Origin of the sequence: Burkholderia sp. 28_3 (assembly GCF_003253915.1) — a bacterium.
In the GTDB taxonomy this organism is placed as follows: domain Bacteria; phylum Pseudomonadota; class Gammaproteobacteria; order Burkholderiales; family Burkholderiaceae; genus Burkholderia; species Burkholderia cenocepacia.
The window spans coordinates 57326-171966 of record NZ_QKZF01000012.1 but is presented as its reverse complement, the minus strand read 5'-3'; the positions used below and the strand labels follow the sequence as shown (position 1 = coordinate 171966).

At 67.8% G+C, this 114641-nt stretch carries 99 protein-coding genes, 2 tRNA genes and 1 pseudogene (2 of these 102 running past the window's edge); 33 read left to right on the top strand and 69 right to left on the bottom strand.

Going from position 1 to position 114641, the window contains the following annotated elements; translation table 11 throughout:
• Positions 1 to 308: the end of an NAD(P)/FAD-dependent oxidoreductase gene (locus tag DFS13_RS24040; RefSeq protein ID WP_034201564.1), read on the top strand. Its footprint begins 1315 nt before the window's first position; only the last 308 of its 1623 coding nucleotides appear in the window; its start codon lies off the left edge, out of view; the stop codon is at positions 306 to 308.
• Between the two features lie 122 nt (positions 309 to 430).
• Here the strand turns inward: DFS13_RS24040 and DFS13_RS24035 are convergent, their stop codons facing one another.
• A complete protein-coding gene (locus DFS13_RS24035) occupies positions 431 to 757 on the bottom strand; it encodes an EthD family reductase (protein ID WP_034201563.1) in 327 nt (108 codons plus the stop codon).
• Positions 758 to 1109: 352 nt separating this feature from the next.
• Between DFS13_RS24035 and mutS the strand changes: the two genes are divergently transcribed.
• Positions 1110 to 3767 (top strand): DNA mismatch repair protein MutS, encoded by a 2658-nt coding sequence (mutS, locus tag DFS13_RS24025; RefSeq protein ID WP_006498640.1) that lies wholly within the window; start codon positions 1110 to 1112, stop codon positions 3765 to 3767.
• 4 nt (positions 3768 to 3771) lie between these two features.
• Entirely contained in the window at positions 3772 to 5019 is a 1248-nt protein-coding gene (locus tag DFS13_RS24020) for a hypothetical protein (RefSeq protein ID WP_111442219.1), read from the top strand.
• Here DFS13_RS24020 and DFS13_RS24015 read toward each other — a convergent pair.
• On the bottom strand, positions 4999 to 5541 hold the full coding sequence (locus tag DFS13_RS24015; protein ID WP_006498638.1) for a peptidylprolyl isomerase: 543 nt from the start codon (positions 5539 to 5541) through the stop codon (positions 4999 to 5001). The genes DFS13_RS24020 and DFS13_RS24015 overlap by 21 nt on opposite strands.
• Positions 5542 to 5573: 32 nt before the next feature.
• Here DFS13_RS24015 and DFS13_RS24010 point away from each other — a divergent pair, with 32 nt between their 5' ends.
• Together DFS13_RS24010 and DFS13_RS41170 are read left to right on the top strand one after the other, a co-directional pair.
• Entirely contained in the window at positions 5574 to 6794 is a 1221-nt protein-coding gene (locus tag DFS13_RS24010; protein ID WP_058901596.1) for a cupin domain-containing protein, read from the top strand.
• A gap of 56 nt (positions 6795 to 6850) precedes the next feature.
• Positions 6851 to 7097: pseudogene (locus DFS13_RS41170) on the top strand (hypothetical protein).
• Here the strand turns inward: DFS13_RS41170 and DFS13_RS40375 are convergent.
• From DFS13_RS40375 to DFS13_RS23950, 11 genes are all read right to left on the bottom strand, one after another.
• Positions 7098 to 7364 (bottom strand): hypothetical protein, encoded by a 267-nt coding sequence (locus tag DFS13_RS40375; protein ID WP_162482215.1) that lies wholly within the window; start codon positions 7362 to 7364, stop codon positions 7098 to 7100. It abuts the pseudogene before it with no gap.
• A 40-nt stretch (positions 7365 to 7404) separates the two neighbouring features.
• Positions 7405 to 8181 (bottom strand): MBL fold metallo-hydrolase, encoded by a 777-nt coding sequence (locus DFS13_RS23995; RefSeq protein WP_006498636.1) that lies wholly within the window; start codon positions 8179 to 8181, stop codon positions 7405 to 7407.
• A 4-nt stretch (positions 8182 to 8185) separates the two neighbouring features.
• Positions 8186 to 9331, bottom strand: coding sequence for an outer membrane protein assembly factor BamC (bamC, locus tag DFS13_RS23990; RefSeq protein ID WP_006487057.1), 1146 nt, complete (start codon positions 9329 to 9331; stop codon positions 8186 to 8188).
• A gap of 111 nt (positions 9332 to 9442) precedes the next feature.
• Complete coding sequence (dapA, locus tag DFS13_RS23985; protein ID WP_006487058.1) at positions 9443 to 10345, bottom strand: 4-hydroxy-tetrahydrodipicolinate synthase; 903 nt, start codon at positions 10343 to 10345, stop codon at positions 9443 to 9445.
• 46 nt (positions 10346 to 10391) lie between these two features.
• Positions 10392 to 10994: a bifunctional 2-polyprenyl-6-hydroxyphenol methylase/3-demethylubiquinol 3-O-methyltransferase UbiG gene (locus tag DFS13_RS23980; protein WP_080324342.1), complete on the bottom strand. Its 603-nt coding sequence runs from the start codon at positions 10992 to 10994 to the stop codon at positions 10392 to 10394.
• A gap of 8 nt (positions 10995 to 11002) precedes the next feature.
• Positions 11003 to 12205, bottom strand: a complete 1203-nt coding sequence (locus DFS13_RS23975; RefSeq protein WP_006487046.1) for a tryptophan--tRNA ligase — start codon at positions 12203 to 12205, stop codon at positions 11003 to 11005.
• An 8-nt stretch (positions 12206 to 12213) separates the two neighbouring features.
• Positions 12214 to 12876 carry a site-2 protease family protein gene (locus DFS13_RS23970; protein WP_060213510.1) on the bottom strand — a complete coding sequence of 221 codons (663 nt, stop codon included), beginning with the start codon at positions 12874 to 12876 and terminating at the stop codon, positions 12214 to 12216.
• A gap of 47 nt (positions 12877 to 12923) precedes the next feature.
• Positions 12924 to 13556 carry an L-threonylcarbamoyladenylate synthase gene (locus tag DFS13_RS23965; RefSeq protein WP_006487045.1) on the bottom strand — a complete coding sequence of 211 codons (633 nt, stop codon included), beginning with the start codon at positions 13554 to 13556 and terminating at the stop codon, positions 12924 to 12926.
• A 69-nt stretch (positions 13557 to 13625) separates the two neighbouring features.
• Positions 13626 to 14456: a 3',5'-nucleoside bisphosphate phosphatase gene (locus tag DFS13_RS23960; protein ID WP_034178618.1), complete on the bottom strand. Its 831-nt coding sequence runs from the start codon at positions 14454 to 14456 to the stop codon at positions 13626 to 13628.
• A gap of 81 nt (positions 14457 to 14537) precedes the next feature.
• Entirely contained in the window at positions 14538 to 15428 is an 891-nt protein-coding gene (locus tag DFS13_RS23955) for an alpha/beta fold hydrolase (RefSeq protein WP_034201557.1), read from the bottom strand.
• 177 nt (positions 15429 to 15605) lie between these two features.
• Positions 15606 to 16463 (bottom strand): ferritin-like domain-containing protein, encoded by an 858-nt coding sequence (locus tag DFS13_RS23950; protein ID WP_012492704.1) that lies wholly within the window; start codon positions 16461 to 16463, stop codon positions 15606 to 15608.
• Between the two features lie 143 nt (positions 16464 to 16606).
• On the opposite strand from DFS13_RS23950, the gene DFS13_RS23945 reads away from it, so the two are divergent.
• The 3 genes from DFS13_RS23945 to DFS13_RS23935 all read left to right on the top strand — a co-directional run bounded on the left by DFS13_RS23945 (position 16607) and on the right by DFS13_RS23935 (position 18610).
• Positions 16607 to 17131 carry a gamma carbonic anhydrase family protein gene (locus DFS13_RS23945; RefSeq protein ID WP_006478410.1) on the top strand — a complete coding sequence of 175 codons (525 nt, stop codon included), beginning with the start codon at positions 16607 to 16609 and terminating at the stop codon, positions 17129 to 17131.
• 25 nt (positions 17132 to 17156) lie between these two features.
• The gene (gene hslO, locus DFS13_RS23940; RefSeq protein ID WP_006485303.1) at positions 17157 to 18107 is read left to right on the top strand and encodes an Hsp33 family molecular chaperone HslO; all 951 of its coding nucleotides are present in this window, start codon (positions 17157 to 17159) and stop codon (positions 18105 to 18107) included.
• A gap of 137 nt (positions 18108 to 18244) precedes the next feature.
• Entirely contained in the window at positions 18245 to 18610 is a 366-nt protein-coding gene (locus DFS13_RS23935; RefSeq protein ID WP_034201555.1) for a hypothetical protein, read from the top strand.
• A gap of 92 nt (positions 18611 to 18702) precedes the next feature.
• On the opposite strand, the gene ftsB is transcribed toward DFS13_RS23935, so the two are convergent.
• The 9 genes from ftsB to DFS13_RS23885 form a co-directional block, all read right to left on the bottom strand.
• Positions 18703 to 19128, bottom strand: a complete 426-nt coding sequence (gene ftsB, locus DFS13_RS23930) for a cell division protein FtsB (protein WP_006485304.1) — start codon at positions 19126 to 19128, stop codon at positions 18703 to 18705.
• Between the two features lie 81 nt (positions 19129 to 19209).
• Positions 19210 to 20493 carry a phosphopyruvate hydratase gene (eno, locus tag DFS13_RS23925; protein WP_006478406.1) on the bottom strand — a complete coding sequence of 428 codons (1284 nt, stop codon included), beginning with the start codon at positions 20491 to 20493 and terminating at the stop codon, positions 19210 to 19212.
• 106 nt (positions 20494 to 20599) lie between these two features.
• On the bottom strand, positions 20600 to 21454 hold the full coding sequence (gene kdsA, locus DFS13_RS23920) for a 3-deoxy-8-phosphooctulonate synthase (RefSeq protein WP_006485302.1): 855 nt from the start codon (positions 21452 to 21454) through the stop codon (positions 20600 to 20602).
• Positions 21451 to 23109: a CTP synthase gene (locus tag DFS13_RS23915; protein ID WP_006478404.1), complete on the bottom strand. Its 1659-nt coding sequence runs from the start codon at positions 23107 to 23109 to the stop codon at positions 21451 to 21453. The genes kdsA and DFS13_RS23915 overlap by 4 nt, the downstream gene beginning before the upstream one ends.
• A gap of 180 nt (positions 23110 to 23289) precedes the next feature.
• On the bottom strand, positions 23290 to 24135 hold the full coding sequence (locus tag DFS13_RS23905; protein ID WP_034201554.1) for an alpha/beta fold hydrolase: 846 nt from the start codon (positions 24133 to 24135) through the stop codon (positions 23290 to 23292).
• Between the two features lie 281 nt (positions 24136 to 24416).
• A complete protein-coding gene (locus tag DFS13_RS23900) occupies positions 24417 to 26897 on the bottom strand; it encodes a DNA internalization-related competence protein ComEC/Rec2 (protein WP_111442207.1) in 2481 nt (826 codons plus the stop codon).
• Between the two features lie 56 nt (positions 26898 to 26953).
• On the bottom strand, positions 26954 to 27742 hold the full coding sequence (locus tag DFS13_RS23895; RefSeq protein WP_034201552.1) for a TatD family hydrolase: 789 nt from the start codon (positions 27740 to 27742) through the stop codon (positions 26954 to 26956).
• A 67-nt stretch (positions 27743 to 27809) separates the two neighbouring features.
• On the bottom strand, positions 27810 to 28568 hold the full coding sequence (gene lolD / locus DFS13_RS23890) for a lipoprotein-releasing ABC transporter ATP-binding protein LolD (protein ID WP_077175848.1): 759 nt from the start codon (positions 28566 to 28568) through the stop codon (positions 27810 to 27812).
• Complete coding sequence (locus DFS13_RS23885) at positions 28561 to 29814, bottom strand: lipoprotein-releasing ABC transporter permease subunit (protein WP_006483000.1); 1254 nt, start codon at positions 29812 to 29814, stop codon at positions 28561 to 28563. Before DFS13_RS23885 ends, lolD begins: the two co-directional genes overlap by 8 nt.
• Before the next feature lie 149 nt (positions 29815 to 29963).
• Between DFS13_RS23885 and DFS13_RS23880 the strand changes: the two genes are divergently transcribed.
• From DFS13_RS23880 to DFS13_RS23860, 5 genes are all read left to right on the top strand, one after another.
• A complete protein-coding gene (locus DFS13_RS23880; RefSeq protein WP_043206045.1) occupies positions 29964 to 31040 on the top strand; it encodes a hypothetical protein in 1077 nt (358 codons plus the stop codon).
• A 14-nt stretch (positions 31041 to 31054) separates the two neighbouring features.
• Positions 31055 to 32752 (top strand): single-stranded-DNA-specific exonuclease RecJ, encoded by a 1698-nt coding sequence (gene recJ, locus DFS13_RS23875; protein WP_006485976.1) that lies wholly within the window; start codon positions 31055 to 31057, stop codon positions 32750 to 32752.
• Positions 32753 to 32905: 153 nt separating this feature from the next.
• Positions 32906 to 34010, top strand: a protein-coding gene (gene prfB / locus DFS13_RS23870) for a peptide chain release factor 2 (RefSeq protein ID WP_012492708.1) whose coding sequence is annotated in 2 segments (ribosomal slippage) — positions 32906 to 32986 and positions 32988 to 34010 — 1104 coding nt in all. Because the reading frame shifts where the segments join, the coding sequence is not laid out codon by codon here.
• Between the two features lie 73 nt (positions 34011 to 34083).
• Positions 34084 to 35610, top strand: a complete 1527-nt coding sequence (lysS, locus tag DFS13_RS23865; RefSeq protein ID WP_006485977.1) for a lysine--tRNA ligase — start codon at positions 34084 to 34086, stop codon at positions 35608 to 35610.
• 347 nt (positions 35611 to 35957) lie between these two features.
• A complete protein-coding gene (locus DFS13_RS23860; protein ID WP_006498621.1) occupies positions 35958 to 36686 on the top strand; it encodes a glycine zipper 2TM domain-containing protein in 729 nt (242 codons plus the stop codon).
• A 142-nt stretch (positions 36687 to 36828) separates the two neighbouring features.
• Here DFS13_RS23860 and iscX read toward each other — a convergent pair whose 3' ends face one another.
• The 12 genes from iscX to DFS13_RS23800 form a co-directional block, all read right to left on the bottom strand.
• Entirely contained in the window at positions 36829 to 37038 is a 210-nt protein-coding gene (gene iscX / locus DFS13_RS23855; RefSeq protein ID WP_006478393.1) for a Fe-S cluster assembly protein IscX, read from the bottom strand.
• Between the two features lie 19 nt (positions 37039 to 37057).
• Positions 37058 to 37399, bottom strand: a complete 342-nt coding sequence (gene fdx, locus DFS13_RS23850) for an ISC system 2Fe-2S type ferredoxin (protein ID WP_006478392.1) — start codon at positions 37397 to 37399, stop codon at positions 37058 to 37060.
• An 88-nt stretch (positions 37400 to 37487) separates the two neighbouring features.
• Positions 37488 to 39356: a Fe-S protein assembly chaperone HscA gene (gene hscA / locus DFS13_RS23845; protein WP_058901608.1), complete on the bottom strand. Its 1869-nt coding sequence runs from the start codon at positions 39354 to 39356 to the stop codon at positions 37488 to 37490.
• 54 nt (positions 39357 to 39410) lie between these two features.
• Positions 39411 to 39938, bottom strand: a complete 528-nt coding sequence (hscB, locus tag DFS13_RS23840; RefSeq protein WP_034201918.1) for a Fe-S protein assembly co-chaperone HscB — start codon at positions 39936 to 39938, stop codon at positions 39411 to 39413.
• Between the two features lie 96 nt (positions 39939 to 40034).
• The gene (iscA, locus tag DFS13_RS23835; protein ID WP_012492710.1) at positions 40035 to 40358 is read right to left on the bottom strand and encodes an iron-sulfur cluster assembly protein IscA; all 324 of its coding nucleotides are present in this window, start codon (positions 40356 to 40358) and stop codon (positions 40035 to 40037) included.
• 65 nt (positions 40359 to 40423) lie between these two features.
• Entirely contained in the window at positions 40424 to 40831 is a 408-nt protein-coding gene (gene iscU / locus DFS13_RS23830; protein ID WP_006481982.1) for a Fe-S cluster assembly scaffold IscU, read from the bottom strand.
• Positions 40832 to 40898: 67 nt separating this feature from the next.
• A complete protein-coding gene (locus DFS13_RS23825; protein ID WP_006481979.1) occupies positions 40899 to 42122 on the bottom strand; it encodes an IscS subfamily cysteine desulfurase in 1224 nt (407 codons plus the stop codon).
• 65 nt (positions 42123 to 42187) lie between these two features.
• Entirely contained in the window at positions 42188 to 42727 is a 540-nt protein-coding gene (gene iscR / locus DFS13_RS23820) for a Fe-S cluster assembly transcriptional regulator IscR (protein WP_006481969.1), read from the bottom strand.
• A gap of 114 nt (positions 42728 to 42841) precedes the next feature.
• Positions 42842 to 43324, bottom strand: coding sequence for a low molecular weight protein-tyrosine-phosphatase (locus tag DFS13_RS23815; protein WP_006481978.1), 483 nt, complete (start codon positions 43322 to 43324; stop codon positions 42842 to 42844).
• Positions 43325 to 43425: 101 nt separating this feature from the next.
• Complete coding sequence (locus DFS13_RS23810) at positions 43426 to 43653, bottom strand: hypothetical protein (RefSeq protein WP_006481968.1); 228 nt, start codon at positions 43651 to 43653, stop codon at positions 43426 to 43428.
• A 128-nt stretch (positions 43654 to 43781) separates the two neighbouring features.
• Positions 43782 to 45194 carry a lactate utilization protein B gene (locus DFS13_RS23805; protein ID WP_111442206.1) on the bottom strand — a complete coding sequence of 471 codons (1413 nt, stop codon included), beginning with the start codon at positions 45192 to 45194 and terminating at the stop codon, positions 43782 to 43784.
• Positions 45195 to 45228: 34 nt separating this feature from the next.
• A complete protein-coding gene (locus DFS13_RS23800) occupies positions 45229 to 45951 on the bottom strand; it encodes a (Fe-S)-binding protein (protein ID WP_069353447.1) in 723 nt (240 codons plus the stop codon).
• A gap of 183 nt (positions 45952 to 46134) precedes the next feature.
• On the opposite strand from DFS13_RS23800, the gene DFS13_RS23790 reads away from it, so the two are divergent.
• Positions 46135 to 46944 (top strand): IclR family transcriptional regulator, encoded by an 810-nt coding sequence (locus tag DFS13_RS23790; protein WP_006478384.1) that lies wholly within the window; start codon positions 46135 to 46137, stop codon positions 46942 to 46944.
• 113 nt (positions 46945 to 47057) lie between these two features.
• On the opposite strand, the gene pbpG is transcribed toward DFS13_RS23790, so the two are convergent.
• Together pbpG and DFS13_RS40890 are read right to left on the bottom strand one after the other, a co-directional pair.
• Complete coding sequence (gene pbpG / locus DFS13_RS23785) at positions 47058 to 48224, bottom strand: D-alanyl-D-alanine endopeptidase (RefSeq protein WP_006481981.1); 1167 nt, start codon at positions 48222 to 48224, stop codon at positions 47058 to 47060.
• A gap of 232 nt (positions 48225 to 48456) precedes the next feature.
• Positions 48457 to 48591 (bottom strand): hypothetical protein, encoded by a 135-nt coding sequence (locus DFS13_RS40890; protein WP_006481977.1) that lies wholly within the window; start codon positions 48589 to 48591, stop codon positions 48457 to 48459.
• A 287-nt stretch (positions 48592 to 48878) separates the two neighbouring features.
• Here DFS13_RS40890 and DFS13_RS23780 point away from each other — a divergent pair, with 287 nt between their 5' ends.
• Positions 48879 to 49445, top strand: coding sequence for a phasin family protein (locus tag DFS13_RS23780; RefSeq protein WP_006481973.1), 567 nt, complete (start codon positions 48879 to 48881; stop codon positions 49443 to 49445).
• Positions 49446 to 49643: 198 nt separating this feature from the next.
• Here the strand turns inward: DFS13_RS23780 and lpdA are convergent, their stop codons facing one another.
• From lpdA to aceE, 3 genes are all read right to left on the bottom strand, one after another.
• On the bottom strand, positions 49644 to 51413 hold the full coding sequence (gene lpdA / locus DFS13_RS23775; protein WP_006481971.1) for a dihydrolipoyl dehydrogenase: 1770 nt from the start codon (positions 51411 to 51413) through the stop codon (positions 49644 to 49646).
• Between the two features lie 277 nt (positions 51414 to 51690).
• Entirely contained in the window at positions 51691 to 53334 is a 1644-nt protein-coding gene (gene aceF, locus DFS13_RS23765; protein WP_012492711.1) for a dihydrolipoyllysine-residue acetyltransferase, read from the bottom strand.
• Between the two features lie 66 nt (positions 53335 to 53400).
• Entirely contained in the window at positions 53401 to 56097 is a 2697-nt protein-coding gene (gene aceE, locus DFS13_RS23760; RefSeq protein ID WP_006482558.1) for a pyruvate dehydrogenase (acetyl-transferring), homodimeric type, read from the bottom strand.
• Between the two features lie 273 nt (positions 56098 to 56370).
• On the opposite strand from aceE, the gene fixL reads away from it, so the two are divergent.
• The 4 genes from fixL to DFS13_RS23740 all read left to right on the top strand — a co-directional run bounded on the left by fixL (position 56371) and on the right by DFS13_RS23740 (position 62957).
• A complete protein-coding gene (fixL, locus tag DFS13_RS23755) occupies positions 56371 to 58887 on the top strand; it encodes an oxygen sensor histidine kinase FixL (RefSeq protein ID WP_012492712.1) in 2517 nt (838 codons plus the stop codon).
• Positions 58884 to 59522, top strand: a complete 639-nt coding sequence (gene fixJ / locus DFS13_RS23750) for an oxygen response regulator transcription factor FixJ (RefSeq protein WP_006493245.1) — start codon at positions 58884 to 58886, stop codon at positions 59520 to 59522. Before fixL ends, fixJ begins: the two co-directional genes overlap by 4 nt.
• A gap of 242 nt (positions 59523 to 59764) precedes the next feature.
• Positions 59765 to 60625 carry a bifunctional methylenetetrahydrofolate dehydrogenase/methenyltetrahydrofolate cyclohydrolase FolD gene (gene folD, locus DFS13_RS23745; RefSeq protein WP_006482550.1) on the top strand — a complete coding sequence of 287 codons (861 nt, stop codon included), beginning with the start codon at positions 59765 to 59767 and terminating at the stop codon, positions 60623 to 60625.
• 244 nt (positions 60626 to 60869) lie between these two features.
• The gene (locus DFS13_RS23740; protein ID WP_006482545.1) at positions 60870 to 62957 is read left to right on the top strand and encodes a M3 family metallopeptidase; all 2088 of its coding nucleotides are present in this window, start codon (positions 60870 to 60872) and stop codon (positions 62955 to 62957) included.
• Positions 62958 to 63016: 59 nt separating this feature from the next.
• On the opposite strand, the gene dinB is transcribed toward DFS13_RS23740, so the two are convergent.
• Complete coding sequence (gene dinB / locus DFS13_RS23735; protein WP_006496799.1) at positions 63017 to 64192, bottom strand: DNA polymerase IV; 1176 nt, start codon at positions 64190 to 64192, stop codon at positions 63017 to 63019.
• A 165-nt stretch (positions 64193 to 64357) separates the two neighbouring features.
• Here dinB and DFS13_RS23730 point away from each other — a divergent pair, with 165 nt between their 5' ends.
• Both DFS13_RS23730 and DFS13_RS23720 read left to right on the top strand, forming a co-directional pair.
• On the top strand, positions 64358 to 65050 hold the full coding sequence (locus DFS13_RS23730; RefSeq protein ID WP_060265366.1) for an aspartate/glutamate racemase family protein: 693 nt from the start codon (positions 64358 to 64360) through the stop codon (positions 65048 to 65050).
• Between the two features lie 295 nt (positions 65051 to 65345).
• Positions 65346 to 66149 (top strand): DUF3472 domain-containing protein, encoded by an 804-nt coding sequence (locus DFS13_RS23720; protein ID WP_034201545.1) that lies wholly within the window; start codon positions 65346 to 65348, stop codon positions 66147 to 66149.
• Between the two features lie 97 nt (positions 66150 to 66246).
• Here DFS13_RS23720 and DFS13_RS23715 read toward each other — a convergent pair.
• Positions 66247 to 66323, bottom strand: a tRNA-Met gene (locus tag DFS13_RS23715).
• A 184-nt stretch (positions 66324 to 66507) separates the two neighbouring features.
• Between DFS13_RS23715 and xth the strand changes: the two genes are divergently transcribed.
• Complete coding sequence (xth, locus tag DFS13_RS23710; protein WP_034201544.1) at positions 66508 to 67284, top strand: exodeoxyribonuclease III; 777 nt, start codon at positions 66508 to 66510, stop codon at positions 67282 to 67284.
• 19 nt (positions 67285 to 67303) lie between these two features.
• Here xth and DFS13_RS23705 read toward each other — a convergent pair whose 3' ends face one another.
• From DFS13_RS23705 to glnA, 4 genes are all read right to left on the bottom strand, one after another.
• Complete coding sequence (locus tag DFS13_RS23705) at positions 67304 to 69412, bottom strand: prolyl oligopeptidase family protein (protein WP_111442205.1); 2109 nt, start codon at positions 69410 to 69412, stop codon at positions 67304 to 67306.
• Between the two features lie 88 nt (positions 69413 to 69500).
• Positions 69501 to 71027, bottom strand: a complete 1527-nt coding sequence (ntrC, locus tag DFS13_RS23700) for a nitrogen regulation protein NR(I) (protein ID WP_012492714.1) — start codon at positions 71025 to 71027, stop codon at positions 69501 to 69503.
• A gap of 37 nt (positions 71028 to 71064) precedes the next feature.
• Positions 71065 to 72207: a nitrogen regulation protein NR(II) gene (gene glnL / locus DFS13_RS23695; protein WP_006482511.1), complete on the bottom strand. Its 1143-nt coding sequence runs from the start codon at positions 72205 to 72207 to the stop codon at positions 71065 to 71067.
• A 161-nt stretch (positions 72208 to 72368) separates the two neighbouring features.
• Positions 72369 to 73784: a type I glutamate--ammonia ligase gene (gene glnA, locus DFS13_RS23690; protein WP_006496793.1), complete on the bottom strand. Its 1416-nt coding sequence runs from the start codon at positions 73782 to 73784 to the stop codon at positions 72369 to 72371.
• A 406-nt stretch (positions 73785 to 74190) separates the two neighbouring features.
• Here glnA and DFS13_RS23685 point away from each other — a divergent pair, with 406 nt between their 5' ends.
• Complete coding sequence (locus tag DFS13_RS23685; protein WP_062911315.1) at positions 74191 to 74658, top strand: rhodanese-like domain-containing protein; 468 nt, start codon at positions 74191 to 74193, stop codon at positions 74656 to 74658.
• A gap of 116 nt (positions 74659 to 74774) precedes the next feature.
• Here DFS13_RS23685 and DFS13_RS23680 read toward each other — a convergent pair whose 3' ends face one another.
• The 5 genes from DFS13_RS23680 to hrpA all read right to left on the bottom strand — a co-directional run bounded on the left by DFS13_RS23680 (position 74775) and on the right by hrpA (position 82919).
• Positions 74775 to 75590 carry a molybdopterin-binding protein gene (locus DFS13_RS23680; protein WP_006482515.1) on the bottom strand — a complete coding sequence of 272 codons (816 nt, stop codon included), beginning with the start codon at positions 75588 to 75590 and terminating at the stop codon, positions 74775 to 74777.
• Positions 75587 to 76414 carry an EI24 domain-containing protein gene (locus tag DFS13_RS23675; protein ID WP_006478362.1) on the bottom strand — a complete coding sequence of 276 codons (828 nt, stop codon included), beginning with the start codon at positions 76412 to 76414 and terminating at the stop codon, positions 75587 to 75589. Before DFS13_RS23675 ends, DFS13_RS23680 begins: the two co-directional genes overlap by 4 nt.
• A 116-nt stretch (positions 76415 to 76530) precedes the next feature.
• The gene (locus tag DFS13_RS23670) at positions 76531 to 77505 is read right to left on the bottom strand and encodes a sterol desaturase family protein (protein WP_006482516.1); all 975 of its coding nucleotides are present in this window, start codon (positions 77503 to 77505) and stop codon (positions 76531 to 76533) included.
• A 16-nt stretch (positions 77506 to 77521) separates the two neighbouring features.
• The gene (locus DFS13_RS23665; RefSeq protein WP_006482513.1) at positions 77522 to 78511 is read right to left on the bottom strand and encodes a beta-propeller fold lactonase family protein; all 990 of its coding nucleotides are present in this window, start codon (positions 78509 to 78511) and stop codon (positions 77522 to 77524) included.
• A 187-nt stretch (positions 78512 to 78698) separates the two neighbouring features.
• Positions 78699 to 82919 carry an ATP-dependent RNA helicase HrpA gene (hrpA, locus tag DFS13_RS23660; protein ID WP_111442204.1) on the bottom strand — a complete coding sequence of 1407 codons (4221 nt, stop codon included), beginning with the start codon at positions 82917 to 82919 and terminating at the stop codon, positions 78699 to 78701.
• 23 nt (positions 82920 to 82942) lie between these two features.
• Between hrpA and argA the strand changes: the two genes are divergently transcribed.
• Both argA and DFS13_RS23650 read left to right on the top strand, forming a co-directional pair.
• Complete coding sequence (gene argA / locus DFS13_RS23655; RefSeq protein WP_006485509.1) at positions 82943 to 84322, top strand: amino-acid N-acetyltransferase; 1380 nt, start codon at positions 82943 to 82945, stop codon at positions 84320 to 84322.
• A 53-nt stretch (positions 84323 to 84375) separates the two neighbouring features.
• Positions 84376 to 84651, top strand: coding sequence for an oxidative damage protection protein (locus tag DFS13_RS23650; protein ID WP_006478357.1), 276 nt, complete (start codon positions 84376 to 84378; stop codon positions 84649 to 84651).
• Between the two features lie 261 nt (positions 84652 to 84912).
• On the opposite strand, the gene DFS13_RS23645 is transcribed toward DFS13_RS23650, so the two are convergent.
• The 3 genes from DFS13_RS23645 to DFS13_RS23635 form a co-directional block, all read right to left on the bottom strand.
• Positions 84913 to 86325 carry an MFS transporter gene (locus DFS13_RS23645; RefSeq protein WP_077020334.1) on the bottom strand — a complete coding sequence of 471 codons (1413 nt, stop codon included), beginning with the start codon at positions 86323 to 86325 and terminating at the stop codon, positions 84913 to 84915.
• Between the two features lie 89 nt (positions 86326 to 86414).
• Positions 86415 to 87626 (bottom strand): CaiB/BaiF CoA-transferase family protein, encoded by a 1212-nt coding sequence (locus tag DFS13_RS23640; RefSeq protein ID WP_006497805.1) that lies wholly within the window; start codon positions 87624 to 87626, stop codon positions 86415 to 86417.
• Positions 87623 to 89374, bottom strand: coding sequence for an acyl-CoA dehydrogenase family protein (locus DFS13_RS23635; protein ID WP_111442203.1), 1752 nt, complete (start codon positions 89372 to 89374; stop codon positions 87623 to 87625). The genes DFS13_RS23640 and DFS13_RS23635 overlap by 4 nt, the downstream gene beginning before the upstream one ends.
• A gap of 173 nt (positions 89375 to 89547) precedes the next feature.
• Here DFS13_RS23635 and DFS13_RS23630 point away from each other — a divergent pair, with 173 nt between their 5' ends.
• Both DFS13_RS23630 and DFS13_RS23625 read left to right on the top strand, forming a co-directional pair.
• Positions 89548 to 90450: a LysR family transcriptional regulator gene (locus DFS13_RS23630; protein WP_006488085.1), complete on the top strand. Its 903-nt coding sequence runs from the start codon at positions 89548 to 89550 to the stop codon at positions 90448 to 90450.
• Positions 90451 to 90548: 98 nt separating this feature from the next.
• Positions 90549 to 90623, top strand: a tRNA-Val gene (locus DFS13_RS23625).
• 118 nt (positions 90624 to 90741) lie between these two features.
• Here the strand turns inward: DFS13_RS23625 and DFS13_RS23620 are convergent.
• The 10 genes from DFS13_RS23620 to hutH form a co-directional block, all read right to left on the bottom strand.
• Positions 90742 to 92136, bottom strand: a complete 1395-nt coding sequence (locus DFS13_RS23620; RefSeq protein ID WP_111442202.1) for an aspartate aminotransferase family protein — start codon at positions 92134 to 92136, stop codon at positions 90742 to 90744.
• A gap of 28 nt (positions 92137 to 92164) precedes the next feature.
• Complete coding sequence (locus DFS13_RS23615; RefSeq protein WP_006497799.1) at positions 92165 to 93502, bottom strand: glutamine synthetase family protein; 1338 nt, start codon at positions 93500 to 93502, stop codon at positions 92165 to 92167.
• 12 nt (positions 93503 to 93514) lie between these two features.
• Entirely contained in the window at positions 93515 to 94321 is an 807-nt protein-coding gene (locus DFS13_RS23610; protein WP_006488099.1) for a gamma-glutamyl-gamma-aminobutyrate hydrolase family protein, read from the bottom strand.
• Positions 94322 to 95042: 721 nt separating this feature from the next.
• On the bottom strand, positions 95043 to 95840 hold the full coding sequence (hutG, locus tag DFS13_RS23600) for an N-formylglutamate deformylase (RefSeq protein ID WP_006488072.1): 798 nt from the start codon (positions 95838 to 95840) through the stop codon (positions 95043 to 95045).
• 59 nt (positions 95841 to 95899) lie between these two features.
• Complete coding sequence (locus DFS13_RS23595) at positions 95900 to 97276, bottom strand: formimidoylglutamate deiminase (protein WP_006488097.1); 1377 nt, start codon at positions 97274 to 97276, stop codon at positions 95900 to 95902.
• A 196-nt stretch (positions 97277 to 97472) separates the two neighbouring features.
• Positions 97473 to 98696: an imidazolonepropionase gene (gene hutI / locus DFS13_RS23590; RefSeq protein ID WP_111442201.1), complete on the bottom strand. Its 1224-nt coding sequence runs from the start codon at positions 98694 to 98696 to the stop codon at positions 97473 to 97475.
• Between the two features lie 4 nt (positions 98697 to 98700).
• A complete protein-coding gene (locus DFS13_RS23585) occupies positions 98701 to 99312 on the bottom strand; it encodes a HutD family protein (RefSeq protein ID WP_059721197.1) in 612 nt (203 codons plus the stop codon).
• 2 nt (positions 99313 to 99314) lie between these two features.
• The gene (hutU, locus tag DFS13_RS23580; protein WP_006488101.1) at positions 99315 to 101003 is read right to left on the bottom strand and encodes a urocanate hydratase; all 1689 of its coding nucleotides are present in this window, start codon (positions 101001 to 101003) and stop codon (positions 99315 to 99317) included.
• Between the two features lie 39 nt (positions 101004 to 101042).
• Positions 101043 to 101738 carry a histidine utilization repressor gene (hutC, locus tag DFS13_RS23575; RefSeq protein ID WP_006488107.1) on the bottom strand — a complete coding sequence of 232 codons (696 nt, stop codon included), beginning with the start codon at positions 101736 to 101738 and terminating at the stop codon, positions 101043 to 101045.
• Between the two features lie 4 nt (positions 101739 to 101742).
• Positions 101743 to 103266 carry a histidine ammonia-lyase gene (gene hutH / locus DFS13_RS23570; RefSeq protein ID WP_006488089.1) on the bottom strand — a complete coding sequence of 508 codons (1524 nt, stop codon included), beginning with the start codon at positions 103264 to 103266 and terminating at the stop codon, positions 101743 to 101745.
• A 213-nt stretch (positions 103267 to 103479) separates the two neighbouring features.
• Here hutH and DFS13_RS23565 point away from each other — a divergent pair, with 213 nt between their 5' ends.
• Positions 103480 to 104400, top strand: coding sequence for a glutamate/aspartate ABC transporter substrate-binding protein (locus tag DFS13_RS23565; protein WP_006497794.1), 921 nt, complete (start codon positions 103480 to 103482; stop codon positions 104398 to 104400).
• 21 nt (positions 104401 to 104421) lie between these two features.
• On the opposite strand, the gene DFS13_RS23560 is transcribed toward DFS13_RS23565, so the two are convergent.
• Positions 104422 to 105177: a 4'-phosphopantetheinyl transferase superfamily protein gene (locus DFS13_RS23560; RefSeq protein WP_034201536.1), complete on the bottom strand. Its 756-nt coding sequence runs from the start codon at positions 105175 to 105177 to the stop codon at positions 104422 to 104424.
• A 126-nt stretch (positions 105178 to 105303) separates the two neighbouring features.
• Positions 105304 to 106347, bottom strand: coding sequence for an alpha/beta fold hydrolase (locus tag DFS13_RS23555; protein WP_034201535.1), 1044 nt, complete (start codon positions 106345 to 106347; stop codon positions 105304 to 105306).
• Between the two features lie 233 nt (positions 106348 to 106580).
• On the opposite strand from DFS13_RS23555, the gene DFS13_RS23550 reads away from it, so the two are divergent.
• The 3 genes from DFS13_RS23550 (at position 106581) to DFS13_RS40885 (ending at position 109027) form a co-directional block, all read left to right on the top strand.
• Complete coding sequence (locus DFS13_RS23550; protein ID WP_006497790.1) at positions 106581 to 107522, top strand: LysR substrate-binding domain-containing protein; 942 nt, start codon at positions 106581 to 106583, stop codon at positions 107520 to 107522.
• 159 nt (positions 107523 to 107681) lie between these two features.
• The gene (locus DFS13_RS23545; protein ID WP_241308679.1) at positions 107682 to 108914 is read left to right on the top strand and encodes an MFS transporter; all 1233 of its coding nucleotides are present in this window, start codon (positions 107682 to 107684) and stop codon (positions 108912 to 108914) included.
• Positions 108905 to 109027: a hypothetical protein gene (locus tag DFS13_RS40885; RefSeq protein WP_006488066.1), complete on the top strand. Its 123-nt coding sequence runs from the start codon at positions 108905 to 108907 to the stop codon at positions 109025 to 109027. The genes DFS13_RS23545 and DFS13_RS40885 overlap by 10 nt, the downstream gene beginning before the upstream one ends.
• A gap of 22 nt (positions 109028 to 109049) precedes the next feature.
• Here the strand turns inward: DFS13_RS40885 and DFS13_RS23540 are convergent, their stop codons facing one another.
• Complete coding sequence (locus tag DFS13_RS23540; protein ID WP_058901627.1) at positions 109050 to 110528, bottom strand: deoxyribodipyrimidine photo-lyase; 1479 nt, start codon at positions 110526 to 110528, stop codon at positions 109050 to 109052.
• Positions 110529 to 110854: 326 nt separating this feature from the next.
• On the opposite strand from DFS13_RS23540, the gene DFS13_RS23535 reads away from it, so the two are divergent.
• Both DFS13_RS23535 and DFS13_RS23530 read left to right on the top strand, forming a co-directional pair.
• Entirely contained in the window at positions 110855 to 111334 is a 480-nt protein-coding gene (locus DFS13_RS23535; protein WP_006486060.1) for an SRPBCC domain-containing protein, read from the top strand.
• Between the two features lie 13 nt (positions 111335 to 111347).
• On the top strand, positions 111348 to 111800 hold the full coding sequence (locus DFS13_RS23530; protein WP_111442200.1) for a nuclear transport factor 2 family protein: 453 nt from the start codon (positions 111348 to 111350) through the stop codon (positions 111798 to 111800).
• Between the two features lie 74 nt (positions 111801 to 111874).
• Here the strand turns inward: DFS13_RS23530 and DFS13_RS23525 are convergent, their stop codons facing one another.
• The 3 genes in view from DFS13_RS23525 to DFS13_RS23515 are tightly spaced (at most 41 nt apart) and all read right to left on the bottom strand, a layout consistent with a single transcriptional unit that may run on beyond the window.
• Positions 111875 to 112855 carry a hypothetical protein gene (locus DFS13_RS23525; protein WP_034201530.1) on the bottom strand — a complete coding sequence of 327 codons (981 nt, stop codon included), beginning with the start codon at positions 112853 to 112855 and terminating at the stop codon, positions 111875 to 111877.
• Between the two features lie 17 nt (positions 112856 to 112872).
• On the bottom strand, positions 112873 to 113664 hold the full coding sequence (locus DFS13_RS23520) for an SDR family oxidoreductase (RefSeq protein WP_006486063.1): 792 nt from the start codon (positions 113662 to 113664) through the stop codon (positions 112873 to 112875).
• Between the two features lie 41 nt (positions 113665 to 113705).
• On the bottom strand, positions 113706 to 114641 hold the 3' portion of the coding sequence (locus DFS13_RS23515; protein ID WP_006486067.1) for a sulfotransferase. Its footprint extends 258 nt past the window's final position; the window shows 936 of its 1194 coding nt (coding positions 259-1194); its start codon lies beyond the right edge, outside the window; the stop codon is at positions 113706 to 113708.

Here is a 114641-nt window from a genome sequence, read left to right as displayed (position 1 = left end):
ATCCGACCGACCTCAGCACCGCGCTGCCGGACTACGTGATCGAAGCGATCCGCGAGGCGCTGCCCGAGATCGACAAGAAGATCGCCGGCTTCGCGATGCACGACGCCGTGCTCACCGGCGTGGAGACACGCACGTCGTCGCCGATCCGGATTCGCCGGAAGGACGACTACCAGAGCATGAATGTCGAAGGCCTGTATCCGGCCGGCGAAGGCGCCGGCTATGCGGGCGGCATCTATTCGGCCGCGATCGACGGTATCGAAGTCGCGCAAGCGGTGGCGCTCAGCCTGATGTCGGGACACGCGTCCTGAACTGCGGGACAGGGCCGGCGCACGCAGGTTCGTGACCTGGGCGCGGCCGGCCTGCCTGCGCCGCGACAGCGCGGGCGCCACACCATACGCGGATGCGGTGCCGGGCGATAGCCGAACCTCGGTCAGTCTTCCGAACGCTCCACGACCACCTCGCTGATTTGCAGCACCGGTTGTATATCCGTGTAATTGGCGATGTCGGCCATGATCTCCTGCGCGTGCGGGTCGCGGGCTGCCTGGAAAGCTTCGACGGACGTACAGACGAAGTCACACTTGGCCACGTAAACCGGGTCGGTGCCAGGCGCACCGCCTGCGATGCCCTTGTCCACCGTGTAGTACAGACATGCCGCGCCGAGTCGCTGTTTCACCATCGGCATATGCGTCTCGCGGTAGTACGCATGGTCGAATCGCGCGCCTGCGGTGTACGGATACATGACACTGACTTTGATCATCGGATTGGTTCTCCTGTTGCGGCACGGTAATCGAGGCGCCGCCGCCCGCGAGACGAGGCCGAGGTCGCCGATACAGGCATGGCCGACCTTTGTTCCGGAATCGGTGTACTCGTTCTTGCGATTGTAAGCACCGGTGAACCCGTCTTGCCAGTTCGGTGGCAACGGGTGCCCCATGATGCCGCAGCGGCTCGGTGCTGTCAGATGCTTTGCAGGTCGGCAGCCGGGAGAAGCCGTCTTTCAAATCGCGACTGCCCGGCACCACCGGCAATCGACCGAATGGCCAACTTCGCACGTTCACGTCGACGCCACTGGTAAACTCGGGCAACCCAAGCAACAACTTCATGCCTGACCTATGACCACGCTGTCGCCCGAGGCCTTTGCCGGCCACACCCCGATGATGCAGCAGTACCTGCGCATCAAGGCCGATCATCCGGACACGCTCGTCTTCTACCGGATGGGCGACTTCTACGAGTTGTTCTTCGAGGATGCGGAAAAAGCGGCGCGCCTGCTCGACCTGACCCTCACGCAGCGCGGCGCGTCGGCCGGCACACCGATCAAGATGGCCGGCGTCCCGCATCACGCGGTCGAGCAATACCTGGCGAAGCTCGTGAAGATGGGCGAATCGGTCGCGATCTGCGAGCAGATCGGCGATCCGGCCACGTCGAAGGGCCCGGTCGAACGCAAGGTCGTGCGCGTCGTCACGCCCGGCACGCTGACCGATGCCGCGCTGCTGTCCGACAAGAACGACGTCTACCTGCTCGCGATGTGCACCGGCCACAACAAGCGTGGCGTCGCGGTCAATATCGGCCTCGCGTGGCTGAACCTCGCGAGCGGCGCATTGCGGCTCGCCGAAATCGAGCCCGAGCAGCTTGCCGCCGCGCTCGAACGCATCCGGCCGGCCGAAATCCTGACGCCGGACGGTGCAACCGACGCCATTCCGGCCGGCGCGGGCGCCAGCAAGCGCGTGCCGGCCTGGCACTTCGACATCGCGTCGGGCACGCAGCGCCTGTGCGACCAGCTCGATGTCGCGAGCCTCGACGGATTCGGTGCGCATTCGCTGACGAGCGCGTGCGGCGCGGCCGGCGCGCTGCTGCTCTATGCCGCGGCCACGCAAGGCCAGCAACTGCGGCACGTGCGCAGCCTGAAGGTCGAGAACGAAACCGAATACATCGGGCTCGACCCGGCCACGCGCCGCAACCTCGAACTGACCGAGACGCTGCGCGGCACCGAGTCGCCCACGCTGTATTCGCTGCTCGACACCTGCTGCACGACGATGGGCAGCCGTCTGCTGCGTCACTGGCTGCATCACCCGCCGCGTGCGTCGGTCGCCGCGCAGTCGCGCCAGCAGGCGATCGGCGCGCTGCTCGACGCGCCGGCCAACGCGAGCCTCGATGCGCTGCGCAGCGCGCTGCGCCAGATCGCCGACGTCGAACGGATCACCGGGCGGCTCGCGCTGCTGTCCGCGCGCCCGCGCGACCTGTCGAGCCTGCGCGACACGTTCGCCGCGCTGCCGGCGCTGCGCGAGCGCATCGGCGCGATCGTCGCGAACGCAGATGCGCTCGCGCGCGTCGACGCGGCGCTCGCGCCGCCCGCCGAATGCCTCGACCTGCTGACGAGCGCGATCGCCACCGAGCCGGCCGCGATGGTGCGCGACGGCGGCGTGATTGCGCGCGGCTACGATGCCGAGCTCGACGAGCTGCGCGACATTTCGGAGAACTGCGGTCAGTTCCTGATCGATCTCGAAGCGCGCGAGCGCGCGCGCACCGGCATCGCGAACCTGCGTGTCGAATACAACAAGGTGCACGGCTTCTACATCGAGGTCACGCGCGGCCAGACCGACAAGGTGCCCGACGATTACCGCCGCCGCCAGACGCTGAAGAACGCCGAGCGCTACATCACGCCGGAACTGAAGACCTTCGAGGACAAGGCGCTGTCCGCGCAGGAACGCGCGTTGGCGCGCGAGCGCGCGCTGTACGACTCGGTGCTGCAGGCGCTGCTGCCGTTCATCCCCGAATGCCAGCGCGTCGCCTCGGCCCTCGCCGAGCTCGACCTGCTCGCCGCCTTCGCCGAACGCGCACGCGCGCTCGACTGGGTCGCGCCGACCTTCACCGACGAGATCGGCATCGAAATCGAACAGGGTCGCCATCCGGTCGTCGAAGCGCAGGTCGAGCAGTTCATCGCGAACGACTGCCGGTTCGGTCCCGAACGCAAGCTGCTGTTGATCACCGGCCCGAACATGGGTGGTAAGTCGACGTTCATGCGGCAGACCGCGCTGATCGCGCTGATGGCGTACGTCGGCAGCTACGTGCCGGCGAAGTCGGCCTGCTTCGGCCCGATCGACCGGATCTTCACGCGCATCGGCGCGGCTGACGATCTCGCGGGCGGCCGCTCGACCTTCATGGTCGAGATGACCGAAGCCGCGGCGATCCTCAACGACGCGACGCCGCAAAGCCTCGTGCTGATGGACGAGATCGGCCGCGGCACGTCGACCTTCGACGGCCTCGCGCTCGCCTGGGCCATCGCGCGCCACCTGCTGGCGCACAACGCGTGCTACACGCTGTTCGCGACGCACTACTTCGAGCTGACGCAACTGCCGGCCGAGTTCCCGCAAGCGGCGAATGTCCATCTGTCGGCCGTCGAGCACGGCCACGGCATCGTGTTCCTGCACGCGGTGAACGAGGGCCCGGCGAACCAGAGCTACGGCCTTCAGGTCGCGCAGCTCGCGGGCGTCCCGGCACCGGTGATCCGCGCCGCGCGCAAGCACCTCGCGTATCTCGAACAGCAGTCGGCGTCGCAGCACACGCCGCAACTCGACCTGTTCAGCGCGCCGCCGGCGGCAATCGACGACCTCGAATGCGCGGACGCGCCGGCGCTGCCTGACACGCCACATCCGGCGCTCGAAAAGCTGCGCGACATCGATCCCGACGATCTCAAGCCGCGCGAGGCGCTCGACCTGCTGTACGAGCTGCGCACGCTGGTCCGGTCGCACGATGCCGACGGGCACGCGTAAGCGCATGCCGCGGGGCCTGCCAGCCCGCGCCGCCGCCGCGCTCGTCACGGCGGCGCTTGCCTACGCGCAGGCGGATGCGCTGGCCGCGCCACCCAAGCGCAGCGCGGCGCCCTACTCGTTCGCCGTCGTGTCGGGCGTCATCAACGTCCCGGCGGACGAGCCGGCCGCGCAGCGGCTGCTCGATGCGATCGCACGCGAACGCAACCTCGCGTTCGTCGTCTACGCGGGCGATCTCAAAGGCTCGAAGGAAGCATGCCGCGACGCGCTGTATTCGCAGCGCGGCGCGATCCTGGATTCAGCACGCGTGCCGCTCGTGTTCATTCCCGGCCACGACGACTGGATCGCCTGCAACACGGCGGCCGGCGGCGGCTACGACCCGGTCGAGCGGCTCGATTTCCTGCGGCAGACGCTGCTCGCCGATTCGGTGCTGCCCGACCCCGGTGCGCTGCAGATCACGCGCGAGAGCGAAGTCGCGCGGTTCCGGCCGTATCGCGAGAACGCACGCTGGATGCGCGACGACATCGTCTACGTCGCCCTCAATGCACCGGCGCCGAACAATCATTATTTGACGGCGGGCGGCCGCAACGGCGAATTCGAGGATCGCATCATCGCGAACGGCTTCTGGATCGACCACGCAGCCGAATATGCGAAGCGGCGCGAGGCGCGCGCGATGGTGGTGATTTTCGAAGGCGATCCACAGTTCGAACGCTATGAACGCGCGGAGCGCTTCGCGTGGCTGCGTTTCAACCGGCCGCGCGTGCGCGACGGCTTCCGTGAGCTGAAACGAACGCTGGTGAAGGCGGCGGCGACATTCCGCGGCCCGATCCTGGTGATGCATGCGAGCGGCGAACCGCTGGCGAACGGCTTTCTGATCGATCGTCCGCTGCATGCCGACGACGGTGAACTGGTAGGAAACGTGACGCGCGTCGCGATCGGACCGCGCCATCCGGCGAATCAGTGGGTGAAGGTGAGCGTCTCGCCGGCGCGGCAGACGATCTTCAACGTGAGCCTCCAGGAGGTGCCGAAGAACCTGCCGTTGCCGCCCACGCTGCCGCTCGTGCCGCGCGACGACGTGCCGCTGCCGCAGATGCCGGAAATTCCTGCGCTGCCGGCGCTGCCCGACGCGTCGTCGGTCGCGCCGCCGCTGCAGGGCGACGGCGCCGCACCGGGCGGCGCGTCGTGGCCGGCACCGCCTCCCGCATCGGGGCCGGCGCCGGGCCTGCCGGCAAGCTCAGTGCAGGGTACGCCCTGACGGCGCTTCGCCGTCTTCGTCGTCGTCCTCGTCGATGATCTCGAGCCCTTCCGCGCCATGCGCGTGCTCGTGCTCGATTTCGTCTTCGGTGGCTTCGCGGACGTCCTTCACGGTCAGCGCGAAACGCAGCGCCATGCCGGCCAGCGGGTGATTGCCGTCGAGCACGACCTTGTCTTCGGCGATATCGGTGACCGTGTAGATCAGCGAGTCGACTTCCTCGTCACCGTCTTCCGGCGTGCCTTCGAACTGCATGCCGACCTCGAGGGGCTCGGGAAAACGGTCGCGCGGCTCGATCTTCACGAGTTCGGGATCGTAGTCGCCGAACGCGTCCTGCGGCTCGAGCTGAACCTGTGCCTGGTAGCCCGCCTCGTGGCCGTCGAGCTGTTCCTCGATCTTGGGGAACGTGCCATCATAGCCGCCGTGCAGATAGACCATCGGCTCGTCGCTTTCCTCGATCAGATTGCCCTGTGCGTCCGACAGCTTGTAAGTGACCGACACGACGGTGTTTTTTGCGATTTTCATCCAATTCTCCCAAATACAAGTCTCATTATACGATGCGCAACCGGTCTCAAGCCGAACCGCGGGATGCCGCTGCCGCCCCGCTCGGCGCGCCGCCTTCCGATCTTCCCACGCCGCTGCTCGGCGGCCTCACGCCGGCGCAATTCATGCGCGGCTACTGGCAAAAGAAGCCGCTGCTGATCCGCCAGGCGATCCCCGGCGTCACGTCGCCGGTCACGCGCGATGCATTGTTCGAGCTCGCCGCCGACTATGACGCGGAATCGCGATTGATCACCCATTTTCGTAACAAGTGGCAACTGGCGCACGGTCCGTTTGAGCCCGATTCGCTGCCTTCGGTCACGCGCAAATCCTGGACCCTGCTCGTGCAGGGGCTCGACCTGCACGTCGACGCCGCGCGCGCGTTGCTCGACCGCTTCCGTTTCATCCCCGACGCGCGGCTGGACGACCTGATGATCTCGTATGCGACCGACGGCGGCGGCGTCGGCCCGCACTTCGATTCGTATGACGTATTCCTGCTGCAGGTCGAAGGCCGGCGCCGCTGGCGGGTCGGCGCGCAGAAGGATCTGTCGCTGCAGCCGGACGTGCCGCTGAAGATCCTCGAAAACTTCGAGCCGAGCGACGAATGGGTGCTGGAACCCGGCGACATGCTGTACCTGCCGCCGCACATCGCGCACGATGGCGTCGCCGAAGGCGAATGCATGACCTGCTCGATCGGCTTCCGGGCCCCGTCCGCCGGCGAGCTGGGCGCCCAGTTCCTGTACTACCTCGCGGAGCGCGGCGGCCTGCGCGACGCGAACGGGGACGACCTCTACCGCGATCCGAAGCAGCCGGCCGTCGACGCGCCCGCGCAACTGCCGCCGGCCATGGTCGAACGTGTCGCCGAGATCGTCGATGCGATCCGCTGGCGCAAGCGCGACGTCGCCGAATTCCTCGGCTGCTACCTGAGCGAGCCCAAATCCAACGTCGTTTTCGACCCGCCCGAGCGTCCGCTGTCCGAAGCCGCGTTCGTCACGCAAGCGTCACGCCGTGGCGTGTGTCTCGACAGAAGGGCCGCATTGATGTATAACGCGCGCTCGTACTTCATTAATGGCGAGGAAGGACCGCTCGAGCAAGCCGGTGAATGGCTGCCCGAACTGGCCAATCAACGCCAGATGGAGGCGAAACGGTTTGTAACACTATCCCGGGTTCCTTCAATGACAGCCTTGTTGCACGAGTGGTATCGTGCGGGCTGGATACGGGTCGGAAACCGGAATTAGTGTGAGTCGCCCCGTATGCCCGTACAGATCAAATTCTGTATGGGAAAGACAACGTATTGACCCCGCATTTGTCGACGGTCGATAGGAAAGTGCATATAATTTCCGCCCAAGCCGTAGGGAAGATTCACGCTCTAAGAAGTGCATCTCCACCAGCGGCCCAGGTCGGTGTTGGAGCACATTACCGGTATTGTTTCGCGCTGTTGCTTACCTTTAACCATAAAAGGACGTGATCATGAAGAAATCCCTCCTCGTAGCTTCCCTGTTGGCTGCTGTTGCACTGGCTGCTTGCAACAAGAGCGCTGATCAAGCTGCTTCGTCGGCTGCAAGCGACGCGGCTGCTGCTGCTTCGTCGGCTGCTTCGGCAGTTGCTGGTGCTGCGAGCGACGCTTCGGCTGCTGCTTCGTCGGCAACGGCTGCTGCGAGCGACGCTGCTGCTGCAGTGGCGTCGGCTGCTTCGGCAGCGACGGCTGCTCCGGCTTCGGGCGCAAGCCAGTAAGCCTTCAGCATCAGCTGAAAAAAAACCGGCCCGAGGGCCGGTTTTTTTACGTCTGCCGCTTTCGAATCGAGCACCCGGCAGCCGTGTCGAGCCGCCGCGGCGGCCCTCCCCCGCTCATCCGAGCATCAGCCAGTCGAAGCCCGCGTCCTGCGAGGCCACGATCACGTCTTCCCCGTCCGTCCCAAGCACACCGCCAAACGCCTGGCGGGCCAGTTCCGGCAGGTTGTTCTGCTGGCTCAGATGGGCCGCCACCAGGTGCTGGAGACGGCTGCGTTCGAGCGACGCGAGAATCTCGGCCGCCGCGTCGTTGCTCAGGTGGCCGTGGTTGCCGCCGATCCGCGCCTTCAGCGACTGCGGATAGCGGCTGGCGGCCAGCATCGCGGTATCGTGGTTGGATTCGAGCACCAGCGCGTCACAGCCGCTCAGGACGGCCGTGATGTGCGGCGTGGCCATTCCGACGTCCGTCAGCACGCCGAGCCGGCGGCTTCCGTCCATGAAGACGAACTGGAGCGGCTCCCGCGCGTCGTGGGGGACCGTATAGGGCATCACGGCCAGATCGCGTATCGCGGCCGTCTCGTCGCCCCACAGCACGTGGAGATCGACATCGGCCTCGTCCGCGGCGACCGCACGCGCGGTGCCCCAGCTCATGTAGAGCGGCAACGACGCGCGACGCGCGAGCGTCAGCGCGCTGCCGACGTGGTCGCTGTGTTCATGGGTAATGAGGATCGCGTCGAGATCGGCGACGCCGAGATTCAGCCGGCCGAGCCGGCGCTCGACCTCCTTGGCGGAAAAGCCGCAGTCGAGCAGCACGCGGGTGGTCGTCGTGCCGCTCGAGGCCTCGACGACCAGCGCGTTGCCTTCGCTGCCGCTTCCGAGGCTGGCGAATCGCACGCGCTCAGTTCAGCTGCGCGTGCAGCAGCGAAATGAGCCGCTGCGCGTCCGACGAGTTGTCGATCTGGCCATTCGCGCCGACCACCGCGACCTGCGTGCCGCCATTGCCCTGTGCACGCACGTTGATCAGATATTCCTTGCCGGGCTTGGCTGCCGACGGGCCGCCGTAGAACAGCTTGCCGAACAGGCCGTCACGCTTGAGCTCTTCCATCGAATTCGCGTAGCGCACGGTGTACACGCCCTTCTCGCGATCGCGATTGTCGACCGTGAAGTTGGTCCGGTCGAGCGCCAGGCCCACGCGCAGCCACGCGCGGTCGAACGACTCGGCCAGTTGCAGCGTCGCCGCGCCGCCGCTCGTATCGCTGACCTGCGCCGGCGCCGTCGCGGGACGCGCATCGGTCAACAGCTGCTTCGCCTGCGCGTCGGTCAGGCCGAACTTCTGCATCAGCTTCGACAGGAACACGGCTTCGAGCACCGGATTGCGCGGACGCTCTTCCCAGCGCGACGACGTGCCGCCCTGCGGGCCGACCATCATTTCTTCCATCGCGCTGTGCGTGATCGAGATGTCGGTGTTGCCGTCCGACGTGCGGTTCACGAGCGTGCGGAAGCGGTCGCGCGTGCCCGACGAATACGCGAAATCGATGACCCGGCCGATCGTGCGGCGGAACCAGTCGTCCGGAATGTTCGCGCGGTTCTCGGCCCAGTCGGTGGCCATGATGCCCGTCGACGGCGCATCGGTCTTCAGCGAGAAGCCGTTCTCCTGCCAGAATTCCTTCAGGATCGGCCACAGCTGCTCGGGCGTGCGGCCGTCGACGACGAGCCAGCGGCGATCGCCGTCGCGCTCGATATGCATGCCGAGCGGATCCTGCGCGCTCGGGATGCCGTCGGTCGCATTGCCTGCTTGCGTCGTAGCCCGCGGCGGCAGCGTGCCGAGCCCGGCGTTGGTCGGCGGCGCGACGAACTGCTGCGTCGTCGGGACCGGCTTCAGGTCGCTCGGCACCGCGAGCGGCGGCGCCGACCCGGTGTTCTTGTAGTTGACCCGGTCAGGGGCCAGGTAGTCGTTCAGCGTATCGCAGCCAGCGAGCGCGCCCAGCGCCAGCGCCACCACCGACAGCTGGATGGCGCGAGAGGAAAAGGCGAAACGTTTCATGAAATCCTTCGTCTTGCTAGAACGCTCGTCAGGAGCGGCGCCGGACGGAGCCGGCCGGTGCGGGTTGATCAGGGGTCGAGCCGGCGGCCGCAGGACGCGGCCGCCTCGGCATCAGAGGACGCCGGCCTCGACGAGGGCCGAACGCACGGCATCGTGGCAGCGCTCGTCGAGCGCCGTGAGCGGCAGCCGGATGCCGCCCTGCATCTTGCCCATCGCCTGCAGCGCCCACTTCACCGGGATCGGGTTCGCTTCGATGAACAGGTTCTTGTGCAGCGACAGCAGCTTCATGTGCAGCGCGCGGGCCGTCTGCACGTCGCCGGCCAGCGCCGCGCGGCACAGCTCGCTCATCGCGCGCGGCGCGACGTTCGCGGTCACCGAGATGTTGCCGTGGCCGCCGAGCAGCATCAGCGCGATCGCGGTCGGATCGTCGCCGCTGTAGATCGCGAAGTGCTTCGGCGCGGCCTTGATCAGGTGCGCGGCACGATCGATGTTGCCGGTCGCTTCCTTCACGCCGATGATGCCCGGCACGTCAGCGAGGCGCAGCGTCGTCTCGTGCGCCATGTCCGCGACCGTCCGGCCCGGCACGTTGTACAGGATCACCGGCAGGTCGACCGCTTCGGCGATCGTCCGGAAGTGGCGGTACATGCCTTCCTGCGTCGGCTTGTTGTAGTACGGCACGACCTGCAGCGTCGCGTCCGCGCCGACGGCCTTCGCATGCTTCGTCAGCTCGATCGCCTCGGCGGTCGAATTGCCGCCCGCGCCCGCGATGATCGGGATGCGTTTCGCCGCATGCTCGACCGCCGTGCGGATCATCAGGATGTGCTCTTCGACGTTGAGCGTTGCCGATTCGCCGCTCGTACCGACGACGACCAGCGCATCGGTGCCTTCCGCGATGTGCCAGTCGATCAGTTTGCGAAACGCCGGCAGGTCGAGACTGCCGTCTTCGAGCATCGGGGTGACGATCGCGGGGATGCTGCCGCGGATTTGAATGCCGTCTTGGGTGCCGTTAGCCATGAAACGCGATTGATTGTGTACCGGTAAACGTTGAGATTGTAGCGGATTAGCCGGGCAGTTCGTAACGTGGAATTCCCGCCCCCGCCTTCGGGGTCGCGCCCTCGCGCACTGCGCTCAGACGCTGGACGAACGCCTCGCGCGGCGCGGCGATGAAACCGTCCTCGTACGCGACCACCCGCAGGTGGCCGTGCACGGCGTCCAGCAGCTCGCCCGGGGCGAGCAGGAACGCGGGGTTGGACGGTTTTCCGACCGTTTCGTTTCCTTGCGCGAAAGTTTCGTAGATCAGCACGCCGCCCGACGCCACGGCATCGCGCAGATGGGGCCAGAGCGGGCGATGCAGATAGTTCGTGACGATCACGGCCGCGAACCGCTCGCCGGCCGGCAGCGGCCATGGCGCGCCTTCGAGATCGGCCTCGCGGGCGTCGACGCCGGGAATCGCGCGCAACGCGGCAAGCGCGGCCGGATCGCGGTCGAGCGCGACGACCGGATGCCCGCGCGACGCGAACCAGCGCGCATGGCGGCCGCCGCCCGCGGCGACGTCGAGCACCGCGCCGCCGGCCGGCACGAGCCGCGCCCATTGCGCGACCCAGCGCGACGGCCCGGCCTGGCCGACGTGACCGCCCGCGGCGGCGATGACGGATTCGCTCATGCGCCGGATCAGTTGTACGACAGGCCCATCGCGTCGCGCACGTCGCGCATCGTTTCCGTCGCGTACTTGCGCGCCTTGTCGCAACCGTCCGCGACGATCGCGCGCAGCAGCGACGGATCGTCCATGTACTTCTGCGCACGCTCGAGCATCGGCTGCTGTTCGCGCAGGATGCCTTCGACGACCGGCTGCTTGCAGTCGAGGCAGCCGATACCCGCCGAGCGACAGCCCTTCTGCACCCACTCGTGCGTCGCTTCGTCCGTGTAGACCTGGTGAAGCTGCCACACCGGGCACTTGTCGGGATCGCCCGGATCGGTGCGGCGCACGCGCGCGGGATCGGTCGGCATCGTGCGGACCTTCTTCGTGATCGTCTCGGCGTCTTCGCGCAGGCCAATCGTGTTGCCGTACGACTTGGACATCTTCTGCCCGTCGAGGCCCGGCATCCGCGACGCTTCGGTCAGCAGCGCCTGCGGCTCGACCAGGATGATCTTGCGCGCGCCTTCGAGATAGCCGAACAGGCGCTCGCGGTCGCTCATCGACAGGCTTTGCGATTCCTGCAGCATCGCGCGCGCCTGTTCGAGCGCCTCGTCATCGCCCTCCTGCTGGTACGCATTGCGCAGCTCGTGATAGAGCTTCGCGCGCTTGCCGCCGAGCTTCTTCGCGGCTTCGAGCGCCTTCTCCTCGAAACCGGGCTCGCGGCCGTACAGGTAGTTGAAGCGGCGCGCGATCTCGCGCGTCATCTCGACGTGCGGCACCTGGTCCTCGCCGACCGGCACGAGCGAGCCGCGATACAGCAGGATGTCGGCGGCCATCAGCACCGGGTAGCCGAGGAAGCCGTAGGTGGACAGGTCCTTGTCCTTCAGCTTCTCCATCTGCTCCTTGTAGGTCGGCACGCGTTCGAGCCAGCCGAGCGGCGTGCTCATGCCGAGCAGCAGTGCGAGTTCCGCGTGCTCGGGCACCTTGCTCTGGATGAACAGCGTCGCCTGCGCCGGATCGATGCCGGACGCGAGCCAGTCGATCAGCACGTCCCACACGTTCTTCTCGATGACCTCGGGCGTCTCGTAGTGCGTCGTCAGCGCGTGCCAGTCGACGACGCAGAAGAAGCACGGGTACTCGGACTGCAGCTTCACCCAGTTTTTCAGCACGCCGTGGTAATGACCGAGGTGCAGCGACCCGGTGGGTCGCATGCCGGAGAAAATACGTTCTGGGAACATGATTGTCGTTAGAAAAGCGAGGCGAAGGGAGACAGGATGGCGCTCAGGACGGCGTAGCCGACATTGACGAGCGGACGCAGCCAGAAGTTCGTCAGCACGCCCGTCGTGACGAGCACGAGGACGATGATGAAACCGTACGGCTCGATGCGCGACAGCGCGAGCGATTGCCTGGTCGGCAGCAGCGCCGCCAGGATGCGGCCGCCGTCGAGCGGCGGCAGCGGAAACAGGTTCAGCACGCCGAGCACGAGGTTCGCGCTGACGCCGGCGAGCGCCATCCGCGTGAAGAACGGCTCGTCGACACCCACGGCCGGCAGCACGAGGGTCAGCAGGCCCCAGACGAGCGCCTGCACGAAGTTGCACGCGGGCCCAGCGAGCGCGACCCACAAACTGCCCCAGCGCGGATTGCGCAGGTTGCCGAACGACACCGGCACCGGCTTCGCATAGCCGAACAGGAACGCGCCGCCGGTCAGGAAGTACATCGCGAGCGGAATCGCGATCGTGCCGAGCGGGTCGATGTGGCGCATCGGATTGAACGACACGCGCCCCATCACGTAGGCGGTATTGTCGCCGAGCAGGCGCGCGGCGTAGCCATGCGCGGCCTCGTGCAGCGTGATCGCGAAGATCACGGGCAGCGCGTAGACGGCGATGGTCTGTATCAGGGAAGCATCCATATCGCGTTATTGTAACAAGCGCACTCGCGCAAAAATGGCACCGCGCGTCATGCGGCCGAGAGTCCGAACGGTTCGAGTGCCCCGCGCCCCGCGCGGATGAGTTCGGGCGCGTCGCCGGTCAGGTCGATCACCGTCGACGGTTCGCGCGGGCACGCGCCGCCGTCGATCACGAGGTCGACCTGTTTCTCGAGCCGCGTGCGGATTTCCTCGGGATCGTTCAGCGGTTCGTCGTCCGGCGGCAGGATCAGCGTCGTGCCGAGCAGCGGCTGGCCGAGCGACTCCAGCAGCGCGAGCGTGATCGCGTGATCGGGCACGCGCAGCCCGATCGTCTTGCGCGACGGATGCGACAGCCGGCGCGGCACTTCCTTCGTCGCCTGCAGGATGAACACGTATGGGCCCGGCGTCACCGACTTGATCTGCCGGTACTGGCGGTTGTCGACCATCGCGAAGTTGGCGAGCTCCGACAGGTCGCGCACCAGCAGCGACAGGTGCTGCTTCTCGTCGAGGCCGCGAATCCGGCGCACGCGCTCGACCGCGTCCTTGTCGTCGAGATGGCACGCGAGCGCATAGCTCGAATCGGTCGGCATCGCGATCACGCCGCCCTTGCTGACGATCTCCACCGCCTGCTTGATCAGGCGCGGCTGCGGATTATCCGGATGAATCCTGAAGAACTGGGACATGGGGACACGTAAAGAGGGGGAAGTCGGATGCGCGCATCGGCAACGCGGGCGGCCCGAAGCCGCCCGGCGTCAGAGCCAGCGCTCCCAGACCGGTGTCAGGTCGGGCGGCAACGGCGGCAGGCTGCCGAGCTCGATGCGGCCCTCGCCGGGCGCATGGAAATCCGAGCCGCGCGACACTTCGAAGCCGAAGCGGCGCGCCACGTCCGCGTATTCGCGGTACTGGTCGGGCGTGTGGCTGCCCGTGATGACCTCGATCGCGCGGCCGCCGAGATCGATGAACTCGCCGAAGAATGCGTCGAATTCGACCGGCGTATAGCGATAGCGGCCCGGGTGCGCGACCACCGCTTCGCCGCCCGCCGCGCGGATCCAGCCGACCGCGTCGGACAGGGACGCCCAGCGATGCGGGACGAAGCCGGGCTTGCCGTCGCCGAGCAGGCGGTCGAATACGTCCGACGTCGATTCGGCATGGCCGTTTTCAACGAGAAAGCGCGCGAAGTGCGTGCGCGAAATCAGGTCGGGATTCGATACGTATTTCAGCGCGCCTTCGTACGCGCCGGGAATGCCGAGCGTCGCGAGCTGCTCCGCGATCGCCAGCGCGCGCGCCGCGCGGCCGTGGCGCGTGCGGTACAGGCCGTCGACCAGCGCCGGATGGGCGGGATCGATGTGCAGGCCGACGATGTGCACGGTGCGCGATGCCCACGTGACCGAGATCTCGACGCCGCTCAGGTAGCGCATGCCGAGCGCTTCCGCCTCGCTGCGCGCCGCCGCCTGGCCGCCGATCTCGTCGTGGTCGGTCAGCGCCCACAGGGTCACGCCGCCCGCATGCGCGCGGCGCGCGACGTCGGCAGGCGACAGCAACCCGTCGGAAACATTGGAATGGCAGTGGAGATCGGCGTTCATTGTCGGCATGGCAGGTAAGGCTTCATTCTACTGCAACGCGGCAATTGCGCCGCCTGCCTGCCCTGCCGCGGCGCCACGCGCCTACGCGCAGAACGCCTCGATCAACGCCGCGATCTGCTCGGGCTGGTCGTGATGCACCATGTGGCCGGCATCCTCGACGAGCTTCTCGCGCCAGTCGGGGAATGCGTCGAAGCGCGCCTTGAATTCGGGTAGCGGGATGTCGCCGGCGAGATGCGCGAGCGTCGGCGAATTGACCGCCTCGACGTGCAGTACCTTCGCGCGCACCTGCTTCCAGATCGCCATCACTTCGTCGAGCCGGTACAGCAGCGGGCCCGGCATCTTGTGCGCCGGATCGGCCAGCAGGTGGTAGAGGCCGTCGTCGCCGCGTTTCGACCAGTGCGCGGCGAGAAACGCGGCGCGGCGCGGGTCGAGCCGCGGATTGGTCTTGATCAGGCGCGCCGCCACGTCGTCGAGGGACGCATACGGCCGCAGCGCGGGCGGCTCGCGCAGCTCGTCCAGCCAGCCGCGCAGCCGGCGCGGCGCCTGTTCGGCGCGGGCCGGCGCGAGCCCGAACCCTTCGAGGTCGACCACTCGGCGCACGCGTTCCGGCCGGGCGCCGGCGTACAGGCACACGACGTTCGCACCCATGCTGTGTCCGACCAGGTTGACCTCGCCGGTCGGCGCGTAGCGGTCGACGAGCGCATCGAGGTCACCGAGGTATTCGTGGAACCAGTAGTGGCCGCCGCCCTGCCGCGCCACCGGCCAGTCGGACAGCCCGAAGCCGCGCGCATCGGGCGCGATCACCTGCCAGTCGCCCGCGAGCGCATCGACGACGAACTGGAACGACGCCGCGACGTCCATCCAGCCGTGCAGCATGAACAGCGTCGGCGCATCGGGCCGGCCCCAGCGCCGCACATGCAGCTGGACGCCGCGCACCGTGACGAAATCGGAAACAGAACTCGAGGCACTCATTGCAGCCGCCAAAAAAAGAATGGTCGTTCGATTATAGCGGCGGCGCCCCGGTTCCGGCGGCCGGCAATCGAGGTACCGCTCTAGCGGCGAGGTCTTACGGAGCCTGGCAGGAAGGCGCCATGGGCCGGCTGCGCAAGCCGGCCGGCGGCCAACCCGGCCCAGCCGGACGGGATCCGGCTAATGCGCGGCGCGCCCGTCCGCCGCGTCCTGCGCGGCCAGTTCGTCGAGTTCGGCCTGCTCGAAGCCGGCATCGCGCCGCGCATCGAAATTGAACGGGCCGCGCAGCCGTGGCGCGTGGTATTGCTCGGCGAGCTGCCGATAGGTCGGCACGGGGTCGCGGCCGGCAGCATCGCACAAATGGCGGAACCAGCGGTTGCCGATCGCGACATGGCCGATTTCGTCGCGCAGGATCACGTCGAGGATCGCGGCCGACGCATCGTCGCCCGCCTGCACGAGCCGCGCGCGGATCGGCGGCGACGCGTCGAGCCCGCGGGCCTCGAGCGTCCGCGGCACGAGCGCCATTCGCGCGAGCACATCGCCCCTGGTTCGCTCGCACATCTCCCACAGCCCGTTGTGCGCGGGAAAATCGCCGTATGCGTGCCCGAATGCCGCGAGCCGGTCGGACAGCAGCGTGAAATGATAGGCCTCCTCGGCCGCGACCTTCAGCCAGTCTGCATAGAACGCGTCGGGCATGCCCGCGAAGCGCCAGACGGCGTCGAGCGCCAGGTTGATCGCATTGAATTCGATATGGGCGAGCGCGTGCAGCAGCACGGCGCGCCCTTCGGGCGAGCGCATGCTGCGCCGCTCGAGCTGGCGCGGCTCGACGAGCGGCGGCCGCGCCGGGCGCCCGGGCAGATCGGCCGGTTCGCGCAGTTGCAGCGACGGCGCGATCGCGGCCTGCCCGGCCCGCAGCGCATCGTGCAGCGCGCGCACCCGCGCGGCCTTGGCCGCCGGCTCGGCAATACGCAGCGCGTCGAGCGCGACGCGACGCACACAGGCCGGCGCCTGGCCGAAAGAGGAAGACTCCATGCTCATAAACGGGGACACCTTGCGTACGCATCGCGGGAGCATCGGCACGCGACGGTTTACAATATGCGTTTGTTCCGCGGCGCCAGGCGCCGGGCAAACCGGACGCGCCATTCTACCGGCGCCCATCATCGAAGAGACAAGGAGACTCCGTGACGATCTACAAGCTGGGCGAGACGGCCCCGACGATCCACGAAAGCGTATTCGTCGCCGACACGGCGGCCATCATCGGCAAGGTCGTGCTCGAGGAAAACGCGAGCGTGTGGTTCGGCGCGACGATTCGCGGCGACAACGAGACGATTACGGTCGGCGCGGGCAGCAACGTCCAGGAAGGCGCGGTCCTGCATACCGACCCGGGCTTTCCGCTGACGATTGCCGAGAACGTGACGATCGGGCACCAGGCCATGCTGCACGGCTGCACGATCGGCGAAGGTTCGCTGATCGGGATTCAGGCGGTGGTCTTGAATGGCGCGGTCATCGGCCGCAACTGTCTGGTCGGTGCCGGCGCGGTCGTGACGGAAGGCAAGACGTTCCCGGACAACTCGCTGATTCTCGGCGCACCGGCAAAAGTCGTGCGCGAGTTGTCGGCGGAAGACGTCGCGCGGCTGCGCGCCAACGCGAAGACCTATGTCGAGCGACGCGCGCATTTCAAGGAGCAACTCGTGCGGATCGGGTGATTCGCACGGATTTCAAGGAAGAAGAGTGAGCGACCAGTTACAGAAATTCATGTTCAATGCGGCGCCTGTGCGCGGCGAGATCGTTTCGCTGCGCAACACGTGGCAGGAAGTGCTCGCCCGCCGCGACTACCCTGCCCCGGTGCGCACGGTGCTCGGCGAGATGATGGCCGCGTGCGCGCTGCTGTCCGCGAACCTGAAATTTCACGGCACCCTGATCATGCAGATCTTCGGCGACGGGCCGGTCCAGATGCTGGTCGTCCAGTGCGGGTCCGATCTGTCGATGCGGGCCACCGCGAAGTTCTCCGGCGACGCCGCGCAGACGATCGGCGACGACACGAGCTTCGCGGCGCTCGTCAACGCAAGCGGCCACGGCCGCTGCGTGATCACGCTCGATCCGGCCGACAAGCTGCCGGGCCAGCAGCCGTACCAGGGCATCGTGCCGCTGAACGGCGTCGACGGCCCGCTCGAATCGGTGTCGCAGGTACTCGAGCACTACATGCACCACTCGGAGCAGCTCGACACGCGGCTGTGGCTCGCGGCCGATCGCGACCGCGCGGTCGGCATGCTGCTGCAGAAGCTGCCTGGCGACGGCGGCATCGTGCCGCGCAACGCCGAAACCGATATCGACACGTGGGAACGCGTGTGCACGCTCGGCGGCACGCTGTCCGCGAAGGAGCTGCTCGAGGTCGAACCGGAAGTCGTGTTCCGCCGGCTGTTCTGGCAGGAAAACGTGCAGCACTTCGAACCGGCCGGCACGCGTTTCCAGTGTTCGTGCTCGCGCGAGAAGGTCGGCGCGATGCTGCGCATGCTCGGTCGTGAGGAAGTCGACAGCGTGATCGTCGAGCGCGGCCACGTCGAGATCCACTGCGAGTTCTGCAACCAGCGCTACGAATTCGATCCGGTCGACGTCGCGCAGCTGTTCGCGGCGCCCGGTGTCGAGACCGGCATCGCGCCCGCGACCGACCAGCGTCACTGAGCCGCGCGCCCGTGCCCGCCGCCGGCGCGGCACGGGCGCATAATGACGCACGAGCGCCGCACGCGCGGCTCCGGCGCCGGAGGCCCGACCTTCGGCACGAGCCGTTTTCCACGGCCGGCGCGCTGCAGGAGAAACACATGAGTCACCTCCGCCCCTTTGGCACCCTCCGCACCATCGCCCTGGCGAGCATGGCCGCCGGCACGCTCGCGCTTGCCGGCTGCGCGATGCCACCGCCGACCTCCACGATCCTGAGCCGCCTGCCCGAGCCGGGCGCGTCGGGCGGCCAGCCGCCCGTGCTGTCGAGCGCCGAACGCAAGCGCTACGACGAGATCGACCAGCAGGTCCTGCGCGAGCAGAACAGCGCAATGGCAGCCGAAGCGGCCGCGCGCGCGTGGGCCTATTACTCGCCGCCGCCCGTGACGGTCTACGGCGGGTACTACGGCGGATGGGGCAATCGCTGGGGCACGGGCGTCAGTTACGGCTACCCGGGCTGGTGGTGGTGAGCAGCAGGCGTCGCCCGATCGATTGACGACTCGCAGGAAATAAAAAAGCGCGGCATTTCCCGCGCTTTTTCAATGGGTTCGAGGTATCGCGCTCAGTGATGCGCCGCCTTGCCCTTGTCGCCGCCGTGATGCCGCGACGGCTTCGCGATCGACTGCGGATTCGGCACGACCCGCACCGGCGCCGCGGACACAGCGCCGCGCGTCGACGTATTCGACGGCGTGTTGTTCACCGGCCCCGCAGGCGCATTCGGCGACACGAACTGCACGAACACTTCGCCGTCCTTCACCATGCCCATCTCGTAGCGCGCACGCTCCTCGATCGCCGCGGTGCCGCTCTGCAGATCCTGCACTTCGCCGGCCGTGCGCTCGTTGCGCAGCTTCTCGTCCGCGTTTTTCTGAAGCTGGTCGTCGAGCTGCTGACGCAATTCATGCACCCGCAGCCAGCCGCCGTGTCCCCACCATAGGGGGTACTGAATGAGCGCCAGCAAGGCAATCAGGACGACAGTGACAAGCCGCATGTAAGAGACGCAGATATAAGAAGCGCCGCTCCGCGCACAGGCACAGAGCGGCGTCGAGATGACGAACCCGATAGTAGCGCGTTAGCGCAGGTTATAGAAAGCCGATTTGCCCGGGTAGCTCGCGATGTCGCCGAGATCTTCCTCGATGCGCAGCAGCTGGTTGTACTTCGAGATACGGTCGCTGCGCGACAGCGAACCCGTCTTGATCTGACCGGCGTTCAGGCCGACCGCGATGTCCGCGATCGTCGAATCTTCCGTTTCGCCCGAGCGGTGCGAGATCACGGCCGTGTAACCCGCGCGCTTCGCCATTTCGATTGCCGCGAACGTTTCGGTCAGCGTACCGATCTGATTGATCTTGATGAGGATCGAGTTCGCGATGCCCTTCTCGATGCCTTCCTTCAGGATGCGCGTGTTGGTGACGAACAGGTCGTCGCCGACCAGCTGCACCTTCTTGCCGAGGCGGTCGGTCAGCAGCTTCCAGCCGTCCCAGTCGCTTTCGTGCATGCCGTCCTCGATCGACACGATCGGGAACTTGTCGGCGAGCGTCGCGAGGTAGTCGGTGAATTCGGCCGACGACAGTTGCAGGCCTTCGCCCGCGAGCTGGTACTTGCCGTCGTGGTAGAACTCGGATGCCGCGCAGTCGAGCGCGAGCAGCACGTCTTCGCCCGCACGGTAGCCGGCCTTCTCGATCGCCTGCAGGATCGTCGACAGGCATTCGTCGTTACTGCCGAAGTTCGGTGCGAAACCGCCTTCGTCGCCGACGGCCGTGCTCATGCCGCGATCGCTCAGGATCTTCTTCAGCGCGTGGAACACTTCCGCGCCGCAACGCAGCGCTTCACGGAACGTCGGCTGGCTGACCGGGACGATCATGAATTCCTGGATGTCCAGGCTGTTGTTCGCGTGCGCGCCGCCGTTGACGATGTTCATCATCGGCACCGGCAGTTGCATCGCACCCGAACCGCCGAAGTAGCGGTACAGCGGCAGGCCGGCCTCTTCGGCGGCCGCCTTCGCGACGGCCATCGACACGGCCAGCATCGCGTTCGCGCCGAGGCGCGACTTGTTGTCGGTGCCGTCCAGCTCGAGCAGCGTCTTGTCGAGGAACGCCTGTTCCGACGCGTCGAGGCCCATGATGGCTTCGGAGATTTCGGTGTTGATGTGCTCGACTGCCTTCAGCACGCCCTTGCCGTTGTAGCGGCCGGCTTCGCCGTCGCGCAGTTCGATCGCTTCACGCGAGCCGGTGGACGCGCCCGACGGCACCGCCGCGCGGCCCATCGTGCCCGATTCGAGCAGCACGTCGCATTCGACGGTGGGGTTGCCGCGCGAATCCAGAATCTCGCGGCCGATGATATCTACGATTGCACTCATGGGTTTCCTCTGAGAATGACGATGGATTCTTCAAACTGCGACGGCGTGCGTGCCGGAACCGCTTTCGCTACAGACGCGCGAAGCCGTCGCAAGGTTCATTCGATCTTTAATTGAAATCGTTTTCCAGGAACGGATTGCGCTTCACCGCCTGGTCGAGCGTGACGAGGGTCTCCAGCAACGCGCCCATCCGGTTCAGCGGCACCGCATTCGGGCCGTCCGACTTCGCCTCGGCCGGATTCGGATGCGTTTCCATGAAGAGGCCCGCGACGCCCGTCGCGACCGCCGCACGGGCGAGCACCGGCACGAATTCGCGTTGGCCGCCCGAGCTCGTGCCCTGCCCGCCCGGCAATTGCACCGAGTGGGTCGCATCGAACACGACCGGCGCGTTCGTCTCGCGCATGATCGCGAGCGAACGCATGTCCGACACGAGATTGTTGTAGCCGAACGAGACGCCGCGCTCGCACGCCATGAAACGGTCTTCCGACAGACCGGCTTCACGTGCGGCGTCGCGCGCCTTGTCGATCACGTTCTTCATGTCGTGCGGCGCGAGGAACTGGCCCTTCTTGATGTTGACCGGCTTGCCCGAGCGCGCGCACGCATGGATGAAGTCGGTCTGGCGGCACAGGAACGCCGGCGTCTGCAGCACGTCGACGACCGACGCGACCTGCTCGATCTCGTCGATCGAATGCACGTCGGTCAGCACCGGCAGGCCGAGCTGGCGCTTCACCTCGGACAGGATCCGCAGGCCCTCGTCCATTCCGAGGCCGCGAAACGACTTGCCCGAGCTGCGGTTTGCCTTGTCGTAGGACGACTTGTAGATGAACGGAACGTTCAGCTTCTCGCAGATCTCCTTCAGGCGGCCCGCCGTGTCGATCGTCATTTGCTCCGATTCGACGACGCAGGTCCCCGCGATCAGGAAGAAAGGCTGGTCGAGACCGACCTCGAAATCGCACAGCTTCATGCTTGCACTCCGCGCGCTTGCTTGTTGGCGAGCGCGGCTTCGACGAACGACTTGAACAGGGGATGGCCGTCACGCGGCGTGGACGTGAATTCCGGGTGGAACTGGACGCCGACGAACCACGGGTGCATCGAACGCGGCAGCTCCATCATTTCCGGCAGATCCTCGCTCGGGGTACGGGCGCTGATGATAAGGCCGCCGGCTTCGAGCTGGGGCACGAAGCGGTTATTGACTTCATAACGGTGGCGATGGCGCTCGTTCACGTCCTTGCCGTAGATTTCTTCCGCCATCGTGCCCGGCTTGATCGGGCAGCGCTGCGAACCGAGGCGCATCGTGCCGCCGAGGTCGGATTCCTCGGTGCGCGTCTCGACCTTGCCTTCGCGGTCGTACCATTCGGTGATCAGCGCGACCACGCGCTCCGGCGTGTCCGGATCGAATTCCGTGCTGTTCGCCTGCTTCAGGCCGACGACGTCGCGCGCGAATTCGATCACCGCGAGCTGCATGCCGAGGCAGATGCCGAGGTAGGGCACCTTCGACTCGCGCGCGTAGCGAACCGCAGCGATCTTGCCTTCCGTGCCGCGACGGCCGAAACCGCCCGGCACCAGCACGGCGTCGAGATGCTTGAGGCTGTCGACACCGTTCGTCTCGAGCTCTTCCGAGTCGATGTATTCGATGTTGACCTTGGTCGACGTGTGGATCGACGCATGACGCAGCGCCTCGATCAGCGACTTGTACGACTCGGTCAGGTCGACGTACTTGCCGACCATGCCGATCGTCACTTCCTGCTTCGGGTTCTCGAGCTTCTCGACGAGCGCCGACCACATGCTCAGGTCGGCGTCCTTCGGCGACAGCTTCAGCTCTTCGCAGATGATCCGGTCGAGGCCCTGGTCGTGCAGCATCTGCGGAATCTTGTAGATGCTGTCGGCGTCCCACACCGAGATCACGGCGTCTTCGGGCACGTTCGAGAACATCGAGATCTTCTTCGATTCGTCGTCGGGGATGCGGCGATCCGCACGGCACAGCAGCACGTGCGGCAGGATGCCGATCTCGCGCAGCTTCTGCACGCTGTGCTGGGTCGGCTTCGTCTTCAGCTCGCCGGCCGTCGCGACGTACGGCACGAGCGTCAGGTGCACGAAGCACGCGCTGTTGCGGCCGAGGCGCAGGCTCATCTGGCGCGCGGCCTCGAGGAACGGCAGCGACTCGATGTCGCCGACCGTGCCGCCGATCTCGACGATCGCGACGTCCGGCTCGCCGCAGGTGGCCGATGCCGCCCCGCGCTCGATGAACGCCTGGATTTCGTTCGTGATGTGCGGAATCACCTGCACGGTCTTGCCGAGATAGTCGCCGCGGCGTTCCTTGCGGATCACCGATTCGTAGATCTGGCCGGTCGTGAAGTTGTTGGCCTTGCGCATCTTCGTGCTGATGAAGCGCTCATAGTGGCCGAGGTCGAGGTCGGTCTCCGCTCCGTCTTCCGTCACGAACACTTCGCCGTGCTGGAACGGGCTCATCGTGCCGGGGTCGACGTTGATGTAGGGATCGAGTTTGAGGAGGGTGACTTTCAGACCGCGCGATTCGAGGATCGCGGCGAGGGAAGCGGCGGCAATACCCTTGCCAAGGGAAGAAACTACGCCGCCGGTGACGAAAACATATTTGGTCATCGCTGGATGCTCGCGGGAAAAACGGATTATACCGTAAAGCCCGCCCTTCTCTCAGCAATTGACGTGATGATCGCGCCCTTTCGTGCCGACCCGCGCCGGCCGTGCGCGGCGGCGCGAACCGGCCGCCCGGTCGGCGCCGCGCGCATGCGCCGACAAGCGTTCCGGCCGGCCGACGAAGCGTCAGGCGCGCTTCGCGAGCGGCGCGCCGGCCTGCGAAACGCCGCCCTCGTCGGCCTTCAGCGAATTCAGCATCCGCTGCAATGCGCGGGCGGTGTCGATCGGCCGCTCCATCGGGAACAGGTGGCTGCCCTCGAGCCATTCGATGCGCCCCCGCGTCGCGCGGCGCGTCGCATCGAGCCCGACCTGCCGCACCTCGCGCGAGCGCGTGCCCGCGAGAAAGCCGAGCGGCACCGGCGCGCCGTGCGCGAGCCGCGGGCCGAGCGTGTGCGGCAGCGTCCGGTAGATCAGGTATTCGACCTGCCGGTCGAACGCGAGCGCGCGCTCGCCGTCGGCGCCGGCCTGCGGGATTCCGTAGTCGATATAGTCGGCCAGCATCCGCTCGTCCCAGCGCGCGAACGCGGGCTTCTCGCGGAAATGCCGCCAGACTTCGTCGCGGCTCGTCCAGCGCGTGCGCCGGTTGCGCGTCGCCGCGGCCGGCGACAGCCGCTCGTCGAGCCCCGCCCACTGGCTCGCGCGCAGCGCGCCGGCACGCCAGCCCGCGATGATCGGCGAATCGATCATCACGACGCCGCGCACCCACTGCGGCTTCTTCAGCGCGGCCATCAGCGACAGGTAGCCGCCGAGCGAATGGCCGACGAGCCAGACCGGGCGCTCGTAGCGGCGGCCGATGTCGTCGAGCAGTTGTTCGACGAGATGCGGCCAGTCGCGCGTCACCGGGTAGCGGCGATCGTGGCCGATCCGTTCGATGTAGCGCAGCTCGTAGTCGTCGGCCAGTTCGGCGAAGATCGTCCGGTAAGTCGACGCCGGGAAGCCGTTCGCATGCGAGAAGTGGAGGATGTCCTTCAAACGCCGATGTCTCCTTTGTCGACGGGAGTTAGCGCTTTAGCGGTTACTCCCGTCCCATGCTTCGCGGTCGGTGGGCGTTGGTGCTTCAGCACTTGCTCCCACCCCATGCTTCGCGGACGACGGGAATCGGGCTTCAGCACTTGCTCCCGTCTTATGCTTCGTGGTCGACTGGCGTTGGCGCCTCGGCTCTCACGCCAGTCCCATGCTTCGTACTCCGTCGGCACCACGCACGGCACGCCGGCCCCGAGTTCTCTATCCTGATACGCCGGCCTTCGCCGCGCTCACCGGTCCATCCAGTAGCGGCGCCGCTCGTCGCGATAGCGCGCGAATCCGAACCCGCCGCCGGCCGGCGCGACATCGAACCGCACGGCACCGTCGCGATCGGTACGCGGCAGCGGAATCCCGCGCGCCTCGTAGCGGGCCAGCACGGTCCGGTGCGGATGCCCGAAACGATTGCGATAGCCTACAGGAAATACCGCGACGCGCGGCCCGACCGAATCGAGGAAAGGCTCCATCGACGACGTGCGACTGCCGTGGTGCGGAACGACCAGGATCTGCGCGGCCAGCGCATCGCGCGCATCGGCCACCAGCCGGCGCTCGGCGCCGGCCTCGATGTCGCCCGTCAGCAGTGCCGACGTGCCGCCCGCGTCGATGCGCAGCACGCACGACTGCCCGTTCGACGAACCCGCGCTCCGCCCGCCCGGCGGCCACAACATCGTGAAGGCGACGCCGTCCCAGGTCCAGCGCTGTCCGGCCGCGCACGGCAGCCGATCGGCCACGCCGGCGGCCTGCGCGTCGCGCCACAGCCGGCTCTTCGGCGCAATGCCGGCCAGCAACTGGCGCACGTCGGCCGCCGCATAAACGGCCGCCGCCCCGCCCGCATGATCGGCATCCGCATGACTGAGCACGAGCGAATCGATCGTCGAGATGCCGCGCGCCCGCAACGCCGGCGCGACGATCCGCGTACCGGCGTGGGACGATTCCGCACCCGGGCCCGCATCGAACAGCAAGGTCCGCCGCGCGGTTTCGACCAGCACCGCCGCGCCCTGCCCCACGTCGAGCACGGTCATCCGGAAGCCGCCGGGCGGTGGCGCATCGGGCGCAGGCGCGACGAGCGGTAGCCACGTGAGCGGCGCCGCCCAGCGCAACGGCCAGCCGCGCGGCATCAGCACCCACGCGACGCCCACGCATGCGAGCGCCAGCACCGGCCAGTCGGGCATGCGCAGCCAGAACACGCCGGCCGGCCAGTCGGCCAGGTGCCCGAGCAGCGTCATCATCGGTTCGAGCGCCGCATGCGCAAGCCGGAAGGCCGCCGCGTCGAGCGGCGGCGGCAACGCGATGCCGGCCAGCACGACCGGCGTCACGACCGAGCTGACCCACGGAATCGCGAACGCATTGCCGAACGGGCCCGACAGCGAAACCTGCGCGAACCACGCGGCGGTGAGCGGCGCGAGCCCGATCGTCACCGCGTACTGCACGCGCGTCGCGTCGGCGAGGCGGCGTCCGCAGCGCGTCGTCCACGCGCGCAACCGGCTCCGCCAATCGGCCGCGCCGCCTTCCATGCCGGCTTCGTCGGCTTCACGCACCGCGCGCCAGCCGGCGACGGCCAGCAGGATCACGGCGACCGCGCCGAACGACAGCCAGAAGCCGGCCGACAGCACGGCCCACGGATCGGCGAGCAGCACGCCGCCGAGCGCCGCGCACAGCACCGCGGACGTCGGCACGCTGCGGCCGGCCAGATACGCGATGCCGCCGCCGGCGATCATCCACCACGCGCGCTGCGCCGGCACGTTGAAGCCGGCGAGCGCCGCGTAGCCGGCCGCGGCGACCAACGCGGCGAGCGCGGCCGCATACGGCGCCGGCAGCACGAGCGTCGCGGCCCGCCCGCGCCAGCGCACGCGGCGCCAGACCATCGATACGAGCCAGCCGGCGAGCGCGCCGACCAGCCCGACGTGGAGACCGGAAATCGCGACCAGGTGGCTCGTGCCCGTGTTGCGCAGTACGCGCCAGTCATCCTCGCCGATGCCCGACTGCTCGCCGATCGCCAGCGCGGCGACGATGCCGCGATGCGCCGCATCGGTACCGAGCACCTCGCCGATGCGCGTGCGCAGCGCGTCGCGCACCCGGTCGATCGACGCGCGCCATCCCGAGGCGCGCGCGTCAAGCAATGCCGCCCGACGCGGCGCACTGACATAGCCGATCGCACGAATGCCCGCGGCGAGCCACGCCGCCTCGCTGTCGCGCACGCCCGGATTGGCCTCGGCATGCGGACGCTTGAGACGCACGACGAAACGCCAGCGCTGGGCCGCCCGCCAATCGGGAAGCGCGTCGCGTGGCGCGGCTGCGCCATACGCGCGCCACGACAACCGGATCAATGGCGGAAAACGCGCGAGCCCCGCATCGTTCGATTCGACCGCGAACAGCAGTCGCGCGCCTGTCTCGTCAACGACGGGCAGCCCGCGGATCACCCCCGTGACGACGATGTCGCGCCCTTCCCATTCCGCCGGCAGGTTGTCGCTCAGGCGCCATTCCGCTCGCGCGGCCGCATAGCCGAACCCCGCGACGCAGGCCGCGAGCGCCCACAGCATCCATCCGCATGCAACGACCGCACGCGTGCGCCTTCGACGCACGCACCACGCGCCCAGCACCGCGCAGCCCGCGAGCACGGCTGCTCCGACCGTCCATGCGACCGCCCCCGGCAACGCCGCCTGCCGCTGCAGCACGACGACGCCGAGCGCGAACGCGATCCACCCCACGCGCATTCCGCCTCCTCGTCGACCCGGCGCCACCCTGCCAACAAGGTGCCTTCCGGCAACGATTATGCGGACGAAAGTGCGAGTCGCGGCAGCGCGGCGAGCGCGTTAGCCGAAGTGCAGACGGCCAATTCGCCAGTATCGAGGCCGCGCAATTCGGCGAGCACGACGCCGATGCGCGGCACCTGGTCGGGCGTATTGCGGGATTTGTATGCCCATTCGGGCGCGATGTCGGGCGCGTCGGTCTCGACGACGAGCGCGTCGAGCGGCAACTCGGTGGCGAGCCGGCGAATCTGCCGCGCGCGCGTGAAGGTCACGTTGCCGCCGAAGCCGAGATGCAGTCCCTGCGCCAGATACGCTTCGGCCTGCTGGAAACTGCCGTTGAACGCATGCGCGATGCCACGCCGCACGCCGAAACGGCGCAGCCCGGCCAGCACGCGGTCCTGCGACTTGCGCACGTGGCACAACACCGGCAAGTCGAATTCCCGCGCCAGCCTGAGCTGCCCCTGGTAGAAGAACTGCTGCCGGTCTTCGTCGAGCCCCGGCACGAAATAGTCGAGCCCAATCTCGCCGATCGCGACGAAACGCGGATCGTCGAGGCTCGCCTCGATCTCCATGCGCAGTCGATCGAGGTCGGCATCGCGCGCTTGCGGCGTGTACATCGGATGAATGCCGAGCGCATAGACGGCGCCCGGCGTGCGCTGCGCGAGTTCGCGCACCGTCGTGAAGTTGTCGCGCCCGATGCTCGGGATCACGATGCGCGACACGCCGGCCGCGCGCGCAGCCTGCGCGACCGCGTCGCGGTCGGCGTCGAACTCGGCGGCATCGAGATGGCAGTGCGTGTCGATCCACATGGCAGCAGTCCCGCGCCCTTGCGCCGTGCCGGACGAACCGGCGGCCGGCCCAAAAGGCGCTGCTTTTTTACACCGGCAGCGCCGGCTCCTCGTGCAGCACGCCGTCGCGCAACCGCATGATGCGGTCGCAGCGCGCGGCGAGATCGGGATCGTGCGTGACGATCACGAAACTCGTTTCGAGCGTCTCGGACAGTTCGAGCATCAGGTTGAACACCGTGTCGGCCGTCGTGCCGTCGAGGTTGCCGGTCGGCTCGTCGGCGAGCACGCACGCGGGCTTCGTGACCAGCGCGCGCGCGATCGCGACGCGCTGCCGCTCGCCGCCCGACAGCTCGCCCGGCCGGTGCTTCGCACGCGGGCCGAGACCGACGCGTTCGAGCATCGCCTGTGCCTGCGCGCGCGCGTCCTCGGTCGTCATCCGGCGGATGCGCAGCGGCATCGCGACGTTGTCCAGCGCGGTGAACTCGGGCAGCAGGTGGTGGAACTGGTAGACGAAGCCGAGCGCGCGGTTGCGCAGCTCGTTGCGCTCGCGCTCGGCGAGCTGCGTAAACGGCTTGCCGAGCAGCGACACTTCGCCGGCGCTCGGCTCGTCGAGCCCGCCCAGCACGTGCAGCAGCGTGCTCTTGCCGGAGCCCGACGCGCCGACGACCGCGAGCTTCTCGCCGCGCCGCACCGTCAGCTCGGTGTTGTTGAGCACCTGCACGTTGAAGCCGCCCTGCACGAACGCCTTCGTGATCCCGCGCGCCTGAAGCACGTATTCCTGCATACCTGCCGAATCCTGTCTGTTGTGTTGTCGTGAATCCGCGAATGCGGTCGCGCGGTCATTCATAGCGGAGCGCCTCCGCCGGCTTCACCTTCGCGCCACGCCAGCTCGGATAGAGCGTCGCGACGGCCGACAGCGCGAACGCGATCAGCCCGATCCGGATCACGTCGCTCGCGACGAGTTCGGACGGCAGCTCGCTGATGAAGTACACCGACGGCGGCAGGAACTGCACGCCGAACAGGTGCTCGATCATCGGAATCAGCCACGGGATGCTCCACGCGATCAGGCAACCGAGCGCGACGCCCGACGCCGTGCCGACGAAGCCGATCGTCACGCCCTGCACGACGAAGATCTTCATGATCGACCCCGGCTGCGCGCCGAGCGTGCGCAGGATCGCGATGTCGGCCTGCTTGTTGGTCACGGTCATCACGAGCGACGACACGAGGTTGAACGCGGCCACCGCGATGATCAGCGTGAGGATGATGAACATCATCCGCTTCTCGATCTGCACGGCCGAGAACCACGTCTTGTTCTGCTGGGTCCAGTCACGGATGTACAGGCTGCCCGACAGCGTATGCGACAGCTCGACCGCGACCTGCGGCGCCTTCTGCATGTCGGTGAGCCGCAGCCGCACGCCGGTCGGCGCGCTCATCCGGAACAGCGCCTCGGCGTCGCGGATGTTGATCATCGCGAGCGTGCTGTCGTATTCGTAGTGGCCCGATTCGAACACGCCGACGACCGTGAACTGCTTCAGCCGCGGCATCATGCCGGCCGGCGTGATCGAGCCTTCGGGCGCGACGAGCGTGACCTTGTCGCCGACCGTCACGCCGAGGTTGCCGGCGAGCGCGTCGCCGAGCACGATGCCGAACTGGCCCGGCACGAGCGCGCCGAGCTGGCCGGCCTTCATGTCCTTGCCGATGTCGGACACCTGCGGCTCGAGCGACGGCTCGACGCCGCGCAGCATCACGCCGCTCACCGCGTCCTGGCGCGTGAGCAGCGCCTGCGCGTCGACGTACGGCGCCGCGCCGATCACCGACGGATTGCGGCGCGCTTCCTGCGCGGTCAGTTGCCAGTCGGGCATCGAGCCCGTCGGCGAGAACACCTCGACGTGCGCGAGCACCGACAGCATGCGGTCGCGCACTTCCTTCTGGAAGCCGTTCATCACCGACAGCACGACGATCAGCGCCGCGACGCCGAGCGCGATCCCGAGCATCGAGACGAGCGCGATGAAGGAAATGAAGCCGTTGCCGGTCGTGCGTTTGCCGGCGCGCGTGTAGCGCCAGCCGATCTGCCATTCGTACGGAAGTTTCAAGCGAATCCTTTCTGCTGGTTACGGCGGGAGGCGCGCCGCGGCCGGACCGCCGCCGGGTGGCGGCCGGCAGCCCGGGCACGGTCGAAAAACGGCCGCCGGACGCGATCGGGCCGTCAGCCGGCCCGATCACGCGCGCAGTTTGCCATACAATGCGCACCATCATGCACGACCGACGCCTCCATTTTCTCGTTCCGTTCGCGCTGCCGTCGGCGGCCGATGCGGCCTCGTCCCTGCACACGCTGGACAGCCCCGCGCTCCAGAAGTTGCTCGCCCGCGCGAGCCTCGTCGAGCGCGTGGCCGGCGAGGACTTCCAGCGCACGCTGCCGCACGAGCGCTGGCTGGCGAGCCGGTTCGGCGCCACCCACGGCAACGCCGCGGACGAAGCGCCGCTCGCGCCCTACATGCTGCTGGCCGATGGCGGCGATCCCGGCACGCACGCATGGGCGTGCGTCGAGCCCGTGCACGTCGAAATCGCGCACGATCACCTGGTGCTCGTCGATCCGGCGGCCCTCGCGCTCGACGACGGCGACGCGGCCGCGCTGCTCGCGGTCGCGCGGCCGCTGATCGAGGAGCTCGGCGTGCGGCTCGAAGCGCCGAACCCGGCGCGCTGGTATCTGTCGAGCGACCAGCTCGCGCGCCTCGCCGGCGCCGCGCCGCTGCGCGCCAGCGGCCGCAACATCGAGATCTGGCTGCCGCACGAGGCGCATACGGGCGAGCGCTCGCGGATGTGGATGAAACTGCAGAACGAAGTGCAGATGGCGTGGTTCCAGCATCCGGTCAACGAAGCCCGCGAGGCGCGTGGGCTGCCGGCCGTCAATTCGATCTGGTTCCATGCGCAAGGCACGCTGAAGCCGGTCGGCAAGCCGTTCGCGCGCGTGCTGTCCGCGTCGCCCGCCGCGCTCGGCCTCGCACGCGCCGCGCAAACCGAAGCCGCCCGCCCGCCCGCGACGTTCGGCGCGCTGCCGGCCACTGATGGCGCGACGCTCGTCGAGCTGCCGGCGCTGACCACCCCGTTCATCGAGCAGGACTGGGCGCGCTGGCACGACGGGCTCGCCGCGCTCGAGCGCGACTGGTTCGCGCCGGCGCTCGCCGCGCTGCAGAACGGCGAGCTGGCGGCCGTCGATGTCACGCTGTGCGGCGACACGAGCTCCGTGACGCTGCACGCGACGCGCGGCGACCTGCGCAAGTTCTGGCGCCGCCGCGCGCTCGCCTCCCTGTTCGAATAACCAGCAGACCCCGAATGACCCGGATCGTTACCCGCCCCGTCGCGCCCGCCGACGCCGAAGCGCTTGCGCGCCACGGTCTGCACCCCGTCCTCGCGCGCCTGTACGCGTCGCGCGGCGTGCAGTCGCCCGTCGACATCGAGACCGCGCTCGCGCGCCTCGTTCCGCCCACCGAGCTGAAAGGCTGCGCCGATGCGGCGGTGCTGCTCGCCGACGCGATCGCCGACAAGCGGCGCCTGCTGGTCGTCGCCGACTACGACTGCGACGGCGCGACCGCCTGCGCGGTCGCGGTGCGCGGCCTGCGGATGTTCGGCGCGCAGATCGACTACCTGGTGCCGAACCGCTTCGAATACGGCTACGGCCTCACGCCCGAGATCGTCGAACTCGCGGCCGCGCGCCAACCCGACCTGCTGATCACCGTCGACAACGGGATCGCGAGCGTCGCCGGCGTCGAAGCCGCGAACGCGCGCGGCATCGACGTGCTCGTGACCGACCACCACCTGCCCGGCGACGCGCTGCCCGCCGCGCGCGCGATCGTCAACCCGAATCAGCCCGGCTGCGCGTTCCCGAGCAAGCACCTTGCCGGCGTCGGCGTGATGTTCTACGTGCTGCTCGCGCTGCGCGCCGAGCTGCGCCGCCGCGGCGCGTTCGCGAGCAAGGAAGCCGAGCCGCGCCTCGACGGCCTGCTCGACCTCGTCGCGCTCGGCACCGTCGCCGACGTCGTGCGGCTCGACGGCAACAACCGCGTGCTGGTCGCGCAGGGGCTGCAGCGCATCCGCAACGGCCGCATGCAGCCGGGCATCGCCGCGCTGTTCCGCGCCGCCGGGCGCGAAGCGCGCACCGCGTCGGGCTTCGACCTCGGTTTCGGCCTCGGCCCGCGCCTGAACGCCGCCGGGCGGCTATCCGACATGTCGCTCGGCATCGAATGCCTGATCACCGACGACATCGGCCGCGCGTGGGATCTCGCGCAACAGCTCGACGTGATGAACCGCGAGCGCCGCGAAATCGAGGCCGGCATGCAGCAGCAGGCGCTCGCCGATCTCGCCGACGTCGATCCGGCCGACGCATGCACGATCACGCTGTTCAATCCCGCGTGGCACCAGGGCGTGATCGGCATCGTCGCCGGCCGGCTCAAGGAGAAATTCCACCGCCCGTCGTTCACGTTCGCGCACGCCGACGACGAAGGCCGGCGGGTCAAGGGGTCGGGACGGTCGATCGCCGGCTTCCACCTGCGCGACGCGCTCGACCTCGTGTCGAAACGCGAACCGGACCTGATCGTCGCGTTCGGCGGCCACGCGATGGCGGCCGGCCTCACGCTCGACACCGACAACGTGCCGCGCTTCGCGGCCGCGTTCGAGGCCGTCGCGCGTGAATGGCTGTCCGACGACGCGCTCGCCCGCGTGATCGAGACCGACGGCGAACTCGAGGACGCCTACTTCACGCCGCAGTTCGTCGGCCTGCTCGACGAAGCCGTGTGGGGGCAAGGGTTTCCGGCCCCGCTTTTCTCGGGCGAATTCGACGTCGTGTCGCAGTCGCTCGTGAAGGAAAAGCACCTGAAGCTGCAGCTGGCGCGCGGCCGTCAGCGCTTCAACGCGATCTGGTTCAACCACACCGAGCCGCTGCCGGCGAGCGCGCTGGTCGCGTACCGGCTCGTCGCCGATACGTGGAACGGCGTCACGCGCGTGCAACTGATCGTCGAACACGCGGCCGGCTGAGCGGGCCGACCGTCCCGCACCGCGCCGCCGCACGCGTGCGCGCCGCGCCGGACGGGGCCGTCGACACGCGTGCGAGCACCGTTTGCGTCACCGGGCAACCCCGCCGATCGGCTATAATTCCGCTTTTTTACGAAGCCGGAACAGCGAACGATCATGGAAGCGGAACGTCTCAACGCGATCGAAAGCTCCCTGCTCGACCTGCGCAATCGCGCGGGCGAGCTTCGGGGGTATCTTTGACTACGACGCCAAAGCTGCGCGTCTGACCGAAGTCAACAAGGAACTCGAAGACCCGAACGTCTGGAACGATTCGAAGAACGCCCAGGCGCTCGGCCGCGAGAAGAAGCTGCTCGAAGGCGTCGTCACGACACTCACCGCGCTCGATAGCGACCTGCGCGACGCGCTCGACCTGTTCGAGCTGGCGCGCGAGGAAGGCGACGAGGACACGCTTCTCGCGTCGGAAGAAGACGCCGCGAAGCTCGAAGCACGCGTCGGCGACATCGAGTTCCGCCGGATGTTCTCGAACCCGGCCGATCCGAACAACTGCTTCATCGATATCCAGGCCGGCGCCGGCGGCACCGAGGCATGCGACTGGGCGTCGATGCTGCTGCGCCAGTACCTGCGCTACTGCGAGCGCAAGGGCTTCAAGGCCGAAGTGCTCGAAGAATCCGACGGCGACGTCGCCGGCATCAAGAACGCGACGGTCAAGGTCACGGGCGAATACGCGTACGGCTTCCTGCGCACCGAAACGGGCATCCACCGCCTCGTGCGCAAGTCGCCGTTCGACTCGTCGGGCGGCCGCCACACGTCGTTCTCGTCGGTGTTCGTCTATCCGGAAATCGACGACTCGATCGAAGTCGAGATCAACCCGGCCGACCTGCGCATCGACACGTACCGCGCGTCGGGCGCGGGCGGCCAGCACATCAACAAGACCGACTCCGCGGTGCGGATCACGCACATGCCGACCGGCATCGTCGTGCAGTGCCAGAACGACCGCTCGCAGCACCGCAACCGCGCCGAAGCGATGGCGATGCTGAAATCGCGCCTGTACGAAGTCGAAATGCGCAAGCGCCAGGCCGAGCAGGACAAGCTCGAATCGAGCAAGACCGATGTGGGCTGGGGCCACCAGATCCGCTCGTACGTGCTCGACCAGAGCCGCGTGAAGGACCTGCGCACGAACGTCGAAATGAGCAACACGCGGGCGGTGCTCGACGGCGATCTCGACGACTTCATCAGCGCAAGCCTCAAACAGGGCGTGTAAGCGCCGCGGCGCGGCCGGCCCGCGCCGCCCTTTCCGTTTGCGTTGCCGCACCCCACTCCGAATTCCGACCATCATGACCGAACCGACCCAAACGCAGCCCGCCGTCACGGCGGACGAAAACCAGATCATCGCCGAGCGCCGCGAGAAGCTGCGCGCGTTGCGCGAGCAAGGCGTCGCCTACCCGAACGACTTCCGCCCCGAGCACCACGCAGCCGACCTGCAGGCGAAATTCGCCGATTCGGACAAGGCCGCGCTCGAAGCGAACCCGGTCGAGGTGTCGGTCGCCGGCCGCATGATGCTCAAGCGCGTGATGGGCAAGGCGAGCTTCGCGACGGTGCAGGACGGCTCGGGCCAGATCCAGTTCTTCGTGACGCCGAACGACGTCGGCGCCGAGACCTACGACGCGTTCAAGAAGTGGGACCTCGGCGACATCGTCGCCGCGCGCGGCGTGCTGTTCCGCACCAACAAGGGCGAGCTGTCGGTCCAGTGCAAGGAGCTGCGCCTGCTGTCGAAGGCGCTGCGGCCGCTGCCGGACAAGTTCCACGGCCTGTCCGACCAGGAAATGCGCTATCGCCAGCGCTACGTCGACCTGATCGTCACGCCGGAAACGCGCGACACGTTCCGCGCCCGCACGAAGACGATCGCGTCGATCCGCAAGTTCATGGACAACGCCGACTTCATGGAAGTCGAGACGCCGATGCTGCACCCGATCCCGGGCGGCGCGGCCGCGAAGCCGTTCGTCACGCATCACAATGCGCTCGACATGCAGATGTTCCTGCGTATCGCGCCGGAGCTGTACCTGAAGCGCCTGATCGTCGGCGGCTTCGAGCGTGTGTTCGAGATCAACCGCAATTTCCGGAATGAAGGCGTGTCGCCGCGTCACAACCCGGAATTCACGATGATGGAGTTCTACGCCGCGTACACCGACTACCGCTGGCTGATGGACTTCACCGAGCAACTGATCCGCCAGGCGGCGATCGATGCGCTCGGCACCGCGACGATCCAGTACCAGGGCCGCGAGCTCGACCTCGCGAAGCCGTTCCATCGCCTGACGATCACGCAGGCGATCCAGAAGTACGCACCGGACTACACCGACGGCCAGCTGTCGGACGACGCGTTCCTGCGCACCGAGCTGAAGCGCTTCGGCGTCGACGTGTCGCAGCCGGCGTTCCTGAACGCCGGCATCGGCGCGCTGCAACTCGCGCTGTTCGAGGAAACGGCCGAAGCGCAGCTGTGGGAACCGACGTTCATCATCGACTACCCGGTCGAGGTGTCGCCGCTCGCACGCGCATCGGATACGGTGCCGGGCATCACCGAGCGTTTCGAGCTGTTCATGACCGGCCGCGAGATCGCGAACGGCTTCTCGGAGCTGAACGATCCGGAAGACCAGGCCGCGCGCTTCAAGAAGCAGGTCGAGCAGAAGGATGCGGGCGACGAGGAAGCGATGTTCTTCGACGCCGACTACATCCGCGCGCTCGAATACGGGATGCCCCCGACCGGCGGCTGCGGGATCGGCATCGACCGTCTCGTGATGCTGCTGACCGACAGCCCGACGATCCGCGACGTGCTGCTGTTCCCGCATCTGCGCCGCGAAGACTGATGGCCGCGACCGCGTGTGCGCCGCGCCCCGTGGCGCGCACGCGTCGGCTTTGTAACGACGCGTAAATCCCGCCAGCCGGCGTCTGTCGGCCCTCGATCCTTCCCCGTTTTATTCCCTCGTCGCGACGCGCTTCTCCGGGTTTTCCCGGAAACGGCCGCCAATGCCCCGCTGCAATTCGTTACACCTTGATACGGCGCGCCGTCTGGCGGTGGACGACACTCCTTTTGCGTCACCACGCATGACCACGGGACCAGAACGAGGCGCAGGAACGCCAAGTCTGCTCGCTCCCGAGCGTGGGATCCTGCTCCGGCGCAGCGCGCCGATCCGGATCGACCTTGGAGAAGAAAATGGACAACCAGACTCAGACCACGCCGCAAAAGCAACGCCTCCACCCGCTCATCGCCACCGCGGCGGGCGCCGTCATCGTCGCCAGCCTCGCGGCGACGGCAGCGATCACGGGCGTCTTCCCGAAAGCCACCAGCAGCAACGAACAGAACGGCCAGACCCAGGCTGCGCTGATCGCGTCGCAGCCGGCCGTCGATACGGCCGCGGCCGCCAGCGCCGCGCTGGCCGCGCAAGCGCAGCGGCAGGCCGCGGAGCAAGCCGCCGCGCAGCAGAAGGCCGCCGTCGCGCAGGCCGAGCCGAAGCCCGCGCCGCGCCCGGCTGCGCCGCACCGCCGTCACACGACCGCCCCGCAACCGCCGCAATACGCGCAGCAGCCGTCGGCGCCTGCGCAAACCTACTGCCAGAGTTGCGGCACGGTCGTGTCGATCACGCAGATGCGCACGCCGGGCCAGAGCTCGGGGATCGGCGCCGTGGGCGGCGCGGCGGCCGGCGGCCTGCTCGGCAACCAGTTCGGCCACGGCAACGGCCGCACCGCGATGACGATCATCGGCGCGCTGGGCGGTGGCCTCGCCGGCAACCAGGTCGAGAAGCAGGTTCGCGCGGAAACCGACTATCAGGTGCAAGTGCAGATGGAAAGCGGCGCGACCCGCACGTTCACGTACCGCAACCCGCCGCCGTTCGGCCAGGGTCAGCGCGTGCGGATCGAGAACGGCACGCTGGTCGGCGCTTGAAGCGGATCATGTAGTGCCAGCGCCCCTGCCCGCTTGTCGTGTGCGGGCTCGCCGAAAACGCAAACGGCTCGTGAGCAAACGCTCACGAGCCGTTTTTCATGGGCGCGGCGTAACCGTTGCCGCGCACCCGCTGGCCGGTCGGTCAGTCCTCGTCGTCGAAATCCGATTCGTCGATCCAGTGTGCCTGGATCGCCTCGAGGATCTTCTCGCCCGAGTGCGTCGGATCGTCGTCGAAGCCGTCGAGCTCGAGCACCCACTGGCGCAGGTCGACGAAGTTGATCCGCTGCGGGTCGATGTCGGGGTGCTTGTCCGCCAGCGCAATGGCTATTTCACGCGAATCGGTCCATTTCATCGCCTGCCTCCGGTTTCGGTCAGTGGTTTTCCTTCGCGTGGTTGATCGAGTACTTCGGGATCTCGACCACCAGGTCCGAATCTTCCTTCACGATCGCCTGGCACGACAGGCGCGACGTCGGCTCGAGGCCCCACGCCTTGTCCAGCAGATCGTCCTCGTCCTCCTCGGACGGCGTCAGATCGTTGAAGCCCTCGCGGATCACCACGTGGCACGTCGTGCATGCGCACGACTTCTCGCATGCATGCTCGATCTCGATCCCGTGATCGAGCAGGTTGTCGCAGATACTCTTGCCGGGCGTCGCGTCGATCACTGCGCCATCCGGGCACAGTTCGACGTGAGGCAGCACCACCAGTTGAGGCATGTCCGTTCCGTCAGTCAGGGTGCGGCGCGACGCGCCGCACGGTTCATCATCGCGCAGGCCGTTGCCGGCCGATGCGCGGTTCGTGGATTCAGATCTCGTCGAGCCGGCGGCCCGACAGCGCGCGCTTGATGCTCTTGTCCATCCGGCGCGCCGCGAATTCGTCGGTGCCGTCGGCCAGCGCCTTGGTCGCCGCTTCGATCGCATTCGTATCGTCGCCCTGCGCGACCGCGCGCAAGGCATCGGCCAGCGCGTCGACCTGCGCGCGCTCGTCGGCATCGAGCAGTTCGCCGTCGGCCGCCAGCGCGGCCTGCGTCGCCTCGAGCATCCGCTGAGCCTCGACCTGCGCTTCGCGCAGCGCGCGGGCGCGCATGTCGATTTCGGCGGTCTTGAAGCTGTCTTCCAGCATCTTCGCGATGTCGTCATCGGCGAGGCCGTACGACGGCTTCACGACGACCGATGCCTCGACGCCCGACTGCTGCTCGCGTGCAAATACCGACAACAGGCCGTCCGCGTCGACCTGATAGGTCACGCGAATGCGCGCGGCGCCCGCCGTCATCGGCGGAATGCCGCGCAGCTCGAAGCGCGCGAGCGACCGGCAGTCGGCCACGAGCTCGCGCTCGCCCTGCACGACGTGGATCGCCATCGCGGTCTGGCCGTCCTTGAAGGTCGTGAATTCCTGCGCACGCGCGATCGGAATCGTCGAGTTGCGCGGAATGATCTTCTCGACGAGGCCGCCCATCGTCTCGACCCCGAGCGACAGCGGAATCACGTCGAGCAGCAACCAGTCGTCGCCGGTGCCGCGATTGCCCGCGAGCAGATCGGCCTGGATCGCCGCGCCGAGCGCGACGACCTGGTCCGGATCGAGGTTCACGAGCGGCGGCTGGCCGAAATACTTCGCGACCGCGTCGCGGATCACCGGCATGCGCGTCGCGCCGCCGACGAGCACGACGCCCTTGATGTCGGCCGGCGTGACCTGCGCATCGCGCAGCGCCTTGCGGGTCGGCGTGAGCGTGCGCTGCACGAGCGGCTCGACGAGCGATGCGAACGTGTCGTGCGAAATCGTCTGCGCCAGGTGCGCGCCACTCGACAGCGTTACGTCGAGCGCCGCTTCGGGCGCCGACGACAGCGCTTCCTTCAGCACGCGCACGCGATCGAGCAGCAGGCGCACGTCTTCGGGCGCGAGCGTCTTCGCGTCGATACCGGCCTGCGCGAGCACATGGTCGAACAGCGCGTGGTCGAAATCGTCGCCGCCGAGCGCGGAATCGCCGCCCGCGGCCAGCACCTCGAACACTCCCTTCGTCAGCTTCAGGATCGACAGGTCGAACGTGCCGCCGCCGAGATCGTACACCGCGTAAAGACCTTCGGCCGCGTTGTCGAGACCGTAGGCGATCGCCGCGGCAGTCGGTTCGTTCAGCAGGCGCAGCACGTTGAGGCCCGCGAGACGCGCGGCATCCTTGGTCGCCTGGCGCTGCGCATCGTCGAAATACGCGGGCACCGTGATCACCGCACCGACCAGCTCGTCGCCGAGCGTGTCTTCCGCGCGATAACGCAGCGTCGCGAGAATCTCGGCCGACACCTCCACCGGGCTCTTCACACCGTCGATCGTGCGGATCTGCACCATGCCCGGCGCATCGACGAATTCGTACGGCGCGTTCGCCGCGCCTTCGACCTCGGCCTTGCCGCGGCCCATGAAGCGCTTGACCGACACGATCGTGTTGCGCGGATCGGTCGCGGCTTGCTCCTTCGCTTCGTGGCCGATGCGGCGGCCGCCCTTCTCGAGATAACGGACCACGGACGGCAGCAGCACGCGGCCCGCTTCGTCCGGCAGTACTTCAGGCACGCTGTTGCGCACGGCGGCGACGAGCGAGTTCGTCGTGCCGAGATCGATCCCGACGGCGAGTCGCCGCTGGTGCGGCGCCGGCGCCATGCCCGGTTCGGAAATTTGCAGTAAAGCCATCTTGGTTCGTTCGGGCGCTCGGCCCGTTTGCTGCGCGTGCCGCAAGGCACGCGGTTAAGTTTCGAGGCGCTCGATCTGCGCGCCCACTTCCGACGCGACCCGTTCGATGAACATCAGCTGACGCACGGCTTCCGCGGCGGCCTGGTCGGCGCCGCTGTCGAGCAGCGTGCCGAGGCGCTCGACGCGCATGCGCTTCTCGTCGCGCAACTCGGCGAGCAACGCATCGAGCGCGTCGACGTTGCGGGCGGCCGCGGCATCCTCGATGCCCTCGCGCCACTCCATCTGCTGCATCAGGAACGCAGGCTCCATCGCCGTGTTGTTTTCCGCGCCGATGTCGACGCCGCGCAGCGACAGCAGATAGGACGCGCGCTTCAGCGGATCGCGCAGCGTGCGGTACGCCTCGTTCGCGCGGGTGGCCCATTGCATCGCGATACGCTTTTGCGCGTCGCCGGCCGCCGCGAAGCGGTCCGGATGCACCTGCGTCTGCACCGTCCGGTAGGCGGCGTCGAGCGCCGTCTCGTCGAGCGCGAATTGCGCCGGCAGGTGAAACAGGTCGAAATGGCTGTCTTTCAGCGAAACCATCGTCGCGTTCAATTCCGGTTCGTCGCGCGGCAAACGCCGCACATTAAAAAGGCGGCCCGTGCCGCCTCTTGCCCGCATCGCGCGGAGCGCGCCGCGTCACACGCGGAACGATTCCCCGCACCCGCACTCGTCCTTCACGTTCGGGTTGTTGAACTTGAACCCTTCGTTCAGGCCTTCGCGGGCGAAGTCGAGCTCGGTGCCGTCGATATAGGCGAGGCTCTTCGGGTCAACGATGACCTTCACGCCATGGCTCTCGAACACCTGATCCTCGGGCGCCAGCTCGTCGACATACTCGAGCTTGTACGCGAGTCCCGAGCACCCGGTCGTGCGAACGCCGAGCCGCAGGCCCATACCCTTGCCGCGACGGACGAGGTATTTCTGCACGTGCTGTGCTGCTTTTTCGGTCAGTGTAATTGCCATGATGTCCTTGCCGCGGCGCCCCACCCGGAGGCACCGCGTTTCCTTCCCTAGCCGCTCGGTGCCGCTCAGGCTGCTGCCTGATCGCCTTCCTTGGTGTCGTGGCGCTTCTTGTAGTCGGCCACGGCTGCCTTGATCGCGTCTTCCGCGAGGATCGAGCAGTGAATCTTCACCGGCGGCAGCGCGAGTTCCTCGGCGATCTGCGTGTTCTTGATCGACAGTGCCTCGTCGAGCGTCTTGCCCTTCACCCATTCGGTGACGAGCGAGCTCGATGCGATCGCCGAACCGCAACCGTAGGTCTTGAACTTCGCGTCTTCGATCACGCCGTCCGCGCCGACGCGGATCTGCAGCTTCATCACGTCGCCGCAAGCCGGCGCGCCGACCATGCCCGTGCCGACCGTGTCGTCGTCCTTCGCGAACGAACCGACGTTGCGCGGGTTTTCGTAGTGATCCAGAACCTTGTTGCTGTAAGACATGACTCAGACTCCTTGACTCGTTACGTCTGCGTGCGTCAATCCGCCCGCGGTTGCATTCAATGCGGTATCAGTGTGCGGCCCATTCGATCGTCGACAGATCGATGCCTTCCTGGTGCATTTCCCAGAGCGGCGACAGTTCGCGCAGCTTCGCGATCTTGCTGTTCAGCAGATCGATCACGAAGTCGACTTCCTGCTCCGTCGTGAAGCGGCCGACCGTGAAGCGGATCGAGCTGTGCGCGAGTTCGTCGTTGCGGCCGAGCGCACGCAGCACGTACGACGGCTCCAGCGACGCCGACGTGCACGCGGAGCCCGACGACACCGCGACGTCCTTGATCGCCATGATCAGCGACTCGCCTTCGACGAAGTTGAAGCTGATGTTCAGGTTGTGCGGGACACGGTGATCCATGTCGCCGTTCACGTAGGTTTCCTCGATCTGCGACAGGCCGCGCAGCAGCTTGTCGCGCAGCATGCGGATGCGCTCGTTCTCGGTCGCCATTTCCTCGCGGGCGATACGGAACGCCTCGCCCATGCCGACGATCTGGTGCGTCGGCAGCGTGCCCGAACGCATGCCGCGTTCGTGACCGCCGCCGTGCATCTGCGCCTCGATGCGCACGCGCGGCTTGCGGCGCACGTACAGCGCACCGATGCCCTTCGGGCCGTAGGTCTTGTGGGCCGAGAACGACATCAGGTCGACCTTCAGCTTCGCGAGATCGATCGCGACCTTGCCGGTCGACTGCGCGGCATCGACGTGGAACACGATGCCCTTCTCGCGGCAGATCTCGCCGATCGTCTCGATGTCCTGGATCACGCCGATCTCGTTGTTCACGTGCATCACCGACACGAGGATCGTGTCCGGGCGCAGCGCGGCCTTGAACACGTCGAGATCGATCAGGCCGTCATCCTTCACGTCGAGGTAGGTGACTTCGAAACCGTCGCGCTCGAGCTCGCGGCACGTATCGAGCACGGCCTTGTGCTCGGTCTTCACCGTGATGATGTGCTTGCCCTTGCCCTTGTAGAAGTTCGCGGCGCCCTTGATCGCGAGGTTGTCCGACTCGGTGGCGCCGGACGTCCAGATGATCTCGCGCGGATCCGCGTTCACGAGCGCGGCCACTTGCTCGCGTGCTTCCTCGACCGCACGCTCCGCGTCCCAGCCATAGGCGTGGCTGCGCGACGCCGGGTTGCCGAACTGCTCGCGCAGGTACGGCACCATCTTGTCGACCACGCGCGGATCGACCGGCGTCGTCGCGCTGTAATCCATATAGATGGGCAGGTGGAGAGTCTCTTGGGTCATCTGTCGCTCCGGGTATTCTGTGCAGGGACTATGTGCGTTATGGGGTATGGCGGGCGCCTTCGCGCTCACGAACTCGCGATGTTGAACACCGAATTGGGGCCGAGCGGCATCGTGCGCGCGGGCTCGGCCGGTGCGGCGACGGGCTCGGGCGCGCGACGATCGCGCAGCACCGCGGGGGCGCCCTCGCGTGCGCGCTGCTGATCGACGAGATCCTGCAGCGACACCGAATCGAGGTATTCGACCATCTTCTGGTTCAGCGTCGACCACAGCTCGTGCGTCATGCAATGGCCGTCGGGCTGCTTCGAGCCGTCGCACGTGCCTTTGCCGCCGCACTGCGTGGCGTCGAGCGGTTCATCGACCGCGATGATGATGTCGGCAACGGTGACGTCCTGCGCGCGACGCGCGAGGTTGTAGCCGCCGCCCGGGCCGCGCACGGATTCGACGATTTCATGCCTGCGCAGCTTGCCGAACAGCTGTTCGAGATACGAGAGCGAAATCCGCTGGCGCTGGCTGATGCCTGCAAGCGTCACCGGGCCCTGCTCCTGGCGCAGTGCCAAGTCAATCATCGCCGTGACGGCGAAACGGCCTTTGGTGGTGAGTCTCATGGTGTCTAGGGGACTGCAATCTTGACGATTTTGGTCAAGTATAAATATTTGACGTTTTTAGTCAAGTATCCATGTCTTTGAAAGGGTATTCGCAGACCGCTGAATACCGTGCGATCAGCGCGCCGTGCGGGCCCGGAGCGTCTCCAGCAGGCCCGCGCACGCGCGCTCGACCTGGTCGAGCACCTGTTCGAAGCCCTGCGCACCGCCGAAATACGGATCGGCCACTTCGGTTTCGGTCGCGCCCGGCGCGAACTCCATCAGCAGACGCACCTTGTCGCGATGCTGCGGCGGGCAACGGCGGCGCAGTTCGGCGAGATTCGCCTCGTCCATCGCGAGCAGCAGATCGAACCGCTCGAAATCCGCCGCGCTCACCTGCCGCGCGCGCAGCGCCGACAGATCGTAGCCGCGGCTCCGGGCGGCCGCCTGCGCGCGCGTATCGGGCGGCTCGCCCACGTGCCAGTCGCCGGTGCCGGCCGAATCGATCGCGATCCGGTCGGCCAGCGCGGCCGCGTCGACCTGGTGGCGCATCACCCCTTCCGCGGTGGGCGAACGGCAGATGTTGCCGAGACAGACGAAACAGATCGCAACGCGGGTCATCGCACTATCGGAAAGCCGCGGCGGACCGCGTGGGAGAAGAACACGCCATTATACAAAGGCGACCGGAATCGCGCCGCCGCGCCAAGCGACGGCGCCATGCCTTACAGCGCCTTCGGCGCAGCGAGCGCAATCTCGCCGGATGCCGCCGGCAGCGGCGTCGCCGCGTCGCCGACCAGCCCGAACGACACCGCGCGCGCCAGTTCGGCGGACGCCTGGTGAACCGCGAGCGGGCCGCGCGACGGCGCACCGGCCGTCGCATGCAGATAGGCAACCGCTGCCAGCGGGACCACGATTGCCAGCGGCCAGTACATCGATATTGTCTTTTTCATGATGCGGACCTCCTTGACCTCGTACCCCGAAACCCAATTCCGGGGACTACAGACGAGATTCTATAGACCGCATCTATCGAGATAAATATACAAATAGCGAACGCACTGTTGCTGCCCGCTGAACAGTGTCAGCCGAGGTGACTTTGCGACGCCGCGTACAGCTCGCGGAACGTGCGCCCGGTCGGCGTCGGCATGTCGCGCGTGTCCATCCAGCCGCCCATCATCGGCAGGCGCCGCAACGTGCCGCCGTTGCCGCCCAGCCGTTCGAGGATGCGCACGGCGAGCTTGGTCGTCAGCGCATACAGCATCGGCCGCCGGGCGAAGAAACCCCACGCGGCGAGCGCCGCCCGCTCGCGCCACGGCCGCAGATGGCGCTCGACCTGCTTCTCGCGCAGCGTGCGCAGCAGGTGCGACAACGGAATCCCGGCCGGACAGACGCTGTCGCATTCGCCGCACAGCGTCGCGGCCTGCGGCAGGTCGAGCGTGCGGTCGAGCCCGACGTAGCTCGGCGTCAGCACCGAGCCCATCGGCCCCGGATAGACCCAGCCGTACGCATGACCGCCGACCTTCTGGTACACCGGGCAATGGTTCATGCACGCGCCGCAGCGGATGCAGCGCAGCATCTCCTGGAATTCGCCGCCGATCAGGCCGGTGCGGCCGCCGTCGACGAGCACCACGTAGTTGTGCTCGGGGCCGTCCTCGTCGCCCGGCCCGCGCGACCCGGTCAGCAGCGAGAAGTAGTTCGACGTCTTCTGCCCGGTTGCGGAGCGCGGCAGCAGCCGCATCGCGGTCGCGAGATCCTCGAGCGTCGGCAGCACCTTCTCGATGCCCGTCACCGCAACATGCACGCGCGGCATGACCGTGCACATGCCCTCGTTCCCTTCGTTCGTCACGATCGCGACCGAGCCCGTCTCCGCGATCACGAAATTGCCGCCCGTCACGCCCATGTCGGCCGACATGAAATGCGGGCGCAGCACCTCGCGCGCCTCGCGCGTCATGTCCGGAATCTCGGTGAGCCGCTCACGCCGGTGCGTGCGCGCGAACAGGTCGGCGATCTCGTCCTTGTCCTTGTGCACGACGGGCGCAATGATGTGGCTCGGCGGCTCGTTGTCGTTGATCTGCAGGATGTATTCGCCGAGGTCCGTCTCGATCGACTGCACGCCCATCTCCGCGAGCACCGCGTTCAGGCGCATTTCCTCGGACACCATCGACTTGGTCTTGATGACCTTCTTCACGTCGTGCCGGCGCGCGATGTCGGCCACGAGCCGCGCGGCGTCCGCGGTCGTCTCGGCGAACAGGACCGTCGTGCCGCGCCGCGTCGCCTCGCGCTCGAATGCCTCGAGCCACACGTCGAGATGCTCCAGCGCGCGGTTGCGGCGCGCCTTGAGCGCGGCGCGCGTGGCCGGGAAGTCGATCAGGGTCATCGCGTCGGCGCGGGCGGACACGAACTTCGTCGACAGCTTCTTCAGGTTCTGCTGCAGGCGCTGGTCGGCCAGCTTCTGGCCGGCGCGCGCCTTGAAATGCATCGATTGGACTTGCATCGCGGTATCGGGGAAAAGTGAGCGGAACCGGGCGTCAGACGTCGCCCGCCAGCACCTGCGCGACGTGCAGCACGCGCGTGTCGCGGTCGCCGGTGCGGCGCAACCGCCCTTCGATGTTCAGCATGCAGCCGAGATCGCCGAGCACGACGGTGCCCGCGCCCGACGCGCGCACGTTCGCGCATTTCTCGTCCGCGATGGCCGCCGAGATGTCGCCGTACTTGACCGCGAACGTGCCGCCGAAGCCGCAACAGTGCTCGCAATCCTTCATCTCGGTCACCGCGACGCCGCGCTGCGCGAGCAGCGCGCGCGGCTGCGCCTTCACGCCGAGCTCGCGCAGGCCCGAGCATGAATCGTGATAGGTGACCGGCCCGGCGAATTCGCCCGGCGCGAGCGACACCTTCGCGACGTTCGCGAGGAAATCGGTCAGTTCGTGGACTTTCTGCTGGAATCGCGTGTAGCGCCCCATCAGTTCAGGGTCATCGCGGAACAGGTCGCCGTAGTGCGTGCGGATCATCCCGCCGCACGACCCCGACGGCGCGACGACGTAGTCGAACTGCTCGAATTCGCGCAGCGTCTTTTCCGCGAGATCGCGCGCGAGCGCACGGTCGCCCGAGTTGTAGGCCGGCTGGCCGCAGCAGGTCTGCGCGGGCGGCACGATCACCTCGTAGCCGGCGTCGCGAATCAGCTTGAGCGCCGAAAAGCCGATTTCGGGGCGCATCAGGTCGACCAGGCAGGTGACGAACAAACCGACTCGCATACGTGCTCCTTCGAGAAAACGGCTCTCATTATCCGACGTTTGGCCAGCAAGACCAACGCCGGCCCGCGCGCAAGCCCGCACTGCGTGAAACGAGGACTTCCTCGAACGGCGTTCGCTTTTTTCACAATACGAGATACAATCGTTGCAACACCGCTTGACGCGTCAACCGATTCCTCCCCCGACATGAGCCAACCCACCCCGGATTCAAAAACGTCGATCCAGGTGATCGAACGCATGATGCGGTTGCTGGACGCGCTCGCCGCGCACAGTGACCCGGTCAGCCTGAAGGAACTTGCGCAGCGCACGGAGCTGCACCCGTCGACCGCGCACCGCATCCTCAACGACATGGTGACCTGCCGCCTGGTCGACCGCTCGGATCCCGGCACCTACCGCCTCGGCATGCGGCTGCTCGAGCTCGGCAATCTCGTGAAGGCGCGCCTGTCGGTGCGCGATGCGGCGCTGATGCCGATGCGCGAGTTGCACCGCCTCACCGGGCAGACCGTGAACCTGTCGGTGCGCCAGGGCGACGAGATCGTCTATATCGAGCGCGCGTACTCCGAGCGCTCGGGCATGCAGGTCGTCCGCGCGATCGGCGGCCGCGCGCCGCTGCACCTCACGTCGGTCGGCAAGCTGTTCCTCGCGGCCGACGAAACGTCGCGCGTGCGTGCCTATGCGACGCGCACGGGGCTGTCCGGCCATACGCAGAACAGCATCACCGACATCGCGAAGCTCGAGCGCGAGCTGACGATCGTCCGCCAGCAATCGTGCGCGCGCGACAACGAGGAGCTCGAGCTCGGCGTGCGCTGTATCGCGGCCGGCATCTACGACGATTCGGGCAAGCTCGTCGCGGGCCTGTCGCTGTCGGCGCCGGCCGACCGCCTGCAGGACGCGTGGCTCGGCCAGTTGAGCCGCACGGCGCTCACCATCTCGGAATCGCTCGGCTACCGGCCGGCGCCCGAGAAGGACGTGGACGGGTTGCAACGGCAGGCGTAAGCCGCGCCGTCGGCCCGGTTCCCGCTCCGGTGTGTCGCCGGACGAAAAAAGCCCCGCGATTGCGGGGCTTTTTCGTTGCGGCGATCGATACGGCGGCGAACCGCCGCACACGATCAGGTGCCGCCGCTCGGCGTGTTGGCCGCCGTCAGGCGTTCGCCGCCGCCGGCATCGAGCCAGTTGCGCAAGCGCGACGCGTCGGCGAAGCGCGAGTACTTGCCGAACGAATCGAGCAGCACCATCACCATCGGCCGGCCGTGGATCGTCGCCTGCATCACCAGGCATTCGCCCGCTTCGTTGATGAAGCCCGTCTTCTGCAGGCCGATGTCCCACGAGCCGTTGCCGCGGATCAGCGCGTTGGTGCTGTTGTAGACCAGGTTGCGCTTGCCCGTGTACACCTCGTAGGTGCGATCGGTCGAGAACTGGCGGATCATCGGGTACTGGTACGCCGCATTGACCATCTTCACGAGATCGCGCGCGCTCGACACGTTCGAGCTCGACAGGCCGGTCGAATTCTCGAAGTGCGTATCGGTCATGCCGAGCGACTTCGCCTTCGCGTTCATCGCCGCGATGAACGCCGGACGGCCGCCCGGGTAATAACGCGACAGCGCGGCGGCCGCGCGGTTTTCCGACGCCATCAGCGCGATGTGCAGCATGTCCTCGCGCGACAGCACCGAGCCGACCGACAGGCGCGAGCCCGTGCCCTTCTCGTAGTCGCGGTCTTCGTCGGTGACTTCGAGCTGGTCGGTCATCGGCGACTTCGAGTCGAGCACGACCATCGCCGTCATCAGCTTCGAGATCGACGCGATCGGCACGACCGCGTGCGAATTCTTGTCGAACAGCGGCTCGCCGGAATTCTGGTCGACGACGTACGCGACGCTGGAGCGCAGCGCGAGCGCGTCGGGCGTGTCGTGCAGGCCGAACGCCTGGCCGACCGTCGGACGGCGCGGCTGGAACGCGACCTTGCGCACCGCGCCGCGATGGCCGCCGTGCACGTTGTTCGCCGCGAGCGTCACGCGCTTTCGCGACGCTTTCGCGCGCGGCGCATCGGCCGCGGCGACCTTGGCGGATTTATCGGGGGTCGCCTTGGCCGACTTCTTCTTCGCTGACGAAGCAGGAGCGACGGCTTTTTTCTTGGCGGCTTGGGTCTTCGCAGTGGCGGCGAAGGCATCGGCAGGCGTGACGGACGCGGTGGTCGCCAGCAACGCGACTGCGACCGACACAGCCGTGCCGAGCGTCATGCTCTGCAACAATCTGCGCGGTGAAAACGATTCGGCTTTCATTGGGGTCTGGACAAAGCGGGCGGGAGGTTTCCGCAAGTGTAGTTAAAGCTGAAAAAAAGAGCAATATTAGGCACTTACCGATCGTCGTTAAACCGGAATGTAAGGGTCGGCCAACCTCCGGCCAATCGACCCTTCCGCTCCCATCGAAAAAATCCATGGGATGCACTGCCCGACAGCGCCCGTCTCCCGATTACCACACGGTTAATTGAGATAACGTCACTTCGGAGGCAATTTAAAGCGGGGAAAGTACGTATCCGGCGCTCGGCGTGCCAAAGGCGCCGGCCTCGACCGTGGCGGCGGCACGTCGCCACGGCACGCGCATCGAAACGGCGCGCTTTTCGACAGGAACAGAAGGATAACGTTCCATGGGCCTGTCAGGTTTACCTGTGCGTGATCATGGTGCAGCGCGCTTGCCCCGCCGTCGTGCGCACCATCTGGGAACAAGCCTGAAACCGATTCCGAACCGCTACGATAACTCGTTGTTTTATCGATAATTTGCCGCGATTGTGCAACGCACAAAAAATACTTGACATCCGTTTTCTCTGCCCTAAAATAGGCCTCATTGCTGCGTTGCACAAAGCACGCATCGCCGAAGTTCCCCAGCGTAGTGCCCTTTACCCTGCGATCGACGCGATCGCTTTTCAGGAGCTTGACATGTCCTTGCTGACCCCCGAGCAAATCGCCGCCGCCCAGAAAGCCAACCTCGAAAGCCTGTTCGGTCTGACGACCAAGGCGTTCGAAGGCGTCGAAAAGCTGATCGAACTCAACCTGCAGGTCGTGAAGTCGACGCTGGCCGAGGGCCAGGAAAACGCGCAGCGTCTGCTGTCGGTGAAGGACGCGCAGGAACTGATCGCGCTGCAGGCGAGCCTGTCGCAGCCGGTCGCGGAAAAGGTGCTGTCGTACGGCCGTCACCTGTACGAAATCGCATCGTCGACGCAAGCCGAGTTCGCGAAGGTTGCCGAAGCGCAATTCGAAGAGCAGAACAAGAAGGTCCAGGCGCTCGTCGACAACGTCGCGAAGAACGCCCCGGCCGGTTCGGAAACGGCTGTCGCCGCACTGAAGTCGGCACTGAACGCTGCGAACACCACGTACGAAACGGTTCAGAAGGCCACGAAGCAAGCGGTCGAAATCGCTGAAACGAACTTCAACGCCGCTGCTGCCGTCGCAACGAAGGCTGCCACCGCCGCTGCCGCACGTCGTTCGAGCAAGCCGGCCGCGTAAGCGTCCCCTGCTCCTGAAAGAGCCGCGCCCAGCGCGGCTTTTTCGTTTCTGGCGCCGGAACATGGGGGCGTGGGCGAGCGGCAACGGCGCTCCGCCTTCTAGCCTGTCGCGCGCACACCAAAGAAAACGCCGCCGCCCGGATGATCCGGGCGGCGGCGTTTTTTTCGGGCCGGCGCGTGGCCGGCCGCGCCGTTCGCGTTACTTCTTGCGCTGCGGCGGCAGGTCCGTACAGACGCCTTCGTACAGCTCGGCGGCCATGCCGACCGATTCGCCGAGCGTCGGGTGCGGATGGATCGTCTTGCCGATGTCTTCCGCGTCCGCGCCCATCTCGACCGCGAGGCACACTTCGCTGATCAGGTCGCCCGCGTTCAGGCCGACGATCGCGCCGCCGATCACGCGATGGGTTTCCTCGTCGAAGATCAGTTTCGTGAAGCCTTCGTCGCGGCCGTTCGCGATCGCACGGCCCGAAGCGGCCCACGGGAACACGGCCTTGCCGTACTTGATGCCTTCGGCCTTGCACTGGTCTTCCGTCTTGCCGGCCCACGCCACTTCCGGATCGGTGTAGGCCACCGACGGAATCTGCAGCGCGTCGAAGTACGCCTTCTCGCCGTGCGCGGCTTCCGCGGCAACGTGGCCTTCGTGCACGGCCTTGTGCGCGAGCATCGGCTGGCCGACGATATCGCCGATCGCGAAGATGTGCGGCACGTTCGTGCGCATCTGCTTGTCGACCTCGATGAAGCCGCGATCCGTAACCGCGACGCCGGCCTTGTCGGCACCGATCTTCTTGCCGTTCGGGCTGCGGCCCACCGCGACGAGCACGAGGTCGTAGCGCTGCGCTTCCGCCGGCGCCTTCTCGCCCTCGAACTTCACGTAGATGCCGTCTTCCTTCGCTTCCGCGCCGACCGTCTTGGTCTTCAGCATCACGTTGCCGAAGCGCTTCGCGTTGTACTTTTCCCAGACCTTCACGAGATCGCGGTCGGCGCCCATCATCAGGCCGTCCATCATTTCGACGACGTCGATCTCGGCGCCGAGCGTCGAGTACACCGTGGCCATTTCGAGGCCGATGATGCCGCCGCCGATCACGAGCATGCGCTTGGGCAATTGGCGCAGTTCGAGCGCGCCCGTCGAATCGACGACGCGCGGGTCTTCCGGCATGAACGGCAGCTTCACGGCCTGCGAGCCCGCGGCGATGATCGCCTGCTTGAACTTGACGACCTTCTTGCCGTTTTCGCCCTGCACTTCCATGTGGAACGGATCGACGAACGCGCCGACGCCGGTGACCACTTCGACCTTGCGTGCCTTCGCCATGCCGGCGAGGCCCGTCGTCAGCTTCTTGACGACGCCGCCCTTGAAGTCGCGCAGCTTGTCGAGATCGACTTGCGGCTTGCCGAACGTGATGCCGTGCGACGCGAGCGCCGCGGCTTCCTCGACGACGAGCGACGTATGCAGCAGTGCCTTCGACGGGATGCAACCGACGTTCAGGCACACGCCGCCGAGCGTCGAGTAGCGTTCGACGAGCACGGTCTTCATGCCGAGGTCGGCCGCGCGGAACGCGGCCGAGTAACCGCCGGGGCCGGCGCCGAGCACGAGCATGTCGCACTCGATGTCGGCCGCGCCGCTGTAGCTGCCGGCTTGCGGCGCGGGTGCCGGCGCGGCGGCCGGGGCCGGTGCAGCTGCTGCGGCCTTCGGCGCTTCTGGTGCTTTCGCGGGTGCGGGCGCGGCTGCGCCAGCCGACGCTTCGACGATGGCGATGACGGTGCCTTGCGAGACTTTCTCGCCGGCCTTGACCTTGACTTCCTTGACGGTGCCGGCGACGTCGCTGGGCACTTCCATGGAGGCTTTATCGGATTCGAGCGTGATGAGCGTTTGCTCTTTTTCGATCACGTCGCCGGGTTTCACGTTGACTTCGATGACATCGACGCCGCTGAAATCGCCGATATCCGGAACCTTGACTTCGATGAGACTCATGACTGTCCCCTTCTTGATTGACTGCAGACAGAGGGGGAGGAACCCGCGAAAGAACCTGACTACGGCCGGGCAAAAACCACAACCCTGGGCATGACCACCTTTGCCGTCCGCCCAAGGACGCGCCTTTCTTTTGGTTACTTTTCTTTGGAAGACAAAGAAAAGTGACCGCCGCCCCGCGCAGGGGCGACGCTAGCAGACCGTTAGCGCAACAGGTTCAACGAAAGGGCGTAGAGAACCAACAACAAACCCACGCCCCCGCGAGCCACCTCCCCGCTCATCAAAGAATGATGCGACGGAAATCGCCGAGCAACGCGCCGAGATACGCATTGAACCGCGCGGCTTCCGCGCCATCGATCACGCGATGGTCATACGACAGCGACAGCGGCAGCATGAGACGCGGCACGAACTGCTTGCCGTCCCACACCGGCTTCATCTGGCCGCGCGACAACCCGAGGATCGCCACTTCCGGCGCGTTGATGATCGGCGTGAAGTTCGTCCCGCCGATCCCGCCGAGCGACGAGATCGAGAAGCAGCCGCCCTGCATCTGGTCCGGCTTCAGCTTGCCTTCGCGCGCGGCCTTCGACAGGTCGCTCATTTCCTTCGCGATGTCGACGAGGCCCTTCTTGTCCGCATCGCGGATCACCGGCACGACGAGGCCGTTCGGCGTATCGGCCGCGAAACCGACGTGGAAGTACTGCTTGAACACGAGGTTGTCGCCGTCGAGGCTCGCGTTGAAGGTCGGGAATTTCTTCAGCGCGGCGACGACTGCCTTGATCACGAACGCGAGCATCGTGAACTTCACGCCCGCCTTTTCGTGCTCCTTGTTCAGCTGGACGCGCAGCGCCTCGAGCTCGGTGATGTCCGCTTCGTCGTTGTTCGTGACGTGCGGGATCATCACCCAGTTGCGATGCAGGTTCGCGCCCGAGATCTTCTTGATGCGCGACAGCGGCTTCGCCTCGAACGGGCCGAACTTCGAGAAGTCGACCTTCGGCCACGGCAGCAGGTTCAGCTCGCCGCCGCCTGCCGGCGCGGCTGCCGCGCCCGGCGCCGCACGCTGGCCCGTCATCACGCCCTTCACGAAGCCCGTGACGTCTTCCTTCGTAATGCGGCCCTTCGGACCCGAACCCTGCACGCGTGCGACGTCGACGCCGAGTTCGCGTGCGAACTTGCGGACCGACGGCGATGCGTGGCTGGCGCGGTATTCGCCCGACGGCGCGGCGGCCGGGGCGGCGGCTGCCGGTGCCGGCGCAGCCTTCGCAGGCGCGGGCGCCGGTGCAGCGGCAGGCGCGGGCGCGGCAGCGGCCGGAGCCGGTGCGCTGGCCTGCGGTGCGGCAGCCGGTGCGCCGGCGGCTTCGAGCAGCACGATCAGCGTGCCTTCCGACACCGAATCGCCCACCTTGACCTTGATGTCCTTCACGACGCCGGCGGCCGGGCTCGGCACGTCCATCGTCGCCTTGTCCGATTCGAGCGTGACGAGCGACTGTTCCTTCTCGACCGTGTCGCCGACCTTTACGCCGATCTCGATCACCGGAACGTCCTTGTAGTCGCCGATGTCGGGCACCTTCACTTCGAGCGTGCCGCCGGATGCTGCCGGGGCGGCAGCGGGCGCAGCAGCGGCCGGCGCCGCTGCGGGAGCCGGCGCTGCTGCCGGCGCGGCCGCGCCGTTCGCCTGGGCGCCTGCGCCGCCTTCGAGCAGGACGATCAGCGAGCCTTCCGACACGGAATCGCCGACCTTGACCTTGATTTCCTTCACGACGCCGCCGACCGGGCTCGGCACGTCCATCGTCGCCTTGTCCGACTCGAGCGTGACGAGCGACTGCTCGGGCTCGACCGTATCGCCCACCTTCACGCCGATCTCGATGACCGGCACGTCCTTGTAATCGCCGATATCCGGCACCTTCACTTCGATCGCTTGACTCATCTGTTTCTGTCTCCATGGCCGCGCGCTCCTCGCGGGAGCGGCGCGCGGCATCACACGGCGTGTGCGTTAAACGGTCATCGGGTTGGGCTTGGACGGATCGAGGTTGTACTTGGCGATCGCGTCCGCGACCACCTTGCGCTCGATCGTGCCTTCGTCGGCCAGCGCGTTGAGCGCGGCGACGGTGACCCAGTGACGGTCGACCTCGAAGAAGTGACGCAGCTTCTCGCGGGTATCCGAACGGCCAAAGCCGTCGGTGCCCAGCACGACGAAGCGGCGATCGATCTGGCCACGGATCTGGTCGACCAGCGCACGGACGTAGTCGGTCGATGCGATGACCGGGCCCTGCGTGTCCTTCAGGCACTTCTGCACGTGCGACAGGCGACGCTCTTCGGTCGGATGGAGCAGGTTCCAGCGCTCGACCTCATGGCCTTCGCGCGCGAGTTCCGTGAAGCTCGGCACGCTCCACAGGTCAGCGGCGACGCCCCAGTCGTTCTTCAGCAGGTCGGCGGCGGCGATCACTTCGTTGAAGATCGTGCCCGCGCCGAGCAGCTGGACGCGCGGCGCCTTCTTGTCGGCGTCGGCCTTCTTGAACGCGTACATGCCCTTGATGATGTCGGCCGCCACGTGCTCGCCCTGCGGAATCGCCGGGTGCTCGTAGTTTTCGTTCATCACCGTGATGTAGTAGTACACGTCTTCCTGCTCCTGCACCATGCGGCGCAGGCCGTCCTGGATGATCACCGCGAGTTCGTAGCCGAACGTCGGGTCGTAGCTCACGCAGTTCGGCACCGAGGCCGCCCACAGCAGCGAGTGACCGTCTTCGTGCTGCAGGCCTTCGCCGTTCAGCGTCGTCCGGCCCGCCGTGCCGCCCAGCAGGAAGCCGCGCGAACGCATGTCGCCCGCGGCCCACGCGAGGTCGCCGATCCGCTGGAAGCCGAACATCGAGTAGAAGATGTAGAACGGCACCATGATCTCGCCGTGCGTCGAATACGACGTCGCCGCCGCGATCCAGTCGCACATGCCGCCCGCTTCGTTGATGCCTTCCTGCAGGATCTGGCCGGTCTGCGATTCCTTGTAGAACATCAGCTGGTCGGAATCTTCCGGCACGTACTTCTGGCCCTCCTGGTTCCAGATACCGATCTGGCGGAACAGGCCTTCCATGCCGAACGTACGCGATTCGTCCGGGACGATCGGCACGACGCGCTTGCCGAGCGCCTTGTCCTTCAGCAGGATGTTCAGGATCCGCACGAACGCCATCGTCGTCGAGATCTCGCGGCCTTCGCCCGTGCCCTTCAAGAGCGGCTCGAACGCGTCGAGCGCCGGCACCGGCAGCGACGTCGCCTTCTCGCGGCGGTGCGGCAGGTAGCCGCCGAGGTCCATGCGCTTCTGGCGCATGTATTCGAGTTCCTTCGAACCTTCCTCGAACTTGAGGTACGGCACGTCGGCGATCTGCTCGTCGGTGATCGGCAGGCGGAACTGGTCACGGAACTTCTTCAGTTGCTCGACCGGCAGCTTCTTCTGCTGGTGCGTGATGTTCATCGCCTGGCCCGACTCGCCCATCCCGTAGCCCTTGATGGTCTTCGCGAGGATGACGGTCGGCGCGCCCTTCGTGTTCGTGGCTTCGTGGAACGCCGCGTAGATCTTGTGCGGATCGTGACCGCCGCGGTTCAGCGCCCAGATGTCGTCGTCCGACCAGTCGGCGACCAGCGCCTTCAGTTCAGGCGTGTTGAAGAAGTGCTCGCGCACGTACGCGCCCGACTCCGACTTGTACGTCTGGTATTCGCCGTCGACGCACTCCATCATGCGGCGCATCAGCGCGCCCGACTTGTCGCGCGCGAACAGCGCATCCCAGCGGCTGCCCCAGATGACCTTGATCACGTTCCAGCCGGCGCCGCGGAATTCCGATTCGAGTTCCTGGATGATCTTGCCGTTGCCGCGCACCGGGCCGTCGAGACGCTGCAGGTTGCAGTTGATCACGAACACGAGGTTGTCGAGCTTCTCGCGGCTCGCCATGCCGATCGCGCCGAGCGATTCCGGCTCGTCCGTCTCGCCGTCGCCGAGGAACGCCCACACCTTGCGGCCTTCCGTCTTCGCGATGCCGCGCGACTCCAGGTACTTCATGAAGCGCGCCTGGTAGATCGCCATGATCGGGCCGAGACCCATCGACACGGTCGGGAACTGCCAGAAATCCGGCATCAGCCACGGGTGCGGGTACGACGAGATGCCCTTGCCGTCGACTTCCTGGCGGAAGTTGTCGAGCTGCTCTTCCGACAGACGGCCGAGCAGGAACGCGCGCGAGTACACGCCCGGCGACGAGTGGCCCTGCACGAACACGAGATCGCCGCCGTGCTGGTCGGACGCTGCGTGCCAGAAGTGGTTGTAGCCGACGTCGTAAAGCGTCGCGGCCGACGCGAACGACGCGATGTGGCCGCCGACGTTCGTGTCCTTGCCTGCGCGCAGCACCATCGCCAGCGCGTTCCAGCGCGTGTACGAACGGATGCGGTGCTCGATGTCCTGGTCGCCCGGAATCTTCGCCTGGGCTTCGACCGGAATCGTGTTGATGTACGGGGTATTGGCGGAGAACGGCAGGTGTTCGCCGTGCATGCGGGCGAATTCGATCTGCTTTTCGATCAGGTAATGCGCACGGCCAGTGCCCACGGAGGAGATCACGCCATCGAGCGACTCCAGCCACTCGACGGTTTCTTGCGGGTCGTCGTCACGTTCGGCGGCGACATATTTCATCACTTCGTTCGGTACAGCGGACATTCTCGTCTCCTGGGTCCTGGAATGTGAGGATCGCTCTCGTGCAGACGACGCGACGCGGCCGGCTGCGGGCAAGCTCCAGCGGATTGTAATGAGCGTGGACGGGCCCGCGCAACAAAATTTTCGAATTGTGAGATCTTTTCTCGCAATGCGGAATATTGCTGCGCTGCACCCATATTTCGGGGCTCTCCGGCACGTCTCGTCGGAACAAAACCGTTTCCGTTCAACATATCCGGTATAGGTTTTCCATGTATTGCGCTGCGCTACAATCCTGCCATGTTGACCGATCGGCTTTTCGCACGCTCGGCGCGACCGCCGGGCCCGCCGGCGGAGTCGCAGCCGTCCCGTTGGCACCACGGACCGTGGTGGTCCAATTCCTATTTGCTGACGCCGCTGCTGTCGATCCTGGTGTTCCTCGTGGTGATGAGCCTCATCCTGTGGAGCCTGAACCGGCGCGAACAGCAGCAGCAGGAAGACACCCTGTTTCGCAACGTCGCGTGGGCCCAGCAGCAGATCCGCCTGTCGATGACGGGCGCGCAGGAACAGTTGCAGGCGCTGTCGCGCGATCTCGCGTCCGGCCGTCTCGACCAGAATGCATTCCAGATGGCCGTCGCGGACGTGATGCAGACGCATCCGGAAATCCTTTACCTGAACTGGTATACGGCGCCCGGCGTGCAACGCTGGCCCACCGTGCATCCGCCGCTGCTCGGCCAGCGCCTCGCGAAGCCCGGCGACGCACAGATGCAGGACGCCGTGCGCGGCGCGTACGACGAGGCGCGCAGCACGCGCCGCCAGGCCTATTCGCCGCTGATCTACGACGACTTCGGTAACGGCTTCATCACGTTGCAGACGCCCGTGATGCGCGGCGACCGCGACTATCTCGGCTCGATCGCCGCGGTGTTCTCGGTCGAGGGCATCCTGAAGCACGACATCCCGCAGGAACTGTCGTCGAAGTACAAGATCTCGATCACCGATTCGAACAACCGCGAACTGTCGTCCACGTCGACACGCCCGCGCCTGCCGCGCGACTCCCACTACGATCTGCCGCTCGACCCGCCCGGCCAGGGGCTGACGGTGCGCGTGTATGCGTTCCCGCAGCTCACCAACCTGACCAACAACACACTCGTGTGGCTCGTCGCCGGCCTGTCGTGCTTCGTGCTGTGGAGCCTCTGGAGCCTGTGGAAGCACACGCGCCAGCGCTTCGAGGCACAGCAGGCGCTGTACGCGGAAGCGTTCTTCCGCCGCGCGATGGAAAACTCGGTGCTGATCGGCATGCGCGTGCTCGACATGCACGGCCGCATCACGCACGTGAACCCTGCCTTCTGCCGGATGACGGGCTGGGACGAAACCGATCTCGTCGGCAAGGTCGCACCGTTCCCGTACTGGCCGCGCGACGCGTACCCGGAAATGCAGCGCCAGCTCGACATGACGCTGCGCGGCAAGGCGCCGAGCTCGGGCTTCGAGCTGCGCGTGCGGCGCAAGAACGGCACGCTGTTCCATGCGCGCCTGTACGTGTCGCCGCTGATCGACAGCTCGGGCCGCCAGACCGGCTGGATGTCGTCGATGACCGACATCACCGAGCCGAAGCGCGCACGCGAGGAACTCGCCGCCGCGCACGAACGCTTCACGACGGTGCTCGAAAGCCTCGACGCCGCGGTGTCGGTGCTCGCCGCCGACGAAGCCGAGCTGCTGTTCGCGAACCGCTACTACCGCCACCTGTTCGGCATTCGTCCGGACGGCCACCTGGAGCTGTCGGGCGGCGGCTTCGACCGCGCGCAGGCGTCGTCCGACTCGATCGACATGGTCGACGCGTTCGCGGGGCTGCCGGCCGCCGCGCTGACGAGCAGCACCGCCGATGCGCAGGAGGTGTACGTCGAGAGCATCCAGAAGTGGTTCGAGGTGCGCCGCCAGTACATCCAGTGGGTGGACGGCCACCTCGCGCAGATGCAGATCGCGACCGACATCACGACCCGCAAGAAAGCGCAGGAGCTCGCGCATCAGCAGGAAGAAAAGCTGCAGTTCACGAGCCGATTGATGACGATGGGTGAAATGGCGTCGTCGATTGCTCACGAATTGAATCAGCCGCTCGCCGCGATCAACAACTACTGCTCGGGTACGCTCGCGCTCGTGAAGAGCGGCCGCGGCACGCCCGAGACGCTGCAGCCCGCGCTGGAAAAGACCGCGCAGCAGGCGCTGCGCGCGGGGATGATCGTCAAGCGGATCCGCGAATTCGTGAAGCGCAGCGAGCCGAAGCGCCAGCCGGCGCGGGTCGCGGACATCGTCGCCGATGCGGTCGGGCTGGCCGAAATCGAGGCCAGAAAGCGCAGGATCCGGATCGTCACGGAAATCCTCGCAAGAATGCCTATTATTTATGTCGACCCCGTGCTGATCGAACAGGTGCTGATGAACCTGATGAAGAACGCAGCCGAGGCGATGGCCGACGTGAAGCCGGCGTCGGCGGACGGCGTGATCCGCGTCGTCGCCGACATCGATGCGGGCTTCGTCGACATCCGTGTGATCGACCAGGGCCCGGGCGTCGATGAAGCGACCGCCGAGCGCCTGTTCGAACCGTTTTACAGCACCAAGTCCGATGGCATGGGCATGGGGCTGAACATCTGCCGTTCGATCATCGAATCGCATCGGGGGCGTCTGTGGGTGGTCAACAACGTCGAGCCGGATGGCCGCATTTCCGGCGCGACGTTCCACTGCAGCCTGCCCATTGGGGAACCCGCTGATCTCGGCCAAGGGGGGCGCGAGGCATCGGCATCACATACCGTTACGGGAGAACTATGAATAGCCCTGTCACCACCACTCAGGAAACCGTCTTTGTCGTCGACGACGACGAGGCCGTACGGGACTCGCTGCGCTGGCTGCTGGAGGCGAACGGCTATCGCGTGCAATGCTTCTCGAGCGCCGAGCAGTTCCTCGATGCCTATCAGCCGGCGCAGCAGGCCGGCCAGATCGCCTGCCTGATCCTCGACGTGCGGATGTCGGGCATGAGCGGCCTCGAATTGCAGGAACGCCTGATCGCCGACAATGCCGCGCTGCCGATCATCTTCGTCACTGGTCACGGCGACGTGCCGATGGCCGTGTCGACGATGAAAAAGGGTGCGATGGACTTTATCGAGAAACCGTTCGACGAAGCCGAGCTGCGCAAGCTCGTCGAGCGGATGCTCGACAAGGCCCGAAGCGAAAGCAAGAGCGTGCAGGAGCAGCGTGCCGCGAGCGAACGCCTGTCGAAGCTGACCGCGCGCGAGCAGCAGGTGCTCGAGCGGATCATCGCCGGCCGCCTGAACAAGCAGATCGCCGACGACCTCGGCATCAGCATCAAGACGGTCGAGGCGCACCGCGCGAACATCATGGAAAAGCTCAACGTCAACACGGTGGCCGACCTGCTGCGCCTCGCGCTGTCGAAGAAGCAGGCCTGAGCGGGTTCTCCGGCCGCGGCGGCACGGCCCGCCCGGCCCGCCACCGGTATTTGCCGCCCCGCGCGATGCGGCCCACTCGTGCGGCGGCGGCCGTTCCTCCCGGCGCGCACGCGCCGCGGCCATGACGCTTCCCGTTGATTCGCTGTCGGACGGCAGCAGGCGAACGGTATAATTACGTGTTTTGCTACGGCGCTTCGCGCGTCGTACGCCCGCATTCCAACTTCCCGGCAGGACCCACCACCATGACAGCCCTCCTCATCGACGGCAACGCCCTCTCGAAGACCCTGCGCGGTCAGGCCGCCGAGCGTGCCGCCGCACTGACCGCCCGCGGCCACCAGCCCGGTCTCGCGGTGATCCTCGTCGGCGAAAATCCGGCGAGCGAAGTCTACGTGCGCAACAAGATCAAGGCCTGCGAGGACAACGGCTTCTTCTCGCTGAAGGATGCGTACCCGGCCACGCTGTCCGAAGCCGACCTGCTCGCGCGCATCGACGAACTGAACCGCGACCCGAAGATCCACGGCATCCTCGTCCAGTTGCCGCTGCCCGCGCACATCGACAGCCACAAGGTGATCGAGGCGATCGCGCCGGAAAAGGACGTCGACGGCTTTCACGTCGCGAACGCCGGCGCGCTGATGACCGGCAAGCCGCTGTTCCGCCCGTGCACGCCGTACGGCGTGATGAAGATGTTCGAAGCGCACGGCATTGCGCTGCAGGGCGCGAACGCGGTCGTGATCGGCCGCTCGAACATCGTCGGCAAGCCGATGGCGATGATGCTGCTCGACGCCGGCGCGACCGTGACGATTTGCCACAGCAAGACGCGCGACCTCGCCGCGCATACGCGCGAGGCCGACATCGTGGTCGCCGCGGTCGGCAAGCGCAACATCCTGACCGCCGACATGGTGAAGCCGGGCGCGACGGTGATCGACGTCGGCATGAACCGTGACGACGCGGGCAAGCTGTGCGGCGACGTCGATTTCGCGGGCGTGAAGGAAGTCGCCGGCTACATCACGCCGGTGCCGGGCGGCGTCGGTCCGATGACCATCACGATGCTGCTGATCAACACGATCGAATCCGCCGAACGCGCCGCGGCCGCCGCGGCCTGACGCGCCACCCGCCCAGCCGGCGCGCGCTTCCGTGCGCCGGTGTCTCGCCAGCCGCAATCGCCCGGCTGCATCGCGCCAGCCGGCGCGCCCCGCTGCGCATCCGACCCTGCATCAATCGCGTCATTAGAAACTAACGATTGGAAAGCGCACGATGCGCCCCAATAATGTCGGTATCGGGCGCGTTCGCGCGCCGCCGCCGTTACCCTTTTCATCCCGGTTCATCCGGCAACAGACAGGGAGTCTTATGTCCGCCAGCGCCAACACCAATCCGCTCCTCGACTTCTCCGGCCTGCCCCGTTTCGGCGAGATCCGCCCGGAACACGTGACGCCCGCGCTCGATACGCTGCTCGATGCCGCCAGCCGCGCCGTCGAAGCCGCGAGCGCGAGCGACACGCCGTCGACGTGGGCCGCCGTCGTCGAGACGGTCGAGCGGGCCACGGAGCCGCTCGGCCGCGCATGGGGCATCGTCGGCCACCTGAATGCGGTCGCCGACACGCCCGAACTGCGGGCTGCGTACGGTGAAAACCTGCCGCGCGTGACCGAATTCTGGTCGAGCGTCGGCCAGAATCTCGCGCTGTACGAAAAGTACAAGGCGATCGCCGCGAGCGCCGAATACGCGACGCTGTCGGCCGAGCGCAAGAAGATCCTCGACAATGCGCTGCGCGACTTCCGCCTGTCGGGCGCCGAGCTGCCGGAGGACCAGAAGCCGCGCTTCGCGGAACTGCAGGAACAGCAGGCCGCGCTGTCGAAGGCGTTCTCCGATCACGTGCTCGACGCGACCAACGCGTACGCGTACTTCGCCCACGACGAAGCCGAGCTGGCCGGCCTGCCCGGCGACGCGATCGAGGCCGCCCGCGAAGCCGCGCAAAAGGACGGCAAGGAAGGCTGGAAATTCACGCTGCATTTCCCGTCGTACTTCCCGGTGCTGCAGTACGCGGACAACCGCGCGCTGCGCGAGACGCTCTACCGCGCCTATGCGACGCGCGCGTCGGAGCTCGGGCCGCAATACGGCGACGGCAAGGCCGAATGGGACAACACGGCGATCGTCGCCGACGAGCTGAAGCTGCGCCGCGAAGAGGCGCAGATGCTCGGCTACCGCAATTTCGCCGAAGTGTCGCTCGCGCCGAAGATGGCCGAATCGCCGCAGCAGGTGATCGCATTCCTCGAGGATCTCGCGACGCGCGCCCGCCCGCACGCGGACAAGGACTGGGACGAACTGCGCACGTTCGCCGCGAAGGAGCTCGGCCTCACCGAGCTCGCCCCGTGGGACGTCGCGTACGCGGCCGAAAAACTCCGCCAGCAGCGCTATGCGTTCTCGGAAAACGAGGTCAAGCAGTACTTCCCGGAACCGGCCGCGCTGAAGGGCCTGTTCACCGTCACCGAAACGCTGTTCGGCGTGCGGATCAAGCCGGACGACGCGCCGGTGTGGCACAAGGACGTGCGCTTCTTCCGCGTCGAGAACCGCGACGGCTCGCTCGTCGCGCAGTTCTACCTCGACCTGTACGCACGCGAAGGCAAGCGCGGCGGCGCGTGGATGGACGACGCGCGGTCGCGCGCGAAGCGCGGCGGCGACGTGCAGACGCCCGTTGCGTACCTGACCTGCAACTTCTCCGCGCCGGTCGGCGGCAAACCCGCATGCTTCACGCACGATGAAGTCATCACGCTGTTCCATGAATTCGGCCACGGGCTGCACCACATGCTCACGCGCGTCGACGAGCTCGGCGTGTCGGGCATCAACGGCGTCGAATGGGATGCGGTCGAACTGCCGTCGCAGTTCATGGAAAACTTCTGCTGGGAATGGGACGTGCTGTCGTCGATGTCGTCGCACGTCGACACGGGTGCGTCGCTGCCGCGCGAGCTGTTCGACAAGATGATCGCCGCGAAGAACTTCCAGAGCGGGCTCGGCACGCTGCGCCAGATCGTGTTCTCGATGTTCGACATGCTGCTGCACGTCGACTTCGACCCGGCCGGCACCACCGGCGTGACCGCGTTCGCACGCGAGATCAACGAGCGCTATCACGTGATCCCGCAGGCGCCGTTCTCGCGCTGGCCGAACACGTTCAGCCACATCTTCGCGGGCGGCTATGCGGCCGGGTACTACAGCTACAAGTGGGCCGAAGTGCTGTCGGCCGATGCGTACGCGGCGTTCGAGGAAGCGGCCGCCGCCAGCGGCAGCGTGCTCGACGCGGCAACCGGCACGCGCTATCGCCGCGAAATCCTCGAGGTCGGCGGCAGCCGTCCGGCGATGGAATCGTTCAAGGCGTTCCGCGGCCGCGAGCCGCAGATCGACGCGCTGCTGCGCCACAACGGGATGGCCGCGTCCGCGCACTGAGCGCGCGTAGCCCGGCTCGTCCGGCCGCATCGACAGGCACCGCTTCGGCGGTGCCTTTTTCATGGCGCGGGCGTGCCGTCGCCCACTTCGTCGTCGAACAGCAGGAATTGCCCGTGGCGCTCGGCCGTGTCCTCGTCGATGCGCACGCCGACGCCCAGCAGCCGAACCGGCTGCGCGCGCCGCAGCAACCCCTTCGCGAGCAGCGTGACGGCCGTCTCGGCGTTGGTCGCATCGGCCACGCACTCGACCGTCGTGCGCTGGAAATCGGCGAAGCGGATCTTCACGTACAGCTTGCGGATCGACCGCACGGCGCCCGCGCGCTCGATCCGCGCGTCGAGTTGCACGACGAGGCGGCGGATTTCGTCCGCGCATTGCTCGAGCGTCGTCAGGTCGGTCACGTAGGTCGTCTCGACGCTGACCGACTTGCGCTCCTGGTCGGCCTGCACCGGCCGCTCGTCGATCCCGCGCGACAGCTGGTACAACCGCCGCCCGAACGCGCCGAACTCGCGGTGCAGGTCGATCAGCGGCCAGTCGCGCAACTGCGCGCAGGTCTGGATGCCGAGCCGGTCGAGCCGCGTGGCCGTCACCTTGCCGACGCCGTGCAGCTTGCGCACCGGCAGCGCCGCGACGAACGCATCGATCTCGTGCGGCCGCACGACGAACAGCCCGTCGGGCTTGTTCCAGTCGGACGCGATCTTCGCGATGAACTTGTTCGGCGCAACGCCCGCCGACACGGTTACGCCGACCGTCTCGCGCACCCGCTCGCGGATCTCGCGCGCAATCAGCGTCGCACTGCCCTGGCAACGTTCGGACCCGCTGACGTCGAGATAGGCTTCGTCGAGCGACAGCGGCTCGACGTCCGGCGTGTAGTCGCGATAGATCGCCATGATCTGCCGCGACGCCGCGCGATACTTGTCCATCGCGGACGGCAGGATCAGCAGGTCCGGACACTTGCGCATCGCCAGCGCCGACGACATCGCCGAATGCACGCCGTAGCGCCGCGCCTCGTAGTTGCAGGTCGCAATCACGCCGCGCTGGTCGGGACGGCCACCGACCGCGAGCGGCCGGTTGCGCAGCGACGGGTCGTCGCGCATCTCGACCGACGCGTAGAAGCAGTCGCAGTCGCAATGAATGATCTTGCGCATGCGCGGCGGCGCGTCGCCGGGTGGCGGCGCGTGCGGATCGGCAGGCGGAATGGTGGTCGGGCTCACGGTGCCGATACTGTACAAAAACACAGTTCCGGTTTCAACTGCCGCGTGCGGCCGAAGCCGGCCGCCCGTAGCCGGCCACGCGCAACCGGCTGCGCCGTACCGGCCCGGTTCGCGCGGATCGTACCGGCCGGGCACGGGCAGCGACACCTATACTCGTCTGCCGCGAGACACGAAACGCAAAGGTGACGGATGAAGACGATCGGACTGATCGGCGGCATGAGCTGGGAATCGTCGGCCGAGTACTACCGGATGATCAACCGGCACTCGAAGGCATTGCACGGCGGGCATCACAACGCGAAGAGCGTGCTGGTCACGGTCGACTTCGCCGACATCGAAGCGCTGCAACGCACGCACGACTGGGCCGCGCTCGGCGAGCGGATGGCCGACGCCGCGCGGCAACTCGAAGCAGCGGGCGCCGACCTCGTCGTCCTGACGACCAATACGATGCATCGGGTGCACGACGCGATCGAGACCGCGGTGACGCTGCCGTTCCTGCACATCGCCGATCCGACCGGCAGCGCGCTGCGCGCCGCGGGTGTCGAGCGCGTCGCGCTGCTCGGCACGCGCTACACGATGGAGTTGCCGTTCTACGCGGCGCGGCTGCGCGAGAAGTTCGGGCTCGACGTGCTGGTGCCGGACGAACCCGGGCGCGACGACGTGCACCGGATCATCTACGACGAGCTGTGCCACGGCGTCATCTCGGCGCAATCGCGCGCGACGTACGTGTCGATCATCGACGCACTGGCCACGCGCGGCGCACAGGCGGTGATCCTCGGCTGCACGGAAATCACGCTGCTGATCGGTGCGGACGACTCGCCGCTGCCGGTATTCGATACGACCGCGCTGCATGCGAAAGCGGCCGTCGAGTGGGCGGCGCGCTGAACGACACACGCCGTCGCGTACCGACACGCGTCGCCGAATGGCATCGCCGCATTGTTTCGTGCGCCGGGATTCACTCTCCCGACGTACGCGTCGCGGCTCGCCCGACGCCCTGCTCTCGCCCGTCACACGGGCCGGTACGAACGGCCCGCGCATCACGCGCCCCGGTTCACACGGACGCGTCGACACGACGGCTTGTCCCTTGGTAATAAAGTGACTGCAAATTGGTACGCGAGCAGCGCCACCGCAATCGACGCTGCTCGTCGCGGTCTCTTTTCCACCAACGGGAAACAGGAACATGAAAAGACTCAGCACCGTATTCGGCGCGCTGCTCGCCGTGTCGGCCACGCTCAACGCGCATGCCGACCCGAATATCGCCGCATCGGCCGCCACGACGCCCAGCGACGGCTTCGATCGCATGACGTGGGACATCACGCCTGAAGTCGTGCCGACCGAGGTCAACGCCAGCTACTACTGGGCCAACCAGTTGTCGTCGCAACATGGCGGGCACGCGATGTACACCGGCATCCAGCCGCGCACCCGCGGCACCAACGTAGTGATCTTCAGCGCGTTCGGCACCGGCACGGCGCCGCTGTCGGCGAATTGCCGCGGCGGCGCCGACGGCGGTTCCGGCACGTCGTGCTCGATCGCCTACCCGTGGAAAACCGGCCGTGCGTATCGGCTGCAGGTCACCGTGACGCAGGCCAATCGCAGCGACGGGCGCTCGACCGTCGACGGCTTCATCACGGACGTCGCCACCGGCGCCACGACGCCGACCGGCAGCATCGCGGTGCCGGCGGACTGGGGCGGCCTGTCGAGTTCGGCTTATCTGTTCGACGAATACTTTCCGTTCAATGCTGCGTCGAAGGACCCGATGCAGCGGCCATGCGTGCCGTACGCGCGCTACATGACGTCACTGCCGCATTTCTACCTGAAGGATGTGGACTACCCGACGACCGAGCGGTCGATCCGGCTGAATACGGGGAAGGACAAGTGCGCGGTGCTGTCGGGCACGCCGAACGCGCGGGCCACGCTGGTCAACACGACGACCTATCAGCTCGAGAACGGCTTCCTGCCCGGGAGCCCGGGCGCGCCGAAATAACAGGCGGACGCGGAAAACAAAAAACCCGGCACGGAGCCGGGTTTTTCGTGGACGAAGTGCGCATCGGTCAATTGCGCCGCACATCGTCTGGTGTGCTTGGTTGCGGGGACAGGATTTGAACCTGTGACCTTCGGGTTATGAGCCCGACGAGCTGCCAGACTGCTCCACCCCGCGTCAGAGAAATAAATTATAGGGTGAGGAAGTACTCACGTCAATACTTTTGTCACAATTTCCGGTTCTGCTGCCCGAGCGGCAATGCGTGACACATGCGCGAGCCTGCATGACCTTGTGCGTTCGCACCCCATGCTCGCGGTAAGATGGCGGCCTTCGCATTCACGCCGCACGCACCCTCCCGTTCATGAAAATCGCCACCTGGAACGTCAATTCGCTCAACGTCCGCAAACAGCACGTGCTCGACTGGCTCGCGCAAAGCGGCACCGACGTACTGTGCCTGCAGGAGCTGAAGCTGCCGGACGAGAAATTCCCGCGCGCCGATCTCGAGGCGGCCGGCTACCGCAGCTGGTTCACGGGCCAGAAGACCTACAACGGTGTCGCGATCCTCGTGCGCGACACGCTCGTCGTCGACGAATCGGACGTCGTGCGCAACATCCCCGGCTTCGACGATCCGCAGCAGCGCGTGATCGCCGCGACGGTCGACGGCGTGCGCATCGTGTCCGCCTACTTCCCGAACGGCCAGGCGCTCGACTCCGACAAGTTCGTCTACAAGATGCAGTGGCTCGACGCGCTGCAGGCGTGGCTGCGCACCGAGCTGCAACGCTACCCGAAGCTCGCGCTGCTCGGCGACTACAACATCGCGCCGGAAGACCGCGACGTGCACGATCCCGCGAAATGGGAAGGCCAGAACCTCGTGTCGCCGCAGGAGCGCGCGCACTTCGCGCAGCTGATCGAACTCGGCTTCGTCGATGCGTTCCGCCGCTTCGAGCAGCCCGAGAAAACCTTCACGTGGTGGGACTACCGGATGATGGCATTCCGCCGCAACGCGGGGCTGCGCATCGACCACATCCTGCTGTCGCCGGAACTCGCGGCGACCTGCGCGTCGTGCGAAGTCGATCGCACGCCGCGCACGTGGGAGCAGCCGTCCGACCACACGCCCGTCGTCGCGATCGTCGGCTGATCTTCCGGCCCGCGCGCGATCAGCGCCGCGCGGGCGCCGGCCCGAGATGGGCCCACAGGAAGCCGAATTCGGCCGCATCGGCTTCCGCGCGTTCGAGATCGTCCGCGCTGCCGTGGCCGCCGTCGGTGTTCTCCCAGTACCACACCCGTTCGTGACCGAGCGCCTGCATGCGCGCCGCCATCTTGCGCGCATGCGCGGGATGCACGCGGTCGTCGCGGGTCGACGTCGTCAGCAACAACGGCGGATACACGACCCCTTCGCGCACCCGGTGATACGGCGAATACGCGGCCAGCGCCGCGCCTTCGCGCGGGTCGTCCGGGTCGCCGTATTCGTCGAGCCATGCGGCGCCCGCGTGCAGCTTCGGATAGCGCTGCATGTCCAGCAGCGGCACGCGGCACAGCACCGCGCCGAACAGCTCCGGCCGCTGCATCATGCACGCGGCGACCAGCAGCCCGCCGTTGCTGCCGCCCTCGATCCCGAGCTGCGCGGCGCTCGTCACGCCGGTCGCGGCCAGATCCTCGGCGACCGCGATGAAATCGTCGAACGAACGCTGACGATGTTCACGCTGCGCGTCGGTGTGCCAGCGCGGCCCGAATTCGCCGCCGCCGCGGATGTGCGCGAACGCCATCACGCCGCCGCGTTCGAGCCATCCGATGCCGAACGCATCGCTGTAGCCCGGCAGGTTCGGGATCGCAAAACCGCCATAGCCCGACAGCAGGCATGGCCGGGCGACGCGCGCCCCGCCCGGCGGTGCGTCGAGCGCATCGCGCGGCCCGATCAGCGTGTACGGCACCACCGTGCCGTCCCGCGAACGCGCGCTCGCGCGGCGGACGACCAGCCCGGCCGCGTCGAACTGCACCGGCGGCCGGTCGAGCAGCACGCGGCGCGACGGCGCATCGTCCGCGCGATCGGCCAGATCGGCCAGCCAGCATTCGGGCGGATCGAGGTAGGTGTCGACGTCGACGTACACCTCGTCGTTCAGCGTCGACTCGACGGGCTCGACGTCGATCTGCGCATCGCCCGGCCAGTCGAACGGCCGCGCATCCCACGTCCACGACCCGTCGTCGGCCTGCCGCGGCTGCCACAGCATCGTACGGTTGTGCACGTCGTCGAGCCAGCTCGCGATCAGCGTCGTGCGCGTGTGCGTCCACGTACAGGCGGATGTGGTCGGCCGCGGTGCGAACAGCGTCGTGAATTCGCGCGCGCCGGCGAGGAACGCCTGCTCGCGAATCGCCAGCAGCGAGCCGCCCGCGTAGCGCACACCGTCGCAATCCCAGTCGAGGCGCGGCTCCAGCACGAGCCAGCCTTCCCAGAACCCGACCTCGACATGCGTCGGCACGTCGTAGCGCGCCCATTCGCCCGCGTCGGTCAGCCGGTACGCGTGCGCGTCGAAGAAATCGACGCTGCGCCACGCAACGTGGCGGCGGTCGATCGGGTCGTACCACGCACCCGCGCTGATGTCGTCCGGCTCGCCGCTGAACACGACGGGCGCGTCGGCGAGCGCCGTGCCGCGCACCCAGCGCCGCGCTTCATACGGATAACCGGCTGCAGTCGCATGCGCTTCGCCGCGATCCCAGCTCACGTACACGGTGTCGCGGTCGATCCAGCCGACCGTGTGATGGCCCGGCGCGTCGATCGTGAAGCCGCCGTCCACGAACCGGCGCTCGACGAGATCGAATTCGCGCACGACGACCGCATCGGCGCCGCCCGGCGACAGCGACAGCAGCACGCGATCGCCGTCCGGATACAGGATCGCCTCCTGCTCGAACACCCACGACTCGCCCTCTTCGGCGCCGAGCGCGTCGACGTCGAGCAGCGTCTCCCACGCAGGTTGGCCGGCACGCCAGTCGGCCCAGCGCGTGCGGCGCCACAGTCCCTTCGGATGAAGATCGTCCTGCCACAGGTCGTACGCCCAGTCGCGCCAGCGGGTCGGAATCACCGGGCGTTCACGCGGCAGATACGCTTTCGCGAGACGCGCGGTCAGCGCGCGATAGGCATCGTCGTCGCGCAGCGCGGCGCGCGTACGCGCATTCTGCTCGTCGACCCACGTGCGGGCGCGCTTGCTGTCGAGCGCTTCGAGGAAACGGAACGGGTCGGCCCCGGCGGGCCAGCGGAAGGATTCGGACATGGAGGATCGGCGGAATGGCAAGCTGCATGCAAACCGCGATTATGTCCGATCGCGGCAGGCGCGGGCCCGCGCCTGCCGCGAATCGTGCTCAGGGCTCCAGATGGAGCTCCTGGATCTTGCGCGTGATCGTGTTGCGGCCGATGCCGAGCCGCTCCGCGGCCTCGACCTTGCGGCCGCGCGTGAAGTCGAGCGCCTCGCGAATCACGGCCGCCTCGAAGCGGCGCGCGAGTTCGTCCATCACGTCGGCCGAGTTCTCGCGCAACAGCCGCGCGACTTCGGTGCGCAGCCCGTGCTCCCACAACGGGTAGCCGGCCGGCACGCTGCCGTTCGGCGCGCTCGCGGCGGGCGCGGCGGCCAGCGGCGTCGCGCCGATCGCGGCAGGCACCGCTGCAACATGGCCGCCGCTGCCGTGCGCGTCCGCACCGTCGCCCGTCGCGACGACGGGCGCCACGGGCGCGCCGGCCGGCACGAGGTCGGGCGGCAGATCCTTGATCTCGACCGTCTGCGCGGGCGCCATCACGGTCAGCCAGTTCGCGAGGTTCTCGAGCTGCCGCACGTTGCCGGGAAACGGCAGCGACGTCAGGTACGCGAGCGCGTCGTCGGACACGCGCTTCGGCTCGACGCCGAGATCGCGCGCGCTCTTCTGCAGGAAGTGGCGCGTGAGCAGCGCGATGTCCTCGCTGCGTTCGCGCAGCGGCGGCAAGCGCAGCCGGATCACGTTGAGCCGGTGGTAAAGGTCCTCGCGGAACAACCCCTGCCGCACGCGCGACTCGAGATTCTGGTGTGTCGCGGCGATCACGCGCACGTTCGCGCGCAGCGGGTTGTGCCCGCCGACGCGATAGAACTGCCCGTCCGACAGCACGCGCAACAGGCGCGTCTGCAGGTCGAACGGCATGTCGCCGATTTCGTCGAGGAACAGCGTGCCGTTCTCGGCCTGCTCGAAGCGGCCCTGCCGCGTCGTCTGCGCGCCGGTGAACGCGCCGCGCTCATGGCCGAACAGCTCGGATTCGAGCAGGTCCTTCGGAATCGCCGCCGTGTTCAGCGCGATGAACGGGCCGTTCGCGCGCGGGCTGTGACGGTGCAGCGCCCGGGCGACCAGCTCCTTGCCGGTGCCCGATTCGCCGGTGATCAGCACGGTCGCGGCCGAATGCGACAGGCGGCCGATCGCGCGGAACATGTCCTGCATCGCGGGCGCCTGGCCGAGCATCTCGGGTGCTTCGGCCACGCGCTCGTCCTGCGGCGCGCCGCCGCGCAGGCTTTCTTCCACCGCGCGGCGAATCAGCTCGACCGCCTTGTCGACGTCGAACGGCTTCGCGAGGTATTCGAACGCGCCGCCCTGGAACGCCGCGACGGCGCTGTCGAGATCGGAGAACGCCGTCATGATGATGACGGGCAGGCCCGGCAGCCGCTCGTGCATCGCCTGCAGCAACTCGAGGCCCGAGCCGCCCGGCATCCGGATGTCGGACACGAGCACCTGCGGCGTCTCGTGGTCGAGCGCGGCCAGCGCATCGCGCACGTTCGCGAAGCTCTTCGTCGCGAAGCTGTCCCGGGCGAGTGCCTTTTCAAGCACCCAGCGGATCGATTGGTCGTCGTCTACTATCCAGATCGGCTTCATAGGTCGGTCAGATATGGGTGAATCGCAATGTCGCCGCTCAATGGTCGAGCGGCAGCAGGATCTGAAATTCGGTACGTCCGGGCCGGCTTTCGACCTCGATCATCCCGTCGTGCTGCTGTACGAACGTCTGCGCGAGCGTGAGGCCGAGGCCGCTGCCGTCTTCGCGTCCGGACACGAGCGGGTAGAAGATCCGGTCGCGGATCTCTTCCGGAATGCCGGGCCCGTTGTCGATCACGTGCAAGTCCAGTGCCAGCCGGTACAGGCGCTTGGCGATCGTCACCTTGCGCGCGATGCGCGTGCGCAGCTCGATCTTCGCGTCGCCCTGCGCGATCCGTTCGCGCAGCGCCTGCGCGGCGTTGCGCACGATGTTGAGCAGCGCCTGGATCAACTGCTCCTTGTCGCCGCGCAGGTCCGGCACGCTCACGTCGTAGTCGCGCTCGATCGTGAGCCCGCGCGGGAACTCCGCGAGCATCACCGCGCGCACGCGTTCGCACACTTCATGAATGTTCACGTCGCCGACGATGTGCGGATGCCGGTGCGGCTCCAGCAACCGGTCGACGAGCGTCTGCAGGCGGTCGGACTCCTTGATGATCACCTGCGTGTATTCGCGCAACTCGCCGCGCTCGCGCTCGCCCAGCTCGAATTCGAGCAGCTGGGCTGCGCCGCGAATGCCGCCGAGCGGGTTCTTGATCTCGTGCGCGAGGTTGCGGATCAGTTGCTTGTTGACCGCGGTCAGGTCGTGGATGCGCTCTTCCCGATCGGTGCGCGACTGCCGTTCGTTCTCGAACAGCTCGACGAGCACGAAATCGGGCGCGTTCTCGAGGAAGCCGACGATCGCATGCACGTGCAGCGGTTCGCGGCCGGGCCGGTCGAGCACGGTATCGAGATGCGTCGCGTGAAAGCGTTCCTCGCCGATCGCGGTGATCGTCGAGGCCAGCTCGTTCGCGTTCGGAAAAATCTCGCCCCACGGCCGCTGCGCGAGCTGCCGCCGCGAGATGTCGAGCATCGCCTCCGCGGACGGGTTCGCGAACGCGATCCGCAGCGTCTTGCGGTCGAGCACGATCACGACCGTCGGCAGCGCTTCGAGCCCCGCCAGCAGACCCGAGCGCGAGAGCCGCTCGTCGTCCGTCAGTCGTTCGGGCTGCCCCGTTTTCGCCTTGATCAGATTCTTCAGAACCATCTGCGTGCTTGTCGCGCCTCAACGGGCCAGAAAATGAAAATCGTCGGAACAAAAAAGGGACGGCTGGACGCCGTCCCCTTTCAGACTCCGCCGCTCCCGCCGCAAGCCGCGCGGCGGGAACGAACCGGCATGACGGCGCTGAATCGAAGCGCCATCGCCGATTAGAGCGAGTAGTACATCTCGAACTCGATCGGGTGCGTCGTCATGCGGAACTTCGCCAGCTCCTGCTCCTTCAGCGCGAGGTATGCGTCGAGCATGCTGTCCGTGAACACGCCGCCACGGGTCAGGAACTCGCGATCCTTGTCGAGTGCTTCGAGCGCCTGGTCGAGGCCCGCGCACACGGTCGGGATCTTTGCATCTTCTTCCGGCGGCAGGTCGTACAGGTTCTTGTCCGCTGCTTCGCCCGGATGGATCTTGTTCTGGATCCCGTCGAGGCCGGCCATCATCAGCGCCGAGAACAACAGGTACGGGTTCGCCATCGGATCCGGGAAGCGCGTTTCGATGCGGCGGCCCTTCGGGTTCGACACGTGCGGAATGCGGATCGATGCCGAACGGTTGCGCGCCGAGTAGGCGAGCTTGACCGGCGCTTCGAAGTGCGGGACCAGACGCTTGTACGAGTTCGTCGTCGGGTTCGTGATCGCGTTCAGCGCGCGAGCGTGCTTGATGATGCCGCCGATGTAGAACAGCGCCAGTTCCGACAGGCCGGCGTAGCCGTTGCCCGCGAACAGGTTCTGGCCGTCCTTCCAGATCGACTGGTGAACGTGCATGCCCGAACCGTTGTCGCCGACGACCGGCTTCGGCATGAACGTCGCCGTCTTGCCGTACGAGTGCGCGACGTTGTGGATGATGTACTTCGACCACTGCGTCCAGTCGGCGCGCTCGACCAGCGTCGAGAACTTCGTGCCGATTTCGTTCTGCCCCTGGCCCGCCACTTCGTGGTGGTGCACTTCGACCGGGATGCCGAGCTGTTCGAGCAGCAGGCACATTTCCGAACGCATGTCCTGGAACGTGTCGACCGGTGCGACCGGGAAGTAGCCGCCCTTCGTGCCCGGACGGTGGCCCGTGTTGCCGCCTTCGAATTCCTTGCCGGCCGACCACGGTGCTTCTTCCGAGTTGATCTTCACGAAGCAGCCCGACATGTCCGTGTTCCACTGGACCGAGTCGAAAATGAAGAATTCCGGTTCCGGACCGAAGAAGGCCGTGTCGCCGATGCCCGTGCTCTTCAGGTACGCTTCCGCGCGCTTCGCGAGCGAACGCGGATCGCGCTCGTAGCCCTTGCCGTCGGCCGGCTCGACCACGTCGCAGGTCAGCACGAGGGTCGACTCTTCATAGAACGGGTCGATGAAGGCAGCGTTCGGGTCCGGCATGAGCAGCATGTCCGACGCCTCGATGCCCTTCCAGCCCGCGATCGACGAACCGTCGAATGCATGGCCGCTTTCGAACTTGTCTTCGTCAAACGCCGAAACCGGCACCGACACGTGCTGTTCCTTGCCGCGCGTATCCGTGAAGCGGAAATCGACAAACTTGACGTCCTCGTCCTTCACGAGCTGCATGACGTCGGCGACGGTTTTACTCATAACCTCTTCTCCTGATTGAACAATTCCGGCGGACTGGGAACCGCCTCGTTTATCGAGCTGACCGGGGTCTTGCTTTTGGCGCAGCGCGCCCCGATTCGACCGAATTCTATATAGCAGCTTCCGTGCCAACCATCGCAAAACCGACGCGGATCGCGCCGTCCCGCGCCGCAGCGGGGCTCGCCTGCGCAATTGCAGGGCTCGGGGTCGCACCGACGCCGACGACATTGCACCGCATTGGTGCAATCAGCGAGATGCGGCGGCGCGCCCGAATCATTCTGGTGCATGCGCGCCATTCTGCACTCTTTTGGTGAACCCGTGGCCCGCGCGTGCGCCGCAGGTCGCGCGGACGTCCGTGCCGCGCCGCCGCGCTAGAATGATCGTTTGACCGATACGGAGACTTCCTGCCATGAGTACGCTCGACCAGCTTTACGCGAAGGCCGACGAACGCCGCGCACAAGGCGCGCTCAACTACGCCGGCGCGCTGCTGCCGGTCGAGGCATTCGAACTGCTGCAGCTCGACCCGTCGGCGCGCCTCGTCGACGTGCGCACGCGCGCCGAGCTGGACTGGATCGGCCGCCCGCTCGTCGGCGACGGCCAGTACCTGCACCTCGAATGGACGCGCTACCCGGGCGGCGTGCCGAATGCCGAATTCGTCAACGAACTGAAGGCGGCCCTCCCGGCCGTCGATACGCCGATCCTGTTCCTGTGCCGCAGCGCCGCGCGCTCGAAGCTCGCCGCGGTCGCGTCCGCGCAGGCCGGCTACACGAAGGCGTTCGACCTGCTCGAAGGCTTCGAGGGCACGAAGGACGCCGAAGGCCACCGCAAGACGGTCGACGGCTGGTGCTTCCGCAAACTGCCGTGGATCGGCGCCTGAGCGCGCGCCGCACCCGCCGGTTGCGACAGCCTCATCGTCGAGCCGGGCGATGACATGCCGATGACGGGCCGCGTTGCGCGGCCCGTTGCTTTTGGCATTGCCGCGTTGCAGGCCGCTCAGGGGCGCGGCGTGTCGGGCTCGACGACGTCGCCGCCGAGCAGATGCACGCCTTCGCGCAGCTTCACGAACGCGGCCGCGACCGCTTCCGGCTCGCCCTTCACGCCGAGATCGATGTGCCGGCGCGCGTAGATGCCGCCGCGCTCCGCGTCGCCCACGCTCGGCAGGCTGAACACGCGCACGCCCGGGAAATCGCGCTCGATCTTCTCCATCAGCGGCGTGAGTGTCGATTCCGGCAGTTCGAACACGTACAGCGAGCGCTCCGCATGCGGCGTCGCGTGATGCAGATGCGCGTACTTCGTATCGAGCACCCATTCGATCATCGGCCACGCCATCACCGGGAAGCCCGGCACGAAATGGAGATCGCCGACCGAGAAGCCGGGAATCCGGTTGTAGCCGTTCGGGATGATCGTCGCGCCCGCCGGGAACACGCCCATGTTGAAGCGATGCTGGTTCTCCGGCGACTCGAAGTCGACCGGCGTGGCCGGATCGGTGTGCGTTTCGCGAATCCGCTCCGAAATCAGCTCCTTCGCTTCCGGATGCAGCGCGAGCGGCACGCCGAGCGCGGCGGCCGCGCACTGGCGCGTATGGTCGTCCGGCGTCGCGCCGATGCCGCCCGTCGAGAACACGATGTCGCCCGACGCGATCGCGCGCGCGAGCGTCGCGGTGATGCGCGCCGGATCGTCGCCGACGTATTCGGCCCAGTCGAGCGCGAGGCCGCGCGCGCCGAGCAGCTCGATGACCTTCGCCAGATGCTTGTCCTGCCGGCGGCCCGAAAGGATTTCGTCGCCGATGATGATGATGCCGATGCTCATGCCTGCCCCATGTCGATTGCGGTGGCGCGCGCGCTGGCGCGCAGGTCTTCCAGCGCGCGCAGGCAGTAGTGCCCGAACCACAGCGCCGAGAAGACGAGGATGAAAGCGTAAACCCAGATCATGGCGGCCGCGACGAACGGGAACAGCACCATCATCCAGACCGACGAGACCCACACGAAGGTCGGCACGGTGCCGAGCAGCCCGGTCGCGACGCCGATGCCGATCAGCGGCCAGCGGTGCCGGCGCACCAGCGCGCGGCGCTCGTCGCGGCTCGCGTGCAGCGCGAGCGCGTCGTAGGTCATCACGCGGTACGTGAGCCAGCCCCAGATCACCGGCGGCAGCAGCGCGAAGAACGGCGGAATCAGCCATAGCGGGATCGTGACGACGAGCAGCACGACGCCGACGATCGCCGCGCCGAGCGAATTGACTACGCTGCCGAAGAAGGTGCCGCCCCGCTTCGCTTCGAGTGCCGCGAACTGGCGATTCGAAAGGTGCTTGATCACGACCGGCATCGAGATCGTCGCGATCAGCAGCAGCACGGTCAGCACGATCAGCGGGATCGCGAGCGACACGACCACGAACGGCGCGACGACCGCATGCAGCTGCGACATGCCGATCGCGTCGAACGCGCGATACAGCATGGCCGTCAGCACGAAGCCGTCGAGCGCGCCGCGCGCGAGGTCCAGCAGCGTCTGCCACGAGAACCACAGCACGGCGCCCCACAGCAGCGCGGAGACGACGAACGGCATCAGGGTGAGCCACAGCATGCGCGGGTGCAGCGCGCTGGCGAGCGCCCGGACGAAGGAACGCAGCAAGTCGTTCATGCGGACCTGTATCGATGGAGAAAAACGGGGAAAGGATAAACCACGCGGCCCGCATGCGCCAAAGCGCATGCGGGCCGCGTGGGAAAGTCGTTCAACGGGAGAACGGCCGGATCGGGTCAGGCCGACGCCGCGCCGCGCTTGGCGGGGAACAGGCGCCGGAAGATCCGCACGAACGCCAGGCCGTGCTGCGACCAGAAGCCGTCGCCATAGGACACGCCCTCGACCTGCTCGCGGATGCCGGTCGGCTCGACCGTGCGGTTCCACGACGCGGTGCCGAACATCATGTCCCACCACGGGAACAGCACGCCGAAGTTGCAGCCGTACTTGGTGCCTTCGTGGCCGTAGCCGACCGCATGGTGGCGGCGATGGAAGATCGGGCTGACGAGCAGGCGCTCGCCGATGCGGCCGTACGACAGCCGCGCATTCGTGTGCTGAATGCTCTGCAGGAAGTTCGTGACCGCGGTCAGCACGACGAACTGCGACGGCGTCACGCCGATCACGAGCGCGATCGCCGCGAAGAAGCACGACTGCAGTACGTCGTCGAGCAGGTGGTTGCGGTCGTCGCACCACAGCGACATCTGCCGCTGGCTGTGATGGACCGCGTGCAGCTCCCACCAGATACCGAACTTGTGCTGCCAGCGGTGATACCAGTAGCCGGCGAAATCGAGCACGACGAGGTAGATCGCGAACGCGACGATCGGTTGCGACGTCACGCCCGGCCACAGATAGTCGAGGTTGACGTTCGCGACGCCGTGCAGGCGCAGCCACGCCTGGAAGCTGTCGAACACCGGCTGCAGCGCGAAGAAGAAGAACAGCGTGTAGATGCCGAGCTTCGAGATCGCCGTGTAGATCACGTCGACCCGCACCGCGCGGCGGTTCTTCCAGCGCTCGACCGGCAGCAGCGCCTCGAGCGGGCGCAGCAGCGCGAACATCAGCACCATCTGCAGCGCGCCGATGATCACCCAGTACAGCGCGTCGTAGGTGTCCTCGTCATAGTCCATCAGGTTGAACTTGAAGAGGAGCGGCTGCACGACATCGACGTACAGCCAGGTCTGGATGTCCGACACGAACGCATCGATCAGGTGCAGCATCGTTCGCCTCCGCCCGTCACGCGCCGTTCGCGGCCTTCCACGGCGCGCGGTCGTAGAAGTAGATGCCGTGCGGCGAGCGGCCGACGGCGATCGTCTGCACCAGCTTGCGCGACGCCAGGTCGATGATCCCGACCTTCTTCGCGAAACGGAACGTCACCCACAGCGTCTTCTTGTCGGCGGACAGCTCCATGTCGTCCGGGCCCGGCAGCAGGCCGGTGATGTCGCCGACGTTGGTGAGCGTGTTCTCGTCGATGATGCTGATCGTGTTCGCGACGCGGTTGGTCACCGCGACGTGCGTGCCGTCGGCGAGCGAACGGAAGTTGTGCGCGCCCTTGCCCGTGTAGATCTGCTTGACGACCTTCTGGTTGCGCCAGTCGACGACCGCGACGTAATCCGCGCCGGTCATCCCGACGAGCAGGAACTTGTCGTCCGGCGTGAGCCACAGGCCGGCCGGCACCTTGCCGACCTTCATCTTCCATTTGACCGTCTGCGTCGGCAGGTCGATCGCCGCGATCTCGCCGGACACCTGCAGCGACACGAGCAGCGTCTTGCTGTCCTTCGTGAACGCGAGGTGGCTCGGCATCACCGCGAGCGGCACGCGCTTCACGAGCTTCAGGTCGCGGCCGTCGTAGCCGTAGATGTCGACGCGGTCGAGCCGCAGGCCCGCCGCCGCGAACCACTTGCGATCGGGCGAGAAGCCGAGCTGGTAGGGATCGTCGATCCCTTCGACGGTGCGCTGCAGCTTGCCCGTCTTCGGATCGAGGAACATCAGGCTGTTCGAGACCGAATTTGCAACGATCAGCGACGCATTGTCGGGCGTCGCCATCAAATGGTGCGGTTCCTTGCCGGTCGGCATCGTGGAAACGACTTCGCGGGTCTGCTGGTCGATCAGGGAAAGCGTCGCTTCGGCCGAGTTGAGAACGATCACGTTATTCGCGTGGGCGGCGGGCGCCAGTACGGCGGCGGCCAGCGCGAGCGTGCGGCCGAGGGAAAGGAAAGTGCGCATGAAGACTCACGTCGTGGAACAGCAGTCATTGTAGAACGTTCGGCGGGCCCCTCCGGTTGACCCATGCCGGTATTGCGCCGCTTCGCCGCACGCCCCGCCTGCCGGACGCGCCGCCGCGGCAGGCGCCGTGCGGCCGGCCGGGGCAGCCAGGGCCAGGCCGGGGCGGACGCGGTCAACCGATGCCGCGCTAGCGCTGCATCGACTCCCAGACCTTGTGCAGACGCTTGACAGAGACCGGCATCGGCGTGCGCAGTTCCTGCGCGAACAACGAAATCCGCAATTCCTCGAGCAGCCAGCGGAATTCCGCGAGCCGCGCATCGGCGACGCCGCCGCGCTGCGACACCGCGCGCTGGTACTGCTGGGCGAGCGGCAGCAGCTCGGCCGACTGCTTCGCGTCGCGTGCCGGATCGGCCTTCAGCTTGTCGATGCGCAGCGCGATGCCCTTCAGGTAGCGCGGGAAATGCGCAAGCTGCGCGTAAGGCGTGTCGATCACGAAGCGCTTGCCGACCAGCGCAGCCAGTTGCTGCTGCAGATCCGCATGCGCCTGCGCGAACGGCTTCGCCTGCGCGAGCTTCTTCACGAGCCCCGCGTATTCGGCCAGGATCTGCCCGACGAGCCGCGCGATTTCCTGCGCGAGCAGGTTCAGGCGGCTGCGGCCCTCGTCGCGGCGCGCGTGGAAGCTCGCGTCGTCGTCGGGCAGCGGATCCTGCAGGCACGCGCGGTCGAGCGCCGTGTCGATCAGCTGGTCGCGCAGTTCGTCCTGCGTGCCGAGCGACATGTACTGCATCGCCATCTCGCGCAGGCCCGGCAGATTCTTCTCTAGGAACTTGATCGGCTCCTTCAGCTGCAGCGCGAACAGCCGCCGCAAGCCGGCCCGGTGAATGCGCGCGGCCTCCTCCGGCGAATCGAACACCTCGACGTCGCAGTGCGTGCCGCGGTCGACGAGCGCCGGATAGCCGTACAGCGTCTGGCCGCGCCGGCGGATTTCCAGCAGCTCGGGCAGCTTGCCGAAATTCCACGTCGTCAGGTTTTCGTACAGCGCGGTCGCGCCGGTTTCCGCCGGGACGGCCGTCTGCGGCGCGGCGCCCTTGCCGGCCTTCGCGCCGCGGGCGGCAGCCGCGGGCGTGGCAGCCGACGCGGGCGCGTGGCCGAGCGCCTGACCGGCGTCGGCGTCGCCGCCGGTCGCGATCGTCGACGCCGCCGCGATCTTCTGGAACTGCTGCTGCGCCTGCGCGCCCAGCTCCTGGCGCAGCTGCGCGAGATTGCGCCCCATCGCGAGCTGGCGGCCGTGCTCGTCGATCACCTTGAAGTTCATGAACAGGTGCGCGGGCAGCGTCTCGAGCTTGAAGTCGGCCGTTTTCATCGCGACCTGCGTCTCGCCGCGCACGTCGGCGATCAGCGCCTCGACGAGCCCGCCCGCACCGAAGCGCTCGCGGCCCATCCGCTCGACGAAGCCGGCCGCGTATTCGGGCAGCGGCACGCAGTGCCGGCGCAGCTTCTGCGGCAGCGACTTCAGCAGCAACTGGACCTTTTCCTTCAGCATCCCCGGCACGAGCCACTCGCAGCGGCGCGCGTCGACCTGGTTCAGCGCGAAGAGCGGCACCGCGAGCGTCACGCCGTCGCGCGGCGTGCCCGGCTCGAAGTGATAGGTGAGCGCCATTTCGACACCCGCCATCGTCGCGCGCTTCGGGAACAGGTCGGTCGTGACGCCGGCCGCCTCGTGACGCATCAGGTCGTCGCGCGACAGGTACAGCAGCCGCTGCTTGTCCTCCGCCTGGCCGCCCTTCTTCACCTCGTCGCGATACCAGCGCTCGAACGCGGCGCCCGTGTGGATGCCTTCCGGAATCGCATGGTCGTAGTACGCGTAGATCAGTTCGTCGTCGACCAGCACGTCCTGACGGCGCGACTTGTGCTCGAGCTGCTCGATGTCGGCGAGCAGCTTGCGGTTGTGCGCGAAGAACGGCAGCTTCGTGTCGAATTCGCCTTCGACCAGCGCGCCGCGGATGAACAGCTCGCGGGCGCGCGCCGGGTCCTGCTTGCCGAACGCGACGCGCCGCCGGTGGTAGATCGGCAGCCCGTACAGCGTCGCGCGCTCGAATGCGCTGACCTGCGCCGGACGCTTTTCCCAGTGCGGCTCCGACAGCGATTTCTTCAGCAGGTGCGCGCCGATCTTCTCGACCCACTCGGGCTCGATCTTCGCGAGGCAGCGCGCGTACAGCCGGCTCGTCTCGACGAGTTCGGCCGCCATCACCCAGCGGCCGGCCTTCTTCGCGAGCGCGGAGCCCGGCCACAGGTAGAACTTGATGCCGCGCGCGCCGAGGTAATGCGGATCGTCGTCGGCCTTCATCCCGAGGTTGCCGAGCAGGCCCGTCAACAGGGCCAGATGAATCTGCTCGTAGGTGGCCTCGACTTCGTTGAGCCGCCAGCCGTGCTCGCGCACGACCGTCAGCAGCTGCGAATGGACGTCGCGCCACTCGCGCAGCCGCAGGTGCGACAGGAAGTTCTGCCGGCATGCATCGATCAGCTGGCGATTCGATTTCTTGTGCGCGACGGCCTCTTCGAACCACGCCCAGATCTTCAGCCACTGCAGGAATTCGGAGCGCTCGTCGGCGAACCGGCGGTGCGCCTGGTCGGCCTGCTCCTGCGCTTCGATCGGGCGGTCGCGCGGGTCCTGCACGGACAGCGCGCTCGCGATGATCAGCACCTCGCGCAGCGACTGCTGGTCGCGCGCGGCGAGAATCATCCGGCCGACGCGCGGGTCGAGCGGCAGGCGCGCGAGCTCGCGGCCGAGCGGCGTCAGCGCGTTGTCGTCGTCGACCGCGCCGAGTTCGTTCAGCAGTTGATAACCGTCCGCGATCGCGCGGCCGGGCGGCGGCTCGAGGAACGGGAACGATTCGATCGCGGTCAGGTGCAGCGACTTCATCCGCAGGATCACCGACGCGAGCGACGAGCGCAGGATTTCCGGGTCGGTGAAGCGCGCGCGCGCCTGGTAGTCGCTTTCCTCGTACAAGCGGATGCAGACGCCGTCGGCCACGCGGCCGCAGCGGCCCGCGCGCTGGTTCGCGGCCGCCTGCGAGATCGACTCGACCTGCAGCTGCTCGACCTTGTTCCGGTACGAATAGCGCTTCACGCGCGCGAGGCCGGTATCGACCACGTAGCGGATGCCGGGCACCGTCAGCGAGGTTTCGGCCACGTTGGTCGCGAGCACGATGCGGCGCGCGTTCGACGCCTTGAACACCTTGTCCTGGTCGGCCGCCGAGAGCCGCGCGAACAGCGGCAGGATCTCGGTATGCGGCGGATGGTGCTTGCGCAGCGCCTCGGCCGCCTCGCGGATCTCGCGCTCGCCGGGCAGGAACACCAGCACGTCGCCGGGGCCTTCGCGGCACAGCTCGTCGACCGCGTCGACGATCGCGTCCATCAGGTCGCGCTCGGCTTCGCGCGCGGTCTTCACGCGGTCGCGGCCGCCCGTGCCTTCGGCGTTCTTCACGGCCGGGCGATCCTCGGCCACCGGGCGGTAGCGCATCTCGACCGGATACAGCCGCCCGCTCACCTCGATCACGGGCGCGGAGCGCGCGTCGGTGCCGAAATGGCGCGCGAAGCGGTCGGCGTCGATCGTCGCGGACGTGACGATCAGCTTCAGGTCCGGCCGCCTCGGCAGGATTTCCTTCAGATAGCCGAGCAGGAAGTCGATGTTCAGGCTGCGCTCGTGCGCCTCGTCGATGATCAGCGTGTCGTACGCCTTCAGCAACGGGTCGGTCTGCGTCTCCGCGAGCAGGATGCCGTCCGTCATCAGCTTGACGGACGCGCCCGGCGCGAGATTGTCGGTAAAGCGCACCTTGTAGCCGACCACCTCGCCGAACGGCGTGCCGAGTTCCTCGGCGATCCGGCGGCCGGTCGACGAGGCGGCCAGGCGCCGCGGCTGCGTATGGCCGATCAGGCCCGTGCCGCCGGCGCCGAGGCCGCGGCCGAGATCGAGACAGATCTTCGGCAACTGGGTGGTCTTGCCCGAGCCGGTTTCGCCGCAGACGATCACGACCTGATGATCGGCGATCGCGCGCGCGATCTCGTCGCGCTTGCCCGAGACGGGCAAGCTTTCCGGGTACGTGATCGGCGGAACGGGATTCGGTGCGACCGGGGCGCGCGGCGGACGCTCGCGGCGCGGGGCGCGCTCGCCCGTTGCCTGGGGCGCGCCCTTCGCGGCCGGCTGGCGCGCGCCGCCGCGCCGTTCGTCGCCGCGCGGCCCGCGCGGTGCGGGTGCCGCCGTGCCCGCCGGCTTGTCCTGCTGCTGGCGGGGCGGCTGGCCCTGCTGCTGGCCCTGCTGCTGGCGCGCATCGGCCGCACCATCCGGGTGCTGCGCCGACGGCGTATTGGCCCGCGTCGGCGCGGGACTTTTAGAAACATTCGACATGGGGGCGCATTATAATCCCGCCCATGAATTCCCAAACCGACCTCCCTCCCGCCCAGACCGGCGCCGCGACGCCGCCGGCCGCCGACGATTCGGCCGCCAGCCACGCGCAGTTCGTCGACTGGATGCGCTCCGTCGCGCCCTATATCCACAAGTTCCGCAACAGCACGTTCGTCGTGGGGTTCGGCGGCGAGGTGGTGCAGCAGGGGCTGCTGAATGCGCTCGTGTCCGACATCGCGCTGTTGCAGGCGATGGGCATCCAGATCGTGCTGGTGCACGGCTCGCGCCCGCAGGTCGAGGAGCAGTTGAGCCTGCACGGTGTCGAATCCGAGTTTTCGCACGGGCTGCGCATCACCGATGCGCGCGCGCTCGAATCCGCGAAGGAAGCGGCCGGCGAGGTGCGTCTCGACATCGAGGCCGCGATCAGCCAGGGTCTGCCGAACTCGCCGATGGCGCACGCGCACATCAGCGTCGTGTCGGGCAACTTCGTGACCGCGCGGCCGGTGGGGATTCTCGACGGGGTCGATTTCGCGCACACGGGCATCGTGCGCAAGATCGACGCCGAATCGATCCGTCATTCGCTCGCGAGCCGCAAGCTCGTGCTGCTGTCGCCGCTCGGTTTCTCGCCGACCGGCGAAGCGTTCAACCTGTCGATGGAAGACGTCGCGTCGGCGGCCGCGATCGCGCTGCGCGCCGACAAGATCATCTTCCTGACCGAAGGGCCCGGCATCGTCGACGACGAAGGCGAGCTGGTCCGCGAAATGTCGCTCGACGCCGCGGCCGAGCTGCTCGATTCCGGCAACATCCAGGGCGACGACGCGTTCTTCCTGAAGCATTCGATCCGCGCGTGCCGCGGCGGCGTGACCCGCGCGCACCTGATCCCGCAGTCGCTCGACGGCAGCATGCTGCTCGAACTGTTCCTGCACGACGGCGTCGGCACGATGATCTCGTACGAGAATCTCGAGAGCCTGCGCGAGGCGACGCCGGACGACGTCGGCGGCATCCTGTCGCTGATCGAGCCGCTCGAGTCGGACGGCACGCTGGTGCGGCGCGGCCGCCACCAGATCGAACGCGACATCGACCACTTCTCGGTGATCGAGCACGACGGCGTGCTGTTCGGCTGCGCGGCGCTGTACCCGTACCAGCAGGAGAAGATCGGCGAGATGGCGTGCCTGACGGTCGCGCCGGAAGCGCAGGGCTCGGGCGACGGCGAGCGCCTGCTCAAGCGCATCGAGCAGCGTGCCCGCGCGCGCGGCCTCACGCACATCTTCGTGCTCACGACGCGCACCGAGCACTGGTTCCTCAAGCGCGGCTTCGTCAAGGTCAGCGTCGACGACCTGCCGGAAGACCGTCGCAAACTCTATAACTGGCAGCGCAAGTCGCTCGTGCTGATGAAGCAGCTCTGAGCACCGGCACGACTGCCCTTCCCCCCAGACACCGATTACAGGAGAAGTACACGATGGCTCGAATGATCCAATGCGCGAAGCTCGGCAAGGAAGCCGAAGGCCTCGATTTCCCGCCGCTGCCGGGCGAACTCGGCAAGCGCATTTACGAGAGCGTCTCGAAGGAAGCGTGGCAAGGCTGGCTCAAGCAGCAGACGATGCTGATCAACGAAAACCGCCTGAACATGGCCGATCCGCGCGCGCGTCAGTACCTGATGAAGCAGACCGAGAAGTACTTCTTCGGCGACGGCGCGGACCAGGCGTCCGGCTACGTGCCGCCGACGGAAGGCTGAAGCGACGCGACTCGCGACGGCAGGCCGCGCCGGCCTCGTCGCGACGTGAAGCCAACGCCCAGGCAAACGGCACCGTGTCTCGCACGGTGCCGTTTGCTTTTGGGAAGCGTGATCCGGTGCGAGCCGACGCCGCGCGACGCACGCTCGGTCCGGCACGCGATGCCGCCGGAGCGCCGAATTACCGCGCGACCGCGCCGGCGGATTGCCGCCTCACCGAATTACCGCGTCGCCAGCGTGCCGAATCGCGCCGGCCTCCCCGCGTCACCCCGCCGGTTTCAACGTGCCGCGATCGTCGGGCTGCGCCGGCGCGCCGGCCGGACAATCGGCCCCCGCGCCTTCGGTGCCCCACTCGGCCGCATCGCTGCGCTCGGCGCTCGACAACTCGTCGGCGCGATACCCGGTGCGGTTCAGCAGCGCCAGCATGCACGCCAGCGACACGAGCGCGTACAGCCCCGACGCGATCGCGACGCCGACGATGCTGCCCGTCGCATTGAGAATCGCCTGCGCGAGCACCGGCGTGCCGCCGCCGACGACCAGCGCGCTCAACTGATACGCGAGCGACAGGCCCGTATAGCGGATGTTCGCCGGGAACACGCGGGCGAGCACGCCGCCGACCGCGCCGTAGAACATCGCCGACGGAATCGTCGAGATGCACATGCCCGCGACGGCGACCCAGTACGAACGCGTCGCGAGCGCGTGGAACATCACGGGCATCAGCACGATTTCCGGGATCAGGATCCAGCCCATCGCGCGCCGCATGTCGACCTTCGACACGAACCACGCACCGACCGGCTGCATCAGGAACTGCACGACGAGCGAGATCGACAGGATGCCGAGGAACGTGCCCTGCGCGTAGCCGAGTTCCTTCGTCGCCCACGACAGCGCGAACGTGCTGCGGAAATACGTGACGTTGATCACCGGCAGCGTGCCGGCCGCGAGCAGCACGACGACCCAGTGGTCGCGCACGACGTCGCGCAGCGGCAGCTTCACCGTGCGCTTGCGCGCGAGCACGCGCTGCATGTCGATCGACTCCTCGAGCCGCAGCCGGATCACCATCCCGATGACCACGAGCACGGCCGACAGCAGGAACGGAATGCGCCAGCCCCACATCAGGAACGACGGGGTCGGCAGCGCGCTCAGCGCGAAGAATGCCGCCGTGGCCAGCAGGTTGCCGGTGGGCGAGCCTTGCTGCGCGAACGCCGCATACAGGATGCTGCGATGCTTCGGCGCATTCTCGCTCGCGATCAGCACCGCGCCGCCCCACTCGCCGCCGACCGCGATGCCCTGCAGCACGCGCAGCACGACGAGGCCCGCCGGCGCCCACACGCCGATCGACGCGTAACCGGGCAGCAGGCCGATGCCCGTCGTCGCGAGCCCCATCATCACCAGCGTGATCACGAGCGCGGTCTTGCGGCCGACGCGATCGCCGAGATGCCCGAACGCGATGCCGCCGAGCGGCCGCGCGGCGAAGCCGGCCCAGAACGTGACGAACGCGAGCAGCGTCGCGACGCCGGGATCCATCGTGCCGGAAAAGAACACCTTGCCGAACACGAGCGCCGCGGCCGTGCCGTAGATGTAGAAGTCGTACCACTCGATCGTGGTGCCGACGAACGCCGCGAGGGCGGCGCGGCCGGGCCGCGGTTGTGCGGCGGGCGGGGATTGAGGACGGCTCATCGATGTCTCCATATTGGGGTGATCGGGGGCGCGACTCGCGCGCGCCTTTCCCGGTGGCCGGCATCACGCCGCCGGCCGGCGGCGTCGTGTCAGTCGGGCGGCGATTCGCCGGCCGCCGTCTTCAGCACGCCGGCATCGAGCAGTTGCTGCTGAAGCGCGCGATCGACGCCGAGCCGGTCGAGCACCGCGCGCGTGTCGCGGCCGAGCGCGGGCGGCGCCGACCGGTAGGTGGCCGGCGTGCGCGACAGCTTCACCGGCGACGCGGTGCCGCGATACGCGCCGATCTCGACGAACAGGTTGCGGTGCAGCGCATGCGGATCGTGCGCGACGTCGGCCACCGTGCGCACCGGCCCGCACGGCACGCCGGCCGCCATCAGGTCACGCGCGAGCGGCTCGCATGCGTGCGCGGCGAGCCGCGCTTCCAGCTCGGCCTTCAGCGCGGGCCGGTGCGCGCAGCGGCTGCGGTTGTCGACGAAGCGCGGATCGCCGGCGAGCGCCGGCGCGCCGAGATGCGCGACGAGCCGCGCGAACTGCCGGTCGTTGCCGACCGCGAGGAAAATCGGCACGGTGGCCGTGCGGTAGCTGTCGTACGGCGCGATGTTCGGGTGCGCGTTGCCGCTGCGCTCCGGCACGCGACCCGAGCCGAAGAAATTCGGCAGGTGCGGATGCAGCAGCGACACGCCGCAGTCGTACAGCGCGACGTCGATCGACTGCCCGCGCCCGCTCTTCTCGCGCTCCGCGAGCGCCAGCAGGATGCCGGCGAGCGCGTTGAGCCCCGTGACCATGTCGACGATCGGTAGGCCGATGCGGGTCGCGTCGCCGTCGCGTTCGCCGTTCACGCTCATCAGCCCGGCCATCGCCTGGATCACCGCGTCGTAGCCCGGCAGCCCGCCGAGCGGGCCGTCGTCGCCGAAGCCCGTCACCGCGCAGTGGATCAGGCGCGGAAAGCGCGGCTGCAGGTCGCGTGCGTAGTCCATCCCCCAGCGCGCGAGCGTACCCGGCTTGAAATTCTCGACGAGCACGTCGGCTTCCTCGAGCAGGCGCCACAGGATCGCGCGCCCTTCGTCGCGCGACAGGTCGAGCGCGAGCCCTTCCTTGTTGCGGTTCACGCCCATGAAATACCAGGCCGTGTCGCCGAGGAACGGCGGCCCCCAGCCGCGCGTTTCGTCGCCGGCGGGCGGCTCGATCTTGACCACCATCGCGCCGTGATCAGCGAGCGCCTGCGTGCAGTACGGGCCGCCGAGCACCCGGCTCAGGTCGATGACCTTCAGGCCGTCCAGTGCGCCACGCGTCGCGTTCATCGCTCGACCTCCGGCAGCAGGTCGAGCGCCGTGTCGAGCGCGACCGGCAGACCGCGCAGCAGCGCGTCGGACGCGGCCGATTCGTCGTCGCGCGGAGCCGGCGCGAGCGGATCGACCGACAGCAGCTTGTGACGCACGATCAGGTGCGCCAGCGCGAGACGGCGGAAATCCGGCGCGAGCCGCGCGCCCTCGCAGGCCATCAATACGGCCGCGCTCGCGTAATACAGCGCGGACGCGGCTTGCCGCACGCGCGCGTCGTCGCCTTCGTCAGCGACCCGCGCGAGCCCGTCGCACGCCCGCGCCAGAATGCGCCGCAACGCCGTGCGGCTCGCCTCGGGCAGCGGCGCCGCGCCCAGGCGATCGCCGAGGAACGTGCGCAGCGCGTCGAGCGCATGCTCGCGCTGCGCGGCGCGCGCGACGTCGAGCGCGACGATGTTGCTGGTGCCCTCCCAGATCGAGCCGAGATGCGCGTCGCGCACGAGCCGCGCATCGCTCCATTCCTCGATATAGCCGGTGCCGCCGCGCACTTCCATCGCGTCGCCCGTCACGCGGCGCGCGTCGCGGCACGCGCGGAACTTGATCAGCGGCGTCAGGATCCGCACGCAGCGCGCGGCCTGCTCGTCGCCCGCGTCGGCCTGCGGCAGCAGCAGCGCGATCTGCATGAACATCGCGCGCGCGGCCTCGGCCGGCAGCAGCATCTTCATCAGCTGGCGCTGCATCAGCGGCATCTCGATCAGCTTGCGGCCGAACGCCGCGCGATGCGCGGCCACGTGCAGCGCTTCGTTCAGCGCGCGCCGCATCAGCCCCGCCGCGCGCACGCCGTTCGACAGCCGCGACATGTTGATCATGTCGGCCATCTGGTGAAAGCCGCGGCCGATCTCGCCGATCAGGTACGCCTGCGCGCCTTCGAGCGCGATCTCGCCGCTCGCCATCGAACGGCTGCCGAGCTTGTCCTTCAGCCGCACGATCCGGTAGCGGTTGCGCGTGCCGTCCGGCAGCGTCTTCGGCAGCAGGAACAGCGCGAGGCCCTTGATGCCGTCCGGCGCGCCGTCGGGCCGCGCGAGCACCATCGCGAGATCGGCGTCCGCGTTCGAGCAGAACCACTTGTCGCCGGTCAGTCGCCAGACGGTCTCGCCGTGCACGTCGGTTTCGCAGGTCGCGCGCGTCGCGATCCGGCCGACGTCGGAGCCGGCCGCCTGCTCGGTCATGAACATCGCGCCCTGGTACAGCGTGTCGAAGTCGCGCGACGCGAGCATCGGCAGGTAGCGCGCGACCAGCGCGGGATCGCCGAAGCGGCGCAGCGTGCGCGTCAGCGAATCGGTCATGCTGACCGGGCAGCACAGCCCGAATTCCGCCTGCACGAACAGGAACGTCAGCGCGTACTTGACGAGCGGCGGCACGGTTTCGGCTCCGTGGCTCAGCGACGCGAGCCCCAGCTCCGCATACGCGACGCGTTCGAGCGCGACGTACGCCGGGTCCTTGTCGATCCGCTGCACGGCCTCGCCGCGCCGGTTGCGATGCTCGAGCACGGGCGGATGCTTGTCCGCGCGCGACGCCCATTCGTCGAGTTCGCCCGACACGCGCGCGCCGAGCGCGTGCAGCCGCGGCTCGAGTTCGGCATAGCGCGCATCGCCGAGATGCAGCTTCAGCAATGCGCCGAGATCGGGGTCGACGGTGAAGAAATTGATGCCCCGGCTGTCGGGGATATTGGATGCGCCGGTGTCGGGCGTGCGAGCGGTGTCGTTCATGCATGCGTCTCCTGGGCTGCCTGTGCGGCGACCGGGCCGCGCGCCGCGGCGTCCGGCCGATCCTGCGTCAAGCCTCCCGCAGAGCGTAGGCGCGCGATCGATAAGCGTCCAATACAGGATTTGTCCGGTACGATAGATATCGCTTATCAATGCGGACGCCGGGAGGAGACACCATGGAACTGAGGCAGTTGCGCTACTTCGTGGCGGTCGCCGAGGAACTGCATTTCGGGCGCGCGGCGAAGCGCCTGTTCATCTCGCAGCCGGCGCTGAGCTTCGACATCCGCAAGTTCGAGGACGCGCTCGGCGTGCAGCTGTTCTCGCGCACCAACAAGACGGTCGCGCTGACCAACGCGGGCGAGGTGCTGCTCGGCGAAGCGCGCCGGCTGCTGCTGCAGGCGGCCGAAGCCGAGCGCCTGACGGTGCGCTCCGCATCGGGGCTCGCGGGCCGGCTGCGGATCGGCTTCGTCCACTCGATGCTGTATCGCGGGCTGCCCGACGCCGTGCGGCGCTTCGAGGCCGACTATCCGGGCGTCGAGGTCGTGCTGAGCGAGATGAACACGCACGCGCAGGTACAGGCGATCCAGCGTGGCCAGATCGATCTCGGCTATGCGCACTGGGGCCACTTCCCGCCCGAGGTGGAATCGGTGCCCGTCTATGCGGAGCCGTTCGTGTGCTGCCTGCCGGCCGCGCATCCACTGGCGCGGCGCAGGCAGGTCGCGCTCGCCACGCTCGCGACCGAACCGTTCATCCTGTTTCCGCGCGACGCCGCACCGCACTATCACGACCTGATCATCGCGCAGTGCGTGAACGCGGGATTCAGTCCGCTGATCCGTCACGAGGCGCGGCTGTGGCAGACGGTCCTGTCGATGATCGAATTCGGGATGGGCATCGCGCTGGTGCCGCGCGTGCTGCAGCAGGCGAAAAGCGACCGGCTTGCGTTCCTGCCGCTGAAGGATGCGTCGCTCGAATCGCGCACGCTCGCGCTGAAACGCAGCGGCACCGCCGAACCGGTGGCGCTGCGCTTTGCCGGCTACGTACGCGCGTCGATCGATGCGCTGCCCGCGCTCGCGGGCTGAGCGCGCGGCTCGCGAACCGGTGCTTGCGGCTATTTGAAAAAATTTGCAGAAAGGGCTTTACGAGCCCCAAAATCTCTGACATAATTTGATTCTTCTTTGGGCGGTTAGCTCAGCGGTAGAGCACTGCCTTCACACGGCAGGGGTCACTGGTTCGATCCCAGTACCGCCCACCAAAGAATTCAAGGGCCTGCGTCTCACGACGCAGGCCCTTTTCGTTTTCGGCGTCGCGCGTGCCCCGAGCGACGCGGGCGCCACGTCATACGCCGCCCACGTCCGCACGCAGCTACCGGCTTACCGTGCGCGCCCCACCCGCTCCGCCGTCGCGTCGAACGCGCGCTTCGCCTTGTCGACGATCTCGTCGACCCCCGCCTCGCGAATCACGAGCGGCGGCGACAGCAGCATCCGGTCGCCGGTCGCGCGCATGATCAGGTTGCCGTTGAAGCAGAAGTCGCGGCAGATCGTGCCGATATCGACGTCCGCGCCGAAGCGCTCGCGCCGGCTCCGGTCGCGCGCCAGCTGAACGCCGGCGACGAGTCCCGCTCCCGCGATCTCCCCGACGATCGGGTGGTCGCCCAGCGCGTCGCGCAGCCGGCGCTGGAAATACGGCCCGATGTCGGTCTTCACGCGCTCGACGATGCCCTCGTCGCGCAGCAGCTTCAGGTTCGCGACCGCGACGGCGGCTGCCACCGGGTGACCGGAATACGTGAGGCCGTGATTGAATTCGCCGTTGTCGATGATCGGGCGCGCGACGCGCTCGTGAATGCCCACCGCGCCCATCGGCACGTAACCCGACGTGAGGCCCTTGGCCATCGTGATCAGGTCCGGCTCGAAGCCGAAGTGCTGGTGCGCGAACCATTCGCCGGTGCGCCCGAAGCCGCCGATCACTTCGTCGGCGACCAGCAGGATGTCGTACTTGCGGCAGATCCGCTGGATTTCCGGCCAGTACGTCGACGGCGGGAAGATCACGCCGCCCGCACCCTGGAACGGCTCGCCGATGAAAGCCGCGACGTTCTCCGCGCCGAGTTCGAGAATCTTCGCTTCGAGCTGCTGCGCGCGCGCGAGGCCGAATGCTTCGGGCGTTTCGCCGGCTGCCGCTTCGCCGAAGAAGTACGGCTGGTCGATGTGCACGATGTGCTCGACCTTCGACGGCATCTGCTCGTGCATGTAGCCCATCCCGCCGAGCGTGCCGCCCGCGATCGTCGAGCCGTGATAGCCGTTCTTGCGCGAGATCACGTATTTCTTCTGCGGCTTGCCCTGCACGCGCCAGTACTGGTGCACGAGACGCAGCACGGTGTCGTTGCCTTCCGAGCCGCTGTTGCAATAGAAGAAGTGGTTGAAGCCGGCCGGCGTCACTTCCGCGAGCATCGCGGAAAGTTCGATCACCGGCGGATGCGTGGTCTTGAAGAACGTGTTGTAGAACGGCAGTTCCTGGATCTGGCGATACGCGGCGTCGGCGAGTTCCTTGCGCCCGTAGCCGACGTTCACGCACCACAGGCCGGCCATCCCGTCGATCACCTTGTTGCCGTCCGAGTCCCACAGGTAGACGCCGTCGGCCTTCACGATCACGCGGCTGCCGGCACGATTGAGCGCGCCCATGTCCGAGAACGGATGGATGTGGTGCGCGGCGTCGAGCGCGCGAAAATCGGCGGTCGAGCGCGGCGAAAAAGCTTCGTTTCGATCGGTCATGTCTTCTCCGTCAAACAGCGCCGCACGCTCACACGTGCAGCAGCAGATGCCTGCGTTCCCACGAGCTGATCACGCGGAAGAACGCTTCGTATTCGGTTTCCTTCAACGCCAGGTAGGCCTTCACGAACTTGTCGCCGAGAATGCCGGCGAGCGGCTCGCATGCGGCCATCAGCGAGATGCCCTCCTCGAGATTGCGCGGCAGCTGATACGGCAGGTCGTAGCCGTCCGACGCGATCGGCTCGGTCGGCGCAAGCTGTTGCGTCATGCCGAGATAGCCGGCGGCAAGCGTTGCCGCGAATGCCAGATACGGATTGCAGTCGACGCCCGGAATCCGGTTCTCGATGCGTCGCGCGACGGGGCTCGACTGCGGAATGCGAAAGCCCACCGTGCGGTTGTCGTAGCCCCACTGCACGTTGATCGGCGCGGCCATGAAGCGCGACAGGCGGCGGTACGAATTGATGTACGGCGCGAAGATCGGCATCAGCGCCGGCGTGTACTTCTGCAGTCCCGCCAGGTAGCTGTGGAACAGCGGCGACACGGCGCCGCCTTCGTCGGCGAACAAATTGCGCCCGGTGCGCGCATCGGCCAGGCTCTGGTGAATGTGCATCGCGGAGCCCGGTTCGCCTTCCATCGGCTTGGCCATGAACGTCGCGTACATGTTGTGACGCAGCGCGGCCTCGCGCACCGTGCGCTTGAACAGGAACACCTGGTCGGCGAGCGGCAGCGCGTCGCCGTGCACGAAGTTGATCTCCATTTGCGCGGCGCCGACTTCGTGAATCAGCGTCTCGATGTCGAGGCCCTGCATTTCGCAGTATTCGTAGATGTCCTCGAACAGCGGATCGAACTCGTTGACGGCCTCGATCGAATACGACTGGCGGCCGGTTTCCGCCCGTCCGGTGCGGCCGACGGGCGGACGCAGCGGCAGGTCGGGATCGGCGTTCATGTCGACCAGGTAGAACTCCAGCTCGGGCGCGACGACCGGCTTCCAGCCCTTCGCCTCGTACAGGTCGAGCACGCGGCGCAGCACGTAGCGCGGCGAGATCTCGACCGGCGAGCCGTCGAAGTGCACGCAGTCGTGGATCACCTGCGCGGTCGGGTCGACCGCCCACGGGATCAGGCAGATCGTCGACGGATCGGGCACGCACACCATGTCGGGATCGGTCACGCCGGTCAGCGTGCCGTCCTCCGGATAGTCGCCGGTGACGGTCTGCACCATCACGGCCTGCGGCAGGCGCATCGATTCGCCGGATTCGAACTTGTTGCGTGGAATGATCTTGCCGCGCGCGATGCCGGCCATGTCGGGAATGATGGCCTCGACTTCGGTGATGCGGTGCTGTCGCAGGAATTCGCTCAGTTCGGGTTGCATGATCGGCCTCGTTCAGTCGATGTCGGATGCGGCCGGCGACGGCATCGCGCCGCCGGTCGCATGAATGCGATGTGTCATGTGCGCGCGGCACGCCGCGCCGAATGCCGCGAAGATGTCGCGCGACAGCGGCTGCTCTGCGTAGCGCCATTCGGGATGCCACTGCACGCCCAGCGCGAACGCACGCGCGCCGCGCACGCTGACGGCCTCGATCAGCCCGTCGGGTGCGCTCGCTTCGACGGCGAGCCCCGCGCCCAGACGCGCGATGCCCTGGTCGTGCAGCGAGTTGACCGTCGCCTCGTGCGCACCGCGCGCGACCCGCTGCAGCAGACCGCCGGGCGCGAGTTGCACCACGTGCGCGGGACCGTACTGCCGCTCGAGCGGATCGGCCGGGCGTTCGCGATGATCGTCGAAGCCGGTCGTCGCGTGCAGCCGCTGATGCAGCGTGCCGCCGTACGCGACGTTCAGCTCCTGCATGCCGCGGCAGATCGCGAGCACCGGCACGCCCGCGTCGATCGCCGCGCGGATCAGCGGCAACGCGGTCGCATCGCGCGCCGGATCGTGCAGCGTGTCGGGCGCGCTCGCGGCGCCGCCGTAATGATGCGGTTCGACGTTCGAATAGCTGCCGGTCAACAGCAGCCCGTCGATTGCCGCGACGATCGCGTCGGCCGGCTGCCGCGCGCCGAGCGCGGGCAGCACGAACGCCAGCGCGCCGGCGCCGTCGACGACGGCGGCGAGGTACTTCTCGCCCGCCGTGTGGTTTGGATGGGCGCCGCGCAGGATGCGGTCGGCGGTGACGGCTACGATCGGTCGTGCGCGCATCGGCGTCTCTCCGGTAATGGCGCGCGACATGCTTGCGCGCGCAACGAGGCGGGTTCGCGGGTACGCCGCACGCGCGTGCCATCCCGCCGCGCAGGCGCGATCCTGCCGCGCGGATGCCGCGGCAACAGGCGGTACGGCCCGGGACGGAAGCGGAAAGGGACGCTAGGGCAACAACGATGCGCTGCCGTCGCACTGCACCGCGCTGCACAGGTGCGCGGTCACGAGATTGAAGCGGCGCGGGCCGCGATGAGAAATGGCGAAGAAGCGAGGCTCGCGTAACGGGGCGGCGCGCGTGCCGCGATCAGCATGCCGGTTCGGCCCGGCCTGAGGCGGCGCGCCCGCCGACGGACTTCGGGTCCGGCGTATCGAAGGGCTGGCGGCTTTCACGATCGTACTCGACTGACTGATGGAGACAGGACACGTGTCGCAATGCCGCGTGGCGACACGTCAGCAAGATGTCTCGCAGCGGATTCGGCGTAGCACGGCCATCGTCGAGGGCCTCGCCGCCGGTGCGCGCGTGACGACTTCCTGACATTCAGCTTATATCACCTAAAAATTGCGTCAACTTTTCGGGGGCGGACGACGATATCGATCAGACGAAAAAAACGGCATCGATCGCGCGGATCGATGCCGTTTTGTGCGTTGCATCGGCTTGCCTGCTACGTGCCGGCGGGGCGGCACGCATTGTCGCGCCGCGCCGCCGCATGGACGCGGCCCGTGCTCAACGATGCGCGAGTGCGGTTTCGACGAGCGTCTGCAATAGCGGCGCGATCCGCGCTGCACGCGCTTCGTCGTACGCGTACGGACGCGTCTCCTCCATGTAGGTGATCTGCGACAGTTCGAGTTGCACGGCCTCGACGCCGGTATCGGGCACGCCATAGTGTCGCGTGATGTAGCCGCCCTTGAAGCGCCCGTTCGCGACGGCCGTATAGCCGCCGTGCGCGAGCACGCGCGCGGCCAGTGCCTCCGCGAGGCCCGGCGCCGCACTCGCGCCGCTCGACGTGCCGAAGTTGAAGTCCGGCAGGCGGCCGTCGAAGAAACGCGGCACGTGCGAGCGGATCGAATGCGCTTCCCACACGAGCACGCGGCCGTGTTCGCCCTTCAGCCGCGCGATCTCGCGTTGCAGCGCGTCGTGATACGGCACCCAGTAGCGGTCGCGGCGACGCATGATCTCGTCGTTGCCGGGCAGCGCGTTCGCCGGATACAGCGGCGCCTTGTCGAACGTATCGACCGGCACGAGCCCCGTCGTGTCCTGCCCCGGATACAGGTTCTCGTTGTCGGGCGGACGGTTCAGGTCGACGACGTAACGCGCGTGCGACGGCACGAGGATCGACGCGCCGAGATCGGCCGCGAACCCGTACAGCCGCTCGAGATGCCAGTCGCAATCGTCGACGAAGCGCGCGTCGGGCGTCATCGTCGCGGCGATGTCGTCGGGGATGTGCGTACCTGCGTGCGGAATCGAGATCAGCAGCGGCAACGTGCCCTGCTTCAGCGTGAATACAGCCGGTTGTTCAGTCATGTCGCCTCACCGTAAGAGTCGGCCGGCGCACGCATGCGGCGTGCGCCGGTTGCCGCGCGTCAGCGCAGCAGTTGCGCCAGCGCGGCGCGGTAGTCGGCATACGCGGCGGCTTCGTCGCGATGGCGGCGGCCGCTCACGACGCGCTCGCCGCCCGTGTAGACGTCGAGCACCGGCGTCTCGCCGTGCTCGGCGAACACGATGCCCGACAGCCATGCCGCGCTGCCATGTTCGGCGATCGCCGGGTGATCGGGATCGAGCACGAGCCAGTCGGCGCGACAACCTTCGCGCAGCGCGCCGATGCGTCGCCCGCTCGCCTGCGCGCCGCCCGCGAGCGACGCATCGAACAGGCGATCGGCGACGTGCGCCTGCGTGTCGCTTGCCAGCACGTTGCGCGCGCGGTGCACGAGCCGCTGCCCGTATTCGAGCAGGCGCAGCTCCGAGCGCCAGTCGACCGACGCGTGGCTGTCCGAGCCGATGCCGATCACGCCGCCTTGTGCGAGATAGTCGACGGCCGGGAACACGCCGTCGCCGAGGTTCGCTTCGGTCGTCAGGCACAGCCCGGCGACCGCGCGGCGCTTCGCGAGCGCCGCCGTCTCGGCCGCGTCGACGTGCGTCGCGTGCACGAGACACCAGCGCGCATCGACGTCGAAGCGATCGAGCAGCCATTGTACGGGGCGTGCGCCGTACGCGCGAACGCAGTCGTCGACTTCGGCCGTCTGCTCGGCGATATGGATATGCACCGGCGCATCGTCGGGCAATCCTTCGAGCAGCGCACGCAACCCGTTTTCGGATACCGCGCGCAGCGAATGCGGCGCGACGCCGTAGCGCAGCCCGCCATGCTCGGGCGCCGCGCGACGCATCGCATCGAGCAGTTCGAGCACGCCGTCGGGCGTGTTGATGAAGCGGCGCTGGTCGTCGCGCGGCGGCTTGTTGCCGAAGCCGGCGAACTGGTACGACACGGGCAGCATCGTGATGCCGACGCCGGCCGAGCGCGCGGCATCGATCACGCGCGTGCCGAGCTCCGCGATCTGCGGATAGCGCGAGCCGTCCTGCGCGTGATGCACGTAGTGGAATTCGCACACCGACGTGTAGCCGCACTTGAGCATCTCGACATACAGCCAGCGTGCAATCGCCGCGAGCGCGTCGGGCGTGATCTTCAGCGCGAAGCGGTACATCAGGTCGCGCCAGCTCCAGAAGCTGTCGGCGGGATTCGCGCGGTATTCGGTGAGCCCCGCCATCGCGCGCTGGAACGCGTGCGAATGCAGGTTCGGCATGCCGGGCAGCACCGGCCCGGCCGCGCGTGCGACGCCTGCCGGCGCGTCGGTGTCGGGCGTGACGTCGGTCAGCGTGCCGCTCGCGTCCCAGCGCAGCAGCACGTTGCGGCGCCAGCCATCGGGCAGGTAGGCATGGTCCGCGAACAACAGGGTGTCGGTCATTGCGAGTCCTTATCGACCGGTTCAGGCGCGTCAGCGTCTCGTCCGGTCCGGTGCCGCGGCCGGCAGGCGTGAGCGCGTCGCGCTTGCCCCTGCCTCGCGGCGATCGACCGGAGTGCGCCGTTGCGCCGGGTCCGGTCCCATGCAAAACGTCGGCCGGACCGGATCCGTCACGACCCGGCCCGATCCGTCGCCAAACTTATCCGTTCATCCGGCGAAACACGGTCGTGCCGCCGCGTACGACCTGTTCGCACAGCGGCCGGCCGATCCAGTACGCCAGCTCGGCCAGCGAGCCGACCGACCAGACGGCGAAGTCGGCCTGGCGACCGACCTCGAGCGCGCCGTGGCGATCCGCGCGGCCAAGCGCCGCGGCCGCATGGCACGTGACGCCCTGCAGCACCTCGGGCACCGTCATGCGGAACAGCGTGCAGCCCATGTTCAACGTCAGCAGCAGCGATTCGAGCGGCGACGTCCCCGGGTTGTGATCGGTCGCGAGCGCGATCGGCACGCCGTGCTTGCGCAGCAGGTCGATCGGCGGCAGTTGCGTTTCGCGGATGAAGTAGTACGCGCCGGGCAGCAGCACGGCGACCGTGCCGGCCGCCTTCATCGCCTCGATGCCGGCTTCGTCGAGAAATTCGAGGTGATCGGCGGACAGCGCGCGGTAACGCGCGGCGAGCGCCGTCCCGCCCGCATTCGACAGTTGCTCCGCATGCAGCTTCACCGGCAGCCCGCGCCGCGTCGCGGCCTCGAACACGCGCTCGGTTTGCGCGAGCGAAAAGCCGATGCGTTCGCAGAACACGTCGACCGCGTCGACGAGCCCTTCGTCGGCCAGCGTCGGCAGCATGCGGTCGCACACTTCGTCGATGTACGCATCCGCGCGCCCCGCATATTCGGGCGGCAATGCGTGCGCGCCGAGGAAGGTCGTATGGACGGTGACCGGGAAGCGTTCGCCGAGCTGGCGCGCGACGCGCAGCATCTTGCGCTCGCTCGCGAGGTCGAGCCCGTAGCCGGACTTGATCTCGATCGCGGTCACGCCTTCGGCGAGCAGCGGCTGCAGGCGCGCGGCGGCCTGCACGAACAGCGTCGTCTCGTCGGCCGCGCGCGTCGCGCGCACCGTCGACACGATCCCGCCGCCCTGCCGCGCGATTTCCTCGTAGCTGACGCCCGCGAGGCGCTGCGCGAACTCGTCGGCACGCGTGCCGCCGTACACGAGATGCGTATGGCAGTCGACGAGGCCCGGCGTCACCCACGCGCCGTGCAGGTCCTCGCGCCGCCAGTGCGCATAACCGTGCGGCAGCGCGGACAGCGCGCCGAGCCACGCGATCGTGCCGGTTTCGTCGACGGCGATCGCCGCGTCGTCGATCGTCTCGTCGGGATGGCCGTGCGGACACAGCCTCAGGTGATGCCAGACAGTCGGTTTCATGCGTTCAGTCTCGTTCGCCGACGGCAAGCGAGACGGCGAGCAGCGCGCCGCCTCCGCTCACGACGACGTCAAACGCACGCCGCGGCCCGTCGAGCCGCAACGTGTCCATGTCTTGCAGCGCGTAGTGCGTGCCGTCGAGGTCGACGCCCACCGCACCGGCCGCGCAAAACAGCAGCACGGTATCGGCCGGCGCAAGGCGGTGAGCCCCCGCGCGCCACACGTCGAGCGTGCCACGCGCGGCCGAACGGCGCGTCATCAGGTTGAAGTCGCGCGTCGCGCCGTCGTGCAGCGTCGCGTCGATCGCCGTCTCGCCCGCGAAATCCGCACGGGCCAGCGGTGCGTCGAGCACGTGCCGCGGGCCGCCCGCCTCGGCGAGCGTCATGCCCGCGCCGGACAGCAGCACGAGCGTGCGGTCGATCCCGTCGAAACGCGAGAACGGGCCGGCCGTGCCGACGTCCGCGACGCTCACGCGCCACGCGAACGCATCGAGTGCCGCGCCGGGCGGAAACGCGCCGATCTCGCGCGTCACGCCGCCGCCGTTCTTCCACGGCGACGCAACGAGATCCGCCGCGCGGATCATCGTTGCGTGCAGCGGCGCCTGGTCGAGCGCCGTCATGCTCAGCGGCCGAGCATCGGCAGCTTCAGGCCGGCTTCGCGAGCCGTCTGCTGCGCGAGTTCGTAGCCGGCATCCGCATGGCGCATCACACCCGTGGCCGGATCGTTCAGCAGCACGCGGCCGAGACGCTCGTGCGCGTCGGCGGTGCCGTCGGCGACGATCACGACGCCCGAGTGCTGCGAGAAGCCCATTCCGACGCCGCCGCCATGGTGCAGCGACACCCACGATGCACCGCCCGCGGTATTCAGCAGCGCGTTCAGCAACGGCCAGTCGCTGACGGCGTCCGAACCGTCCTTCATCGATTCCGTCTCGCGGTTCGGGCTCGCGACCGAACCGGTGTCGAGGTGGTCGCGGCCGATCACGATCGGCGCCTTCAGTTCGCCGTTCTTCACCATCTCGTTGAACGCCTGGCCGAGGCGGTAGCGATCCTTCACGCCGACCCAGCAGATCCGCGCCGGCAGGCCCTGGAACGCGATGCGCTCACGCGCCATGTCGAGCCAGTTGTGCAGGTGCGGATCGTCGGGGATCAGCTCCTTCACCTTCTGGTCGGTCTTGTAGATGTCTTCCGGATCGCCGGACAGCGCGACCCAGCGGAACGGGCCCTTGCCCTCGCAGAACAGCGGGCGGATGTACGCCGGCACGAAGCCCGGGAAGTCGAACGCGTTCTCGACGCCCATTTCCAGCGCCATCTGGCGGATGTTGTTGCCGTAGTCGAGCGTCGCCGCGCCGCGTTCCTGCAGCGCCAGCATCGCGCGCACCTGGACGGCCATCGACTGCTTCGCGACCTTCACGATGCTCTGCGGATCGACCTTCTGCGCTTCGCGCCATTGCGCGACGGTCCAGCCTTGCGGCAGGTAACCGTTGATCGGGTCGTGCGCGCTCGTCTGGTCGGTCACGCAGTCCGGCGTGATGCCGCGCTTGACGAGTTCCGGGAACACGTCGGCCGCGTTTCCGAGCAGGCCGATCGACACCGGCTTGCCGGTGCGCTTCGCTTCGTCGATCATGGCGAGCGCTTCGTCGAGCGTCGTCGCCTTCTTGTCGACGTAGCGGGTCTTCAGGCGGAAGTCGATACGCGTCTCGTCGCATTCGACCGCGATCATCGAGAAGCCGGCCATCGTCGCGGCGAGCGGCTGCGCGCCGCCCATCCCGCCCAGGCCGCCCGTCAGGATCCAGCGGCCCGACGGATCGCCGTTGAAGTGCTGGTTCGCGACCGAGAAGAAGGTTTCATAGGTGCCTTGCACGATGCCCTGGCTGCCGATGTAGATCCAGCTGCCGGCCGTCATCTGGCCGTACATCATCAGGCCCTTGCGGTCGAGCTCGTGGAAGTGATCCCAGTTCGCCCAGTGCGGCACCAGGTTCGAGTTCGCGAGCAGCACGCGCGGCGCATCCTTGTGGGTGCGGAACACGCCGACCGGCTTGCCCGACTGGATCAGCAGCGTTTCGTTTTCCTCGAGATCCTTCAGCGACGCGAGGATCTGGTCGTAGCATTCCCAGTTGCGCGCAGCACGCCCGATGCCGCCGTACACGACGAGCGCATGCGGATGCTCGGCGACTTCCGGGTCGAGGTTGTTCTGGATCATCCGGTAGGCCGCTTCGGCCAGCCAGGTCTTGCAGGTCTTCTCGCTGCCGCGCGGCGCGCGGATCGTGCGCGTCGGATCGAGACGGGGATCGATGTGTTTCGGATGGTTCATGACGACTGCTCCCGAAGGAAAATGACTATCAAATAGGAATCAGAAATGCCCGGTGAAGCGATAACGGCTGCCGGGATGCCACAGATTCGCCACCGAGGCGACGACGCCCTGCGACCAGGTGCGCCGATGTAAAACCAGACACGGCTCGACGTCGTCCATCCGCAGCTGCTCGCGCCGCTCCGGCGCCGGGGCCGCCGCTTCGATCCGGTACTCGACGCGCTGCAGCGGCGCCGCGCGCATCAGGTACAGGTTCGGCGTCGTGTTCGTGAAATCCTGCTCGGCGTAATCCGGCGCGACCGCCGGATTCACCCATCGTTCTTCGAGCTGCACCGGCTCGTCGTTCTCGAAGTGCAGCACCTGCGAATGAAACAGCTTGGTGCGCACGGCCACCTGCATCTCGTCGGCGAGGGCATCGTCGGCGCGGATCGTGTCGAGCCCGAGCACGCTGGCGCGGTACGCATGCCCGCGCGCGCCGACTTCCTCGGAGATGCTGCGGATCGCGACCAGCGTCGACTCGTACTTCGGCCGCGCGACGTAGGTGCCCGCGCCCTTCATGCGCGTGAGCACCTGCTCGGCCGTCAACTCGCGCAGCGCGCGGTTGACGGTCATGCGCGCCACCTTGAACTCGCGCGCCAGCTCGTTCTCGGACGGCACCTGGTCGCCCTCCTCCCACTCGCCGGCATGGATGCGGGCCAGGATGAAATCCTTGATCTCCTGGTAGACCGGCGCACTCATCGGCTTACTGTTCCGATGCGAACGAGAACGGCGCGACCTTCGCGAACGCGCGCTCGCCGACCAGCTTCGCGATCACCGCGATGTCCGGTGCGAAGTAGTGGTCGAGTTCGTAGTGCGCGACCTGGCTGCGGATCGTCTCCATCACCGGCGCGAGCTTCGGGCTCGTGTGGTACGGCGCGCGCAGGTCGACGCCCTGCGCGGCGGCCAGCAGTTCGATCGCGAGGATGTGCTTCGTGTTGTCCGCGATGTCGGCGAGCTTGCGCGCGGCGAACGTCGCCATCGACACGTGGTCTTCCTGGTTCGCCGAGGTCGGCAGCGAGTCGACCGACGCCGGGTGCGCGAGCGTCTTGTTTTCCGATGCGAGCGCGGCTGCCGTCACGTGAGCGATCATGAAGCCGGAGTTCACGCCGCCGTCCTTCACGAGGAACGGGGGCAGGCCCGACAGCGTCGCGTCGATCAGCAGCGCGATGCGGCGTTCGGCCAGCGCACCGATTTCCGATGCGGCGAGCGCGAGGTTGTCGGCCGCGAACGCGACGGGCTCCGCGTGGAAGTTGCCGCCCGACAGCACTTCGCCGGTGTCCGGGAAGATCAGCGGGTTGTCCGACACGGCATTCGCTTCGACCAGCAGCACGTCGGCCGCATGACGCATCTGGTCCAGGCACGCGCCCATCACCTGCGGCTGGCAGCGCAGGCTGTACGGGTCCTGCACCTTGTCGCAGTCGCGGTGCGACTGGTTGATCGGCGAGCCTTCGAGCAGTTCGCGGTACGACGCGGCCGCGTCGATCTGGCCTTGATGGCCGCGCAGTTCGTGGATGCGTGCGTCGAACGGCTTCACCGAGCCGGCTGCCGCGTCGACCGACAGCGCGCCGGCGACGAGCGCGGTGCGGTACAGGTCTTCGATCGCGAACATGTTGTCGAGCGCCAGCGCGGTCGATGCCTGCGTGCCGTTCAGGAGCGCCAGGCCTTCCTTCGCCTGCAGCGTCAGCGGCGCGAGGCCCGCGACGCGCAGACCGTCGAGGGCGCTCGCCCGTTCGCCGCGGATGAACACTTCGCCGACGCCGAGCAGCACGGCCGACATGTGCGCGAGCGGTGCGAGGTCGCCCGACGCGCCGACCGAGCCCTTCACCGGGATCAGCGGCAGCACGTCGGCGTTGAACAGCGTGATCAGCGCGTCCATTACTTCGCGACGGATGCCCGAGTGGCCGCGGCCGAGGCTCGACAGCTTCAGCGCCATCAACAGGCGCACCGACGAACGCGCCATCGGCTCGCCGACGCCGACCGCGTGCGACAGCACGAGGTTCTTCTGCAGCAGTTCGAGCTGGTCGTGCGGGATGTGGGTGCTGGCCAGGCGACCGAAGCCCGTGTTGATGCCGTAGGCCGGCTCGCCCTTCGCGGCGATGTCGGCGACGGCCTTCGCGCCGGCGTCGATCTTCGCGAAGCTCGCCGGATCGAGCTTCAGTTGCACGGATTCGCGTGCGATCTGGCGCAGTTGCGGGAGGGTCAGATGGCCGGGGGTCAACGTAATCATGTGAGCAATCCTGTCTAGACAAGTTCGGAATGGATTGAAGTGTAGCCACGTCAACTTGTCTAGACAACCCGTTTTTCACCGAATTCGACTCGGGAGTTTCCCTGATGTCCGGCGCGGCCCGCCCGGCCGGCCGGCGACGCACGGGGCTTAACATGTGTTGCAATTATTTTGTTTTTGGCAACATACGGATCACCACTCGCCCCGGAGACCGTCATGCCCTTCCCGTCCCGATTCGCCGCCCGCCTCGGCCGCTCCCTGCTCGTCGCCGCATGCGTGCTCGCGTGCGGCGCATCCGTCGCCGCGGAACCGCTGTCCGGCACGCTCGAGAAGATCCGGCAGGCCAACCTGATTTCGATCGGTCATCGCGAAACGTCGGTGCCGTTCTCCTACGTCGATGCGGGCGGCAAGGTCATCGGCTTCTCGCAGGACCTGTGCGAGCGCGTGATCGCCGCGGTGAAGGCGCGCACCGGCAAGCCCGACCTGCAGGTGCGCTTCATTCCGGTCACGTCGCAGAACCGCATTCCGCTCGTGCAGAACGGCACCGTCGATCTCGAATGCGGCGTGACGACCAACCTCGCCGCACGCCATGCGCAGGTCGCGTTCTCGACCACCTTCTTCGTCGCGACGACGCGCCTGCTCACCCGCACCACGTCGGGCATCCGCGACTTCCCCGATCTGGCCGGCAAGACGGTCGTGACGAACCAGGGCACGACGTCCGAACGCCTGCTGCGCAAGATGAACGAGGAAAAGAAGATGAACATGCAGATCATCAGCGCGAAGGACTACGGCGAAGGGCGCCTCACGCTCGAATCGGGCCGCGCGGCCGCGTACATGATGGACGACGTGCTGCTCGCGGGCGTGCGCCAGCTCGCCGCGAAACCGGCCGACTGGCGGCTCGTCGGCACGCCGCAATCGTCGGAAGCCTACGGGTTCATGCTGCGCAAGGACGATCCGCAGTTCAAGGCGCTCGTCGACGGCGTGCTCGTGCAGTTGATGAAAAGCGGCGAGATCGACGCGCTGTACGACAAATGGTTCATGAAGCCGGTGCCGCCGAAGGGGCTGTCGTTCGACTTCCCGATGAGCGACGTGATCAAGGCGCGCTATGCGGCGCCGAACGACGCGCCGCTCGAGTAAGCGCCGCGCGTCGACTCCGGCTTACGCGCGCGTCCACGCGACGCATGCCGCGTAGCCGGGCGCCGCGTCGAGCCACGCCGCGTCGAACGCCGCGACGCCGGCAGCAGGCGCGGCCGGCTCGACGATCGTCGTCGCGGGCGTCGTGGCGTCGCGCGGCGGCACGACCGCGAACGCGCGCAGCCCGCCGACGATGCCGGTGCCGAGCGCCTTGAGCAGCGCCTCCTTCGCGGACCACACCCGCATGAATTCGCGCTCGCGCGTGCCGCCCGGCAGGTTGTCGAGATACGTGACCTCCGCGGGGGCGCACACTTCGCGCGTCAGCGCGCGCCAGTCGGCCGCGCGGTTGCAGCCCTCGATATCGACGCCGACGCGGCCTGCCGGCGCCCACGCGATCAGCGCATGATCGCCTGCGTGCGATACGTTGAAGTCGAGCGACGCGCGATGCGCGCGGTCCAGCGACGGCCGCCCCGATGCGTCGACGACGATCGCGACCGCTCGTGGTGCGATGCCGAGCGCCGCGCCGAGCACGTCGCGCAGTGCGGCGCGCGTCGCGGCGCTGCGTACCGCATCCTCGTGCCGCAGGAAGCGCGCGGCGCGTGCGCGCTCGTCGCCGCTCAGCGCCGCATACGCGGGCGACGCGAGCGGCACGCGCCAGTCGAAATCGACGCGCGCGATCCGCACGCCGGCGCGCGCCGCGGCGGGCGGCACATCGAGTGCGTGCACGCGCCACGCGCGGGGCGCTTCAACGGGAGAAGCGGAATCGGACGGAATGGACATCGGCGCGCGGCAGCCTGTGCTGTGAAACGAAACGTCCGATGTTAATCGATCGCGGCCGCCCGAGGCCGCCGCGACACGATCGGGAATTGAACGGGGGCGGCGTGACGCGTTCGTGTCTGCCCCCGATCACCCGTTCGCGGCCCTACCCGGCACGCCGCTCCCCGTCACTCGTCCACGCGAAGCCGGATGCAGCGCATGCACGGCGCCCGGCGCGTCGGCGGGCAGCACGCCGTGTTGCAGCCAGTACAGCGCGACGGGCCACAGCGTATCGGTGAAGCGGCTGTGGAAAAACGCGAAATGGCCGATCGCGTCGACGCCGATGTCGGCCGGCGCGATCCGCAGATGCGTGACGTTGCTGCCCGTGTAATAGCCGACCAGCCTCTCGATCGCGTCGACCGTGCCGAACGCGTCGTCGTCGAGGCCGATCGCGAGCATCGGCGCCGACAGCCCCGCGAAGCGGGCCGGCAACGCGGCGCGGCTCGCGCCGCTGTCGTCGAGCTCGCGGCCGATGTAGCCGTCCTCGAAACGCGGCTGCGAACGCGCCCACGACAGCGCGATACCGCGCGGCGTGTCCTCCATCCAGCCGAGCCGCTTCGCGGGCACGTAGCCGAACACGGCCGCGAGCGCCGGCATCGCGACATGCCACTTCCACCACATGCGGCGCCGCTCGGCCGGCAGGTAATCGCGCCAGTACGCATACTGCGCGCCGACGGTCACCGCATGCCGCACATGCACGTTCGATGGCGCGAGGCCGAGCACGCAGCCGCCGATGCTGTGCGCGACCACATCGAGCGGCTGGCCCGGAAACGCGTCGCGCGCGTAGTGCAGCGCGGCCTCGCAATCGAGCCGCCCCCAGTCGAGCCAGTTCGCGCGCAGCTTCGCAAGCTGCGCCGGGCGCGACCCGCCGATGCCGCGATAGTCGTAGACGAGCACGTCGCGCCCTTGCGCGAACAGCCAGGCCGCGAAGCGGAAGTAGTAGTCGCAGCGCACCGACGTCGCGCAATTGATCACCGTGACCGGCCGCACGGCGCCGCCGCCCCGATGGCGCCAGACGTGGCCGCGCAATGCGTAACCGTCGGCTGCGCGCAGCGTCACGGGCTCGGGCGGCAACGCCCCCGCCGCGCGACTGCCCTGCGCCGCCGCCCCGCCTGCTTCGTTCGAAATCGTCATCGTGTCTCCTGTCGACCTCAGTTAGCGCTTTGGCGCTTACTGAAGTCCCATGCATGGCTGTCGGTCCGAGTGAGCGCTTCAGCGCCGATTCGGACCCGATGCATCGCGGTCGGCCCGGTGGGCGCTTCGGCGCCTGCTCGGCCCCTTCATTCGCGATCAACCGGCCTCCATTGAACTTGACGCGTGCCGCGTTCTCAACCAATCTTGCTGCTCCGTTCGCATGAGTCACGCGCATGTCAACGCCACTCGTCCGTCTCCCGTCGCTCGATCTCGTCCGCGGTTTCGTCGCCGTCGGCCGCCGCATGAGCATCACGCTCGCCGCGCAGGACCTGTGCGTCACGCAGTCGGCGGTCAGCCGTCAGATCCATGCGCTCGAAGCGCATCTCGGCGTCGCGCTGCTGCAGCGCGGCTACCGGAAGATCGCGTTCACGCCGGAAGGCGAGCGACTGTTCCGCGTCGCCGATGCCGCGCTGCACGGCCTGCAGGACACCGTCGCGTCGCTCGCCGCCGCGCGCGAGCGTCAGCCCGTGACGATCACCGCCAGCATCGGCGTCACCGCGCTGTGGCTGCTGCCGCGGCTCGGGCGACTGCAGGCGCGGTTGCCCGGGATCGACCTGCGCGTCGCCGCGAACGACAAGGTACTCGATTTGCGCGCCGAAGGCATCGACCTCGGCATCCGCTACTGCCCGCGCGAGCGCGCGCCGGCCGGCGCGCTGCGCCTGTTCGACGAGATCGTCGTGCCGGTCGCGCACCCCGCGCTCGCCGCGCGGCCGGTCACGAGCGCGGCCGCGATCGCCGATCACGTGCTGCTCGAATTCGACGGGCCGCCGCAACCGCAACTGCAGTGGCACGCGCATCTGCATGCGGCCGGGCTCGACGACGCGCGCCCGAAAGGCGTGCTGCGCTTCAACCAGTACGACCAGGTGATCCAGGCCGCGATCGCCGGCCAGGGCATCGCGCTCGGCCGGCTCGCGCTGGTCGCGCCGATGCTCGCCGACGGCCGGCTCGCGGTGCTCGGGCCGCACACGCAGACGCTGTCGGAAACGTACGGCTACTGGCTGTTCCAGCACGATCCGGCCCCGCGCCGCGAAGTCGCCGACGTGCGCGACTGGATGCTCGCCGAAGCGGCCGAATGCGACGCGGCGATGCACGCGCACGATACGACGTCGGCCTGAGCCGGCCGCGCGGAGACCCGTGCGGGCAGGCAAGCGCGCCCTCGCATTCCCGCTGCGCATGCGAACCTGACCGAATGATCGCTTGAGCGACGGCAGCCGCGATCGTCTAATCGGATCGAGCGCGGCCGTTTCGCCGCGCGCCTTCATCCGGAGACACGCATGACCCCGATCGAGCAGGAAGTCCGGCGCCGCTGGCTGCCCGTGCTGGCAGGCGGCCTGATCATGGGCGCCGCGCTCGGCATCCGTCACGTGCAGGGCCTGTTCCTCGCGCCCGTGTCGCTCGACCACGGCTGGTCGCGCGAAGCGTTCGGGCTGGCGCTGGCGCTGCAGAACCTGATCTGGGGCGTCGCGCAGCCGTTCACCGGGATGGTGGCCGACCGCTTCGGCTCGGTGCGCGTGATCGTCGCCGGCATGCTGCTGTACGCGGCCGGGCTCGTCACGATGGCGCACGCGGCCACGACCGGCCTGTTCACGGTCGGCGCCGGCCTCGTGATCGGCATCGCGCTGTCGGGCTCGGCGTTCGCGTCGATCTACGGCGCGCTGAGCCGCCTGTTTCCACCCGACCGGCGCGGCTGGGCGCTCGGTGTCGCCGGCGCGATCGGCGGGCTCGGCCAGTTCTGCATGGTGCCCGTCGCGCAGGCACTGATCGGCGGCATCGGCTGGCGCCACGCGTTCATCGCGCTGGCGCTCGTCGCCGCGCTGCTCGCGCCGCTCGCGGTGCTGCTGCGCGACCGGCCCGCGCAGGTGGTCAGCGCCGCCGCCGGCCCCGACCAGTCGATCGGCGAAGCCGTGCGCGAGGCGTTCGCGCATCGCGGCTTCTGGCTGCTGAACGCGGGCTTCTTCGCGTGCGGCTTCCAGCTCGCGTTCATCGCGACGCACCTGCCCGCGTACCTGCTCGACCACGGGCTGCCGGCGCGCCACGCGAGCGTCGCGCTCGCGCTGATCGCGCTGACCAACGTGGCCGGCACCTACGCGTGCGGCCATCTCGGCGGGCTGCTGCGGCGCAAGTACGTGCTGTCGGTGCTGTATCTCGTGCGCGCGCTCGCGATGGCCGCGTTCGTCGCCGTGCCGCTGTCGCCCGCGAGCGTCTACGTGTTCGCGGCCGTGATGGGGTTCACGTGGCTCGGCACGGTGCCGCTGACGAACGGCGTGATCTCGCAGGTGTTCGGCGTGCGCTACATCGCGACGCTGTTCGGCTTCGTGTTCTTCGGACACCAGCTCGGCAGCTTCTTCGGCGTGTGGCTCGGCGCGCTCGTGTACGACGCGACGCATTCGTACCTGCCGCTGTGGCTCGGCTCGATCGCGCTCGGCGTGCTCGCGGCGCTGCTGCACCTGCCGATCGACGACGCGCGCGTCGCCCGCCCGGCGTCGGGCCGCGCGGCATGGGCCTGATCCGTGCGGCCCTGACCGCCGGCACGCTCGCGTTCGTCGCGTGGTGCGGCGCGGCCTACTTCGGTTCCGACGTCGCCTACGCGCTGCTCGAGCACGTCGCGTTCTGCAATTGAGGCGGCGAACCGCGGCGTACGGTCAGCGGCGCTTCGGCAACGCGGTCAGCGCGTCCAGCGCACGGGCACGCGCGGCCGCGTGTTCGACGAGCGGCGCCGGATAGTCGATGCCGAGCCGGATGCCGGCCGCTTCGAGCGCCAGCGGCGACGCTTCCCACGGCGCATGGATCGACGCATCGTCGAGGCCGGCAAGCTCGGGCACCCAGCGCCGTACGTACGCGCCGTCCGGATCGAACTTCTGCCCCTGCGCGACCGGATTGAAGATGCGGAAATACGGCGCGGCATCGGCACCGCAGCCAGCCACCCACTGCCAGCTCGCCGCGTTGTTCGCGGGATCGGCGTCGACCAGCGTATCGCGGAACCATGCTTCGCCCGCGCGCCAGTCGATCAGCAGGTGCTTGATCAGGAACGACGCGACGACCATCCGCACGCGGTTGTGCATCCAGCCGGTCGTCCACAGCTCGCGCAGGCCCGCATCGACGAGCGGGTAGCCGGTCCGGCCGCGCTGCCATGCACGTAACGCGGCGGGATCGTCGCGCCACGGCATCGCATCGAATTGCGCGCGGAAGTTGTCGGTCGCGAGCGTCGGGAAGTGATACAGCAGCGTGTAGCTGAATTCGCGCCAGCCGAGCTCGCTCAGGAACTTGTCGGCATCGGCCGCGTATGCCGCGCCGCCCGCGCTCGCCGCGCCCTGCACCGCATGCCACACCTGCCTGGGCGACACGTTGCCGAAGCGCAGGAACGGCGACAGCCGGCTCGTCGCCGGGCGGTCGGGACGGTCGCGCGCATCCGCATAGCCGGCGAGCGATGTCGTGAGAAACGCATCGAGCTGTGCATGCGCACCGGCTTCGTCGGGCGCCGGCCACGCATCGCGCAGTCCGCCGGCCCAGTCCGGCGCATGCGGACGCAACGCGAGCGCGTCGAGCGCCAGCGCGCGGTCGCGCACGGCCTTCGGCCACGAATGAAACACGATCTGCCCGGGTGCCGGCAGCGGCGCGGCGACAGCGCGATCGCGGCGCGCCGCGCGCCAGTACGCGGTGAATACCTGATACGGGCCGCCACTGCCCGTCAGCACCTCCCACGGCTCGTTCAGCAGGCTGCCGTTGCTGCTCTCGACCGTCACGCCGCGCGCCTTGAGCGACGTCTTCAGCGCCGCGTCGGCGTCGCGCTGCGGCTGCGCATAGCGGCGGTTCCAGTACACGGCCGCCGCGCCCGTGTCGCGAACGAGTCGCTCGATCTCGCGCTGCGCGTCGCCGCGCAACAGCAGCAGGCGCCCGCCATGCCGCGCGAGCGCGGCGTCGAGCCCCGCCAGCGACCCGTGCAGCCACCAGCGCGCCGCCCCGCCGAGCGCGGGCCCGGCGCCGGCGCCCGTGTCGTCGACGAAGACGCACACGAGCGGCCGGCCGGATTCGACCGCACGCGTCAGCGCGGGCTGATCGGTCACGCGCAGATCGTCGCGGAACCAGACGATCGCGGGAGCAACGGACGACTGGGCGGGCACAGGCACCTCGATGACGAAAGCGAAAAGAGATGCGTATTGTCGCGGCTGCGCGACGCGGTGTCGACGCCGCCGACGGTCGGGCCAACCCTGCCGCCCCGCCGCGCCCGGTGAAACGCCTTAGTCCGTTCCGACGATTCTTCACCGTGCGCGCCGGCCTACGCTCGATGTCGGGTGCGCCGCGCGGCGCCGCACGTCGCCGGCCGCGACCGGCCCCGCCTGCTCCGCGCCGCACCCGTCGCGCGCGCCGGCCGATACCGGCGCGATTCCTTCCGACCGCTGCACCGCCTGAAGCCACGCGGGCGCGCAGCCTGATCCGATCCTCCGCCATGACCAAACCCTCGAATCTCGTCACCTCGATCACCGTCGACATCGATGCGCCGGCCGCCGTCGTCTGGGAAGTGCTGACCGACTTCCCGCGCTACGGCGAATGGAACACGTTCTGCATCGGCTTCGAAACGACCGGCAAACTCGGCGATTTCGTGCACATGCAGATTCGCATTCCGGGCACGGAGACCGTGATTCCCGTCGACGAAATCCTCGTCGCATACGAGCCCGAACGCCTGCTGTCGTGGGAGCAACGCCCGACCGACGACAACAAGGACGCCGCGCGCCGCGACCAGTACATCGACGCGACGGGCGCGGAGCGCTGCCGCTACTTCACGACCGACCAGTTCCTCGGCGTCAACGCGGACACGATCATGCAGCACCACGGCGCGTGGGTGAAACAGGGTTTCGATCAGTGCGCGCGCGACGTGAAGCGGCGCGCCGAAGCGCTGCATGCGGCACGCACGCGCAAAAGCAGCTGAGCGGGAGCGGTCGATGCCCGATCTGCACACGCTGTCCGATCATCACGACATCCGCGAGCGGGTCGTCCCGTATTCGAGCGCGATCGACTCGTGCGACTTCGATGCGCTCGACACGGTATTCACGCCCGACGCGGCGATCGACTGTCGCGCAATGGGCGGCATCGCCGGTCGCTATCCGGACGTGAAAGCGTGGCTGCGCACCGTGCTGCCGCGATTTCCGCGGTATCAGCATCTGGTCGGCAACCTGTCGATCCGGCTCGACGGCGACACCGCGCGCGGCCGCACGATCTGCTTCAATCCGATGGAAGTCGCGCTGCCGGACGGCGGCACGCAGGTGATGTTTCTCGGGCTGCGGTACGTCGACCGGTTCGTGCGTACCGCGCACGGCTCGCGCATCGCCGAGCGCGTCGAGGCGCGCTGCTACGGCCACAACGTGCCGGCCGCGCTCGCCGGGACGATCGGCTGATCCGGTCATGCTACGCGCGCCGTGCGATGGCTGCGCGACGCGCGCAGCGTCGATGCATTGCGTCGATCGCGGCGTCAGTCGAGCCGGAACGCGGCCTCGAAACGCTCGGCGAATGCGTCGAACTCGGCTTCCGGCAGATGGTTGATGCCGCCCGCGCGCTTGCGCCCGCCGCCCGTCGCGAAGCCGCGGCAGAACTCGTCCGCGCCGATCGGCCGGCCGTCGGGCACGCGCACGCTGACGACCAACCCGCCGTCCGCGCGCGGCGACAGCACCGCGAGCGCCGCATGCGGCGCATTGCGCATCCGCTCGTTCGCGAGCATGCCGGTCGCACGCCGCGCCCACGGGTGGTCGGGCATCCGGACCAGCGTCGCGCCCGGCACCTCGCGCAGCGGCGCGAGTGCGCACGCGCGCGCCATGTCGTCGCGGTAGCCGTCGCGCAACGCGGCGAACACGGCCGTCTCGCGCACGAACTCGAGCGGATCGGTGCACGGCAGCATCGCGTCCGCGAGCGCCGCCGGATCGAAATGCAGATCGCCGACGCACTCGCCGTACGCGTTGTAGTTCAGGTAGAGCCCGAGCTCGGCCAGCACGCAACGCTCGGCTTCGTCGACCCCATGCTCGCGCGCGAGTGCGTCGCCGAGCGCCGGCAGTTCGTCGCCGAACGCCGCGACGATCGCCCAGCGCACGTACCGGCCGCCGAGATAGCGATTCACGATCGCGCTCGTGCAGACGTCGGCTGCCGTGTCGATATGCGCGTCGAAGCGCGGATCGTCGGGCAGCGCGCCCGCGAAGTGATGGTCGAAATAACGGACCGTCGCGCCGTCACGCAGCAATCGCGCGCACGCGTCGCGGTTCTGGTCGTGCGATACGTCGAGCACGGTGACGAGGTCGCCCGCGCGCGCGTCGACGCGCTCGAGCAGCCCGATGTCGCGCTTCACGCCGGTCACGAGCGTGCCGGGCACGCGTTCCGCGAGCCGCAGTTGCTGAAGCGCGCACAGGCCGTCCGCGTCGCCGTTGAACGCGAAGACGTGTCGCGCGTACTGGTTGTCCTGCATGATCCGTGGCTCCATCGTCAAGGCATGAAATCGCCGCCGTTCGCGTCGAGCGTCGCGCCCGTCACCGCGTTCGCGTAGTCGGACGCGAGGAACAGCGCCGCACGCGCGCAATCGTCGTCGGTCGGCAGCTTCGCGAGCGCGATGTTCGACGCGATCGGCGCAACGATCTGCGCCTCCGTCATCCCGTAGTCGGCGGCCGCCTGCCGGAAATAGGTCTGCGTCGGCACGCCCCACATCCAGCCCATGTGGATGCTGTTCGCGCGAATGCCGTGCACGCCGAGTTCGCGCGCCAGGTATTTTGCCGCAACCGCGAGCGCGCCCTTCGATACAGCGTAGCCGCCCTCCCCTGCAAACGGCTTGCGGGTCGCCTGCGTGTTGATCATCACGATCGCGCCGCGCTGCTGCCGCTTCATGTGCGGCACGACTTCCTGCGTGAGCGCCATCGTACCGAACACGTTGGTCTCGAACACCGCGCGCCAGCCGTCGAGGTCGGCTTGCTCCACCGGCTCCGGAAACGTCCCATGCACGAACGCGCTGTTCACGAGCGCGTCGATCCGGCCGAAGCGCTCGACGGCCCGCGTCGCGAGCTGCCGGCATTGTGCCCGATCGGTGATGTCGGTCTGCACCTTCAGCACCGCGCAATCGACATCGAGTGCACGGATTCGCGCGTCGGCGTCGTCGAGCTTTTCCATCGTGCGCGCCGCGACCACCACGCCGCGTGCGCCCTCGCGCGCGGCTTCGACCGCGAGCTTCACGCCGAGTCCCGGCCCGATTCCGGAAATCACGACGATCTTGTCCTTCAGCAACATGGGTTGTCTCCTGGTTGTCGTTCGTCTTGCGTACGCGGCCGTCAGACGGCGGCCTGCAGGTGCCGCGCGCGATACGCGGCGAAGTCGTGCGCGAGTTGCGCGTCGGTGAAGCCGAAGCGGGCGATCGAATAGTCGTGCGCGGCGCGCTTGTCGCGGCCGTTGCGCGCGATCCAGTCGGCCATCGCCGCACGCTGCCGCGCATCGACCGACATGCCGGCGAACGCATACACGGCGTGCGCCACCCCCAGCGGATTCGACACGGTGTCCTCGAACCGCACGTCGAGAAACCGGTGGGCCGGCAGCGCATCGCGCGCCGCCATCGCCGCACCGATCGCGCGCGCCATCCCTGCGTTCCACTGCGCGCCGACGGCGAGCGGATCGGGATCGTCCGCGTACAGTTGCCACAGCGTGTGCGCCATGCTCGCCATCGACGGAATCGTCTGCGCCGGATCGCGGTGCGTGAGCACGACCTGCGCACGCGGAAACACGCGGCACAGCACGTCGAGCGCATGCAGGTGCTGCGGCGTTTTCAGCAGCCAGCGCTCGGCCGGCGCGACGCCGCGCCGCGCCTTCTGCCACTGCAGGAACTGCAGCATCCGTTTCAGGTACGTGTAGACCGGCGTGAGATCCTGCCGCGCGAGCCAGGCCGTATAGCGCGGCACGTTCGCGTACGAATCCATCGCGCACACGAACGAATGCTCCATCAGCATGAATTCCTCGTCGGCGAGCATCGCGTCGAGCGGATGGATCGTCAGGATCTGCGGGATGCAGTCGATCATCGTCGCGACCTCGGCCTGCGCGCGCGCGATGCGCACGGCCGGCGCGTCGAGCGTCTCGCCGGCAAGCGGCGCCGGGTAGCGCGTTTCCCACCACGCGGCCGAATGAAAGCGCGGGTCGACGGCCAGTAGCCGCTGCAGCAGCGTCGTGCCCGTACGCGGCAGGCCGACGATCACGAGCGGATCGTCGATTGCAATGTC

Excerpts from the sequence above, each read along its gene's own strand:
- DFS13_RS23975 (WP_006487046.1), bottom strand. The coding sequence starts at position 12,205 with ATGTTCCCAGAACGTATTTTCTCCGGCATGCGACCCACCGGGTCGCTG.
- DFS13_RS23620 (WP_111442202.1), bottom strand. The coding sequence starts at position 92,136 with ATGACCGATCGAAACGAAGCTTTTTCGCCGCGCTCGACCGCCGATTTT.
- DFS13_RS23810 (WP_006481968.1), bottom strand. The coding sequence starts at position 43,653 with ATGAAAAAGACAATATCGATGTACTGGCCGCTGGCAATCGTGGTCCCG.
- DFS13_RS23615 (WP_006497799.1), bottom strand. The coding sequence starts at position 93,502 with ATGCAACCCGAACTGAGCGAATTCCTGCGACAGCACCGCATCACCGAA.
- aceF (WP_012492711.1), bottom strand. The coding sequence starts at position 53,334 with ATGAGTCAAGCGATCGAAGTGAAGGTGCCGGATATCGGCGATTACAAG.
- eno (WP_006478406.1), bottom strand. The coding sequence starts at position 20,493 with ATGAGTGCAATCGTAGATATCATCGGCCGCGAGATTCTGGATTCGCGC.
- DFS13_RS23740 (WP_006482545.1), top strand. The coding sequence starts at position 60,870 with ATGTCCGCCAGCGCCAACACCAATCCGCTCCTCGACTTCTCCGGCCTG.
- DFS13_RS23860 (WP_006498621.1), top strand. The coding sequence starts at position 35,958 with ATGGACAACCAGACTCAGACCACGCCGCAAAAGCAACGCCTCCACCCG.
- pbpG (WP_006481981.1), bottom strand. The coding sequence starts at position 48,224 with ATGAAAGCCGAATCGTTTTCACCGCGCAGATTGTTGCAGAGCATGACG.
- aceE (WP_006482558.1), bottom strand. The coding sequence starts at position 56,097 with ATGTCCGCTGTACCGAACGAAGTGATGAAATATGTCGCCGCCGAACGT.
- DFS13_RS23630 (WP_006488085.1), top strand. The coding sequence starts at position 89,548 with ATGGAACTGAGGCAGTTGCGCTACTTCGTGGCGGTCGCCGAGGAACTG.
- fdx (WP_006478392.1), bottom strand. The coding sequence starts at position 37,399 with ATGCCTCAACTGGTGGTGCTGCCTCACGTCGAACTGTGCCCGGATGGC.
- iscA (WP_012492710.1), bottom strand. The coding sequence starts at position 40,358 with ATGGCAATTACACTGACCGAAAAAGCAGCACAGCACGTGCAGAAATAC.
- DFS13_RS23665 (WP_006482513.1), bottom strand. The coding sequence starts at position 78,511 with ATGCGCACTTTCCTTTCCCTCGGCCGCACGCTCGCGCTGGCCGCCGCC.
- DFS13_RS23610 (WP_006488099.1), bottom strand. The coding sequence starts at position 94,321 with ATGCGCGCACGACCGATCGTAGCCGTCACCGCCGACCGCATCCTGCGC.
- dapA (WP_006487058.1), bottom strand. The coding sequence starts at position 10,345 with ATGGCTAACGGCACCCAAGACGGCATTCAAATCCGCGGCAGCATCCCC.
- hscB (WP_034201918.1), bottom strand. The coding sequence starts at position 39,938 with ATGGTTTCGCTGAAAGACAGCCATTTCGACCTGTTTCACCTGCCGGCG.
- hutG (WP_006488072.1), bottom strand. The coding sequence starts at position 95,840 with ATGACTGAACAACCGGCTGTATTCACGCTGAAGCAGGGCACGTTGCCG.
- mutS (WP_006498640.1), top strand. The coding sequence starts at position 1,110 with ATGACCACGCTGTCGCCCGAGGCCTTTGCCGGCCACACCCCGATGATG.
- DFS13_RS23685 (WP_062911315.1), top strand. The coding sequence starts at position 74,191 with ATGAGTACGCTCGACCAGCTTTACGCGAAGGCCGACGAACGCCGCGCA.
- DFS13_RS24010 (WP_058901596.1), top strand. The coding sequence starts at position 5,574 with ATGCGCAACCGGTCTCAAGCCGAACCGCGGGATGCCGCTGCCGCCCCG.
- kdsA (WP_006485302.1), bottom strand. The coding sequence starts at position 21,454 with ATGAAGCTGTGCGATTTCGAGGTCGGTCTCGACCAGCCTTTCTTCCTG.
- DFS13_RS40890 (WP_006481977.1), bottom strand. The coding sequence starts at position 48,591 with ATGGAACGTTATCCTTCTGTTCCTGTCGAAAAGCGCGCCGTTTCGATG.
- hutH (WP_006488089.1), bottom strand. The coding sequence starts at position 103,266 with ATGATTACGTTGACCCCCGGCCATCTGACCCTCCCGCAACTGCGCCAG.
- DFS13_RS23800 (WP_069353447.1), bottom strand. The coding sequence starts at position 45,951 with ATGCGAGTCGGTTTGTTCGTCACCTGCCTGGTCGACCTGATGCGCCCC.
- ntrC (WP_012492714.1), bottom strand. The coding sequence starts at position 71,027 with ATGAAGCCGATCTGGATAGTAGACGACGACCAATCGATCCGCTGGGTG.
- DFS13_RS23595 (WP_006488097.1), bottom strand. The coding sequence starts at position 97,276 with ATGACCGACACCCTGTTGTTCGCGGACCATGCCTACCTGCCCGATGGC.
- folD (WP_006482550.1), top strand. The coding sequence starts at position 59,765 with ATGACAGCCCTCCTCATCGACGGCAACGCCCTCTCGAAGACCCTGCGC.
- DFS13_RS23530 (WP_111442200.1), top strand. The coding sequence starts at position 111,348 with ATGCCCGATCTGCACACGCTGTCCGATCATCACGACATCCGCGAGCGG.
- DFS13_RS23645 (WP_077020334.1), bottom strand. The coding sequence starts at position 86,325 with ATGAGCCGTCCTCAATCCCCGCCCGCCGCACAACCGCGGCCCGGCCGC.
- iscU (WP_006481982.1), bottom strand. The coding sequence starts at position 40,831 with ATGTCTTACAGCAACAAGGTTCTGGATCACTACGAAAACCCGCGCAAC.
- DFS13_RS23960 (WP_034178618.1), bottom strand. The coding sequence starts at position 14,456 with ATGAACGCCGATCTCCACTGCCATTCCAATGTTTCCGACGGGTTGCTG.
- iscR (WP_006481969.1), bottom strand. The coding sequence starts at position 42,727 with ATGAGACTCACCACCAAAGGCCGTTTCGCCGTCACGGCGATGATTGAC.
- DFS13_RS23805 (WP_111442206.1), bottom strand. The coding sequence starts at position 45,194 with ATGCAAGTCCAATCGATGCATTTCAAGGCGCGCGCCGGCCAGAAGCTG.
- DFS13_RS23790 (WP_006478384.1), top strand. The coding sequence starts at position 46,135 with ATGAGCCAACCCACCCCGGATTCAAAAACGTCGATCCAGGTGATCGAA.
- DFS13_RS23720 (WP_034201545.1), top strand. The coding sequence starts at position 65,346 with ATGAAAAGACTCAGCACCGTATTCGGCGCGCTGCTCGCCGTGTCGGCC.
- DFS13_RS23970 (WP_060213510.1), bottom strand. The coding sequence starts at position 12,876 with ATGGATGCTTCCCTGATACAGACCATCGCCGTCTACGCGCTGCCCGTG.
- DFS13_RS40885 (WP_006488066.1), top strand. The coding sequence starts at position 108,905 with ATGGGCCTGATCCGTGCGGCCCTGACCGCCGGCACGCTCGCGTTCGTC.
- DFS13_RS23650 (WP_006478357.1), top strand. The coding sequence starts at position 84,376 with ATGGCTCGAATGATCCAATGCGCGAAGCTCGGCAAGGAAGCCGAAGGC.
- bamC (WP_006487057.1), bottom strand. The coding sequence starts at position 9,331 with ATGAAACGTTTCGCCTTTTCCTCTCGCGCCATCCAGCTGTCGGTGGTG.
- DFS13_RS23900 (WP_111442207.1), bottom strand. The coding sequence starts at position 26,897 with ATGCGCGTGGGGTGGATCGCGTTCGCGCTCGGCGTCGTCGTGCTGCAG.
- DFS13_RS23520 (WP_006486063.1), bottom strand. The coding sequence starts at position 113,664 with ATGTTGCTGAAGGACAAGATCGTCGTGATTTCCGGAATCGGGCCGGGA.
- DFS13_RS23915 (WP_006478404.1), bottom strand. The coding sequence starts at position 23,109 with ATGACCAAATATGTTTTCGTCACCGGCGGCGTAGTTTCTTCCCTTGGC.
- DFS13_RS23880 (WP_043206045.1), top strand. The coding sequence starts at position 29,964 with ATGCGCACCATCATGCACGACCGACGCCTCCATTTTCTCGTTCCGTTC.
- DFS13_RS24015 (WP_006498638.1), bottom strand. The coding sequence starts at position 5,541 with ATGAAAATCGCAAAAAACACCGTCGTGTCGGTCACTTACAAGCTGTCG.
- DFS13_RS23545 (WP_241308679.1), top strand. The coding sequence starts at position 107,682 with ATGACCCCGATCGAGCAGGAAGTCCGGCGCCGCTGGCTGCCCGTGCTG.
- DFS13_RS23980 (WP_080324342.1), bottom strand. The coding sequence starts at position 10,994 with ATGAGCGAATCCGTCATCGCCGCCGCGGGCGGTCACGTCGGCCAGGCC.
- hutC (WP_006488107.1), bottom strand. The coding sequence starts at position 101,738 with ATGAGTGCGCCGGTCTACCAGGAGATCAAGGATTTCATCCTGGCCCGC.
- xth (WP_034201544.1), top strand. The coding sequence starts at position 66,508 with ATGAAAATCGCCACCTGGAACGTCAATTCGCTCAACGTCCGCAAACAG.
- DFS13_RS23705 (WP_111442205.1), bottom strand. The coding sequence starts at position 69,412 with ATGTCCGAATCCTTCCGCTGGCCCGCCGGGGCCGACCCGTTCCGTTTC.
- lolD (WP_077175848.1), bottom strand. The coding sequence starts at position 28,568 with ATGAATGACCGCGCGACCGCATTCGCGGATTCACGACAACACAACAGA.
- DFS13_RS23525 (WP_034201530.1), bottom strand. The coding sequence starts at position 112,855 with ATGCAGGACAACCAGTACGCGCGACACGTCTTCGCGTTCAACGGCGAC.
- hutI (WP_111442201.1), bottom strand. The coding sequence starts at position 98,696 with ATGAAACCGACTGTCTGGCATCACCTGAGGCTGTGTCCGCACGGCCAT.
- DFS13_RS23955 (WP_034201557.1), bottom strand. The coding sequence starts at position 15,428 with ATGAGTGCCTCGAGTTCTGTTTCCGATTTCGTCACGGTGCGCGGCGTC.
- DFS13_RS23895 (WP_034201552.1), bottom strand. The coding sequence starts at position 27,742 with ATGTGGATCGACACGCACTGCCATCTCGATGCCGCCGAGTTCGACGCC.
- DFS13_RS23730 (WP_060265366.1), top strand. The coding sequence starts at position 64,358 with ATGAAGACGATCGGACTGATCGGCGGCATGAGCTGGGAATCGTCGGCC.
- lysS (WP_006485977.1), top strand. The coding sequence starts at position 34,084 with ATGACCGAACCGACCCAAACGCAGCCCGCCGTCACGGCGGACGAAAAC.
- recJ (WP_006485976.1), top strand. The coding sequence starts at position 31,055 with ATGACCCGGATCGTTACCCGCCCCGTCGCGCCCGCCGACGCCGAAGCG.
- DFS13_RS23670 (WP_006482516.1), bottom strand. The coding sequence starts at position 77,505 with ATGCTGCACCTGATCGATGCGTTCGTGTCGGACATCCAGACCTGGCTG.
- DFS13_RS23585 (WP_059721197.1), bottom strand. The coding sequence starts at position 99,312 with ATGACGGCGCTCGACCAGGCGCCGCTGCACGCAACGATGATCCGCGCG.
- hrpA (WP_111442204.1), bottom strand. The coding sequence starts at position 82,919 with ATGTCGAATGTTTCTAAAAGTCCCGCGCCGACGCGGGCCAATACGCCG.
- DFS13_RS23535 (WP_006486060.1), top strand. The coding sequence starts at position 110,855 with ATGACCAAACCCTCGAATCTCGTCACCTCGATCACCGTCGACATCGAT.
- DFS13_RS23825 (WP_006481979.1), bottom strand. The coding sequence starts at position 42,122 with ATGACCCAAGAGACTCTCCACCTGCCCATCTATATGGATTACAGCGCG.
- DFS13_RS23555 (WP_034201535.1), bottom strand. The coding sequence starts at position 106,347 with ATGACGATTTCGAACGAAGCAGGCGGGGCGGCGGCGCAGGGCAGTCGC.
- DFS13_RS23635 (WP_111442203.1), bottom strand. The coding sequence starts at position 89,374 with ATGAACGACACCGCTCGCACGCCCGACACCGGCGCATCCAATATCCCC.
- glnL (WP_006482511.1), bottom strand. The coding sequence starts at position 72,207 with ATGGTTCTGAAGAATCTGATCAAGGCGAAAACGGGGCAGCCCGAACGA.
- DFS13_RS23550 (WP_006497790.1), top strand. The coding sequence starts at position 106,581 with ATGTCAACGCCACTCGTCCGTCTCCCGTCGCTCGATCTCGTCCGCGGT.
- DFS13_RS23815 (WP_006481978.1), bottom strand. The coding sequence starts at position 43,324 with ATGACCCGCGTTGCGATCTGTTTCGTCTGTCTCGGCAACATCTGCCGT.
- DFS13_RS24035 (WP_034201563.1), bottom strand. The coding sequence starts at position 757 with ATGATCAAAGTCAGTGTCATGTATCCGTACACCGCAGGCGCGCGATTC.
- DFS13_RS23640 (WP_006497805.1), bottom strand. The coding sequence starts at position 87,626 with ATGAACGCGACGCGTGGCGCACTGGACGGCCTGAAGGTCATCGACCTG.
- glnA (WP_006496793.1), bottom strand. The coding sequence starts at position 73,784 with ATGAGTAAAACCGTCGCCGACGTCATGCAGCTCGTGAAGGACGAGGAC.
- DFS13_RS23560 (WP_034201536.1), bottom strand. The coding sequence starts at position 105,177 with ATGTCCATTCCGTCCGATTCCGCTTCTCCCGTTGAAGCGCCCCGCGCG.
- DFS13_RS24020 (WP_111442219.1), top strand. The coding sequence starts at position 3,772 with ATGCCGCGGGGCCTGCCAGCCCGCGCCGCCGCCGCGCTCGTCACGGCG.
- DFS13_RS23935 (WP_034201555.1), top strand. The coding sequence starts at position 18,245 with ATGAGTCACCTCCGCCCCTTTGGCACCCTCCGCACCATCGCCCTGGCG.
- iscX (WP_006478393.1), bottom strand. The coding sequence starts at position 37,038 with ATGAAATGGACCGATTCGCGTGAAATAGCCATTGCGCTGGCGGACAAG.
- DFS13_RS23950 (WP_012492704.1), bottom strand. The coding sequence starts at position 16,463 with ATGAGCATGGAGTCTTCCTCTTTCGGCCAGGCGCCGGCCTGTGTGCGT.
- fixJ (WP_006493245.1), top strand. The coding sequence starts at position 58,884 with ATGAATAGCCCTGTCACCACCACTCAGGAAACCGTCTTTGTCGTCGAC.
- fixL (WP_012492712.1), top strand. The coding sequence starts at position 56,371 with ATGTTGACCGATCGGCTTTTCGCACGCTCGGCGCGACCGCCGGGCCCG.
- hscA (WP_058901608.1), bottom strand. The coding sequence starts at position 39,356 with ATGGCTTTACTGCAAATTTCCGAACCGGGCATGGCGCCGGCGCCGCAC.
- DFS13_RS23965 (WP_006487045.1), bottom strand. The coding sequence starts at position 13,556 with ATGTCCCAGTTCTTCAGGATTCATCCGGATAATCCGCAGCCGCGCCTG.
- ftsB (WP_006485304.1), bottom strand. The coding sequence starts at position 19,128 with ATGCGGCTTGTCACTGTCGTCCTGATTGCCTTGCTGGCGCTCATTCAG.
- DFS13_RS23565 (WP_006497794.1), top strand. The coding sequence starts at position 103,480 with ATGCCCTTCCCGTCCCGATTCGCCGCCCGCCTCGGCCGCTCCCTGCTC.
- DFS13_RS23780 (WP_006481973.1), top strand. The coding sequence starts at position 48,879 with ATGTCCTTGCTGACCCCCGAGCAAATCGCCGCCGCCCAGAAAGCCAAC.
- argA (WP_006485509.1), top strand. The coding sequence starts at position 82,943 with ATGAATTCCCAAACCGACCTCCCTCCCGCCCAGACCGGCGCCGCGACG.
- lpdA (WP_006481971.1), bottom strand. The coding sequence starts at position 51,413 with ATGAGTCTCATCGAAGTCAAGGTTCCGGATATCGGCGATTTCAGCGGC.
- DFS13_RS23675 (WP_006478362.1), bottom strand. The coding sequence starts at position 76,414 with ATGAACGACTTGCTGCGTTCCTTCGTCCGGGCGCTCGCCAGCGCGCTG.
- DFS13_RS23680 (WP_006482515.1), bottom strand. The coding sequence starts at position 75,590 with ATGAGCATCGGCATCATCATCATCGGCGACGAAATCCTTTCGGGCCGC.
- hutU (WP_006488101.1), bottom strand. The coding sequence starts at position 101,003 with ATGAACCATCCGAAACACATCGATCCCCGTCTCGATCCGACGCGCACG.